Consider the following 97,357-nt stretch of genomic DNA (forward strand, 5'->3'; position numbering starts at 1 on the left):
GGTTACATTCCGAACCCGGAAGCTAAGCCTTACAGCGCCGATGGTACTGCAGGGGGGACCCTGTGGGAGAGTAGGACGCCGCCGAACAAATCTTGAGAAAGGCCCACACCATTTGGTGTGGGCCTTTCTGCGTTTCATGACGGCTGTACCAGCTTCGTGTCGTACGCCAGGATCACCGCCTGGACGCGGTCCCGTGAGCCCGTCTTCGCGAGGACGCGGCCCACGTGGGTCTTCACCGTCGATTCGGCCAGGTGGAGGCGGGTGGCTATCTCGGTGTTCGTCCAGCCCTTGCCGATGACCGTGAGGATCTCGCGTTCACGGTCCGTGAGGGCGGCCAGGCGCGGGTCCGGTTCTCCCGGGCTGTCGGCTGGTGTGCCGGTCGGCAGATGCTGGGCGTACGCGTCCAGGAGGCGGCGGGTCAGGCTGGGGGCCACCACCGCGTCGCCCGTTGCCACCGCGCGGATGCCGGAGAGCAGGTCCTCCGGCTGGGCGTCCTTGACCAGGAAGCCGGAGGCACCTGCGCGCAGGCCGGAGTAGGCGTACTCGTCGAGGTCGAAGGTCGTGAGGATCAGGATGCGGGTGCGGTCGCCGGAGGCGACGATGCGGCGGGTGGCCTCGATGCCGTCGAGGCCGGGCATGCGGACGTCCATCAGGACGACGTCGGGGTGGAGCTCGGCGGTCATACGGGCCGCCTCGGCGCCGTTCATCGCCTCTCCCAGCACCGTCATGTCGTCCTGGCTCTCCAGCAGCATGCGGAAGCCGAGGCGCTGGAGGGGCTGATCGTCGGCGATGAGGACCGTGGTCACTGCGGGCTTTCCTCCGGGAGGTGTAAGTGGACGCGCCAGCCCCGCTCCGGGTGCGGGCGGGGGCCGGCCTCAAGTGTGCCGCCGTAGAGGGCGGTTCGTTCGCGCATTCCGGGCAGTCCGCGGCCGCCGGTGTCAGGGGCCTCGCCCCCGTTGCCGGTGTCGGTCACGGTGGCGGTGACGGCGCCCTTCTCCTCGTACGACAGCGTGATCTCCGCGGTGGCTCCGGCGCCGCCGTGTTTGAGGGTGTTGGTGAGGGCTTCCTGGATGACGCGGTAGACGGTGAGCTGGCGGCCCGGGGGGAGGGCGGGGGTGCCGTGGATGGAGGTGTGGACGGGGAGGCCGGCGGACCGTACGCCGTCGATGAGTGGGGCGAGGTCGGTGAGGGTGGGTTGGGGGGTCAGGTCGGCCTCGCTCTGGAACTTTTCCTCCTCGCGCAGGATGTCCAGGAGGCGGCGTAGTTCGCTCATGGCCTGGCGGCTGGTGGTGCCGATGGCGTGGAGGGCCTGGGCGGCGCGTTCGGGGGACTTGGCGGCGGCGTACTTTCCGCCGTCGGCGAGGCCGGTGATGACGGAGAGGTTGTGGCCGATGATGTCGTGCATCTCGCGGGCTATGCGGGCGCGTTCGGCGGCGGCGGCCAGGAGGGCTTGCTGGTTGCGTTCGGTCTCGAGGCGGCGGGCGCGGTCCTCCAGGGCCTCGGTGTAGTTGCGGCGGGTGCGGACTGTGACGCCGATGAGGGCGGCCGTGGCGATGGACAGCAGTTGGGAGCCGATCTGCTGGTTCCAGCTGGCTTCGTCGCCATAGCGGGCCACAGTCACGAACACCGGCGTGAGCACCAGGATCGCCGACCACCACAGGGTGCGCAGGGGCAGGCGCAGGGCGATGTGGTAGACGACCAGTAGCTGGAGGAGGGCCGCCTGGAGGATGGCGCCGGTCCACGCGTTGACGAGGGCGACGGGTGCCAGAGCGATGAGGACGGCACGGGGGTGGCTGCGCCGCCAGAGGAGGGGGACGGAGAAGCCGAGGCTCAGGACGAGGACGAGCCAGCCGGGTACGTGGACGTTGTGGGCGATGTTGCGCCAGCCGCCGCCGGTGTAGTCGATCAGGGCCGCCGTCACCCAGAAGCCGGTGACGTGCAGGTCCCACACCAGGGGGTGGCGCCGGTCGAAGGCGCGCACCCGCCTGGTGATGCGTTGGACGTACTCGGTGAGGGGTTCCGCCGTTCGTTCTTCCGCTGCTCGTTCTTCCGTCACGGGGTCCATGGTGGGGTCTTCCTTCGCCGTGCGTCAGACGTCCCGTCGCTTCAGCGGCATCGCCGCCGCCGCGAGTGTGGCTGCGGCCCACAGGGCCATGGCGAGGAGGGCTGCGCCGGGTGAGGCCGTGCCGGGTGCCGGGCCGGCCTGGGTGAGGGCGTCGAGGGCCTTTGCGGGGAAGTAGCGGACGGCATCGTCGATCACGTCGTACGGAAGCATCCCGAGGACCTCCGGAAGGATCATGACGGCGCTGATGAGGACGCCGATGCTGCCCGGGACGGAGCGGATCAGCGAGCCGATGGCGAGGGCCATCACGCCGAGGAGTGCGAGCCCGGCGGCGTTGCCGACGAGGGCGCGGAGCACGCCCGGGTCGCCGAGGGAGGCCGCCTTGTCGGTGTCGGAGAGGAGGATCTGCACCAGGGGGAAGGTGACGAGGTTCGTGACCAGGGTGACGGCGAACGCGACTACGCCGAGGACGGCGGCCTTGGACCACAGCACCGGCAGGCGGCGCGGGACGGCCGTCATGGTCGAGCGGACCATGCCGGTGGAGTGCTCGCCCGCTGTGGACAGGATGCCCAGGACGCCGATGACGATCGACGTGAACTGCATGCCCAGGAGAGTCATGAGGACGACGTCGACGTCCGAGTCGCCCCCGCCGGACTCGTAGCTGGCGCCGATCGCGAGGCCGATGCCGACGGTGAGGGCCGCGGCGAGGGCCAGGCTGATCCAGGTGGAGCGGACGGTCCAGAGCTTGTGCCATTCGGAGCGCAGGACTCGGGTCGGGGTGACTGCCAGGGTGGTCATGTGCGGGCTCCGTCCAGGGTCGCGGTGAACTCCAGCTCGTCGCGGGTGAGGTCCATGAAGGCCTGCTCCAGTGAGGCCGTGTTCGGGGTGAGTTCGAAGAGGGGGACGCCGTGGGCGGCGGCCGTGCGGCCGATGTGTTCGGCGTCCGTGCCGCGGACTTCGAGGGTGGTGGGGGTGGCGGCGGTGATGTTTGTTCCGGGTGCCGCGAGGAGTCGTACGAGAGTGTCGGGCTCCGGGGTGACGACCTTCACCGTGCCCGCGGCGGACTGGCGCACGAAGTCGGTGACCGTGGTGTCGGCGAGGAGGCGGCCGCGGCCGATGATGACCAGGTGCTCGGCCGTCAGGGCCATCTCGCTCATCAGGTGGGAGGAGACGAGGACCGTACGGCCTTCCGCTGCCAGGGACTTGAGGAGGGTGCGGATCCACAGGACGCCCTCGGGGTCGAGGCCGTTGACCGGTTCGTCGAGGATGAGGGTGGCCGGGTCGCCGAGCAGTGCGGCGGCGATGCCCAGGCGTTGGCCCATGCCGAGGGAGAAGCCCTTGACGCGGCGATGGGCCACCTCGGTCAGGCCGGTGAGGTCCAGGACGTGGTCGACGCGGGACTTGGGGATGCCGTGGGTGTGGGCGAGGGCGCGGAGGTGGTGGTAGGCGGTGCGGCCGGGGTGGACCGAACGGGCCTCCAGCAGCGCGCCGACCTCGGTGAGGGGCGCGGGGTGGCTGGCGTAGGCGCGTCCGCCGACCGTGGCGTGGCCGCGCGTGGGGGCGTCCAGGCCGAGGAGCATGCGCATGGTGGTGGACTTGCCGGCGCCGTTCGGGCCGAGGAAGCCGGTGACGGTGCCCGGGTGGACGGTGAAGGACAGGTCGGTGACGACTGTTTTGTCGCCGTAGCGTTTGGTGAGGTCCTTGGCCGTAATCATGCTTCGATGCTCGTCCGGCAGGGTGCGGTGGGCGTCGGACCGGGGGCAGTATTTGTGGTGAGGGGCGTAGTACCCGGGTATTACGGTGGCGGCATGAGCAGCTATGTGATCCGGTCCGTACGCGCCGACGAGTGGCCCGCCGCGAAGGAGTTGCGGCTTGCGGCGCTGCGGGATCCGGTGGCGCACCTCGCCTTTCTGGAGACGTACGAGGCGGCTGCGGCCAAGCCGGACTCCTACTGGCAGGAGCGGACGGCGAGTTCCGCCGAGGGGGCGGAGGCGGCGCAGCAGATCATCGCCGAGGGGCCCGACGGGCGGTGGGTGGGGACACTGACCGTGCTGGTGGAGGAGCCCGGGACGAAGGACTGGGCCGGGTTTCCGATAGAGCGGAAGCAGACGCATCTGGTCGCCGTGTTCGTACTGCCCGAGGAGCGGGGGAGCGGGCTGACCGAGGTGTTGTTCGACGCCGCCCTGGAGTGGTCGTGGGCGTGTGGCGCGGAGCGGGTGCGGCTCATCGTGCACGAGGAGAACGAGCGGGCGCAGCGGTTCTACCGCAAGGTGGGGTTCGTGCCGAGCGGGGTGACTGTGCCGTTGACCGGGCACTCCGAGGAGCGGGAGCTGGAGTTCGTGCTGGAGCGCGACTAGCCGGGTTATACCGGCAGTTCGGCGTTCGGCCAGCGGGTGCGGCCCTGTTCACGGGACCGGAGCAGGGCCAGCGTCGGCAGGCCCCGGTCCGCTCCGGTGGCCAGCAGCTCCGGGAGCTGGGGAAGCGGAGCCACGGCGGCGACGTCGTCCAGGACGAGCGTCAGTGGTGGGTCGAGGCGACCGGAGGATGACCGTTCGGCCATGCGCCGGCCGCGCTCGACCACGCTTGAGGTGAGGGCGGTCAGGAGGGGCATCGCGCCGGGGTTCGCCCGGGGGTCCTCGATGGATTCACCCACCACATAAAGCGTGCCCCCTTCGTCTACGAAGGAATCCAAGGCGAGCGCATCAGTTCGGTTGGGAGTGCAGGCTTCGCGGATATTGACGGTGAAGAGGGCGGAGAGGGCTCGGCCCGCCAACTCCTGGGCGATGTCCCGGCGTTCGGTGTGTGCGGTGAGGGCGGCTTCGAGTTCGCCCGCGGCGCCGGGGGCGGCCTTGGGGTGCGTACGGAGTGTGCGTACGGCGTCCTGGATCTGGGTGCCCTGGCACCAGCGGTGGACGTGGCGGATGGTGCGGCCGTCGATGGCGGCGGCGTGCAAGTAGCTCCGCAGGAGTGTTTCGGCTACGTCGGCCACCGCCTGGTCGAGTTTTGCGGTGGGGCGGAGCGGGGCGAGGAGGGCGGTGGCTCTGCTGTGTGCTGTCTGCTTGTCCTCGCAGCCTGCCGTGGGGGACCAGTGGAGGCGGGCCGGGGTGTCGCAGAGGTGGGAGGGGTCGTAGACGTGGACCGGGCCCAGTTTGGCTCTGGCGTCCTTGGTGTCCTGCCAGATGGTGGGGTTCGAGGTGACGACGAGGGCTGGGCCTGCCGCGTCGTGGACCGCTTGGGTCGCGGTGGTGTGGCGGGTTTGCGGGGGGCCGTAGAGCACCGCGCCTTCGGCGCGGTTCGTTTCCCAGCCGCCCACCCGTTCGCCGTTGGCCAAGAAGCGAGCCGACTCCACCGGTGCCGTCTCCTGAAGCAGCTCGGTCGGCTGTGGCTCCGCGCGCGGCACCGGAACTTCACGGATCTCGGGTTCGGGTTCGGGCGCTGCCGCCGCCACCTTGTCGTACGCCGCCGCCCGCTCCGCCCTCCTCCTCGCCCGCACCGCCCTCCACCGCGCCACCGTCCCCAGCACGAACACCGTCAGGACGATCAGGACCATCAGCTGGCCGATGAACAGGCCCCAGAACAGGCCGTATCCCGAGAGCTCGGCGGCGGGGGCCTCCGGCCAGGCGCCGGTGATGTCGTGCGGTTGGGCGATCAGGTGGCGCATGGCCAGGGGGGTGCGGGTGAAGGTGACCCCCGTGGGCCAGGCGCCGTGGGAGAACAGGCCGGCCAGGCCCGTGGCCGTCCAGACCAGCAGGGTCATGCCGAGGAGGAAGGCGAGTATGCCGACCAGCAGGCCGTCCGGGATGCCTCCCTGGCCGCCGTGGGCGTCCTGCCGGCCGTCGCGTCCCTCACCCGGTCTCATGGGCTCCCCCTAGGCCTACTACGCCACCGTCGACTCGGAGTCGCCGAGGTGCTGTTCCACGAACGCCGCCGCCCGTTCCTCCGCCTCCAGCTCGGCCGCGCGCAGCGCGTCGTCCGTCAGGTCGGCGGACGACTCGGTCATCGCGCGGTCGGTGAAGACGAGCGGGCGTTCGGTCTCGGTGACCAGGTGTTTGACGACCTGGACGTTGCCGTTGACGTCCCAGACGGCGATGCCGGGGGTCAGGCTCGGGATGATCTCCACCGCCCACCTGGGCAGGCCGAGCACCCGGCCCGTCGCCCTCGCCTCGTCCGCCTTCTGGGCGTAGATCGTCCGCGTCGACGCCATCTTCAGGATGGCCGCCGCCTCCTTCGCCGCCGCTCCGTCCACCACGTCGGACAGGTGGTGGACGACCGCCACGAAGGACAGACCCAGCCGGCGCCCGAACTTCAGCAGCCGCTGGAACAGCTGCGCCACGAACGGGCTGTTGATGATGTGCCAGGCCTCCTCGACCAGGAAGATGCGCTTCTTCCGGTCGGGGCGGATCCAGGTGTGTTCCAGCCACACGCCGACGATCGCCATGAGGATCGGCATGGCGATGGAGTTGCGGTCGATGTGGGACAGGTCGAAGACGATGAGGGGGGCGTCCAGGTCGATGCCGACCGTCGTCGGGCCGTCGAACATGCCGCGCAGGTCACCGTCCACCAACCGGTCAAGGACCAGCGCCACGTCCAGGCCCCACGCCCGTACGTCGTCTATGTCGACGTTCATCGCCTCGGCCGACTCCGGCTCGGGGTGCCGTAGCTGCTCGACGATGTCCATCAGCACCGGCTGGCGTTCGACGATCGTCTCGTTGACGTAGGCGTGGGCGACCTTGAGCGCGAAGCCCGACCGCTCGTCCAGCCCATGCCCCAGCGCGACCTCGATGATGGTCCGCAGCAGCGCGAGCTGTCCCGTGGTCGTGATCGCGGGGTCCAGGGGGTTCAGACGAATCCCATGGTCCAGCGCCGCCATCGGGTCCAGCCGGATAGGAGTTATCCCCAGCTCCTGCGCGATCAGGTTCCATTCACCGACGCCGTCCTCGCCCTGCGCGTCCAGGACGACGACCTGGCGGTCGCGGAAGCGCAGCTGTCGTAGGACGTACGTCTTCTCAAGCGCCGACTTGCCGTTGCCGGACTCTCCGAGGACCAGCCAGTGCGGTGCCGGGAGCTGCTGGCCGTACAGCTGGAAGGGGTCGTAGATGTAGCCCTTCCCGGAGTAGACCTCGCGGCCGATGATGACGCCCGAGTCGCCGAGGCCGGGGGCGGCGGTCGGGAGGTAGACCGCCTGGGCCTGGCCCGTGGAGGTGCGTACCGGCAGGCGGGTCGTCTCGACCTTTCCGAAGAGGAAGGACGTGAAGGCTTCGGTGAGGATGGACATCGGATCCCGCATGCGGCGGCCCCTCTACCTTCGAATGCCGGTGGCGAACGGAAGCGTGTTCACGAAGGCGCGATGGTGCTCGCGGTCGCACCACTCCAGCTTCAGGTACGACTTTCCGGCCGACGCCCGGATGGTCCGCTTGTCGCGGGCCAGGGCCTCGGGAGAGCGGGAGGAGACGGTGATGTAGCCGACCAGGTTGACGCCCGCCGCGCCGCTGGCGAGATCCTCGCCGCGCTGGTCGAGGCGGTTGTGGGCGGCGATGTCGCGCGGGTCGACGGTCCGGTTCATCTTGGCGGCGCGGGACGCCTCGGCCTCGTCGTTCGTCTTCTCGGTGAGCATGCGCTCGATGGCGATCTCGGTGGGTTCGAGGTCCATGGTGACGGCGACCGTACGGATGACGTCCGGGGTGTGGACGAGGAGCGGGGCGAGGAAGTTGACGCCGACCGGGGTCATCGGCCACTCCTTCACCCAGGCGGTGGCGTGGCACCAGGGGGCGCGGGTGGAGGACTCCCGGGTCTTGGCCTGGAGGTACGTCGGCTCCATGGCGTCCAGCTCGGCCGGCCAGGCGTTGCGCTTGGTCATCGCCTGGATGTGGTCGATGGGGTGGTCGGGGTCGTACATGGAGTGGATGAGCGAGGCGAGGCGGCCCTGGCCGAGGGGCTGCCGTACGCGGATGTCCGCCTCCTGGAGGCGGGAGCAGATGTCGGTCAGCTCGCGGGCCATGACGACGGCGAGGCCGGCGTCCCGGTCCAGCTTGCGGCCGTTCTGCGGGCGGGCGGCGCGGGCCATGGCGTGGGCCTCGGCGGCCAGTTCGCGCGTGTAGTGCATACAGGCGACGAGGTAGGCGCGGTGCTGCTCGCTGCTCGTCGACACCATCGACTGCAACTGGTCGTACGACTGCTGCAGCCACCCCGGCGCCCTCTCGTCGCCGCGTACGGCGACGTCCTTGGCGTGGGCGTCCGGGTCGGCGGGGAGGGTGCGGGCGAGCATCTGCAGCCGGGTGACGAAGCCGTCGCCGTTCGCCACGTGCTTGAGGAGGGTGCCGAAGCGGTCGACGAGGGCTTCCTGGTCCTCGGAGTCGCGCAGGCCGACGCCCGGGCCCTCGATCTCGATCGCGGCGGTGACCGTCCTGCGGTCCGCGTGCAGCAGTACGGCGATCTCGTCGGGGCCGAACGGGGCGGCCAGCCAGGTGATGCGGCCGATGCCGGGCGGCGGGCCGATCTCGACCTCGCGGCCGTCGATGTGGGTGCCGGCCTCCATGACCGCGGAGCGGTAGGTGGCGTTCTGCTTGACGGTCCGCTTGTAGCTGCGGTTGATCTCGAACCACTTGTAGAAGGTGCGGCGCTTGTAGGGCACGTACACCGCGGCCAGCGCGAGCATCGGCAGCCCCACCAGGAGCACGATGCGCAGGGACAGCACCGGGACGAGGAGCCCGCACATCATGCCGAGGAACGCGCCGCCGATGATGAGCGCGATCTCGCCGGTTTCACGATTCCGGCCGACCATCGCGTTCGGCCGGGCGCGGCCGATCAGATATGTACGGCGGGGCGTGACCGGATGGGACACGTGGGACTCGGTCGTCAACGCCCTTCACCTCCCGTGCGGTTGGTACTGCTGTTGCGGGTGTTGCTGGCGTGGGGAGTGTTCACCGGGCTGCCCGAGCGGGGAGCGGGTGCGGCGGAGGGGACAGATCCGCCGCCTCCGGTCGAGGGGCGCGTGCTGTGCGCGGCGACTCCGCCGGATGCGGGGTTGCTCGGGCGGGGGGCATTGGAGGCCTGGGCTTGGCCGCCGTTGTTGTCGGCGCGGCTGCTGTGGGTCTTGATGCCCTGGGCGACCAGGGTCGCGGGGGAGCTGATGACCGCGGCGGCCTTGCCCTCGGCGCCCTGCATGATGCGGTTGCTGCGGGAGTGGGCGAGCTCGTCGCCGAAGCCGGGGACGAAACGGTAGATCATCGCGCTGGCGAAGATCGCGAGCAGGATGATGGCGAGGCCGGAGACGACGGCGGAGAACGCGTCGGGGCCGTCGTCGGCGGACAGCGCGCCGGCGAGGCCGAGCACGATCACGATGACCGGCTTGACGAGAATCACCGCGATCATGATGCCCGCCCAGCGGCGGACGTGGCCCCACAGGTTCTTGTCGACGAGGCCGGCGTAGACGACGGTGCCGAGGAGGGCGCCGACGTAGAGCAGGGCGGCGCGGATGACGAGCTCCAGCCAGAGCACGCCGGCGGCGAGGATGCTGACCAGGGACACGACGATCAGCATGATCGGGCCGCCGCCGATGTTCTCGCCCTTTTCGAGGGCGCCGGAGAAGTTGCCGAAGAAGGTGTCTGTTTGGTCGCCGGTGGTTTTCGCGAGGACTTCTGAGACGCCGTCCGTGGCGGATACGACCGTGTAGAGGATCAGGGGGGTGAAGGCGGAGGCCAGGACGGTCAGCCAGAGGAAGCCGATCGCCTCGGAGATGGCGGTGGTGAGGGGGACGCCTCGTACGGCTCGCTTGGCTACGGCCAGCAGCCAGAGGAGGAGGGTCAGGATCGTCGACGCGGCGAAGACGACGGCGTACTGCTGGAGGAACTTGGGGTTCGTGAAGTCGACGTTCGCGGTTTCTTTTACGGCCTCGCTGAGCTTGTCGACGGTCCAGGCGGCGGCGTCGGCGCAGCCCTTGGCGAGGGAGGAGAGGGGGTCGAGGGTGGAGGTGGGGTCGAGGGTGTTGGTGCCGGAGCGGCGGCCTGAGCCGCCGTCTTGTTCGCAGTACTGCTTGGCGGGGCCGATCAGCAGGTCGCAGGGGTTGTCGCTGGTGGACGGCGCCGGCGTGGGGGTAGGCGTGGGCGCCGCGACGGCGCGGGTGGCCAACAGAACGGCGGTGGTTTGTACGGCGGCCACCAAGGCCGTGAGCTTGAGTACGCGACTCGGGTTACCGGGCATACGTGAACCCTCCGTACTCCTCGATGGCCTTGCTGATCTCATCAGAGCTGGCGGCCCTGTCGTCGCCCGGGACCGGGGCCGGTCCGTCCGTCTGCGCGTCCGAGGCGATCTTCCAGTCGCCGTCGGTCCATTGCAGGTCGAAGGTCCAGGTCTTCCAGGTCGAGCTCACGGGGTCGGTGGAGCCTTCGCCGGACATGCCGATGAGGCCCATGTACCAGACCGCGACCTTGGCGCTGCTGTCGCTGAACTGCTGGACCTTGGTGCCCACGGGTACAGTGCGGGACACGAATGTGCTGCCCTCGGGCGCTCTGCCCTCCGCGTCGAGGCCCAGCTTGCCGAGGAAGTCCGCCGAATACGCCTGGTCCATGGCACCCTGGAGCTTCGTTGCGGCCGGGGGCGTGTAGATGGCATCGACGATGGAGTGCCGGGTGCCCTTGTTGAACATGCCGGTCGAACCCAGCGTCACCGCATAGTTCGCCGCCGCACTCTGCGCCCCCACCTCATCCTGCGCGAACCCCGAAGGAATCCCCCCCGCCTTCGCCTGCACAGGCTTCTCCCCGCTCGCGGCCGTAGACGCCGCCTCCGGCTGCGAACCCGCCCCGTCCGTCGATGACGAATCGTCTCCCCCACGGTTCGCGAAGGCGATCGCCGCGATGAGGAGGACGATCACGCCGACGACCGTGATGAGGCTCCGCGAGGACGAGCGGCCACCCCGCCGCGCGCCTCCGTAGACGTCGCCACCGCCTTCGGGCAGGCGCGTGCGCGTGTGTCCCGTGCCGCCGAAACCGTCGGAGGGCTCCTGCCCGTCACCGAAACTCATGCCGCGTACGCTCCCTCGACGTCGTGCGAAAACGCGTAGGAGTACGACGGTAGCCGTGCTGGTTCCCGCGCGGGCGCGGTGTGGTGACTCGACATCAGGGAAACGCAACCTCAGCCGGTGGGCACGACGGACGGATGGGGTAGTGGGGGGCACCGAGCGGACGCGCCACGCACGGGCGGTGGCCGCCCGCCTACACGGCCATGCCGTACACGATGGTGAAGAGTGTGCCGAGCGAGCCGATGATGAAGACGCCTGTCAGCCCCGCGATGATGAGGCCCTTGCCTTGTTCCGCACTGAAGGTGTCCCGCAGGGCGGTGGCGCCGATGCGCTGCTTCGCAGCGCCCCAGATGGCGATGCCGAGGCAGAGCAGGATGGCCACCGCCATCACGACCTCGATCATCACCTTCGCCTCGTTGCCCAGGCTGCCGAAGGGCCCCCAGTCCGGAGCGATACCGCCGATAATGGTGTTGATGTCTCCCTCGTCGGCCGCAAAGAACATGTAAGTCACCGCCCCTGGTGGGTAGTTCCGCTTCTCCCTCTGCACTGGCGCAGAGGTCAGCTCTCATTCTCGCCGACAATGTCGCAGTCGCATGTCGACTTGGCGTCATTGATTGGCGGGTTTCGTACGAATACCTTGCCACCAGCCCGCATCAATGCCTCGGGAGGTCCCTCGAACAGGCGTGGGCGGTATGCCAGGAGTCGTATGGTAACTCTGTGTATCATGGCAGGTCACGCCGGGCAATGAGGCCTGAGCGAAACCTGGCGTGTGGTTCCGTCGTTGACCTTTTTGCGAATTTTACGACTCGGCGCGGTTTTTGACGGCCAGTCGGGTGAGTGGTCGGGACGATGTTCTCATGACGAACGGGCCGCGGCGGGATGCCGCGGCCCGTTCGGTGACTCGGGGTCAGCCGGTGAAGGCGCTCACGCCCTGGGGGGTGCCCCAGCCGGTCGGGCCGTCGTAGCCGGCGCCGGCGGTGTAGAAGTAGCTGGTGGAGCAGGTGCCGTTGGTGCCGGACGTCACGTCGTTGAGGGCCGAGGTGTTCTCGTACGGGAACTGGGCCGGGTAGGAGCCGCTGGACGGGGTGCCGGCGAGGGCGTAGACGCCCGCGATGATGGGCGCGGAGGCGCTCGTACCGCCGAAGGTGTACCAGCCGGCGGTGACGCCGTAGGAGTCGTAGACCGAGACGCCGGTGGCCGGGTCGGCGACGGCGGAGACGTCGGCGATCACGCGCTTGCCGCAGCCGGTGTCGGTCTGCCAGCTCGGCTTGGCGTCGTACGCCGAGCAGCCGGAGCCGGTGCCCTCGGTGCTGCTGGTCTTCCAGACGGACTCCGTCCAGCCACGGCTGGTGGAGGACGTGGCGAGCTTGGTGCCGCCGACGGAGGTGACGTACCGGGAGGCGGCAGGGTATTCGGCGCCGTAGGCGGAGTCGCCCGCGCTGACGGTGATGGCGACGCCCGGGTGGTTGAAGTACGAGGAGTCGTACGACGTGTCCGACGAGGACTCCGAGCCGCCGTAGCTGTTGGAGACGAACTTGGCGCCGAGCGACACGGCCTCGTTCACCGCGGTGCCCAGGTTGGCCATCGTCGGGGACTTGGCCTCGACCAGCAGGATCTTGCACTGCGGGCAGGTGGCGCTCGCCATGTCCAGGTCGAGGGAGATCTCCTGCGACCAGCCGCTGTCGGCGGCGGGCAGGGAGGTCGTGGAGCCGGTCTGGCCGACCTTCTTGAAGCAGCCGTTGGCGGTGGTGCAGGGGGCGAGGCCGTAGTACGAGCGGTATGTGGCGAGGTCGGCCTCGGCGTTCGGGTCGTCGTAGGCGTCGACGATCGCGATGGTCTCGCCGGAGCCCTTGGAGGCGGCGGCGGAGGTCAGGCCGTAGGCGTCCTGGAGGTCGGAGGGGCCGTAACCGGAGGGGGTGGAGGCATCGGCGGCCGCGGGGGTGACGCCGCCGGTGACGCGGACCGAATCGCAGGCCAGTTCGCCTTTCTTCTTGGGCGTGGCGCAGGGGGTGGCCGTCCAGGTCACCTTGGCGGTCTTCCCGGCCGTTTCCGGGGTGGTGCTCGCCTGGGCGGCCGAGGTGCCGAGTCCGGCGAGGACGAGCGCGGCGGTGGCGGCGACGGCGGCGACAGTGGAACCGAGTCGGGTCCGTCTGCCGCGTACGGAGGGGGTGGTGGGGGTCGACGTACGCAACGGACTGCCTCCTGAGAGTGGCTGACAGGGGCTGTGCGGGTGGTGATGCCACCGGTACGTGGTCCCCGGCAGCGGGCGGCGGCCCGCCGACGACTGTTGCTTGTTGGGTACGTGACAACAAGGTGGGCTGCGGAATCCTGACTTCCGCCTTACTGAAGGGGGTTGGAGGCTTACTGATCAATGGCCGCCCGATGGGTGAGGGTTGCCCGTGACTTGACCCTGCGCACAGGGAGCACACGGCGGACGCACAGGCGTTGGTGCCGCCTGCGGCGCGCCGAGGTCCAGCAGGCGCGCGGTTTCGGCCTCCACGTCGTCCGTTTCGATGTCGAGGCGGAAACGCGGCTTCTATGCATGCGGCGGGTCTTCCAGCCCTTCGATGCCCTCCACGAAGTGGTCGAACTCGCCCGCCTGTACGCCGAGTACGAAGGCGTCCCACTTGCGGCGGTTCGTGGTGACGACGGTGTCGGGGTCGCTGGTCTCGCGGAGGTAGACGGGGGCTTCCCCGTCGTCTCCCTCGCCGAAGGCGATCTCGATCCAGGGGCCCGGGCCGGTGGCGTCGGGTGGGGCGGCGCGTTCCCAAGTGAGGTTCGAGGGGATGTCAGACACGGGGGGATTCTTTCTTGAGTACGGCGATGAGGGCGCTGAAGGCCAGGGGGCGGGCGTCGACTATGACTCCGTGGAGGTCGGCACTTTCGGTGAGATGGATCGTTCCGTGGCTTGTGGATATGTGCACGCACGAGTCGCCTTCGGAGCAGTAGGACGACTTCTGCCAGTCCGGGTTCATGGGCGTTCCTTCACAGCTCTCGCATCACGTTGTGGATGAGGTCCCGCGTCTTGCCCGGGTCGAGTGCGACGGCCTCGACCCGTTCGAAGAGCGTTCGGTACTTGTGCAACTGTGCCTCAGCGTCGAGGAATACGAGCCCGTGTGACTGGTCGAGGTGGACGGTGTCCAGCTGCGGTACCGGGCCGTGCGCGAAGTAGATCGACTGCCCCGACCCCGGGTACGCGCCGACGTCGAAGGTGATCGCGCGCAGGGTGATGTGATCGCGGTCGCTCATGTTGAGCATGTGCTGCAGCTGCTGACGGGCAACAGTGGGGCCGCCGACCTTCATACGCAGGGCCGCCTCGTGGACGATCGCCTCGTACGGGGTCGGATTGTCCTCGTGGAAGAGGATCGTCTGCCGCTTGATGCGGAACGACAGGCGGTGCTCGATGTCGGGCGGTGAGAGTTCGGTGACGGCCTGACGGAAGATCTCGAGTGCGTACTCACGTGTCTGGAGCAGGCCGGGGACGCGGGCCGTGGTGGCGCCGCGCAACGACTGGGCGTGGTGCTCCAGCTCGGCCAGGTCGAGGAGTGGGCGGGTGAGCAGCTCGCGGTATTCCTCCCACCAGCCGCGCTTTCGATCGCCGGTCATTGCGGCGATCGCCTCGACGAGGGCCTTGTCCGGGCAGTCGTAGTGGCAGGCCAGCGTGCGCACCCGCTCGGGGCTCACCCCCGCCCGGCCGGCCTCGACGTTGCTGATCAGGGCCTGTTTGGAGCCCAGCAGCTGACCGGCCTCGGTGGCAGTCAGGCCTGCCCGTTCCCGGAGCTTGCGCAGCTCGGTGCCCAAGCGGAGTTGACGACCCGTCGGGTTGGTCCTCACGGCCTTGCCCTCCTCCTTGCCGCGGCTTGTCACCCACACGGGTGGAGTGAAATAGATTTTAGGGGATCTGAGTAATGCATTATCCAGGAAGCCGCTAGCTTACAGCTGGGCAACAACCATCCGCACTCTGCCAACTCCTCTCAGTGATCGGAGACTTCCATGGCCACCGTATCCCCGCCCTGGGCCTACACCCTCCACCTCCCGCACGATCCACACGCACCGGGGATCGCCCGCGCAACCCTCCGTACCGTCCTCGCGGCCCACGACCTCACCGAACTCACCCCCACCGCCGAACTGTTGGCCTCCGAGCTGCTCGCCAACGCCCACCGTCACACCGCCGGGCCCTACGCCCTGCGCCTCCGCGCCATGGAACCCGGCCGCCTCCGAGTCGCCGTATGGGACACCGATCCGAGGGTGCCGCCCGGCTTCGGGGCCGGCGGCGCCTCCGTGGCCGTACCGCCGACTGCACCGCGTCCGTCGTGCGCAGTCCGCACCGGGATCTCCTGGTCACCGCCGCGCACTGCCTGAGTGGCACCGGGGATCTGGTGTTCGTGCCCGGATACCGGGACGGCCGCGCGCCGTACGGGGTGTGGAAGGTCGGGAAGACGTATCTGCCCGACGGGTGGGCCAGGGGGCAGGACGAGGACAGCGACGTGGGCTTCGCCACCGTAGGCAGCCGGCACGGCAAGCGGGTCGAGGACGTCGTCGGTGCGAATCGGGTCGTCGCCGGGGCCGCCATCGGGGCTACGGCCGTGACCGTCACCGGGTATCCCGACTCCCGCGAGGTGCCCGTCAGCTGTACCAACAAGCCCACCGCGCACAGTCGTACGCAACAGCGGATCGTGTGCCCGGGGTTCACGGGGGGCACGAGCGGCAGTCCATGGGTGAACGGGGACGGTGAGGTCGTCGGGATTCTCGGCGGGCACGAGGAGGGCGGGGTGACGCCCGACGTGTCGTACAGCGTCGTCCTCGGGGCGGGGGCGGCGGAGCTGTACCGGGACGTGATGGGACAGTGAGGCTGCGGACCACTCACGGCGCGCCACCTCCCGTTTCTTCTCGTGCGTGATCATCCCGCAGCACAGGTGTCGCCTCTACACTGACCTGGGCGACGGACTCCCGGGCGGCGAGGGGCGGTTGACGGTGCGTAAGGCATGGATCGCGGTGACCGTTGCTGTCGGCGCCGCGCTGTCCTTCGTGATGCTGCTCGTCGTCGGGGTCTATGTCGTCGCCGGGAACCTGGCCAACGGGGTGGGCGGAGGCACCAAGGCGCTGGCCAAGGGGGCCGTGCCCGCCGCCTATTCGCCGCTCGTGCAGAAGTGGGGCAACCTGTGCCCCGCCATCAATCCCGCGCTGCTCGCCGCCCAGCTCTACCAGGAGAGCGGGTTCAATCCGGACGCGAAGAGTCCGGCCGCGGCGCAGGGGATCGCGCAGTTCATTCCCGGTACCTGGGCCACCCACGGCATGGACGGGGACGGGGACGGCGATCGTGACGTATGGGATCCGAACGACGCGATTCCGTCGGCCGCGTCGTACGACTGCAAACTCGCCTCGTACGTCAAAGACGTTCCCGGGAATCTGACCGAAAACATGCTCGCCTCGTACAACGCGGGGGCCTACGCGGTCATCAAGTACGGGGGCGTGCCGCCGTACAAAGAGACCCAGAACTACGTGAAGACGATCACGACCCTGGAGCAGAGTTTCGCCGCTCCCGTCGGCCGGGTCGATCCGTCCAGGCAGGCGGCGGGAGCGATCTCCTACGCGCAGAAGAAGCTCGGCACGCCCTACCTCTGGGGCGGGAACGGCACGGCTGATCAGGGCGGACGGTTCGACTGCTCGGGGCTGACCAAGGCCGCGTACGAGAGCGTGGGGATCACGCTGCCGCGTGTCGCCAACGACCAGTACAACGCGGGGCCGCACCCCTCCCGGGACGAGCTGCTGCCCGGCGATCTGGTGTTCTTCTCGGACGATCTCACCAATTCCCGGGCCATCAGGCATGTCGGGATTTATGTGGGCGGCGGGTACATGATCGACGCTCCGTTCACCGGCGCGGTGATCCGGTTCGACCCCATCGACACCCCCGATTACTTCGGTGCCACGCGAGTCACCGAAGATGGCGCGAAAGCGCTCCCCACCACGGTGTGAACCGAGCGTGAGGCAGCCCCCTGAGCTGCGAAGATGAGTCTCTCTTCGATAACGTCTGCGTGATCATTCGGTGGAGTGTGGAACGTATCAACAGGAGCCGTGCGTTCCTTGTGGCGTAGCCGGAACCCGGAACTACACACCACGGGGGTGGGCAGAAACGGCGCGCACGTGTGCGCCGGGAGAGACGATGAAGGGGCCGCGCACCATGGCTGGACTCGCACAATCCGGGCCGAACCCCGACGTCGATCTGCTGTACGACATCAACGGACTGGCCAAGGACGCACCGCACTGGTTCGACAAGGTCATGGAGTACGTCGGTGAGTACGGCCTGCTGCTCGCCATGGTGCTGCTCGTGCTGGGCTGCTGGTGGTCGGTGCGGCGGCGGGGCGGTGAGGACGCGGCGTCGTCCATGGCCGCGCTCGTGTGGGCACCGCTGGCGGCGGGCATCGCGGTGCTGGTGAACGTGCCGATCCGGGGCTTCGTGGAACGGCCCCGGCCCTTCCGCACCCACCAGGGACTGGAGGTCCTGGTCACCGGCAAGACCGACTACTCCTTCGTGAGCGACCACGCGACGATCACCATGGCGATGGGCGTCGCGCTCTTCGTCGCGAACCGGAAGTTCGGGCTCTTCGGGATAGGCCTCGCGCTCCTGGAGGGCTTCTGCCGCATCTATATGGGCGTGCACTACCCGACCGACGTGGTCGGAGGCTTCGCGCTCGGTACGGCCGTCGCGCTGCTGCTGTCGCCGGTGGCCATGGCCCTGCTCACGCCGGTGACGAAGGCGGTGGAGCGGTCGCCGAGGGCGGGGCGGCTGATCCGCGCGCGAGGGCGGTCGTACGACGGGCAGGACGCGGTGATTCCGGAGGCGCGGCGGGAGGCCGCGGGGGCGGAACAGCGGGACCTGGCCGCCTAGTTCTCTATAGCGCTTGTGGGTAGGTGAAGAAGCGGTTCGGGTCGTACTGCTTCTTCAGTTTCGCCAGGCGGGTCGCCGCGTCTCCGTAGTACGCCTTGCGCCAGTCCTTCAGGGTCGGGTCCGTGTAGTTCTGGTAGGCGGCGCCCGAGGCGTACGGCTTCATCGCCGTGTGGGCCGAGGTCAGCCAGGACTGGGCGGTGGCACCGCTCGTGCCGGCGCGCCAGGACGCGATGTACTGGGCCAGCATGCGGGAACGGCGGTGGACGAAGGCCGTCGCCGTGGGGGAGACGCGGTTCACGGCTCCGCCGAGCGCGGTGAGCATGATGCTGCCCGAGCCGCCGCGCACCGTTTTCACCTGCTTGAGCAGGGCCTGGATGCCGGCCGTGGAGAGCGAACGGTCGAAGAAGTCCGAGCGTGCGGCGTACGTCTCCCGGCCCAGGGCGCCCTGCGGGGAGCGGCCCGGCGTCGAGCCCGGGAGGTGGCACTGGGCGTCCGTCGAGAAGGACGAGCAGCCCGCGTAGATCTCCATCGCCTCCTCGTAGCCCCGGCGCCTGAGGGAGACACTGCTGGCCCGCGCGCCGACCTTGTCGGCGAGGCGGTCGACGGCGTTCTGGAGTTCGCCGTACGTGCCGATGGAGAAGGCGGCGACGGAGACGGTGGTGGTGCCGCTCGAGCTGCCGGCGAGGTGGAGTGAGGACCAGATCTCGTCCGGCTGGGTCGGGCCCCACTCCTGCCAGGCCTTGACGACGGCTGCCGCCTTCGACCACGGCCAGGACAGGTACGCCGTCACCGCCTGTGGGGCCGGGTGGGTCTTGAAGTGCAGTTCCGTTACGACGCCGAAGTTGCCGTTGCCCGCGCCGCGCAGGGCCCAGAAGAGGTCCTTGTTCTCGCGGGCGTTCGCGGTGAGCTGCTTGCCGTCCGCGGTGATCAGGGTGGCCTGGGTGAGGCTGTCGCAGGTCAGGCCGTAGGCCCGGGACACGACGCCGTGGCCGCCGCCGAGGGTGAGGCCGGAGACGCCGACGGTCGGGCAGGAGCCGGCGGGGATGGTGACGCCCTTCGCGGCGAGGGCGCGGTAGACGTCGATCAGCTTGGCGCCGGCGCCGATGACGGCGGTGTTGCCGCTCGCCCGGACGCGGTTGAGTTTGGAGACGTCGAGGACGAGGCGGCCGTTGCCGGAGGAGTAGCCCGCGTAGGAATGGCCGCCGTTGCGGATCGCCACGTGGAGGGTGTGGGCGCGGGCGTAGGAGAGGGCGGTGCGGATGTCGTCGGGGTGTGCGACGTAGGCGACCGCGGCGGGTTTGAGGGAGTCGAAGCGGGTGTTGTAGAGCTGGCGGGCCGTGGGCCAGGCGGTGTCGCCGGGGCGGATGAGGGAGCCGTCGAGGTCGCGGGCCAGGGCGGACCAGTTGGCGGGGGTGGTGGCGCGGGTGGTCGTGAGCAGGGGGCTGGACTTCGTCGGCGTGCTGTTGCCGCTGTTTGCCTGGCAAGCCGCCGCTGCGGCGGTGAGGGTGGCTGCGCCGGCGGCGATCAGTGTGCGCCGTTCCATGTCCGTGCCTTTCGTCGGCTTCCGTGGAACGAGACGGAGTCGTGGGGGTGGGGGTTCCATGGTGCGCGAGGTTGGCGGCGGGCGGTGGGTCCAGGTGTGCGGCGTTTTCAGTTGCCCGGCGTGGGTGCTGGGCCGGGGGGTGCGCGGTCCGGCGCTGACGGGGTGCCGCCCTCTGTGGGTCGGGAGCCGCCCTGGCGGCACGACTGCCCGCAGCTTGACGCTGGGGTGGGGGTGGTTGCCCGCAGGCTGGTGGTCGGGGTGGGGTGGCGCCCGTTGCCTGGCGGCGGGGCGGGGCGGCTGCCCGCAGCTTGATGGCGGGTGGGGGTGGTTGCCTGCAGGATGACGGTTGGTGGCGCGGCGCCCGCTGCCTGGCGGTCGGGTGGGGCGGCACCCCGTAGGTTGGCGGCGTCAGTTGGGCATGTGGTTTTGGGCGTCCGTTCTTGCCTGGCTTCTTGCTCTGCGGGCCGGGCCGCGCCAGCCGCAGGTGCAGTGGGCCGCGCAGAAGCGGCCTTTGTCGGTTGTCGTTGTGCGGTGGGTCGGTTGGTCGGGGGGTGGGGGGACTCTGTCCTGCTGCGCCACGCCGACAACGTTACCCGGGGCAAGTAAGGGGGCGGTATGTGCGTGACGGGGGCATCCAGCCGTCGTTAAGCGGAACGACGTGGGGCCCGTGACGGACGTACCGGCTGGGGGTTGACAGGCGATGGCGGAGCGGCAGGAGAGGCGGTCGGGAGGGGCGGGCGCGGCTGTCGTCGCGGGGGTCGTGGCCAGCGTGTGCCTCGGGGTTGGAGGGTGCTCCGGAGCGAGTGGGGCCGCCGCCGGTCAGGACGGGCGGGGCGGCGATCCCGCGGAGACCTTGCGCCGGGCCGCCGACACCCTGGTGGACGCGGGGAGTTCAAAGGCCCGCACGTCGATGGAGATGGCCACCGGCGGGACCCGGGTGACCATTCGCGGCGAGGGTGTGTACGACTTCGGCGAGCGGCTCGGGCGGCTGAAGGTGCTGTTGCCGCAGGATCCGGCGGGTAAGACGGAACAGCGGCCCATTACCGAACTCCTCGCGCCCGGTGCTCTGTTCATGAAGAACCGGGGCGCCGGGGTGCCCGCCGACAAGTGGGTGCGCGTCGATACGGCCACGCTCTCCGACGGGAACCTGGTGACCGGCGGGGTCACCGATCCGTTCGCCGCCGCCGAGGTGCTGCGCGGGACGCGGACGGCGACGTATGTGGGGAAGACCGAGGTCGCGGGGACCGACGTGCGGCACTACCGGGGGACCGCGGACCTGGGGTCGGCGGCCCGTGGCGCGTCCGCCGGGAACAAGGGGCCGCTCGCGGCGGCGGCGAAAGGGTTCGCCACGGCCGAAGTGCCGTTCGACGTCTACCTCGACGACGAGGGCCGTATCCGCAAGATCCGGCACCGGTTCAGCTTCGCCAACGGGCAGCAGAAAGGCACCGTCGAGGTCGCCTCGACGACGCTGCTGTACGACTTCGGGGTCCCGGCGGACGTACGGTTGCCGGCGGCCGCGGACATCTACGCCGGGAAGATCGCCGAGGAGTGAAGCCGTGACGGGCGGGTACGCGCGCCCGTGACGAGTGTCAAGAACTAGCCCGTCCGTGCCATGCGCGGTGTGTAGGGCGCTCCCTACTCTAGGAAGTCGGTAACGGCAGAGAAGAGGTGATGCGCGTGGCTCCGGTGGGCGGTACGGCAGTTCAGGACCACGTGGCCCTCGCCGAGATCGAACTGTGCGGAGAGCTGATCATCGCGGCCTCGGCCGCCGGCGAGGACCGGCTCAGCCTGGAGAGCATCGACGAGGTGCTGAGGGTGGCCGAAGAACGCGCGGCCGCCTCCGGTGAGTAGGGCAAGCGAACCGGAGGCGCCCTTCGCCGGCATGGCGCTCAGGTCCGCAGCAGCCGGCCGATCGCCTTCGTCGCCTCCTCCACCTTCGCGTCGATCTCGGCGCCGCCCTTGAGGGCCGCGTCGGCGACGCAGTGGCGCAAATGCTCCTCCAGCAGTTGCAGGGCGAAGGACTGCAGGGCCTTGGTGGAGGCGGAGACCTGCGTGAGTATGTCGATGCAGTAGACGTCCTCGTCGACCATCCGCTGCAGGCCACGGATCTGGCCCTCGATGCGGCGCAGGCGCTTGAGGTGTTCGTCCTTCTGTTTGTGGTACCCGTGCACGCCGCGGTCGTGGTCGGTCACGATCTCCGGCTGTACGGCGGCCTCGGTGGCGGAGGGCGTTCCCGCGCCGGCCTCGGTGGTCGTCATGGCGTCCTCCACGTCCTCCAGAGATATACCCCTACTGGGTATATCGTACCGAACTTTCCCGGGTATGGGGCCTGTGGCCGATGTGGCGAACAGAGGCTGGACTGGACCACTGGGCGGCCCCCCTGCCGACCACTTTGCCCGATGGGCGACACTGGGGGACGGCCCATTAGCCGTGGCCGGATGATGCGCCTAGCATCAGCCTGACCGAAACCGAAGCACCCCGAGGACCCCACGTGCGCTTTCGTCTGACCCCCAGGGAGACGAGCTTCTACGACATGTTCGCCGCGTCCGCGGACAACATCGTCACCGGCTCGAAACTCCTCATGGAACTGCTCGGGGCGGACACCGCCGGCCGGGCCGAGATCGCAGAGCGTATGCGGGCAGCGGAACACGCAGGTGACGACGCCACGCACGCGATCTTCCACCAGTTGAACTCCTCGTTCATCACGCCGTTCGACCGAGAGGACATCTACAACCTCGCGTCCTCCCTCGACGACATCATGGACTTCATGGAGGAGGCCGTCGACCTGGTCGTCCTCTATAACGTCGAAGAACTGCCCAGGGGTGTCGAGCAGCAGATCGAGGTGCTGGCGCGCGCGGCCGAACTGACGGCCGAAGCCATGCCGAATCTGCGCACGATGGACAACCTCACCGAGTACTGGATCGAGGTCAACCGGCTGGAGAACCAGGCCGACCAGATCCACAGAAAGCTTCTTGCGCACCTCTTCAACGGCAAGTACGAGGCCATCGAGGTGCTCAAGCTCAAGCAGATCGTGGATGTGCTGGAGGAAGCGGCCGACGCGTTCGAGCACGTGGCGAACACGGTGGAGACCATCGCCGTCAAGGAGTCCTGACCTCTTCATGGACACCTTCGCTCTGGTCGTGACCATCGCGGTCGCGCTCTTCTTCACGTACACCAACGGTTTTCACGACTCGGCGAACGCGATCGCGACGTCGGTGTCGACGCGGGCGCTGACGCCGAAGGCGGCGCTGGCGATGGCCGCGGTGATGAACCTCGCCGGCGCGTTTCTCGGCTCCGGGGTCGCCAAGACCGTCAGCGAGGGTCTGATCCAGACGCCCGAGGGCTCGAAGGGCATGGGAATCCTCTTCGCGGCGCTCGTCGGCGCGATCACGTGGAACCTCGTCACCTGGTACTTCGGCCTGCCCTCGTCCTCCTCGCACGCGTTGTTCGGCGGCATGGTGGGCGCGGCGCTGGCCGGCGGTACGACGGTCTACTGGCACGGTGTGCTGGAGAAGATCGTCATCCCGATGTTCATCTCGCCGGTGGTGGGTCTGCTGGCCGGCTACCTGGTGATGACGGCGATCATGTGGATCTTCCGGCGGTCGAACCCGCACAAGGCCAAGCGGGGCTTTCGTATAGCGCAGACCGTCTCGGCGGCGGGGATGGCCCTCGGGCACGGTCTTCAGGACGCGCAGAAGACGATGGGCATCGTGGTGATGGCGCTGGTCATCGCCGATGTGGAGGACTACGGCGAGCCGATTCCGGTGTGGGTCAAGATCGTGTGTGCGGTGATGCTCTCGCTCGGGACGTACGCGGGTGGCTGGCGGATCATGCGCACCCTGGGGCGGAAGATCATCGAGCTTGACCCGCCGCAGGGGTTCGCTGCGGAGACGACGGGGGCGTCGATCATGTTCACCACGGCGTTCCTCTTCAAGGCGCCGATTTCCACGACGCACGTGATCACGTCCGCGATCATGGGTGTGGGGGCGACGAAGCGAGTGAACGCGGTTCGCTGGGGTGTCGCCAAGAACATCATCCTGGGCTGGTTCATCACGATGCCGGCGGCGGCGTTCGTGGCGGCGTGCGCGTTCGGCGTCGTGAACCTGGCGTTCCTGTAGGGCGCGTGGGTTGCTGGTGCCGCCTGCTTTCCGGCCGCCCGGCACCGATGCGGGCCTCGCTGGGGGCTCCGCCCCCAGACCCCCGGGCCTGTGCCCACCCCACCACCCGACTCGGTCGGCCAAGAGGTGACCCTCGCGTCGGCTTGAACGGCGTCGATGGGCTCGCCCTCTCCGCTGGGCGGATGGGCGGCGCGCCGGAGCGCTCCCGCAGCCGCGTACGGCGGCAAGGGGACGTGTCGGGGGGTGTCCGCCCGCAGCGGTTGGCGCGTCAACACGGGCATGTTGGTAGGTGACCGATTCCGCGCCGTTCCGAGGACGGACACCCCCCGGCGCGGCCCCGACCCACGACAAAGCAGAAGGCGCTACCCGCACCCCCACCCCACCCGCACAGGCCGCCGCAGGCATCCGCACCCCCACCGACCCTGCACAGGCCGCCGCAGGCATCCGCACCCCCACCGACCCCGCACAGGCCGCCGCAGGCATCCCCGCCAAACCGCCCGAGGCAGACGACGGGCCCGCCCCCGGGAGCCGGGGGCGGGCCCTTGGGACCTCGCGGTGGCACCGCCATGCAGCACCGCGAGGGGTCTAGCGGCGGCCTAGCCGAAGCGGCCGGAGATGTAGTCCTCCGTCGCCTGGACCGACGGGTTGGAGAAGATGCGCTCCGTCTCGTCGATCTCGATCAGCTTGCCGGGCTGGCCGACCGCCGACAGGTTGAAGAACGCCGTACGGTCGGAGACCCGCGCCGCCTGCTGCATGTTGTGCGTGACGATGACGATCGTGAACCGTTCCTTCAGTTCGCCGATCAGGTCCTCGATGGCCAGCGTCGAGATCGGGTCCAGGGCCGAGCACGGCTCGTCCATCAGCAGGACGTTCGGCTCGACCGCGATCGCGCGAGCGATGCACAGACGCTGCTGCTGACCACCCGACAGCCCCGAACCGGGCTTGTTCAGGCGGTCCTTCACCTCGTTCCAGAGGTTCGCGCCCTTGAGCGACTTCTCGACGACGTCGCTCAGCTCGCTCTTCTTGTAGTTGCCGTTCAGCCGCAGCCCCGCCGCCACGTTGTCGAAGATCGACATCGTGGGGAACGGGTTCGGCCGCTGGAACACCATGCCGACCTCACGCCGTACCGACACCGGGTCGATACCGGCGCCGTACAGGTCTTCGTCGTCAAGGAGGACCTTGCCCTCGACCCGGCCGCCCGACGTCACCTCGTGCATACGGTTCAGCGTGCGCAGGAACGTCGACTTGCCGCAGCCGGACGGGCCGATGAAGGCCGTCACCGAACGCGGCTCGACCGTCATCGAGATGTCTTCGATCGCCTTGTGGGATCCGTAGTAGGCGGTGAGCCCGCTTACGTCGATTCGCTTGGCCATGTCTCTACTTCACTTCCAGATCAGTCGCCGATGGCCGCGTCAGCGACCGGTCTTCGGGGCCTTCCAGCGGGCAATCCCGCGAGCCCCAAGGTTGAGGATCATCACGAAGGCGATCAGCGTCAGCGACGCCGCCCACGCACGGTCGTACGCCGCACCCGCACCCGCGCTGTTCGCGTACTGCTGATAGATGTACAGCGGCAGCGATTGCTGCGCACCCTCGAAGGGGTTGCTGTTGATGAGCGAGTTGCCCCACACCAGCAGCAGTACCGGCGCGGTCTCGCCGGCGATACGGGCGACCGCCAGCATGATGCCGGTGGTGATGCCGCCGATCGAGGTCGGCAGGACCACCTTCAGGATGGTGCGCCACTTCGGGATACCGAGCGCCAGGGAGGCCTCGCGCAGCTCGTTCGGTACGAGCTTGAGCATCTCCTCCGTGGAGCGGACGACGACCGGCATCATCAGGATCGCCAGCGCGAGCGAGCCGGCGAAGCCGAAGGGCTGCATGTCGAACATCAGCATCAGGCTGAGGATGAACAGACCGGCGACGATCGACGGGATACCGGTCATCACGTCGACGAAGAAGGTGACGGCCCGGGCGAGGTTGCCCCGCCCGTACTCGACCAGGTAGATGGCGGTGAGCACACCGATCGGCGCGGCCATCACCGCGGCGAGGCCGACCTGCTCCAGGCTGCCGAGGATGGCATGGTAGATGCCGCCGCCCGGCTCGGAGTCGGCGATCAGACCCATCGAGTGGGTCAGGAAGTAGATGTCGAGGACCTTCACACCGCGGGAGACGGTCGACCAGATCAGGGACACCAGCGGGATCACGGCCAGCAGGAAGGCGACCCAGACCAGTGAGGTCGCGAGCCGGTCCTTGGCCTGGCGGGTGCCCTCGACGCGGGAGCCGATGACGTACGTACCGAGGACGAACAGGATCGCGGCGATCAGGCCCCACTGGATCTTGCTGTCCAGGCCGGCGGCCAGGCCGATGCCGACGGCGACGGCGACGGAGCCGGCGGCGATCGCGTACGGCGACCACTTGGGCAGGCGCGCACCGCGCAGGGTGCTGGGGCGCTTTTCGGTGATGGCGGCGTTGCTCATGCGTTGGCCCCCGAGTACTCCTTGCGGCGGGCGATGATCGCACGGGCCGCGCCGTTGACCAGCAGGGTGATGACGAACAGGACCAGACCGGAGGCGATGAGCGCGTCCCGGCCCGTCTCGGTGGCCTCACCGAACTTGCTGGCGATGTTCTGGGCGAAGGTACCGCCGCCCGGGTCGAGCAGGCTGGCCTGGATGTCGAAGGTCGGGGAGAGCACGGTCGCGACGGCCATGGTCTCGCCGAGGGCGCGGCCGAGGCCGAGCATCGAGGCGGAGATCACGCCGGAGCGGCCGAAGGGGAACACCGCCATGCGGATCACTTCCCAGCGGGTGGCGCCCAGCGCCAGCGCCGCCTCCTCCTGCATCTGCGGGACCTGCCTGAAGACCTCGCGGCTCACGTTGGTGATGATCGGCAGGATCATGATCGCGAGCAGGATGCCGACGGTGAGCATCGAGCGGGGGGCGCCGCCCTGCCAGGAGAAGATGCCGGTCCAGCCGAGGTACTTGTCCAGCCAGCCGAACAGGCCGTTCATGTTCGGTACGAGGATCAGCGCGCCCCACAGGCCGTAGACGATGGACGGCACGGCGGCGAGCAGGTCGATCACGTACGAGATGGGGCCGCTCAGCCGGCGCGGGGCGTAGTGGGTGAGGAACAGGGCGATGGCGACGGCGATCGGGACCGCGATGACCATGGCGATGATCGAGGAGACCACCGTGCCGAAGGCCAGGACCGCGATGCCGAACTCCGGCGGGGTGACGCCCGTGTTCCATTCGAAGGCGGTGAAGAAGTTGGCCTCGTCCTTGCTGATGGCGAGGGAGGCGCGGTAGGTGAGGAAGACCGCGATCGCGGCCATGATCACCAGCAGCAGAATGCCCGACCCACGGGAGAGACCGAGGAAGATCCGGTCACCGGGTCGGGTGGCGCCCCGCGCCGCGCGCTTCTGCTCGGCGACGGACGGCTGGGGGGCGGGGGGAGGGGCTTCTGTGTTCTTCGTAGTTATATCCATCGGGTTCTCCGGTCTGCGGAGCCGCACCTGAGAGATGCGGCCCGGTGGAGCCGCACACGGTCTGCGGCGGCTCCTGGCGGCGGTGCACCGGACGGTGCGGCCCGGTCCGGGGCTTCAGGCCCCGGACCGGACCGCACTCAGGTCAGCTCAGGCCCTCGATGGTGGTACGGACCTTGGTGATGATGTCGTCGGGCATGGGGGCGTAGTCGTTCTCGGCGAGGATCTGCTGACCCTCCTCGGAGGCGATGTAGCGCAGGAACGCCTTGGTGGCGGGCAGGGTGTCGGCCTTGTTGCCCTTGTCGCAGACGATCTCGTACGTGACCAGGACCATCGGGTAGGCGCCCGCGGCCTTGGTCGCGTAGTTCAGCTCCAGGGCCAGGTCCGTGCCGGTGCCGACGACCTTGGCGTCGGCGATGGCCTTGGTGGCGTTGTCGACGGTGGCCTCGACCGGGGCGCCGGCGCCGGTGTCGAGGGAGACCGTCTTGATGCCGTCCTTGGCGTACGACAGCTCGAAGTAGCCGATGGCGCCGTTGGTCTGCTTCACCTGCTGGGCCACACCGGAGGAGCCGGACGCGGACTGGCCGCCCTTGGCCTGCCACGCCTTGCCGCCCTCGTACGGGAAGTCGCTCTTGGCGGTGGCGATCAGGTACTTGGTGAAGTTGTCCGTGGTGCCGGACTCGTCCGAGCGGTGGAAGGCCTGGATCTTCAGGTCGGGAAGCTTGACGCCGGGGTTCAGCTTCGCGATCGCCGGGTCGTTCCAGTTCTTGATCTGGTCGTTGAAGATCTTGGCGAGGACCGACGCGTCCAGGGTGAGCTTGTCGATGCCGGAGACGTTGAAGCCGACCGCGATCGGGCCGCCGACCATCGGGAGGTCGATGCCCTGGCCGCCGGAGCAGACCTTCTTGGAGGCCTCGACCTCGTCGGGCTTCAGCGCGGAGTCGGAACCGGCGAAGGCCACCTGGCCCTGGGTGAACGCGGTGATACCGGCGCCGGAGCCGCCGCCCTTGTAGTTGATCTGAACACCACAGGCCTGGGTGAACTGCTTGACCCAGGCGTCGATCGCGTTCTTCTGCGCGGAGGAGCCGTCGGCGAGCAGCTGGCCCTTGGCGTCATCACACTTGATGTTGCCGGCCTGGGCGCTCGGGGCCGCGCTGTTGTCGCCGCCGTTGCTGGTGTCGTCGGAGCCGCACGCCGTGAGGGCCAGGGCGCCGGAGACGGCGAGAGCACCGAGGGTGAGGGCCCGCCGGTTCATGCGCTGAAGCTTCACTTGAGGGAGTTCCTTCCAGGAGCCGCCGTCCTGAATTCGGCGGCGTGCGAAGTCTGCGAAGTCTTGGTGATGCGGACCCCGTACTTCGATCCACGGTCCGCACCGCGTAAGGCCGAAACTAGGCAGATCAGGTGAAGCCGCCTATGGCCGTAAGTGAACGGAGGGTGAACCCCTGCGGTCGGTGTGGTTAGGTCACGGAACGCTCACGTCGAGGACACGGGGCGATACACCGGGTGGCTCCGCCGACTATGTCAGGTGCAGGGCCAGCAGGAGGGCGTCAACGAGGGTGCGGTCCCTCGGTTGGGTGAGGCGGCTCCGGGCGGCCGTCGGGGAGAGCCAGAGAATGCGGTCCACCTCGTGGTTCGGGGCGAACGTGCCCGAGACGGCCTCGGCCGCCCAGTAGCGGACCTGCTTGGGGCGGCCGTGGGCGAGATAGTTCATCCCGGGCAGCCGGGCACCGGGTACGGCCCGGTAGCCGGTCTCCTCCTCGACCTCGCGCAGCGCGCCGGCGAGGGGTTCCTCGTCGCGCTTGAGCTTGCCTTTCGGCCACGACCAATCGTCGTATTTCGGTCGGTGGACGAGACAGACCTCCAGTGCGCCGTCCACCGGGGAGCGGCGCCACAGGACGCACCCGGCCGCCTGGACGGGGGACTCCTTCGTGTGGGTCACCGCTGGTTCACCGCCTCCTTCAAGGGCTACGGGGTGCCGACCGTATGCTTCTGCCAGGACTGCTGGAACGTGAAACGCGCCGCCTCCACCTCGTGCCGCTGGTCGGCGTGGAGCACGCCGAGCGCGTACGCCGTCGCCGGGGCGATGCGGGGCGTGCGGGCGGCCTGGGCCGCGGCCGCCGCCGCCTCCGAGGCGTCCCGGTGCCGGTCGAGGGCCTGACCCGTGGTCAGCAGCCGTACGTCGACCGGTCCCTGCTCGCCGTCCAGGACCTCGCGGGCGTAGCGGTGCAGGCGCAGCAGCAGGCGGACCTGGTGCCAGGGGGCGTCCTGCGGGTGCGGGGCCGGGTCCGGGGACAGGCCGTGGACCAGCGCCGCCGCGTTGTACGGGCTGCCGGCGGTGACGAGGGGGAGCGCGGCGACCGCGTCCGTGAGGCGTTCCTCGGCGGCGGCCGCGAGGGGGTGCAGGTCGGTGGTGGGCGCGGTGGCGGTGAGGGGGACCTCGCTGGCCAGTACGGCGATGTTGTCGGCGACCGCGTGGAAGCGGGAGGAGCCGAGGGCCTGGAGGGCGGTGGAGTGCGCTCGGGTCCGTGCCAGGGTCAGTTGGCGTTCGAGCAGGGCGCCTGCTTTGGCCGCGCCTACTGTCAGGTTGCCGCGGTCCGGTGCGGGCGCCGGGTGGGGCGAGGGGCCGGCGTTGCCGGGATCCGCCCCGGCGGAACGACTGCTCACACCTCCGCCGGCTGAAGCGCCGCCCACGGCTACGCCCGCTGCTTGGCCGGGAAACACCGCCCCCGACAACCGGTACAGCGCCAGCAGCAGCCTCTCCAGCCGTGCCGCGTACGCGTGTTCCATCGCCAGCGTGCCCGACAGCCACGCCAGTTCGGGGCGCATCGACTCCGACCAGTCGGGGTCGAGCAGGGGGCGGAAGGTGTGCAGGCTGCCGCTGATGCGGCGGACCGCGCGGCGCAGGGCGCGGGCCGCGTCGACGGCGTCCTCCGAGCCGTGGGATCCGTTGGATCCGTTCGCCGTGGACCCGCCCGTCTCCCGGTGCAGCCGCAGGGCACGGAGGAACTCCGTGGCCTGCGCCCGCAGGTAGCCCGCCAGGGCGTCCCCCGTCACCGGCCCCGCCATGGGATCCGTCGGGTCAAGGTGTCGCTGTGCCACGCCGGCGCCTCCGGGCGTCTATGAGCATCTCCTGGACGTTGCGCAGAGGTTGGCCGTCCGGGTCGGTCGCGTGTCGGGTCCACTCGCCGTCCGGGCCGAGGTGCCAGGAGGCGGTGTTGTCGGACATGCCGGTCTCGAGGAGCCGGTTGAGGGCGGCCCGGTGGGCCGGGTCGGTGACCCGTACCAGCGCCTCTATCCGGCGGTCGAGGTTGCGGTGCATCATGTCGGCGCTGCCGATCCACACCTCGGGCTCGCCGCCGTTGCCGAAGGCGAAGACCCGGGAGTGTTCCAGGAAGCGGCCGAGGATCGAGCGGACCCGGATGTTCTCGGACAGGTCCGCGACGCCGGGGCGCACCGCGCAGATGCCGCGCACCCAGACGTCGCACGGCACCCCGGCCTGGGACGCGCGGTAGAGGGCGTCGATGATCGCCTCGTCCACCATCGAGTTGACCTTGATGCGGATGAAGGCGGGGCGTCCGGCACGGTGGTGCTGGACCTCCTTGTTGATCCGCGAGATCAGGCCGTCCCGGAGGGACTTGGGGGCCACCAGCAGACGGCGGTAGGTCTCGCGGCGCGAGTAGCCCGACAGGCGGTTGAACAGGTCGGACAGGTCCGCGCCGACCTGCGGATCCGCCGTCAGCAGGCCGAGGTCCTCGTAGAGGCGGGCCGTCTTCGGGTGGTAGTTGCCGGTGCCGACGTGGCTGTACCGCCGTAGCGTGTCGCCTTCCTGGCGGACGACGAGCGACAGCTTGCAGTGGGTCTTCAGGCCGACGAGGCCGTACACGACGTGGCAGCCGGCCTCCTCCAGCCTCTTCGCCCACTTGATGTTGGCGTGCTCGTCGAAGCGGGCCTTGATCTCGACCAGGACGAGCACCTGCTTGCCGGCCTCGGCGGCGTCGATGAGCGCGTTGACTATCGGGGAGTCGCCGGAGGTGCGGTACAGGGTCTGCTTGATGGCGAGGACGTCGTCGTCCTCGGCCGCCTGCTCCAGGAACGCCTGCACGGACGTCGAGAACGAGTCGTACGGGTGGTGCAGCAGCACGTCCCGGGTGCGCAGGGCCGCGAAGATGTCGGGCGCGGACGCCGACTCGACCTCGGCGAGGTCCCGGTGGACGCCGGCGATGAACTTCTTGTACTTCAGCTCGGGCCGGTCGAGGCCGGCGATGCGGAAGAGGCCGGTGAGGTCCAGGGGACCCGGCAGCGGGTACACCTCCGCCTCGCTGATCTTCAGCTCGCGCACCAGCAGGTCGAGGACCTCGCGGTCGATGGACTCCTCGACCTCCAGGCGCACCGGCGGCCCGAAGCGGCGCCGCATGAGTTCCTTCTCCAGGGCCTGGAGGAGGTTCTCGGCGTCGTCCTCCTCGACCTCCAGGTCCTCGTTGCGGGTGACCCGGAAGGTGTGGTGCTCCAGGACCTCCATGCCCGGGAAGAGCTCTTCGAGGTGGGCGGCGATGACGTCCTCGAGGGGGACGAACTGGCCCGGGGAGGCCTCCAGGAAGCGGGACAGCAGCGGCGGCACCTTGACCCGGGCGAAGTGGCGGTTGCCACTGACCGGGTTGCGCACGATGACGGCCAGGTTCAGGGACAGGCCCGAAATGTAGGGGAACGGGTGCGCGGGGTCGACGGCCAGCGGCGTCAGCACCGGGAAGATCTGGTGCCGGAAGAGCGTGAAGAGGCGGGCCTGCTCCTTCTCCGTCAGCTCGTTCCAGCGGACCAGGTGGATGCCCTCCTCGGCCAGGGCCGGGGCGACGTCCTCGTGGTAGCAGGCGGCGTGCCGGGCCATCAGCTCGCGGGAACGGGCCCAGATCATCTCCAGCACCTCGCGGGGCTGGAGGCCGGAGGCGGAACGCGTCGCGACACCGGTGGCGATACGGCGCTTCAGACCGGCCACGCGGACCATGAAGAACTCGTCCAGGTTGCTGGCGAAGATCGCGAGGAAGTTCGCGCGCTCCAGCAGGGGCGTGTTCGGGTCCTCGGCGAGTTCGAGGACGCGCTCGTTGAACGCGAGCCAGCTGCGCTCCCGGTCGAGGAAGCGGCCCTGGGGCAGCTGGACGCCGTCGACCTGTGTCTCTTCGTAGGCGTCGAGATCGGCGTCGATGTCGGGTTCCAGGTCGGAGACCGACCCGGCCACGGTGCGTGAGCGGTGCGCGGCTATGGACCCCACGGAGGGCTGGGCGTGCTGGACCGTTGCCTGGGTCTCTTGCTGGCTCATGAGCCCATTCTTCCGCGCCTGCAGCGATACGGGCGCGTCGGACTTCGCGGGCGGGAGCGTGGCGGCAACGCGGGCGACCCCGTTCCCTCCGGTTCCCTCGGGCGGTGGCGAAGGCTCTGGCACTGCGGGCTTCATTCGCCGAGCGTCGCAAGTCCGTCTGAACCAATGGTTACGGCGACATGGCGTGTGGGATATCGGGGAGCGGCTCCGGGGCGTCTGCATCGGCCGGCCGCTGCCGCAACCGTACGTCCCTCGCGCCCGGACGGACGTACGGGGGGCGGGCTCAGACGGTGCGGCGGCGCAGCAGCCAGAAGGCGGCGGTGGTGGCCGTGGCGGCGACGGCGAGGAGGATGCCGGTCTCGACGAGGTTCATGGGCCAGAAATGGGACGGGGGGTGGTAGGTGCCGTCCTTCCTGTGCCAGACGTCGTCGGAGAGCTCGAAGCGGGCCGGGGAGCTCACCGTGGGCCAGAGCTCTTCGCGGTGCCGCTCCAGGTACCGGTTGAGCAGCACCATCGCGGCGACCGCGACCCCCAGGGCGGGCAGCGAGCGGCGCAGCAGGATCGCGGCGAGTGCGCCGACCGCGAGCGCGCACAGGCCGTACGCCACCACGGCCGGGCCGCGGGCGGCGAACACGTCGGCGAAGGTCCAGTCGTCGCCCATCAGGTCCCGGTTCGCCGACCAGGCCCAGCGGTAGACGGGCACGAAGGCCGCTCCGCCGAGAACGATCAGCAGCGCGGGCAGCGCGAGCTTGGCGGTCAGCCAGCGGGCGGGAGAGACGCCCTGGGTCCAGGCGAGCCGTGCGGTGCCGGTCTCCAGTTCGCGGCCGATCAGCGCGCCGCCCGCCCAGGCGGCGACGGCCCAGAAGCTGTAGTACACGAGCGTGCTGACCCAGCCCATCAGCGACATGTACTCGTGGCCGGCGAACCTGTCCGGGCAGAAGCCCTCGGCGCGGTCGCAGCCGGCCCGGGCCGCGCGCACGGAGTCCGCGGTGACCATGTTCAGCCACACCAGACAGCCGACGGAGCCCAGCACGAAGGCCACCCACACGATCCCGGCCGTGCGGTGCAGCCGCAGCACCGTGCGGGGCAGCCCTCGTACTTCCGGAGCTTTCATACGGCGGTCTCCTTGCCGATGGCGGGTGCGGTGGTCCGGCGGTGCAGCAGGCGGAACGCGGCCACGGTCAGCAGGGCGGCGACGGCGAGGAGGACGGCGGTCGCGGTCAGCTGGAGGGGCCAGTAATGGGAGACGGGGTGGTACTCGGCGTAGAAGCCGACCGCGTCGTCGTAGCGGGCGAGGCAGTCCCCGTCGGGGCCGCAGTACGGGTCGGACAGCCGGGCGCCGGTGGCGGTGACGAGCCCTTCGTCGACCGCGATGCCGCTGTACGAGGGGACGCCGCTCACGTCGCCGACCCGGGTGACGGCCGGCCACAGGTGGGGCAGGGCCGGCCGGACGGCGGTCCACAGGCCGACGACGGCCATGACGGCGGCGACCAGCCCGGCGAGCGAGCGGCGCAGGAGCAGGCCGGCCAGGGCGCCGGCGAGCAGGCCGGTCAGGGCGAGGGCGACAGTGATCGGGCCGCCCGCGACGAAGGTGGGGATGTCGTGCCAGGGCTTGGCCGTGTCGATACGGCCCTCGCCCGCCGACCACATCAGGCGGTGCAGCAGGACCAGCACAGCGGTGCCGGCGGTGACCAGGGCGGCCGGCAGCACGAGCTTCGCGGCCAGCCAGCGCACCGGGGAGACCGCCTGGGTCCAGGCCAGCCGGGCCGTGCCGGACTCCAGTTCGCGGCCGATCAGCGCGGCGCCCGCCCAGGCGGCGACCAGGAACGGGAGCGCGACGACGGCGAAGGTCGTGTACTGGTAGAGGTCCTTGTAGAGGAGGATCGCGTCCTGGTCGTAAAGACAGGAGTCGCCCATCCGGCAGGCGTCGTACTGCCGCCAGGCCGCCGCCGAGGCGTCGGTCAGCGGGCCCCGCAGCCACAGCAGCGCGGCGGCGAGGGCGACGACGAGGCCCGTCCAGACGTACAGGGCGGGGCGGTGCAGGCGCAGCAGCCAGCGGACCTGGCGTGGGGCGGCGGCGGGTGCGGGTGCGGGTGCGGCGAGGGTCAGGGCGGTCACGCGGCGTTCTCCTGGGCCTGGTCCGGGGTGAGGGCGGGTGCTTCGGGGTTGCGCAGATGGGCGAGGACCAGTTCCTCCAGGGAGGGGCCGTTCGTCCGCCAGTCGCCGGGGAGCGGGCCCGCCGGGCGGATCAGCGCGGTGAGCTGACGGCCGGTGGTGCGGGACTCGACGACGGTGTGCGGGGCGAGGTCGGTCTGCGCGGGTGCGGCCACGCGCGCGTGGGCGGCGAGCAGGTCGTCGATCTCCCCGGCCATGCGGACCCGGCCGCCGCCGATGAGGAGCAGGTGGTCGCAGGAGTCCTCCAGTTCCGCGACCACGTGCGAGGACATCACGATCGTCATGCCGTCCTCGGCGGCCTGCGCCATCAGCACGCCCATCAGCTCGTGCCGGGCCAGCGGGTCGAGGTCGGCCATCGGCTCGTCGAGCAGGAGCAGCTCCGGCCGCTTGGCGAGGGCGAGGGCGAGCGCCACGCGGGTGCGCTGGCCGCCGGAGAGGGAACGGATCCGCGACTTCGGGTCGAGGTCGCCGCCGGCCACGATCCGCTGCGCGGCGGGCGCGTCCCAGCGTTCGGGGTTGAGGTCGGCGCCCATGCGCAGGGTCTCGGCGACGGTGAGCTGCGGGTAGAGCGGCTTGCCCTGGTCGACGTAGCCCACGCGCGCGCGTGCCTCGCCAGGCCGCGTCCCGAGGACGGTGACCGTCCCCTCGGTCGGGGCCAGCAGCCCGGCGGCGAGGGCGAGCAGCGTGGACTTGCCCGCGCCGTTGGGGCCGACGACGGCGCAGACGCGTCCGGTGGGCAGCCGGAAGGTGCAGTCGCGCAGCGCCCAGCTCCCCCCAGTCTTGACTTCGCTCGACCGGGGGGACCCCCATCGCCGGCCGTAGCGCCTGCCCAGCGCGGCCGCCTCTATCGCCGTGTCGGTCATGACGGGTCTCCCTGAAAGGTCTTGTCGAGTACGGCAGTGAAGAGTGCGGCCACGTCGTCCCGGTCCAGGCCGGCGGCGCGGGCCCGCTCCGCCCACGCGTCCAACTCCTTGCGCAGGGGGGAGTCGGCCGGGGTGGTGCTCAGCCCGCGGCGCACGAACGTGCCGAGTCCCCGCCGAGCCTCCACCAGGCCCTCGCGCTCCAGCTCGCGGTAGGCCTTGAGCACTGTGTTCGGGTTGATGGCGGTGGCTTCGACGACCTCGCGGGCGGTGGGCAGTTTGTCGCCGGGTTCCAGCAGGCCCAGGCGCAGGGCCTGTTTCGTCTGCTGGACGATCTGGACGTAAGTGGCCACGCCGCTGTGCCGGTCGATGCGGTACTCGACCACGGACAACCACCCTTTCACTAATTGAGTAGTGAAAGGGTGGTGGAAGGTCGGTGCGAAAGTCAAGCGCAGTCTGGTGAACCGATCGAGCGGGCTCGTCCGATGAGGAGATGTGAGCGATACGAGAAGCGACGGGGAACTGCTGCGGGCCATCGCGGCGGACGGGGACCGGCGCGCCTTCGAGGAGCTGTACCGGCGGTTCGCGCCGTGGCTCACCGCACGGCTGCGCGGCCGCTGCGCCGATGCCGGGGTCGTCGACGACGTCGTACAGGAGACGTTTCTGGCGGTGTGGCGGGGGACCGCGCGCTACCGGCAGGAAGGGGACGTGGCCGGGTGGCTGTGGCGCGTCGGCTCGCGGCGGCTGGTCGACGCGCTGCGCGGCGACGGGGCTCGGGGGCGGCTGCGGCAGGCGCTGGCGCGGCTGCGGCACCGGGACGAGGCGTCCGCGGAGGAACGCGTGCTCGCGGGGGTGGAGCACGGGGACCTCGCGGGCGCCCTCATAAGCCTCTCGCCCGAGCTGCGCGCGGTGCTCCAGGCCACGGTCATCGACGGGCTGACCACCCGGGAGGCGGCCGTCCTCCTCGGCATCCCGCCGGGCACGGTCAAGACGCGGGCGATGCGGGCCCGCAAGCAACTCCGGGAGGCGCTGGCATGACCTGGCATGTCGCAGAACAGGACCTACGGGCCTACGCGCAGGGAGAGTTGGCGCCCCCGGTGCTCTGGTCCGCCGACGCCCACCTCACCGCCTGCGCGCAGTGCCGGGCTGTGCTGGCCGAGGTCAGCGACCCCGTCGCCCTGGACGCCGGATGGGAGCGGCTGGACGCCGAACTCGACGCGCCCCGGCCGGGGCTCTTCGAGTCGCTGCTGCTGCGGCTCGGCGTCGCCGACCACATCGCGCGGCTGCTCTCGGCCACGCCCGTGCTGCGCGGCTCCTGGCTGGGCGCGGTCGTCGCGGTGCTCGTGATGAGCGTCGTGGCGGGCAACGCGGCCCGGACCGCCGACTCACCCACGCTTTTCCTCGCCCTCGCACCGCTGCTGCCCCTCGTCGGGGTCGCGCTGTCGTACGGACCCGCGCTGGACCCGACGTACGAGATGGCGGTCGTCTCCCCGGTGCACGGCTTTAGGCTGCTGATGATCCGTACGGTCGCCGTGCTCGTCGCCGGCCTCGGTCTCAACGGCCTCGCCACGCTCGCCCTGCCCGGGTACGGGCTGCGCGCCCTCGCCTGGCTGCTGCCCGCGCTCGCCCTCACCGCGACCGGGCTCGCGCTGACCTCCCGGCTGGGCCCGGTGCTCGCGCCCTCGCTGGTCGGCGGGGCGTGGATCGCGCTGCTGCTGGCCGCGCACGCGGCCGGGCCGACCGGCGGCGAACCGCTGGCGCCGTTCACGGCGCTCGGGCAGGGGGTGGCCGCGGTGGTGGCGGGGCTCGCGGGCGGGCTGCTGTTCGTGGCGCGGGACCGCTTCGACCGCTTTCAGGGGAGCGCCGTATGACGCACTCCCACGTCGATCTCGACGTGTTCCCCGTTTTCTTCCGCGTTTTCTTCTGCGATTTCTTCTACGGGAGTGCCGTATGACCCCCACCGTCTCCGCCTCCGGGCTCAGCCTCCGCTACGGCGGTACGCGCGCCCTCGACGACGTGTCGCTGCGGCTGACGCGGGGCGTCACCGGGCTGCTCGGGCCCAACGGCGCCGGAAAGACCACCCTGTTGCGGGTGCTGGCCACGGCCGTGCCCGCCGACCGGGGCGCCTTCACCGTGCTCGGGAACGACCCGGGTACGGCACGCGGCCGGCAGGGCGTGCGGCGCGTGCTCGGCTACCTGCCCCAGACCCCCGGCTTCCACCCGGACTTCACGGCCTTCGAGTTCGTCGACTACGTGGCCATCCTCAAGGAGCTGACCGACCGGACCGCCCGGCACCGTGAGGTGCGGCGCGTGCTGGAGGAGGTCGATCTCGGCGACGTACGCGGACGGCGCATCAAGAAGCTGTCCGGCGGGATGAAGCAGCGGGTCGCGCTGGCCGCCGCGCTCGTCGGCGACCCCGGCTTCCTCGTCCTCGACGAACCGACCGTCGGTCTGGACCCCGAACAGCGCATGCGCTTCAGGGAGTTGATCGCACAGGCGGGGGAGGGGCGCACGGTCCTGCTGTCCACCCACCAGACGGAGGACGTGGCGATGCTCTGCCACCGGGTCCTGGTGATGGCCGGCGGACGGATCCTCTTCGACGGCACCCCGGCCGAACTGACCGCACGGGCGGCCGGCCGGGTGTGGAGCAGCACGGAACGCGACCCGGGCGCGATGGCCGGCTGGCGCACCGGCACCGGCTCCTTCCGCAACGTGGGCGATCCGCCACCCGGCGCCGAACTCCTCGAACCCACCCTGGAGGACGGCTACCTGCTCACCCTCGACAGCGCGGGCGCGGAGGTGGCGGCGGCATGAACGCGGTCATGGAAGCGACGGCCCCGCCCGTCGTGCACAGCGAGCCACGCCGGGCATGGGCGGCCGTGTTCGCCCTCGCCCGCTTCGAGGCACGCGATCTCCTGCGGTACATCCCGGTGGCGCTCACCCTGCTCGTGTACGTCGGCTACACCCTCTGGACGCTGCTGTTCGAACGCGACGGCATGGACGCCTATCCGGCGCTCCAGGACGCCGACCGGGCGACGCAGAACAGTCCCTTGCTGCTGGGGATCGCGCTGCTCGTCTGCGTCAACCGGGCCGCGCTGCGCAGCCGTCGGCGCGGAACCGACCGCCACTTCGACGTACTGGTCATGGAGCCGTGGCGGCGTACGGTCGCCCACGCCCTGTCCGTCGTGCCGTTCGGGCTGCTCACCGCGCTGCTCGTGCTGGGCGAGTTCACCTGGCAGGCGCTCAGGCCGGGCGCTGTGGGCCACGGGTCGGTGGCCGAACTGGCCGTCGGTCCCCTGTTCGTGCTGCTGTGCGGCGCCCTCGGGCTGGTGTTCGCGCGGCTGATCCCGACGGCTTTCGCCGCCCCGGTGCTCGTGATCGGTCTCTTCACGGCCTCCCTGTTCGTCTCCGCGGGCACGGGCGGCGCGGAGTGGAGCCGCTGGCTCTCGCCGGTCGTCGGTGAGAACAGCACCGAGACACTGCCGTCCGACCTGATCGGCCGGCCCGCCGCCTGGCACGCCCTCTATCTGACCGGGCTCGTGCTGCTGGCGGCCACGGCCGCCGTACTGGCGGGCGGCGGCCGGAACTGGCCCGTCAAGGCGGGCGTCGCGGGCGCGCTCGCCCTGACGCTGACCGGCGCGGTCGCGCAGTCCGGGGGCGTCTCGGCGGAGGTGACCGCGGCCCGGCAGCGGGCCTCGCTCACCCCGGAGAAGGACCAGACGTGCGTCCAGGAGGGCGACTCGCGGTACTGCGCGTTCCCGGAGTGGACCGGCCGGGCGGGCACCTGGGACGGGGTGGTCGACCGCGTCCAGTCCCTCGCGAGCGGGTCGGCGGCCGAGCAGCGGTTGCTCGTACGGCAGCGGATCGAGGCCCGGTACGGGCTCACCGGCGACTCAACGCTCCAGCCGTCCACGACACCCCACCAGGTGACCGTGGGCACGCGCTGGGGCGGCAACCGGGTCCCTGAGTTCGCGGTCGCCGTGGCCTCCGTGCTGGTGGCGGGTGACGAGGCGAAGGGCTCGGAGCTCTGCGACGGCCGGATGGTCACGGTGATGTGGCTGGCCCTGGGAGGTGCCCCCGACCCGATGTCCGACTTCCGCGACGTCCGCCTCGACGACAGCGTGACCGGCTCGGCGATCGTCCTCGCGCCCGCCAACCCGCTGTCCATGTCGGAGCGTCAGACGGATGTCGTACGAGAGCTGCTGACCCGCCCGCGCGCGGAGGTGACCGCCGCCGTGAAGGAGCACTGGGGCGAGCTGACGAAGCCGGGGGTCACCACGGCCGACGTGGCCCGGGTGTTGGGGGCCGAGGTGCCCAAGGCAGGCGACGAGTGTGCGGAGTGAGGGCGGCGTGGGGATGACGGCCCGCGGCGTGGGATGTGAGGGGGTGCGGCGATGAAGGGCTGGATTGCTGAGGGGGACCGACGAGTGCCGGGCGTGAACGGGGTGTTGGTGTCGGCCGTGGCGCGTACGGTGCCCTGGCGGGCGCTGGGCGCGGGTGCGGCCGTAGGCCTCCTGATCGTCGGCCTGCCGCGCCTGCTGTCCACCCCGCCCGACCCATGGATGGCCCTCAACCTGCTGCGCGCCTCCGCTCTCGCCTTCGCGCTGGGCCTGGCGTTCCTGCTGGACGACCCCGCCCGGCACATCACCACACCCGTCACCACCCCGCGCTGGATACGGACGGGTCTGCGGGCGGCGCTGGTCGCGCCGGTGGCCGCGCTGTGGTGGACGGCCGCACTGGCCCTCGTCCCGCGCGAGGTACGGCCCCCGACCGGCGCCGTCACCCTGGAGGCCGCCGCGACCGCCGCCCTCGCCCTGGCCGCCGCGGCCACCGCCGTACGGCTCACGGACGAGCCCGAGCCGGGACCGTCCGTGGCGGCCGGCGTCCTGACCACCGCGGTCCTGGCCCCGCTGCTGTTGCCCGGCCGGTGGGCCCTGTTCGTGCCGGTCGGCGACCCGCGCTGGGATGCCGCGCACGACCGGTGGGCGGTGGTGCTGGTGGGGGCGGTGCTGGTGTGGGGGGTGTGCGGGCCGGAGCCGTTGCGCAGAGGGCTTCTCAGGTCTCCGTCCGGTACATCAGATCCGCCTCGTACGTGACGAACCCCAACCGCTCGTACACCGACACCGCCGCCTTGTTGTCGGCGTCGACGTACAGCATCGCCGTAGGCACCCCCTGCCCCGCCAGATGCCGCAGCCCGATCGTCGTGAGGGCCTTTCCGAGCCCGCCGCCCTGTGCCCCCGGGCGCACGCCCAGGACATACACCTCGCCCAGCCGCTCCTCCGCGTGGACCTTGGTCCAGTGGAAGCCGATCAGTTGTCCCCCGCGCTCGGCCAGGAAGAAGCCCGCCGGGTCGAACCACGGCTCGGCCTTGCGGTCGTCGAGGTCCCGCTGGGTCAAGGAGCCCTGTTCGGGATGGTGGGCGAAGGCGGCGGCGTTGACCTCGAGCCAGGCCGCGTCGTCCGCGCCGGGGACGAAGGTCCGGACGGTCACGCCCTCGGGCAGGACCGGGTCGGCGAGGTCCATCCCCGTCAACGGCCGCCGCATCTGGCGCAGTTCGCGGAAGAGGGTGAGCCCGAGGACCTGGGCCAGGTGCCGCGCCGCGGCGTGGCCGCCGTGTGCCCACACCCGTAGCCGCTTGCCGGACGCGGCGAGGAGCGCCGAGCCGAGGGCGCGGCCGTGGCCGCGGCCCCGGTGCGAGGGGTGGACGACCAGTTCCGCCGCCGGTGCCTCCACCGGATCGGTGTCCTCCAACTGGGCGTAGCCGACGAGTTCGCCGTCCACATACAGCAGCAAATGGGCCACGCCCTCGCGTGGGCCGCCGCGCAGCTGCAACCGGCCCTGTTCGGACACCGCCTGCTGCCCGTCGTTCCGGGCGGCCTCCGCGAGCAGCCCGAGCACGGCCTCGGTCTGCTCCGGGGAGAGCGCGGAGTGGGTTTCGATCGAGCGGGAGATGCCGGGGCTTCCGGAGTCGTCGCTGGTCATGCGTACGAGGGTAAGGGGCCGCCCCAGCAAAGTGGCGGCAAAGAAGCAACCAGGATGTAACCCGCAAACCTCTGTCACGCTACGCGCGTTGACCTTAGGCTGCGCCGGACGGGGCCACCGACTCACCAGACCCACAGGGGGGCGTATGCCAGCCATATCCCAGCCGCGCCGACCGGATGCCGTGCGCCGCAGACGTAGTACACGCCGACTCCTCGTCGCGGCCGCCGGTCTCGCCACCGTCGGCGCCCTGGCCGCCGCGCTGCCGACGGCGGCGAATGCCGGCGAGACCAAGGGCAAGCCGGGCGCTCCCGTCCCGGGCCGCTACCAGGACGTACAACTGCTGTCCTTCAACGACCTGCACGGCAACCTGGAGCCGCCGTCCGGTTCCGCCGGCCGGGTCACCGAGGTGCACGAGGACGGGACGACGAAGACCATCGACGCCGGTGGTGTCGAGTACCTCGCCACCCATCTGCGCGAGGCCCGCGAGGGCAACAAGTACTCCATCACCGCGGCCGGCGGCGACATGGTCGGCGCCTCCCCGCTGATCTCCGGCCTCTTCCACGACGAGCCCACCATCGAGGCGCTGAACAAGCTGGAGCTGGACGTCACGTCCGTCGGCAACCACGAGTTCGACGAGGGCGCCAAGGAACTGGCCCGCCTGCAGAACGGCGGCTGCCACCCCACCGACGGCTGCTACACGAACGAGGGCTTCGAGGGCGCCGACTTCCCCTACCTGGCCGCCAACGTCCTGGACGAGAAGACCGGCAAGCCGATCCTCAAGCCGTACTGGGTGTGGAAGAAGAAGGGCGTCAAGGTCGGCTTCATCGGCGTGACCCTGGAGGACACCCCGGGCGTCGCCTCCGCCGAGGGCGTCAAGGGCCTGAAGTTCAAGGACGAGGTCGAGACGATCAACAAGTACGCCAAGGTGCTGCAGCGCCAGGGCGTGAGGTCGATCGTCGCGCTGATCCACGAGGGCGGGGCGCCGGCCTCGTCGGCGTACAACTACGACTGCGATGCGCCGGGCGCGGGCGACGGCATCTCCGGCCCGATCGTCGACATCGCCAAGAACATCACCCCGCAGGTGGACGCGCTGGTCACCGGCCACACCCACGCGGCGTACGTGTGCACCATCAACGACCCGGCGGGCAAGCCGCGCATGGTCACCTCCGCCGCGTCCTTCGGCCGCCTCTACACGGACACCACGCTGACGTACGACCGCTGGACGGGTGACATCGCCCGTACGGCCGTGCAGTCCGCGAACCACGTGGTCACCCGGACCGTCCCCAAGGCGCCCGACATGACCCAGCTGATCAGCAAGTGGAACACCCTCGCGGCGCCCATCGGCAACCGCGCGATCGGCTACATCTCCGCCGACATCCCGAACACCGGGACGGAGTCGCCGATGGGTGACCTGATCGCCGACGCGCAGCTCGCCCACGGCAAGGAGCTCGACCCGGAGACGGACCTGGCGTTGATGAACCCGGGCGGTGTCCGCGCCGGGCTCACCTACGCGGCCAAGGGCAGTGAGGGCGACGGTGTGGTGACGTACGCCGAGGGCTTCACCGTGCAGCCGTTCTCCAACACCGTGAACCTCCAGGACTTCACGGGCGCGCAGCTCATCCAGATCCTCAAGGAGCAGGTGAGCGGCTCGAACACGGCCGCACCGAGGATCCTGCTGCCGTCGACCGGTCTGACGTACACGCTCGACATGACGAAGACCGGCGCCGACCGGGTGGTCACCGACTCCATCAAGCTCAACGGCACGGCGATCGACGCTTCCGCCACCTACCGCGTCGCGACCAACAGCTTCCTCGCGGGCGGCGGCGACGGCATCCCCACGCTGGGCCAGGGCACGAACGACCTGGTCGGCGGCGACGACCTGGCCGCCCTGGAGAAGTACCTGACGGCCAACTCCTCGGCGACGAACCCGATCGCGCCGCCGGTGACGAACCGGATCACGGTCGTGAGCTGAGTCGCATACCTCCGGTAGAGGTTGCGGGTGGGGGCGGTACGCATGGTCGGATAGATCGATGCGTACCCCCCACCACATAGTGACGCATCGCTACACAAACCCATACGAAGAGTTGGGAGCCCTGGACGACGGGCCGCTGGAGGACCACCTCCACGAAGACCCCGAAGAACCCGGAGACCCCGGGGAGCCCGAGGGCGACCGGGAGATCGCGGGCGGGGGCGAGCCATGGGCCCCGCCGCATCACGGCCGGGGCGACCGGCGCCGGCGGCGTCGCTTCTCCGCCCTGCCGTTCGCGCTGAAGGCGGTCGTGGGCCTGGTGGTCCTCGCCGCCTTCCTCACCCTCGCCGACCGCTGGGCCCTGCTCTACGCCGAGCACCGCGCGGCGGACGCCCTCAAGGACCGCATGGACCTCACCGCGGCCCCCGAGGTGGAGATCGGCGGCTTCCCCTTCCTGCCCCGACTCGTCGATGGCCGCCTGGACTCGGTGAAGGTGACCGTCCCGGACGTGGCGGCCGACCGGGTCACGCTGGCCGCGGTGTCGGCGACGGCCCACGACGTACGGCTGGACGGTGACGGGCCGACCTCCATACGCGGCGCCCGCGTGCCCGAGCTGAACGGCGACGTCCTGCTCTCCTTCGCCGACATGAACCGCGAACTCGGCGCGTCCCAGGTGAGGTTCACCGGCGCCGGCCCCGACCGGATCTCGGCGCGCGGCACGCTGCCGGTCGCCGGGCACGATCTGCGGCTGCGGGCCGAGGTCCGCATCGGGCGCGACGGCGACCAGGGCATCGACACGCAGATCGGCGGAATGCGCCTGGACATCGGGGACCTGGCGACGTACCGGCCCGGTGTCCGCGCCTCGGAGGGCCTGCACCTGACGCCGAAGTCGGCCGCCGACCTCGCCCGCGAGACCCGCAAGGTGCGGTCGCTGCTGGCGGTGCCCTCCGTCATACGGCGCATGGGGGTGCCCGAGGCGACGGTCCGCGAGGCCCTGAACAACGACGACCGGCTCGCCGAACTGACCGGCTCCCCGCGCTTCGTCCACCAGGCCATGCGGGTCAACCTCCTCGACCTGGCCGTGGCCCACCCCGAGGTACTGGACCGCCTCGGCTTCGACACGCCCCTCCTCGACTCCCTCTCCCGGCTGACCCGCCCGGTCCTCGCCGACCAGCTCAACCTCGGCTTCCGGCTCCCGGAGCCGCCCGAGGGCGAGTTGCGGCTGCGGGATGTGCGGGTGGAGGAGGACGGGATCCGGGTGCGGTTGGCGGGGGAGGGGCTGACGTTCGGCGGCTGAGGCCCGCTCCGGGTAAAAGAATCACCGTTGGCATGTGAAGGTACTGCAAGGGATTGCAGGGTTTGCTTCTCCGATGCAAATTCCGGGGGTCGGGTTCCACTTTCCCGGTGTGACGTAGGACATCCCCCGCAGCGGCTGGCTGGAATTGTGCTGTGGGATCGAGCTCATGTATCAATTGGGGGCGCCAATCTGGATCTTGAAAATTCAGGTCCGGGGCGCTTGCGGTTTCCTGACCCAGAAATCGCTTTCGGTATCCCACGGGGAGACAATCGAATGAACAAGTCCATACGCATGCGCCTGATGTCCGGGGCCGCCACCGCCGTCGCGGCCGGTGCCCTCGTACTGACGGCGGCGCCGGCCCACGCCACCTCGGCCTCCACTTCGGTGGGCATCCCGGGCGGCAACAAGGTCACGATCAACGCCTGGCACTGCGGCTTCTACGTCACCGCCTGTGACTGGAAGGCGTCGACCAAGATGTCCGGGACCAACCCCCGCAAGGCCAAGTGGATCCAGAACCGTACGGAGCTGGCGGCCCACGGCATCAGTGTCTCCATCACGATCTCCAAGAACCCCGAGGCCACGCTCACGATGAAGAGCCGGTCCCTGGGGGAGGTGCGCTGGAAGAACACCAACGCCAACATCTCCGACACCTACGGTCAGATGAAGCCGGGCGGCACCACCACGTACGTCTCGACCAAGAGTTGCGGCTCGGCTCAGGTGACCAGCTCGATCAAGATCAGCGAGAAGTGCGCCTACGCGGGCGCCGCCTGATCTTCCAGTAGGTGAGGGTGTCACACCGTCAGGGCCCGGCGGTGTGACACTTTTCGCTGAGGTGATACGGCTGCTCGGTGATTATGCGGGACGACGCACGGGGGCGTTCGGTGAAATTCGGTTCGGTGACGCGCGGCGGAAAGCTGGCGTCCCGGTGGGCCGGGGCGGCCATGTGCGCCGCTCTCGTCACTTCATGTACATCCACATCTGATTCTTCTGATGATTCCGGGCGGCGTGAATCCGCCGCTGCCCGGCAGTTCGACCTTTTGGTCAGTAAACAGAACGGCTACTACTACCACCCGTTCCTGCGGGACCAGCCGGCCGGCCCCCAGGCGCAGTCCTTTGCGCTGCGGACGCTTTCCGAGTTGGGCCGCGATCCGAAGACGAGTGCGGCTTCGGCGCAGGTCGAGTCCTTGCGCCGGGAGGCACTGGAGACCTCCCCGCTCTGGGGTCGCGACTGGCTGGTCCCGCTGCGGCGGGCAGGTGCCGGTACCGCGCTGGGCGCCGGCGACGCGGCGGCCGTGAACAAGCTCCGGGACAAGGGCGGCTGGTACGTCGACTCCGCCCTCGGCGACGACAGCGACGCGGCACGCCTCGGTGCCACCTGGGCGGCCCTCGAAGTGCTCGACGCACTCGGGCGCCTGGACGACCTCCCGGTGGCGGACCGGTCCGCCACCGTCTCCTGGCTGCGCTCGCTGGCGAAGCCCGCGAAGCCCACGAAGCCCACGAAGACCGCAAAGCCGACGACGAAGCCCCGGCCACTCGACGAGAGCAGCGCCCTGGCCCGCTCGCTGTACCTGCTGAAGCAGCCTGTCCCCGCCACCCTCACCCGGATCGCCGCGCCGCGTACGGACGACTTCGCCGACCTCACGCCGGACGCCCGGGCGACCCGGCTCGACGACACCTACAGCTACACGCTGATCCAACAGGCCGCGGGGAAGCGGCCCGCCGTCAACCGCCGGGTGTGGGAGCCGGTGCTCAGGGACGGTGCCACCACGCTCCCGTACGAGCAGCTCTACGAACTGGTCCACGTGCTCAAGGCGGCCGGTTCGCCCAGGACCGTGTTCACGCCGGTGCTGAAGCGGCTCGACGGCGAACGGCTCGACGACGGGACGGTACGCGACCCCGACGCCTACATAGGCAACCCGGACGCCTCCCTCTTCGTACAACGCCTGCGGGCGCTGGCCGGCTGGTCGAGGAAGGACCCCGGGCTACTGGCAGCGCTCGAACGCGAGGAGAAGTCCGACGACGTCAGCCAGGAAGGTGCCGAGCGGCTGAGCCGGGCCGCCCTGCGGGAGGTCACCGCGGGCGGCGGCACCAGCGGGCAGGCGCGGCAGCTGTGCGCCGACCCGAGGGTGGTGCCCGCCACCGTGACCGAGCAGAACGCCACCCAGTGGCAGCGCACCACCCTCAACTGCACCGACGCCGGGGCCTCGACGGCCGTACCGAAGATCGGCACCTGGAGCACGGACACGCCGGAGCGGGTGGTCGCGGCGGCCACGGTCGCCGTCGGCTTCGCCGACAGCGGACGGCGGGACAGCATCCCGTCCTGGATCACCGCCGACGCCCTGGAACACTGGGCGCAGAACCCGGGCCGGTTCACCTCCGTGTACGGCTACGCCCTGGTCGTACGGGCCTACTCCCTGGTCGGTGGCGCACTGGACGCACCCCTGCGCGAGGCCCTGGGGCGCGGCATCACGCCGTACAAGGGCTGTCCCGGACTGCCCGGCCTGTACCAGGTCGGCGGTGGCGACTCCGCCTGCGATCTGAAGACGACCTGGGGCGTGTGGACCCTGGACCGACAGCTGCACGGCGCCCTGGGCCGGCTGCCGGCCACGAGGAACGGAAAGTGAGCGAGAGTTCGGTGAACGCACTGTTGCGCGCCGAGGGCGTGGGCAAGTCCTACACCCTGCGCGGAAGGAGGGTCGACGTCCTGCGCGGAGTCGACCTCGCCGTGAGAGGCGGCGAGGTCACGGCCCTGGTCGGCCACTCGGGCTCCGGGAAGACGACACTCCTGCACATCCTCGGGCTGCTGACCCCGCCGGACAGCGGCCGGGTGTTCGTGGACGACACGGACGTGTCGGGCCTCGGCGACGGTGCGTTGGCTGACCTGCGCCGCAGCCGGCTCGGGTTCGTGTTCCAGTCGTACAACCTGCTGCCGCAGCACTCGGCACTGCGCAATGTCGTCCTGCCGTACGTCGGCCGCCGCGCCGAGGGCGAGGCACGCGCCCGTGCGTTGCTGGAGCGGGTCGGGCTCGCGGAGCGCGCAGACCATCTGCCCGGTGAACTCTCCGGCGGCGAGCAGCAGCGGGTGGCGCTCGCGCGGGCGCTGATCAACGACCCGCCCGCCGTGCTGGCCGACGAGCCGACCGGAAACCTCGACTCGGAGAGCGAGGACGTGCTGCTCGGGCTGTTCCGCGAACTGGCCGACGAGGGCCGGGCGGTGCTCCTGGTCACCCACAACCCGGCGGTGTCGGACTTCGCGGATGTGGTGCACCGCTTGGAGAGCGGTGCGTTCACACAGGTCGAGGCCGGGAGACCGGTGGGCGAGCGGGCCAGGGCCAACACGCGGACGGAGAGCGCCGAATGAACATCCTCAGTCTGGCGCTGGCCAACGTCCGCGCCCTGCGCCGCCGCCTGACCGGCCTCGTGGCCCTGGTCTCGGTCGCCGCCGCCGTCTGTCTCGGCGCGCTGGGCATCGCCGACAGCGCCCAGGGCGTCACCGACTCGGGCGTCAAGGAGAGCAGCGCCAACCGCAGCATCACCGTCGACCGACCCGACTCCCGCCCCGACACCCCGCAGTTGACGGACCGTACGGCCGCCCGGCTCGCGAAGCTGCCGCACGTCGAGTCGGTGCAGCACCGTGCGCAGGTGTCGTTCGGGGTGCTGACCAAGGCGGGCGACACCGTCCTGCTGTACGCGACGACCTACCGTCCCGCTCTCACCCCGCCGGTCACCAAGTCCGTTCGCAAGGACCTCTTCCCGCTGAAGCCGGGCGAGATCGTGGCCCCGGCCGCGTCCCAGGGCGTGGACCTGGGCAAGCTGGTGGGCCAGGAGATCGACATCGAGACCACCCGCTTCGTACGGCAGGGCGAGGGGACCGGAGTCAGCGGCCACGCCCGCCTGGTCGGGGTGTACGACCCGACCTGGCAGCTGGACAACCCCGATGCCGCCTACGCCGCCGACTCCACCGTGGTCAAGTGGGCGGCCCAGCGGTCCGGTGAGCCGGAGAAGAGCTACCTCTCCACCGTCGGCTACGACCAGCTGACCGTGGTCGCGAGGACGGCCGCGGACGTCCCGGACGTGACGAAGTCCGTGCAGAAGCTGGGTTATCCGGCGGTCACCCTCCAGCAGCAGCTCAACGCCCTGCCCGGGGTGCTGGAGATGATCAAGGTGGTCGGCCAGGTGCTGCTCGGGGTCCTCGGTGTGCTGGCGTTCGTCGGCGCGGTCACCGTGACCGGCGCGCTGTCGCGGCAGCGGGCGCAGGAGATCGGCATCCTCAAGGCGGTCGGATTCCGTACGAGGTCCGTGCTGACGATGCTGGTCACCGAGATGGCGCTGGTCGGAGCCGTGGCCGCGCTGCTCGGAACCGTGCTCGGCGCGGTGCTCGGCTCAGGTGCCGCGGCCCTGCTGCGCGGCAGCGCGGACCTGGAGCCGTACGTCAAGGGCTGGGTGCTGCTGCCGTCGGCGGGCACTCTGCTGCTTCTCCTCGGCCTGACGGTGCTGGTGGTGGCGATGGGTTCGCTGGCCCCGGCGCGCAGGGCCGCGAGGATGTCCCCCACAGATGCGATGAAGGACTGGTGACACCCCCCATGGCACGCTTCACGACACGGCGCCCCCTGTTTCTGTCCGCCCTCGCCGCCACCGCCGTACTGACCACCGCCTGCTCCGGCCCAGGTGGCGTGGATCTGGGCAAGGACTGGAAGGGCTCGAAGACCTTTGTGCTCGCCAAGGTCGACGGCCTGGTCACGGTCGTCGGGATCAACCCGGACAAGGCGCGGGCGGAGAGCCTCGCGGTCGTCCCCCAGCAGGCCGATGACGACGACTCCGTCAGCCCGCAGATCGTCGAACTCGCCGACGGCCGCTGGCTGCTCACCGTGCCCCGCAAGGGAAACAAGCCGGACCGGCGCTACGAGGTCTCCCGCAAGGACCACGTTCTCGACGGCCTCACGGCCGACGAGCGGCTGCGCCGCCTGCTGCCGGGCAAGACCCTGGTCGCCGAGGTGGCGGGCCTGCCCGACACCAAGTCCGCTCAACAGGCCGCGGCCTCCAGCGTCCTGGTCAAGGACCCCGCGCACTGGACGACCGAGCGCGAGCTGAAGATCCCCGGCACCATCGGGCTCGCGGCCTCCGACCCCGCCGCGGACCGGATCTGCCTGGGCAACGACTCCAAGGTCTTCGCAGTCGACCTGACCAGCGGCGAGGTGACCCCGGTGCCGGTTCCGAGCGGTCTGGACGTGGAGAACCTCGCCTGCCCCGCCGGCCACCCGGTGATCGTGGGCGGGACATCCTCGAGTGGGTCCGGGACGGTGAAGGCCACGCTCACCCGCGCCGCCGCCGAGACGACGGTCTCGGTGTCCGGCGGCCGGGTCGACGCGGTGGCGGCCACCGGCTCATCGGTCCTGATCGCGGCGGCCACGGGGAGCGGCGACACGGAGATCGTCGAGCTCGACGCCACCACCGGCAAGGAACTCCACCGAGCCCGGGTCAAGGGAGTGGCGGCCTCCCTCGACGTCGCCGCCACCTCGGCGGGCTGGCTGCTCTACACCGAGAAGACGGTGACCCGCGTGGACCCCACGACAGGCCGCACAAGGGAGTTCGACCTGCCGGGGACGCTGCTGGACTCCTGAGGGGTGGCCCCGAGCGGTGATTGGCAGATCTGTTCCAAGCCCGCGAGGGAAAACCCCAGGTCCCGTGGCCGCACCAGTGGAACACATCTGCCAATCACCGGGCACGAAGTGCGGGCCTAGAACGGCACCGCCGCCCCCAGAATCCGCGCCGGCAAATACGGCGACGTGACCCCGATGGTCCAGCCCCGGCGGCGCGCATGGCAGGTCAGGGCCAGGATGTCCAGGTTGATCGCGGCGTCGCAGTCCGTGGCGCGGTCGGCGACTCGGTGGTGGTCGCGGTGGGCTTCCAGGGCGTCGAGGAGGGCGAGGTTGAAGCTTTGCTCGTCGCCCTCCACGAGTTGGGAGAAGAGGACGGCCGGGGGCGGGAAGAAACCCTGGTCCTTCGCCTTCTCGCAGTCCCGCAGCGCGCGCTCCGTGGCCGGTTCCGGGTCCTCGGCGCGCAGGTAGTCGTGCAGGGCCTCGCGGTACGAGGCGAAGAGGGACCCGTCCTTGCGGGCGCACGTCGGACCGGCGAGGACCAGCGGCGCCAGGTCCTTGCGGCGGCCCGTGATCAGGGCGAAGTCGACAGCCTTGTGCCAGGCGCCGGGGCCGGCTTCGTCGTCGCGGCCCGCGGGGTACGTCACGGTCGTACCGTCGATCGTCACCTCGACGTCGGTGCCGGGTTCGGCGAGCGTCGTACGGAAGAGCGCGGCGCCCAACTCCGCGGCGAGCCGCAGGTTTGCGAGCTGGAGGTCCGTGACGTCGGCGGAGTGCGAGGCGCGGGTCTTGAAGAGGATCTCCTGGTCGGTCATCGCGTGCGCCAGCTGCCAGACGGCGAGCCGTTCCCCGGGCACGGGTGTGAAGGCCTCCCTGGTGAACCGCTCGAACTGGGCCGCGCTCTCCAGGGTGAGCGGCTGCGGATCCACGGGACGTTCGAACTCGACCACGCCGTGGGCCAGTTCGGTGATCGCGTCCGCGCGCCGGTCACGGCCGTACGCACCCACCCTCGGCGGCGGGGTCTCGAAACCGGTGATCAGCGCGTGCGGGAGGTAGCCGGTGGCGACGGGGGCCGGCCAGCCCTCGCGACGGTACGCCAGTGCCGTGAGGGCAAGGGGGAGCAGCGGTAGCAGGCTGCGCGGGCGTGCCCCCGGGCCGGGGAGGTCGGTCAGGGGGAGCAGCAGCCGTACCACCGCTCTCCCGAACTCCTCCTGGTCGCCGGCGGTCAGCGCGCGCAGAGCGTGCAGGGCGATGCCGTGCGACCCGTCCAGCAGGTCTTCGGGCACCTCGGCGTCCAGGGTCCGGATCCGGGCCAGTGCCGCGTCGAGCGCGGCGAGCTTCTCCTCGCGGGACGGCGGGTAGCTCGCGTCGTCGTCTCCGGTGTCGCCGATGACGTACGCCATGAAGCCGTTGATCAGCTCGGCGTCGGGGCGTCCCGCCCGGCCCTTCTGGGGATGTTCGCGCGCGAACTGGAAGGCCTCGCCGTGCCATTCGGCCTTGCCGACGAGGACGGCCAGGCAGAAGGCGTCGAGCCACTCGGCGGCGGTGACCGACTCCCGGCTGCCCTCGGACCCGGCGTCGTAGACCATGCCCCAGTTGACATAGTTGAGGAAGACCTGGAAGTGGTTGTGCGGGTAGTACGCCGCGTACGCCACCGCTCCGGCGGCGGCCTCGGCGGCGTCCTGCAGCACCGCCTTCGCCTCCGGGGTGTCGAGATCGGGCGTCTCGACGGAGAGCGCGCCCAGGTAGTCGACGAACTCCTCCGCCAGCGTCCACCACTCGTACGCCGTCACCGGCCCGGCCTTCGACATCGACCGGACCTGCGAGCCGATCCGGTTGGCGAAGTCCTCGCGTACGGCCGAGACCGCCGCCTCGCCGACCCGGTGCCGCTCTATTCGCTCCACCCGCACTGTCCCGCTCCCCCTGTTCAAGATCCGGCCCCAGCCTAGTGCCCCGGCGTGAGGGAGAGTCGCCCGGAGACCTGCCCGGGACCGGTCCGGACAACCGCCAGTAGTCTCCCGTCGGACTGGGCGAGCCCGGTTTCCGTTTCCGTGCCTCCCGGAGGAGGAATGGGGCGGGCAGGTGAAAGGACAGTGCGCAAGGGGTGGTGGGAGATGGACACCGTCGACGCCGAAGCCGACTACGGCCGCTTCCTTGCCCTGGGCCGCGCCGCGCTGGCCGCGGGCCGGTTCGAAGAGGCCGGGCGGCTGTTGGGTGAGGCCGTCGCCCTGCGGCCGGACCGGGCGGACGCCCACGTCGAGCTGGCCGACGCGCTACGCGGGCTCGGGCGGACAGAGATGGCCCGCCGCGCCTACGCCCAGGCCCTGTCCATCGACCCGTCGTGTTCCGCAGCCGAAGTCGGTCTGCGAGGCATGAGCCCCGACCAACACGCGCGGGAGAACTTCCGCGTCGGTCAGCGCCTCGGCAGTCACCGGCACATCGGCCACTGGACCGTACTCGACGTGCGCCGCGGGGGCTTCGGCGTCGTGTACGTCGTCCGGGCCAGCGACACCGGCAAGCGCAAGGTGCTCAAGACCTTCGACACCCGCCTGCTGTGGCAGGACGCGGACCGCGCCCGGTTCGAGCGTGAGGCGCTGACCTGGGTACGGCTGCGCCCGCACCGGCACGTCGCCCCCGCCGACCACGTGGAGTGGATCGAGGGGCTGCCCTGTGTGGTCACCGAATACGCCGAGGGCGGCGACCTGGCCGGCCTGATGGCGGACGGCGCGCTGTCGCCCGCGAAGGCGCTGCGTTTCGCCCGGCACCTGTGCGACGGGCTGCGCCACGCCCACGACCAGCTGGGCCTGGTGCACCGGGACGTGAAGCCGGCGAACTGCCTGCTGACCGGGGATCAGACTTTGCGGGTGACCGACTTCGGACTGGCCCGTGCCTTCAAGTCCGGCGATGCCGATCTCCCCGGCCTGGGCGAGCTGTCGGCCGACGCGCAGGCGCTGTATACGACGGTGGCCGGCACACCGCGCTACATGGCGCCCGAGCAGTTCGTCCCCGGGGCAGTGCTGGACACCCGCGCCGACGTCTACGCGTTCGGCGTGGTGCTCTTCCAGATGGTCACCGGCGTGCTGCCGCCAGGGAACGGGCGGGCCAAGGCGTACATCGACCGTGCCGTCGGCCTGCGCACCCGCCGCAGTCGGCTCTACCGGCTGATCCGCGCGTGCACCGAGCCGGAACGGGAGAACCGGCCGTCGGACTTCGCGGCGGTGCGTGAGCTGCTGGACGGGGTGTACCGGGAAGTGCTGGGCCGCCCGGCACCGGCGCCCCCGAAGCCACCGAGTCTGACCGCCGAGGGGTGGGTGTCCAGGGCGGTGGGGTTGAAGCAATTGGACCGCTACGACGAGGCGTTGGAGGCAGTGGAGCACGGCCTGGAGACGGCTGAGCGGGACGGAGACGGCGACGTCACCCGTAGCAAGCTGTGGCAGGTGCGCGGCATGTCCCTGAGCGGCTTGCGCAGGCATGATGAAGCGCTGGCCGCCTACGACCGCACGGTCGAGCTGAACCCGGACGAGCCGAGCGCGTGGGTGACCCGGGGAAGCCTGCTCCACTACTCCTTGAAGCGGAGCGAGGACGCTCTGGCGTGCTATGACCGCGCTCTGCGGCTGCGGTCCGACATCGCGATCGCGTGGGGGTACAAGGCGGACGCCCTGAGGCAGTTGGAGCGCTTCGAGGAAGCGGAGGAGGCGGCGGCCCGATCCCTGGAGCTCGACCCGCGCAACCAGAACCTCCTGCTGATCCGAGCCCTGCTACGAGGCGATCAGGATCGGCATGCCGATGCGCTGGTGGACATCGACCGGGCGCTGGCCATCGCACCCCGCTCCTTGACAGCGCTCCACAACAAGGGGGCCACGCTGCTGGCGTTGTGGCGCCCGGCCGAGGCCCTCGATGTCCTGCGGCGGGCGGCCGAGATCAAGCCGGACGACGGGGACGTCTGGTACAACATCATGCGCGCGGCCTACCGGCTCGAGCGCTACGAGCAGGCCCGGGAGTACTGGGAGGAGGCCCGGCGGCTGCGCGGGGACTCGGCCGGACTGCTGGTGTACAAGGGGTTGATCCACCGCAGGCTGCACGGGCATGACGAGAAGGAACTGGCCTGCTACGAGCAGGCTCTGGAGCTCGATCCGAAGTCGGCCTGGGCGTGGTTCTCCAGGGGCGAGACACTGCATCAGCTCGACCGCTCGCAAGAAGCCCTGCCCTGCTACGACCGCGCCGTCGACCTCGTTCCCGGCTACGCCGAGGCCTGGAACAGGAAGTCCTCCGTACTGCAAGGGCTGGGCCGGCACGAGGAGGCACTCTCCTGGATCGACCACGCCGTGGAAGCCGTGCCGGACGACCCCATGGTGTGGGGCCACAAGGGCCGAACCCTGATCGAGCTCGGCCGCTTGGAGGAGGCTCTGCCCTGCTTCGAGCGATGGCGGGAACTCGATCCCACGGACCTCGACACGTGGGTGAGCATGGGCTGGGTCCTGGGCGAGTTGGGCCGTCACGAGGAGCAACTGCTCTGCTTCACGGAGGGGTTGGCGATCTGGCCGGACGACGGGAGGCTGTGGAACGGCAAGGCGGTGGCGCTGCGGGAGCTGGCCCGCCTCGAGGAAGCGGAGCAGGCGTACGCCCGCACTCTGGAGCTGCGCCCGCACGCCGAGAACTGTCTCTTCGGCCGGGCCCTGCTGCGGCGGCTGCAGAACCGGCAGGCGGACGCGCTGGTGGACCTGGACCGGGCCCTCTCCATCGCGCCCCGTTACGTCCCGGCCCTCCTGGAGAAGGGATGCGTGCTGCTGGTGCTGGGACGGCCGGCCGAGGCCATCGAGGCCTTGGAACGGGCGGCCGAGATCGACCCGGACGACCGGGACGTGCGCTGGAACATCCTGCGGGCCGCATTCGACCTCGGGCAGTACGAGCGGGCCAAGGACTGCTGCGAGGAACTTCAGCGGACGGGCGAGGAGTGGGCCGACCTGCTGACCTACCGGGGCCTGATCCACTTCCGGCTGCACGGACGCGACGAGGAGGAGCTGGCCTGGTACGAGCGCGCGATCGAGCTGGACCCCGAGGTGCCGGAGCCGTGGCTCAACAAGGCCGACGTCCTGTGTGCGCTCGGCCGCCGGGACGAGGCCCTGTCCTGCTACGACCGCGCCATCGCGCTCGACCCGGAAGCGGCGGCGAGCTGGTACAGGAAGTCCTTGGTGCTGAGTGAGCTGGAGCGGCACGAGGAATCACTCACCTGCGCCGACCGCGCCCTCGCCGTGGCACCCGATGACGCCTTCTTGGTGGCCAGGGCCAAGGGGATGAAGGGGTTCGCCTTGGCGGCACTCGGACGACTGGTGGAGGCGTTGGCCTGCTACGACGAGAGCGTCGAGACCCTGCCGGATGTTGCCTGGTTGCAGGAAGGCAGACTGCGGGTGTTCGAACGGCTGGTCCTTACCGACGAGGCGGCCGCGCCGATGCGACGCGACCGCCCTCACGGCTGAGCGGAACCACCGTCAGGAAGCCGTAGGCGTCCAGTCCCCCAACCAGTCACCGACCTCCTGCCCGGAGGCCTGCGCGTCCGTCAGATGAGGCCGGTTGCTGCTCGCCGAACCCGCGCCCGGGCCCGTGTTCTTGTACTCGGCGAAGCGGTCGTCCTTCCAGGAGAAGCCGCTCATGTCGGTCCAGGGAGTGGACTTGATCGCCGCGCTGAGGTTCGTGTTGCGGACCGTGGTCTGCGGGTCGAGGGCGGCGTCGCCGCCGGCGTGCCAGGGGCGGCCGAGGTAGAAGCTGCCGGACGACACGTCGCCGTTCACCGTGGAGTTGGCGATCAGGATGCCCTTGCGGTTGGCGGCGGTCGACGGGGCCGTGATGTAACCGGCCGAGGTGCCGTTCCAGCGCTTCTTCAGCGTGATGACCGACTTGTCGATCACCGCCGTCGCGCGGCCGAAGATGAAGTCGACGTTCCCGACGACGTAGGAGTTGGTCATGTAGACCCGGCCGAGCTTGTCCTTGGCGGCCGTGTCCAGGAGCAGGGTGTCCTGGTCGCCCGTGACGATGACGCCGTCCAGGAGGACCTTGTCGGCGGCGGTGCGCAGGGCGACGGCCTGGTGGCCGGAGAGCGACTGGTTGGCGGCCTCGTCGAAGTCGTTGGAGATGGTCAGGTTGCGGGCCTGGAAGTCGTCGGCCTCGACGGCCACGCTGGCGCTGCCGGACGTGCCGTAGTTGCCGGAGCCGTCGGGCTTGGGGGTGCCCGACGCGTTGTTGTAGACGATGACCGTGTCCTTACGGCTGCCGCCCGTGCCCTGGATGGTGACGTGCGGCTTGTTGGCGGGGACCTTCACCAGCTCGCGGTAGGTGCCCGGCTTGACGGAGATCACGACGCGGGAGGGGTTGTTCGCCGGTACGGCGTTCACCGCGGCCTGCACGGTCTTGTACTGGCCGGTGCCGTCCTTGGCGACCGTGAGGGTGGTCGCCGCGGCCGCCTTGGTGGCGGCCGTCGTACCGATCGAAGTGCGCGGGCCCGTCCCCGACTTCAGCAGCCCCGGCACATCCGCCGTCTTGTCGAGCGTGTAGCTGTAGTACGTCTTCGGGTCGAAGGCCGTTCCCCCGCTCTCGTTGCGCCCGCTGGTGCCCACGAAGGTGTTGCCCTTCTGGACGACGGCCGCGGTGCTGTCCTTGGTGACGGGGTTGTTCATGCCCTGGAAGTAGGAGTTCTCCAGGACCATCTTGGTCTTGCCGCGCGAGTAGTTGCCGTAGGAGGACTTGATCGTGGTGCCGGACACGTCCTCCAGGTAGTTGTTGTACAGGTGCGCGTGGGCCGCGTTGTCCGTCGACGGGTTGCGCTGCTCGGTCTCGCGGAACCAGTTGTGGTGGATCGTGATGTCGGTGACGACGTTCTCGGTCCAGCCGATGCCGAAGGTCTTGTTGTTGTCGCTCAGCTTGTTCCAGGACACGGTCACGTACGTGCTGTCCTTGCGGACGTCGATGAGCCCGTCGGCCATGTGCCGCAGATCGTTGTGGTCGATCCAGACGTGGTGGGCGCCGTCCATCTGGATCGCGTCGAAGTCGTGGTCCTTGTCGTTCCAGATGCCCTGGTACGAGTCCCGGATGGTCAGGTTCCGGATGATCACGTTGTGCACGCCGGAGCCGAGGAAGAAGCCGCCGCCGACGATCTGCCCCGAGGTGCCGGCGCCGACGATGGTCTTGTCCGACTGGACCTTGATCTCCTTGCCCACCGGGTTCATGTTGATCGTCGCCGCGACGACGATGACGTACGGCTCGGGCGCGGTCGCGTACTTCTCCAGGTCGGCGAGCGTCTTCACGGTGACCGTCTTGCCGCCCCGGCCGCCGTACGTACCGTTCTGCCCGAGTGCGTTGACGGAGGCGAAGCCGTCGGCGGTGTCGGCCGCCCAGGCGGGGGCGGCGGTCGCGGCGGACGCCGTCTGCTGCGCGTCCTCACCGAAGACACCGAGGCCGGTGCCGTAGGCCATGGTCCCGGCGGCGGTCAGCGCCAGTGGGACGCCGACCGCCAGCGCGGTCCTTCTTCTGCGGTGGCGGGGCTTGTCGCTCGCCTTGCCGCGGTGCTCGCTCATGCGGCGTACCTTCCGTGCGGGGGGAATCGGACCGCTGATCAGTCGCCGCCCCGCACGGAAAGGTTGCCGGGATCCTGCCTACTGGGCGCAGGTCTTCGGATCCAGCTTCTCCTCCACCTTGTCCTCACGGCCGTCGGGCTGGCCGTTGGGCAGGAGCTTGTCGGAGATGCCGTCGATGTAGTAGCCGTGCGAATAGATCGTGTTGTAGCCCCGGTCGCGCCAACTGTGCACGGTCCGCATGTTGTCCCTGCTGGAGGGGTCCTTGTTCCACTGGTAGTCCTCGACGTAGAAGATCGGGTTCACCCGCACCACGCGCTGGTACGGCGTCCACGTCACGGCGACCTGGGTGCACGGCGGGATCGTCTTCTCGCTGCGGCGCTCGAACTTGGACTCCTTCTCCCAGCCCCACTCGTAGCTGAAGCTGCCGCCCGCGGTGCCCGAGAAGATGCTCTTGGCGGCAGTGAGGCTGATCGAGGCCCCGACGCTCTTCTTGGCGAACGTCTTGGTGCTGTAGCTGCTGACGAAGGTCTCCTTGTCGTCCTTCGAACCGCGGTTGCCGATCCACGGCGAGGTGCGGACCGGCTCGCCCTTGATGGACCACGTCGAGGCCTGGGCGTGACCGCACCAGCCGCGGAAGGTCTCCCACGGTCCGACCGGCTCCCAGAGGGGGAACACGTCGTCCAGGTACTCGTCCCGGGTCTTGAACTCGCCGGTGTCGACGTTGAGGGCGCCGTAGACGCCCGTCAGGCTCCCCTCCTGGCCGCAGAGCCGCTCGAGCATCTGGTCGGTGTTGCCGGGGTCCGTGCCCCGGATGTTCGTCGCGCCGCCCGGTCCGCCGCCGGCCGCGTGGGCGGAACCGGTGCCGGCCAGCAGGCCGGTAAGGGCGAGGGCGGTGGAGCCCGCGATCACGGCGCCCTTCTTGAAGGCCTTGCGGGTCTTGAGAGCCTTGAGACTTGATGTGCGGATGAGTCGCATGTGGGGGTGGCTCACTCCTGTGTTGCTGTGCACAGGTGCGGCAAGAACTCTGCGGCACCTGTCTGACAGCCCAGGAACATTGCAGAGAACTCACGGGTAGGGTCGAAATCGTGTGAGGAATGACAGGACATTGACAGGAACGTGGTCGTGCCTGTCGGTCTTTGCCCGATTACGTGAGCAACTCCGCCAACCCGTCCGCGAATTGGACGATCCAGTCCAGCCGCGGCCCCCCGCGGGCGATACGGAACCCGTGCCGGCGCCCGTGGAACGCGGCCTGGACGGCATGGAACTGCGCCCAGCGCCGCACGCGTTCACGATCGAGTTCCGCGGCCTCGGCGAAGACGTCCAGGGCGCGGTGGACCGCCTTGGTCAGATCGTCCGCTTCCAGGAAGGCCAAGGCACGCGACTTGAGCAGGGTGCCGCCGTCGTAGGCGGGGTCGCCCACCTGGCCCTTGGGGTCGACGGCCAGCCACGGTTCACGGTCGGCGCGCAGGATGTTCCGGGCGTGCAGGTCGCCGTGGATCAGGGTGTCCGGCTGGACACGGCCCAGCTCGCGCACGGTGGCCACGGCCGCGTCCAGCACCCGGTCCGGCAGGGCGTGCGTCAGCTCTACGGCGTCCCGGCGCAGCTCCTCCTCCCAGGCCTCGGCCCGCTCCCGCAGCCGGGGCAGCGACTGTCCGGGCGGCGCGGGGACGGCCAGTCGACGGTTGAGCCGTCCCGCCACGGCCACGATCTCGTCCTCGTCGCCGTCCTTCAGCTTCGCCAGGGTCGACGTCCGGGCCCGCTCCAGCAGCATCGCGAACCGGTCGTCGTCCCGCTCGTACAGCATGACGGCGCCCCGCCCCCGCCATGCCACGAACGCGTCGGGCTCATGGACGTTGGCCGGGTGCGGGAACGACACCTTCAGTACGGCGGGCTCGGTCCCTTTGGTTCGCCTCCGCACCGGGACGATCACTCCGACGGCCCCGTGCGTCACCTCACCGTCCGGCACGCACTCCCAGCGCTCCAGCAACTCATCCACGATGCCGGGCAGTTCGGCGAGCCAGGCCGCGCCGGTCTCCCCTTCGCGCTCGACGGTGGTCCGCGCGAACGCCTCTGGTACCGCGATCATCCGGGCACCCTACGGGAGTCACTCGGCGGCGGGGGAGGGGCCTTTCGGGCTCTCCAGGATCTCCGGGCTTCCCGGAATTTCCGGGCTCCCCAGGCTCTCCGGCGTCTCCGGCGGAGGCGTCGGCGCCCCCGGCAGCCGTACGGTCACCACCGTGCCGCCGCCCTCCGCGCGGGCCAGCGTCACCTCGCCGCCGGCCTGCTGCACCGTGCGGGCGACGATGGAGAGACCGAGGCCCGAGCCGGGCAGCGCGCGGGCGCTGGGGGAGCGCCAGAAGCGGTCGAAGACGTGCGGGAGCTCCTCGGCGGGGATGCCGGGGCCGTGGTCGCGGACGGTGAGGACGCCGTGGGCGAGCCGCACCTCGATGGTGCCGCTGTCCGGGCTGAACTTCACGGCGTTGTCGAGGATGTTGACGACCGCGCGCTCCAGGGCGGCCGGTTCCGCCCGCACGTACCAGGGCTGAAGATCGGCGGAGATGGTCAGCTCGGGGCCGCGCAGCCGTGCCCGGCGCAGGGCGGACTCGACGGTGTCCTCCAGCGCGATCACCTGCACGCGTTCGCCGCGCTGGCCCTCCGAGCGGGACAGTTCCTGCAGGTCGCCGATGAGGGAGGCCAGCTCGGTCATCTGTGCCTTGACCGAGGCGAGGAGCGCCTTGCGGTCGGCGGCGGGGATGGGGCGGCCGGTTTCCTCGCTGCGGGTGAGGAGTTCGATGTTGGTGCGGAGGGAGGTCAGGGGCGTACGGAGCTCGTGACCGGCGTCGGCGATGAGCTGCTGTTGCAGGTCGCGGGAGCTGGCCAGGGAGGCTGTCATCGAGTTGAAGGAGCGGGAGAGCCGGGCGACCTCGTCTTCGCTCTCCTCTTCCACCGGGATGCGGATGCTCAAGTCGTCGGTGCGGGCCACCTGTTCGACGGCCTCGGTGAGCTTGTCGACGGGACGGAGCCCCGCGCGGGCTACTGCCAGGCCGGCGGCTCCGGCGCCTACGACGCCGATGCCGGAGACCAGGAGCAGGATCAGAGCGAGGTCGTTCAGGGTGTTCTGGGTGTTCTTCAGAGGGAGGGCGATCAGGAGAGCGGCGTTGGACGTGGTGTTCGTCGCCGGGTCGGTTACGGTCAGTCCCGGCAGGACCATGACGCGTACGTCGTTGCCGTCCGAGTCGGTGCCGTTGCGGAAGATGCCGTCGCCCGCGTCCTTGGCCACGTCCTTGTCGGCCTCGGTGACCTTGACCGCGCCCAGGGAGAACGGAAGGACGCAGGACGTCCCGTCCTCGATGACCACCTCGAAGTAGGTGTTACGGGGCGCGTTGTTGCCGTCCGGCGTCTGCGGGGTCTGCGTGCAGTTGTTGACTGCAGCGGTGGCCTGACCCATGATCGACTTCATCCCCGCGGCCTTTTGCAGGTCCTCTTCCACCTGCTCGTACAGCTGCCTCTGCACGATGAACCAACAGGTCACCGAAACCGCCGCCACCGCGAACGCCACCGCCGCCGCCACCAGCAGCGCGAGCCTCGACCTGATCGGCAGCGACCGGAACCGGCGCGCGAGCTTCTTCACTCCGCGCCGCCCTGTCGGAGGACATACCCCACACCCCGAACCGTGTGCACGAGCCGCGGCTCGCCGCCCGCCTCGGTCTTGCGGCGCAAGTACATGACGTACACATCCAGCGAATTCGACGACGGCTCGAAGTCGAAGCCCCAGACCGCCTTCAGGATCTGCTCACGGGTCAGCACCTGACGCGGGTGGGCCATGAACATCTCAAGGAGCGTGAACTCCGTGCGGGTCAGCTCCACCGCGCGCCCGCCCCGTGTCACCTCCCGCGTCGCGAGATCCATCCGCAGGTCGGCGAAGGTCAGCGCCTCGTCGTCCTGCACGGCACCCGCTCCGGCCGCCGCCGCGTAGGAGCTGCGGCGCAGCAGCGCGCGGACGCGGGCGAAGAGCTCGTCGAGTTCGAAGGGCTTGACCAGGTAGTCGTCGGCCCCGGCGTCCAGCCCCGTCACCCGGTCGCCGACCGTGTCGCGGGCCGTCAGCATCAGGATCGGGGTCGTGTCACCCGCGCCGCGGATCCGGCGCGCGGCGGTCAGACCGTCCATGCGCGGCATCTGGATGTCGAGCACGACCAGGTCGGGCTTGTACGCCGTCGCCTTCTCCAGCGCGTCCGCGCCGTCCACGGCCACCTCCGTGTCGTACCCCTCGAAGGCGAGGCTGCGCTGGAGTGCTTCACGCACCGCCGGCTCGTCGTCGACGATCAGGATGCGCTGGGTGTCACGGTCGCCTTCGGCGGGGCTCATGGGCTCGGATTCCTCGGATGCGGTGGGACGACAGGGGACGGAAGGTGCTGAACGCCTTCAGCCTCGCATGCTTCCCGACGGGCGCGGTATGAGACGGGGGCGGTGGGACCAGCCACGCACCGGCTGCGGGTCAGCCGCGCACGGTACGGCGGCGGGCGCGGGCGCGGGCGGCGGCCGTACGGCGGCCCGTCGGGCGAGGGGCGACCTCGGGCGCCCGGGCCGCCGGCGCGGTCGGCGCGTGCAGCTCGTACGCCACCTCAAGGGCCAGGGCGAACCCGGCCGGGTCAGCGCCGGTCACCGTGTGCGAAACCTGCTTGATCATGACGTACTCCCTGCTGTCTCGGAACTGGCTCGGAACAGCTCAGTTGTCGGACCCGCCGGCCCGCAGCGTGCTGAGGTCGGCCTTGACGGTGTTGATCGGGATGGCGAAGCCGAGGCCCTGGCTGCCCGCTTCGGCCGAGCTGGACGCGGACGAGTACATCGCGGAGTTGATGCCGATGATGTTGCCGTTCATGTCGATCAGCGCGCCGCCGGAGTTGCCGGGGTTCAACGAGGCATCCGTCTGGATCGCCTTGTACGTCGTCGTGGACGAGCCGGTGTCGCCGTTGAACTGCTGGCCGCCGAACTCGAACGGCCAACCACCGCCGCCCTGCTGCTGTTGCTGCTGCTGACCCTCGTCCGTGGAGACGGTCACGTCGCGGTCCAGGGCCGAGACGATGCCGCTGGTGACGGTGCCGCTCAGGCCCTCCGGGGAGCCGATCGCCACGACCTCGTCGCCGACCTGCACACCGTCGGAGTCGCCGAGGGTGGCCGCCTTCATGCCGGAGGCGCCCTCCAGCTTGATGAGCGCGAGGTCCTTCTTGCTGTCGGTGCCGAGGACCTGCGCGGTGTACGTCTTGCCTTCACTGGTCGTCACCTTGATCGACGAGGCACCGGAGACGACGTGGTTGTTGGTGATGATCTCGCCGTCGCTGGTGATGATCACGCCGGAGCCGGTGGACTCGCCGGCGTTCGAGGTGGCGTTGATCTCGACGATGCTCGGGCTGACCGCCTTGGCGACCCCGGCGACCGTGCCCTTGGCGGCGGACGGCACCACGTTGGTGCTGGTGCTGCTGGAGGCGGTGACGGTGTGGGTGCCGGTCAGCTCCTGGATGCCGTACGCCGTACCGCCGCCGATGGCCGCGGCGACGATCGCCACGGCGGCGAGCAGTGCGAGCGGACCGCGGGTGCGCTTCTTGGGAGCCGGGGCGGGGCCGGGGGCGGGGGCCACGGGCGGCTGTCCCGGCGGGGGCGGCCACTCAGGGTTCACGGGGGAGGAGACGTGCTGCTGCTCGGGGTACGCGGACTCGTGGCCGTGCCCCTGGGGGTTCTCGTACTCGCCGCTGCTGCGGAATGTCTCGGTCATGGCAATGAGCTTGTCGCTCCACCATGAGAGCTCCCTGAGTGCTCCCTGAGAAGCCCGGCAGAACCTCGTACGTCCGATATAAAGAAGCTCCTGGCAGCTTGAAGAGCTCTCTCAGAGAACCCTCAGCCAAGGCCTGTCAGGCGACGCAACCGCAGGACCGCCGAACCACCAGCCGGGACGGGAACTGCTTCAGCCGCTCCCGCCGTGCCCCCGCCACCCGCAGCCCGTCGTCGAGGACGAGGTCCACGGCCGCCCGGGCCATGGCCGGCCGGTCCGACGCGACCGTGGTGAGAGGCGGGTCGGCCAGGGCCGCCTCCTTGATGTCGTCGAAGCCCGCCACCGCGAGCTCGCCCGGCACGTCGATGCGCAGCTCGCGCGCGGCGCGCAGCAGGCCGATCGCCTGGTCGTCGGTGGAGCAGAAGATGGCGGGCGGACGGTTCGGCCCGGAGAGGATCTTCAGGGCGGCCTGGTAGGCGTCGTAGCGGCTGTACAGGGCCTCGAAGAGCCGGCCCTCCGTGGAGATCCCGGCCTCGGCCATCGCGCGCCGCCAGCCCTCGACGTGGTCGGAGACCGGGTCGCCGACCACGGGCGTCTCCGCTATGCCGCCCATACAGGCGACGTACTCGTACCCGTGTTCCAGCAGATGGCTTACGGCGAGCTGGGCGCCGCCCAGGTCGTCCGTGACGACGGCGACGTCGTCGATGGCCTCCGGCCGCTCGTGCAGCAGCACCACGCGGGCGTCCCAGGCCTCGATCTCGGCGGCGGCCAGGTCGTTCATGGCGTGGCTGACCAGGATCAGTCCGGAGACGCGCATCCCCAGGAAGGCCCGCAGGTAGTGCACCTCGCGCTCGCCGATGTAGTCGGAGTTGCCGACGAGCACCATCTTTCCGCGCTCGGAGGCGGCCTGTTCGACCGCGTGCGCCATCTCCCCGAAGAAGGGCTGGCGCGCGTCCGGCACGATCAGGCCTATGAGGTCCGTACGCCGGGACGCCATCGCCTGCGCGACCCGGTCGGGCCGGTAGCCCAGCTCCTTGATGGCGGCGAGGACACGCTCGCGCGTGGCCGGGGCGACCGGCCGGGGTCCGTTGTTGATGACATAGCTGACGACGGCGGTGGACGTACCCGCCAGCCGCGCCACATCATCCCTGGTTACCTTGGCCACGCGCGGAGTCTACGCGGATGGACCCGCTCTGGGCAGGGCGTGAAGCACCCCACCTGCGCCGGAAGGACCCCGCGTGTGCGGGAGTGATGCTGGGGCCTGTCCGGCGGATCATGCCGCAGACGCGGGGTCTGGCACGCCCATCCGCCGCGTTGTCGTCGGTCGCCGAAGCTCCGCTTCGACTCCCTCCTCCGCCTTGCAGCTGGACGCACCAGACCCCGCTCACCTGCGTTTATGAGGTGCCGCTGCGTTCCTGCGACCTGATCCGCCGGACAGGCCCCAGCGCGGGCGCCCGTCATGCCTCGGCCGAGATCTCCGCGCCGTCCAGAGCGGCCGCCTCGTCCGCATCCTCCGGCTTTGCCTGGTTCGCCTTGGCCTTCGCCTCGTCCACGCCGCGGTCGCCCTTCTCCGGCGTAACGAATCGATAACCGACGTTCCGGACGGTCCCGATCAGCGACTCGTGCTCGGGTCCGAGCTTGGCGCGCAGCCGTCGTACGTGCACGTCGACCGTCCGGGTGCCACCGAAGTAGTCGTAGCCCCAGACCTCCTGGAGGAGCTGCGCGCGCGTGAAGACACGGCCCGGGTGCTGGGCGAGGTACTTCAGGAGCTCGAACTCCTTGAAGGTGAGGTCGAGGACCCGGCCCTTGAGCTTGGCGGAGTAGGTCGCCTCGTCGACCGACAGGTCGCCGTTGCGGATCTCCATGGGGGAGTCGTCGTTGACGATCTGCTGGCGGCCCATGGCCAGGCGCAGGCGCGCCTCGACCTCCGCCGGTCCGGCGGTGTCGAGCAGGACGTCGTCGATGCCCCAGTCGGCGGTGACGGCGGCGAGCCCGCCCTCCGTCACGACGAGGATGAGAGGACAGCCGGGCCCGGTGGACCGCAGCAGCTGGCACAGGCTGCGGACCTGCGGAAGGTCACGCCGCCCGTCGATCAGGATGACGTCGGCACCGGGGGTGTCGACGAGAGCGGGTCCCTCCGCCGGGGCCACGCGCACGTTGTGCAGCAGCAGACCGAGTGCGGGGAGCACCTCCGTGGACGGCTGGAGAGCGTTGGTCAGGAGCAGCAGAGAACTCATACGTCTTGTTCCTCCTCGGTCCCTGCGAGGACGTTTGCGGCCATGCTCTGCGATCCCGGGGCCCCGTACACCTGCGGTTTCCCACCTCGTATACAACGCTTCCGAAAGCACAAAAGGACCCGGGGGCTACGCTGCCCGAGTCCTCTGCCCAGCAGAATAGCCCACATGAGCACTGGTCCGGCAGGTCATGTGGCCCGATCCACCGTTCGTTCGCACTCCGAGACGCGCAGAAGTACCCCTATACGGACGTTTCTGCACACCACCGATGGTGTGACGATCGATTCCGTATACGACCCGGGGGGCGTCGTATACGACGCCTCCCCGCCACCTGCCGGTGACCTGGTGTTCGTGATCGCGCACGGCTTCACCGGCGAGGTGGACCGCCCGCACGTACGGCGGGTGGTGCGGGCGTTCACCCAGTACGGAGCGGTGGTCTCGTTCTCCTTCCGCGGCCACGGAGCCTCCGGCGGGCGCTCGACGGTCGGCGACCGGGAGGTGCTGGACCTGGCGGCCGCGGTGCAGTGGGCCCGCTCGCACGGGCACGCGCGCGTGGTCACCGTCGGCTTCTCCATGGGCGGCTCGGTGGTGCTGCGGCACGCGGCGCTGTACGGGGCGCGACACGGGGGGCGCACGGAAGCGCGAGCGGAGGCGCATACGGACGCGGTGGTCTCTGTGAGTGCGCCCGCCCGTTGGTACTACCGGGGTACGGCCCCCATGCGCCGGCTCCACTGGCTGGTGACCCGCCCCGAGGGTCGCCTGGTCGGCCGCTACGGCTTCCGTACGAGGATCCACCACCGGGAGTGGAACCCGGTCCCGCTGTCTCCCGTCGAGGCGGTGCCGAGGATCGCCCCGACCCCGCTGCTGATCGTGCACGGCGAGCTGGACGGCTACTTCCCGGTCGACCACCCGCGCATGCTGGCCGCCGCCGCCGGTGACCACGGCGAACTCTGGCTGGAGCCGGGCATGGGGCACGCGGAGCACGCGGCGGACGACGGGCTGCTGGGGCGGATCGGGGACTGGGCTGTCGGACAGGCGGGCTAGCCTGACGGTGTACACCACCGACTGATTGAGGAACCGGATGCCAAAGGTCACGGTGCGCTACTGGGCCGCCGCGAAGGCCGCGGCCGGGATCGCCGAGGAGCCGTTCGACGCGGACACGCTCGCCGAGGCGCTCGACGCGGTGCGCGGGCGACACCCCGGTGAACTGGTGCGCGTCCTGCAGCGATGCTCGTTCCTCGTCGACGGTGACCCCGTGGGCACCCGCGGACATGAGACGGTACGGCTGGCCGACGGCGGCACGGTCGAGGTGCTCCCGCCGTTCGCAGGAGGGTGAGGATGACCAACCAGCCGTATGAGGGGCCGTACGAGGGGCAGTACCCGCAGGGGTACGACCCGTACCAGCAGCAGCGGAACCAGGCCCAGCAAGGCCAGCAAGGCCAGGCGTGGCCCGGGTACCAGGCGTACGAGGACCCGCAGGCCGCTCAGCACGACACGCAGCAGTGGCAGGGGCAGACCTGGGAGACGCAGGCGCATGCGCCGGTGTCCGCGGCCGAGACCGCCTATGTCCCGCAGCAGGCGCCCGCGTACCCCGCCTACGGGGCGCAGCAGCCGCAGGCTCCTCAGCCGCAGCCCCTCCAGCCGGAGACGCCCGCGTCCGAAGAAGCCCCGTCCTACGGCCCCGCCACCGTCGCCGGCAACGCCCGCATCACGGACGCCCAGCGCGCCCGGCTGGAGGGCCGTTCCCCGATCATCGAACCCGGCATGCAGCCCGCCGCGCTCACCGCGCTTCTCGGCCTGCTCCTTTCCGGTACGGCGGCCATCGGGTCGTACGCCCTTCTCGTACCGCTCGTCGTCCTCCAGGCCGTCACGGCCGCGGGCTGGTTCCGGCTGAACGGCATGTGGCCCGCCCGGCAGGGCATCGCGCTGGCCTTCGCGGGCGGGCTCACCGCCGACGCGGCGCTGCTGGTGGCGGGCCGCGAGCACGGGCCCGCCGCGATCCTCGGCACGCTGGGCGTGTGGGTGCTGCTCGCCCTGGTCCTGCAACTGCGCTCGCACGCCGACCCGGACGAGCGGATGTACGGCCTGATGGCGACCGTCGCTTCGGCGGCCCTGGCCATCGTCGCGGCCGGTCACCTCGCGGCCGAGGAGGACGCGGTCACGGTCGGCGCGGTGGCGGTGGCGATCGCCGTCCTGGCCCGCGCACTGCCCCTCCCGACGGCGGCCTCCGTGATCGTCTCCCTGCTCGCCGCGGCGGGCGCGGGGATCGCGGTGGGCGGGATGACGGGCGTGGGGGCGGACGGGGCGCTGCTGGGGGTGGGAGCGGCTGTCTGCGCGCTCGTCGGCCACCGGGTGGCGAGCTACGACTACCCGTCGAGGTTCGTGCACTTCACGGCGGGGGTGGCGTTGCCGCTGGCTGCGGCGGCGCCGGCGGTTTATGTGCTGGGGCGGGCGTTGGGCTGAGGGAGCCTGGGGGCGAAGCCCCCAGAGGGGCACCTCTACTGCCGCCGCTTCTTGCCGTCCAGCTCGTCCCACCACTCGTCGGACTTCGGGTCGCCGGACGGGTCGTCCCACCATCGGTCGTCGGGGCCGCGGCGGTTGGCGACCATCGCGGCGAGCGGCGGGATGGCCATCGCGACCACGCACATGCCGACGGCCACGGGAATCGACCAGAGGCGTACGACACCCCAGGCCAGGACGAAGAGGCCGATGCAGGTCCCCATCATGGCGAAGTAGAGATGACGCCGCCGTGCGTACATACGTCCAGCGTAGGTCCGGGCATGCCGAAGGGCCGCACCCCAGGTGTCCAACCCGAGAGGTGCGGCCCTTCAGACGTTCGAGGCGAGCCTCAGACCGCGATCGCGACCTCGGCCAGGCCACCCTGCTGGGCGACGACCGTGCGGTCGGCGGTGGCGCCGGGTACGAGGGCGCGGACGGTCCAGGTGCCCTCGGCCGCGTAGAAACGGAACTGTCCGGTGGCGGAGGTCGGGACCTCCGCGGTGAACTCGCCGGTCGAGTCGAGCAGCCGGACGTAGCCGGTCACCGGCTCGCCGTCGCGGGTCACCTGACCCTGGATCGTGGTCTCACCGGGCTTGATCGTCGAGGCGTCCGGGCCGCCGGCCTTCGCTCCACACATGTCGTCTCCTGAAGAGGTCTTGAAAGGTCGGTCGGGTTTGCTTACTTGTTGGCGCCGAGCTCGATCGGCACGCCGACGAGGGAGCCGTACTCGGTCCAGGAGCCGTCGTAGTTCTTGACGTTCTCGACACCGAGCAGCTCGTGCAGGACGAACCAGGTCAGGGCCGAGCGCTCACCGATGCGGCAGTAGGCGATGGTGTCCTTGGACAGGTCCACCTGCTCCTCGGCGTAGAGCTCCTTGAGCTCCTCGTCCGACTTGAACGTGCCGTCGTCGTTGGCGTTCTTCGACCACGGGATGTTGCGGGCGGACGGGACGTGACCCGGACGCTGCGACTGCTCCTGCGGAAGGTGGGCCGGCGCGAGCAGCTTGCCGGAGAACTCGTCGGGCGAGCGGACGTCGACCAGGTTCTGCGAGCCGATGGCCGCCACCACGTCGTCACGGAAGGCGCGGATCGACTTGTTCTGCGGCTTGGCCTTGTAGTCGGTGGTGGCCCGCTCCGGGACCTCCTCGACCAGCTCGCGGGCGTCCAGCTCCCACTTCTTGCGGCCGCCGTCGAGGAGCTTGACGTTCTCGTGGCCGTACAGCTTGAAGTACCAGTAGGCGTACGACGCGAACCAGTTGTTGTTGCCGCCGTAGAGGATCACCAGCGTGTCGTTGGCGATGCCCTTCGCCGACAGGAGCTTCTCGAAGCCCTCCTGGTCGATGAAGTCACGACGGACCGGGTCCTGGAGGTCCTGGGTCCAGTCGATGCGGATCGCGTTGCGGATGTGGTTCTTCTCGTAGGCGGACGTGTCTTCGTCCACCTCCACGATGGCGATGTTCGGGTCGTCCAGGTGGTCCTGGACCCAGTCGGCGTCAACCAGGACGTCGCTGCGGCTCATGCTCTTTCTCCTCCGGGGCAGTTGCGGCGGGGCGTGCGAGTGAGAGGGGCGCGCGGGCAGGCCGTGAGCGGCGCACGTGCGCGGACGCCCTGGGCAGGGCGGTGGGGATGCGGAAGGCGGCGCTTCCGCTCAGAAGGTGCGACAGAGCATGGCGGCGACGCGGCACAGGTCTACTGCCCGCCGCTTCGTGAGATCCGCCTGTCGCTTCATGGGCTCGATCGTAGGGATGGACAGGTGGGCGTGTCACCGGTGTGTCGCATGGTGAGACGCGATCGTCCGGGATGTGGGACGAGAAACGCGCCCAGGTCGTGATCACACGGTCCCGAGCGCGTGTAGCCGTCTCACATCTACGGTACGGACGTCGACGTCTCGCCTTTCGGACGCCGCCCGTCCACCGCACGTTCGAGCCGTGTCCTACCCGGACTACCCGGCCAGCTCGACGTTCGAACCCTTCACCGTGATCTCCACACCGCTCTTCGCCGCCTGCACCTTGTCCAGCTGGATGCCGCCGGGCAGACCGTCGATCTTCTGCTCGAAGTCGGTGATCGTCCGGACCCGCCCCTCGGCGAGGTCGACGCCGGAGAAGGAGGGCAGATTGTCGGCGTGCACCTTCACGGTGTCGCCCTCGGTGGTGACCGTGCTGAGCACCTCGACCGGCTCCGGCAGCTTGGTGCCGAGCACCGTCGCCTCGATCGTGACCTTGACCTTGCCGTTGCCGCCGTCGGAGAGGCCGACGACGTTGGCGGTGACGCCGGGGGCGACCTGAGTGGGCTCCGACTTGGCGGCCTTGAGCAACTCGTCGTAGGTGATGGAGGCGGTGCCGGTGGCGGTGGCCGCGGTGGCGGAGCTGTAGTCGCCGGAGAACGCGACGCCCTTCATGTTCGCGTTGAGGTCGTCGATACGGATCTTCTCGCCGCCGGTACCGGTGTCCGCCTCGTAGTCCTGGATGCCGACCTGGACGTCGTCCAGCTCACCGCCGGCGACCTGAGTGAGGAAGGGGAAGCCCTTGATGGAGACGTCCGGGGTGGTGGCCAGGCTCTCGGTGGTCTTCAGCCTGTCGGCCACCTCGCCCTCCGCGAAGTTGACCGCGACGCGGTCGGCGATCACGAAGAGACCGCCGAGTATCACGACGACGATCAGCAGTATGCGCAGCGCTCGCATGCGGTGGCCCCCCAAGGTGGCTTGTTCGACGGTGGCGGTCGAGCCACGGTAACTCTGCGGAGGGGGTGGGCGTCGGATTGTCGATCATCTGTGACAGGAGGCGGATACGGCAGGGCCGGAGGCGGGACCGCCCACATCAGCGGTGGTCCTTTCGCTGGTGCTGGCGCAGCAGGACGTTCGCGTCCGTCTCCGCGCTGCGGTCGAAGACCGTCCGAGCGGCCTCGCGCCGCGCTGCCAGCTCCGCGCACACCGCGCAGCCGGGGACGGGCAGCGGCGGGCGGCTCAGGTCGTCGGGGTCCGGGGGCACGCTCGCACCGACCGCCCACGTGCGCTCGTTCGCCGCCCGCAGTCCGGCACTCAGTCGTTCCTGCGGCGTGGCCGGGCGTAGTGACGTCGGGTCCGCCTGCCACTCGCGACCGCCGCCGACGGGGCGTAGCAGGGCGTACGGGCCCGCCTTGTCCTGGTACTCGCCGACCTTGCTCGTGGCCGGGTCGTAGAGGAGGGAGCCGGGTTCATGGGGGTCCGACTTGGTTGTCATCGTGTTTCGCTCCTTTACTGACGAACGCCCGTACGCAGCGCGAGCGCCGAACTACGCTGCGTGTTCGGGTGTTACGAGCATGGAGCACGAAACGAGTCTTTGGGCTGTTGAGAGGCCCAAATTCAACGCTGGGCCCTCCAAATTCAACAAATGCAACAGGAGCGCGATGCCGCAACGATTGATGATCACGGGACGGAGCCAGGAGCCGAGGGGGCGGTTCGCCGAGGAACTACGGCGGCTGAGGAGGGAGCGGAGCCTGAGCCTGCGGGACCTCGCGAAGGAGGTGGGCTGGGACTCGTCCCAGTTCAGCAAGATGGAGAGCGGGCGGACGCTGGGCGGGCCCGAAGTCGTACAGGCGCTGGACCAGTTCTACGGGACGCCGGGGTTGCTGGTGACGCTGTGGGAGCTGGCGGTGGCAGACCCGACGCAGTTCAAGGAGCAGTACCGGCGGTACATGGTGTTGGAGTCGGAGGCGATGAATCTCTGGCACTACGCCGTGAGCAGGCCGCCGGGACTTCTCCAGACCGACGCGTACGCACGCGAGGCACTCGCGGCGGGCGGCATTGAGGGACGGGAGCTGGACCAGCAGGTCGCAGCGCGCGTCGGTCGGCGGGAGCTGCTGAAAGGCGGCGATGCGCCGACGTTCCGAAGCATTCTCGCCGAGGCGGTGCTGCGGACTCCGTTGCGCGACGCGCAGGAGTGGCAGGAGCAGCTGGAGTACTTGGTGGAGGTGTCGGAGCGCCCGAACATCACGCTCCAGGTGCTGCCGTTCCGTGCCGGTTCTCACGGTCTGGCGAGCACCGACTTGATGTTCCTCCGGCTGCTGGACAGTCGTACCGTGGCTTACGCCGAGAACGACGTACACGGTGAACTGATCGAGGAACCAAGCAGGGTTGAGCGTTTCCAGCGCACTTATGATGCGGTGCGCGACATGGCCCTGTCCCCGGTCGAGTCGCGGAAGTTCATCCTGCGGATGTTGGAGGAAGTGCCGTGCGAGCCATAGACCTCAGCGATGTGGAGTGGCGCAAGAGCAGCTACAGCAACTCGGACGGCGGCCAGTGCGTAGAGGTCGCCGACAACCTCCCCCTCGTCCCCGTCCGCGACAGCAAGGCCCCCGCCAAGGGCACCCTCGTCTTCAATACGGCGGCCTGGGTCTCCTTCGTCGGCGCGGTCAAGGCTCAGTAGACCTCAGTACACCAGCGCCTGCGTCTCGTCCCCCAGCGCCTCCTGCACGAACACCTGCGCCCCCGCGATCCGTACGCCCTCGATGACGTCCTTCTCCGTGATGTCCCGGCGGGCCGCGCACTGCGTGCACAGCGTGACCTGGCCGCCCGCCAGGATCGAGTCCAGGAGGTCCGGCAGCGGGGCCGCGTGCGGCAGCTCGAATTCCGCGGCCCGGCCCGGCAGGGCGAACCACGCGGACTCGCCGGTCAGCCACAGGGAGACGTCGACGCCGCTGGCCACCGCCACCGCCGCCACCGTGAACGCCTGCGAGCAGCGTTCGGGGGCATCGGCCCCCGCCGTCACCTTGATCACGAGCTTCTTCGCCATGCTCGAATCGTAATCAACCCGCTCGACACCAAGGGAGTCGCAATGCTCCTTACAGTCGGGTCTCGCGGCCCCACACGCCGGTAGCTCTCCGCTCCACGCCGCCGGGTACGTCCTCGGCGGAGGGCGTACCTCATACGGAGAGCCGGTCCCCGGCCGCGTAAGCTGGGGCCCGGCTCTTTTGTGTACCGCTGTCCCACGATCGTCCGAGGAGCACTCCGTGCTTGAGATTTTCTTCGAGGCCCTGCTGATCCTGGTCTGCGTCGGCGTGCTCGGCTTCGCCTGGCTGACCGTGAAGAAGCTGTACCAGGGCCAGCGCTGACCGCCGTAAATAGGACGCTGACCCCCGTCTAGGAACTGTTGCTCATGATCGAGATCCCGTCCGACCTCCACAAGGAGCTCGTCCCCCTCGCCTTCCTGCTCGGAAACTGGGCGGGCGCGGGCGTGCACGACTTCCCCGGTGCCGAGAAGTGCAACTTCGGGCAGGAGGTCACCTTCACGCACGACGGCCGGGACTTCCTCGAGTACCGCTCCCACACCTGGGTGCTGGACAACGACGGCAACAAGGTCAGGCCGCTGGAGTCCGAGTCCGGCTACTGGCGGATCGACGCCGACCGCAAGGTCGAGGTGACGATGGTCCGCGACGACGGCGTGGTCGAGGTCTGGTACGGCCGGCTGGCCGACAAGAAGCCGCAGATCGACCTGGTCACGGACGCGGTGGCACGTACGGCGGCCTCCCGCCCCTACACCGGCGGCAAGCGCCTGTACGGCTACGTCAAGAGCGACCTGATGTGGGTCGGCGAGAAGCAGACCCCCGAGGTCGAGCTGCGCCCCTACATGTCGGCGCACCTGAAGAAGGTCGTCACCCCGGAGGATGTCGAGCGCTGGGCCAAGGCCCTGCCGGACGACATGCCGGACGACGGGATCGCGTTCTTCCGGTAGGCCTCGTTCACCCGTTGGCCAAAAATCCGCATCGCCGCCCACCGACTGCGCCTGCTCCGGCAACTCCTGCCGCAGCAGATCCGCGGAGAGGCCATGGCCGACTCCGGCACCTCCACCGACAGCCTTCCGAGGCTCTCGGCCAGCCTCGGGCGGCACTCCGCGACCCGGCGCCGCGCCGCTTTCTCAGGCGTCGCCCTGCGGACGTGGTTGAAGATCCCGTGCACCAGCACCACCGGCGCCATCTCACACCCCCCGGTCACAACACCGCACGGCGAACCGCCGGGGAGGGGCAGCAGCCGGGCCCGCCCGCTGCCCCGCCGGTGTCGGAGCTGGGCACAAAACCGGAGTGGCACTCGTCGCAGCAGCCCTGGGCGTGCAGCGCCCGGACAAGTCCCAGGTGTGCTGTCCGGTGGAGCACGCCCCGGACGCGGCCCGGGATGATCCCAGGGACACGCCCTAGACTTGGACCGTGGTGAGCACCGACTGGAAGAGCGACCTCAGGCAGCGCGGCTACCGGCTGACGCCGCAGCGGCAACTTGTGCTCGAAGCCGTGGACACCCTTGAGCACGCGACCCCCGACGACATCCTCGTGGAAGTGAGGAAGACGGCGTCGGGGGTCAACATTTCCACGGTCTACCGGACCCTGGAGCTCTTGGAGGAGCTGGGGCTGGTCAGCCACGCGCACCTGGGGCACGGCGCTCCGACGTATCACCTCGCGGACCGGCACCATCACATCCACCTCGTCTGCCGTGACTGCACGAACGTCATCGAGGCGGATCTGAGCGTGGCCGCCGAGTTCACCGCCAAGCTCCGGGCCGAGTTCGGCTTCGACACGGACATGAAGCACTTCGCGATCTTCGGCCGGTGCAAGGACTGTTCTGTGAAGACTTCAACAGTGAAGGCTTCAAGTAAGGCTTCAACTACCGAGTCGTAGGCTTAGGCATATGAAAAGCCCCCTGCTGTCTCTGCCCGGCGCCGTCCCCGCCGAGGGCGTGGACGAAGGCGTCGCCGCCCACTACGGCGATCTGTTCCGCGAGCAGCGTGCCCTCGCCGACGGGAGCGGTTTCGTCGACCTCTCGCACCGCGGAGTCGTCACCGTCTCCGGCGAGGACCGGCTGAGCTGGCTGCACCTGCTGCTCACCCAGCACGTCAGCGAGCTGCCGACGGGGCAGGCCACCGAGGCGCTGATCCTCTCCGCGCACGGCCACATCGAGCACGCCGTGTACCTGGTGGACGACGGCTCGACGGTCTGGGCACACGTCGAGCCCGGCACCCAGGAGGCACTGATCGCGTACCTGGAGTCGATGAAGTTCTTCTACCGCGTCGAAGTCGCCGACCGGACGGACGACTTCGCGGTCGTGCACCTGCCGGCCGGTTCGATCGCCGAGGCGCCGGAGAGCGTCGTCGTCCGCGAGACGCCGTACGGCCGTGATCTCTTCCTGCCCCGCGCGGAACTGGAGTCGTACGCCGAGAAGGCGGGTCCCGCGGCCGGCATCCTGGCGTACGAGGCCCTCCGCGTCGAGCACCACCGCCCGCGCCTCGGCTTCGAGACCGACCACCGCACCATCCCGCACGAGCTGGGCTGGATCAGCACGGCGGTCCACCTCCAGAAGGGCTGCTACCGCGGCCAGGAGACGGTCGCCCGTGTGCAGAACCTCGGCAAGCCCCCGCGCCGCCTGGTCTTCCTCCACCTCGACGGCAGCGAGGTCCACCTGCCGACGCCCGGCACCGAGATCCGCCTCGCGGACGAGGGCCCCGACGGCCGCAAGATCGGCTTCATCACCACGCCCGTACGGCACCACGAGCTCGGCCCGGTCGCGCTGGCGCTGGTGAAGCGGAACGTGCCGGTGGACGCGCGGCTGGTGGCGGGGGACACGGCGGCCGCGCAGGAAGCGGTCGTAGAGCCCTAGACCCTTCCTGGAGCCCTGGAGACCTTCGTGGCGCTCTAGATTTCGACCAGGACCGTGAACGGGCCGTCGTTCGTCAGCGAGACGCGCATCTTGGCGCCGAACCGGCCCGTCGCCACCGTGGCGCCCAGCGCGCGCAGTCGGGCGACCACCTCGTCCACGAGCGGTTCGGCGACATCGCCGGGGGCGGCCGCGTTCCAGGTCGGGCGGCGGCCCTTGCGGGCGTCGCCGTAGAGGGTGAACTGGCTGATGACGAGGAGGGGCGCGTCGATGTCGCTGCACGACTTCTCGTCGGCCAGCATGCGGATCGACCAGAGCTTGCGGGCGAGTTGAGCCGCCTTCTCCTTGGTGTCCTCATGGGTGACCCCGACGAGGACACACAGTCCCTCGCCCTCGATCGCCCCCACCGTCTCGCCGTCCACGACGACGCTCGCGCCGTCCACCCTCTGCACCACTGCACGCATGCGGTCCATCATGCCGTGCGGAGGAGAAGCGCCCGTAAGGGGATTCTTTTTTATTCCTTACCCCCCCATCTGGGGCGGATCGGGGGCACTCATTCACATAGCGGCCACTTGGGGTGGCACCATGCTTCCACACGCCGGTCGAGGGGACGGTTGAGGCACATGAGCACACCGAGTACCGGGTGGCTGGGCACACAGCGGCCACCCGTGCAGAGAACGGACAGCCCCGTGCTGCCCGGTGACCCGCCCGAGCACGACCTGGCCGTGCTGAGCCTGCCCGAGCTGCGCGTCCTGCGTCGGGACGCCCAGCGCGACGAGGCCGACCTGAGCTATGTACGGCGGCTGCTGCAGGGCCGTATCGACATCCTGCGGGCCGAGCTGGCGCGGCGGTGCCCGACATCGGTCGTGCCCACGGGCGAGCCGTCCGTGGTGGAGCGGCTGCCGGAGATCCTGACGGACGCCCCGGCCCGGCAGCGCTCCTCGGCCCGCCATGTGACGCTGGGCGTCCCGCAGAGCGAGGAGTCCCGGCGGCTGGCGGCGGACATGCTCGCCGAGGTCGAGCTGTCGGACCTGGGTGCGCGGACGGACCTGGAGCTGAACACCGCGATGGGGCGGCTCGTGCGGTACGAGCAGCAACTGTCCCGGCGCCGGCAGCGGCTGCAGCGCACGGCCGACGACTGCAGCGCGGAGATCGCCCGCCGGTACCGCGAGGGGGAAGCGCAAGTCGACGACCTGCTGACGTGAGGTGGGTGCGGGTGAGTTGGGGGGCACCCGGCCTTCGGCCGGGTTGTGTTCCCACCCGCACCACCGGTGCGGCTTTGGTGGTTGGGTGCGGGTGGCCCCGGTGGGGGTGAGCGCCGTCGGCGGGTGCGGGTGAGGGCGGAGCCCCCTGGCGGGCGAGGAAATCCCGCGACACCTCCCCGCCGCACACCTACCGTGACCCCATGACCCACCCTCCACACCCCGACATCGACGTCCGCCCCATCACCGAGGACGAGTTCCCGGACTGGCTGCGCGCGGTGAGCGCCGGCTTCCTGCGCGAACCCACCCCCTCCGAAACCGAACTCGAAGCCCGCCGCCCCCAGTTCGTCCCCGGCCGCTACCTCGGCGCCTTCGACGGCGCCCGCTGCGTCGCCACCTTCAGGTCCTTCGCCCAGGAGCTCACCGCCGTCGGCGGCGCGACGGTCCCCGCCGACGGCATCACCGCCGTCACCGTCACCGCCACCCACCGCCGCCGCGGCCTGCTGACCCGCATGATGGCGCAGGACCTGGCGGCCGCGAAGGACAGAGGGGACGTCGTCGCGACCCTGATCGCCGCCGAGTACCCGATCTACGGCCGCTACGGCTTCGGCCCCGCCACCTGGACGACCGAGTGGACGATCGACGTCCCGCGCACCGGACTCGACCCCCGCCGCTCCGGCGCCCCGGACGACGGCGGCCGTATCGACCTGGTGGACAGCGAGGACGTCCGCAAGCTCGGCCCCGAACTGCACGACCGGGTGCGCCGCGCCCAGCCGGGTGCGGTGAGCCGCCAGGAGATGTGGTGGCGGCTCAACACCGGTGCCGTACGGTTCGACCCGTCGTGGACCGAGCCGCACTACGCGGTGTACCGCTCGGCGAACGGCGAGGTCGAGGGTCTGGCCGTGTACCAGTCGGACGACAACTGGCACGACAAGCTGCCGCACAACACGGCGACCGTGCACTGGCTGATCGCGTCGACCCCGGCCGCCGAGCGCGCCCTGTGGCGCTACCTCTGCTCGATCGACTGGGTCACGCAGGTGAAGAGCGGCTGGCGCTCCCCCGACGACCTGCTCCCGTTCTTCCTGCCGAACCCGCGCGCGGCCAGGGTCACCGCGCAGGCGGACTTTCTGTGGGTGCGGCTCCTGGACGTCGTACGGGCGCTGGAGGCGCGGACGTACGCGGGGGAGGGGCAGCTGGTGCTGGAGGTGAACGACCGGGACGGGCTGGCCGGCGGGCGGTACCGGCTGGAGGCGTCGGAGCGGGACGGCGGGTCCTGTACGCCGACGACGGCCGACGCCGACCTCACCCTCGACGTGGGCGACCTGGCGGCGCTGTGGCTCGGTGACGAGTCGGCGGAGCGGCTGGTGACGCTCGGGCGGGTCCGGGAAGAACGAGCGGGCGCCGGCAAACTGGCCGACGCCCTGCTGCGTACGTCCAGGCGACCTTGGTGCCCGGACATGTTCTGAGACTCCTTCCTGTGGGCGACTGTGGACTGTGCTGCCGCTCTGCATCCGTAGCGAGCTGTTCAGTTGTGGCTGTGCAGATATCCGTAGCGAGCTATTCGGTTGTGACTGTGCTGTCGTGCTTCTTTGCCGACGATGTTGAGTTGTGGCTGTGCTCGGGTGTTGCCCGTGTTCAGTTGTGTCTGTGCGTACCGACCGAGCTCCCGGCTCCCCTCCGGAAGGGAGCCCGGTCAGCCGGACTGGGCGAGCAGCATCAGGAGGATGACCGCTCCGACGCCGCCGATCGTGGCACTCTTGGCCTTGACGCCGACGGTCAGTGCGACGAGGCCGATGATGCCCATCGCGCCGAACTTCCACTGGATGAGCTGTTCGAAGGTGACGGCGAGGGCGGCTAGAGCGATGGCGATGAGCGGCATGGCGGTCCCCCCTTCGGGACGGTGGTCCCTGTCAGTCGCCCAGCTGGCCAACCTTCCGGAAGTTTGACCACGTTGCTCAAGTTGGCGACCAACTTCACTGTACTTATCTCCGCTTGGAAGCGGCTCATAACCACCTTCCCCCGAACTGCCCAAAGATGGCGGGAAGTTGTAGTGTTTGGCCGTGGACCCGAAACACGCCGCCGTCAATGGACGGAAGAGGTCACAGCGGCCACACATGTCACATCGCGAGGTGGCCGAGGAGCTGCGCGCCCGGATCCGCTCCGGCGCGCTGCGGCCGGGCCAGCGCATGCCCACGCAGGCCAGGCTGGCCGACGAGTTCGGGGTGGAGCGCGGCGTCGTACGGCAGGCGCTGTACATCCTGCAGTCGGAGCACCTGTTGACCAACGTTTCCAAGGGCAGCCCCGCGACCGTCGCCCCTGACCTGGGCCTCGGCGGGGTGCAGCCCGGGCCCGGAGCCCCGCCGCTTCCCACCATGGTGGCCCTCGCTCCCCGGATCGCGGACGCCTTCACGGCCCCGCACGTCGAGATCGACGCTCTGTGTCTGACCTCGGTCTCCCTCACACTCGCCATGGGAGAACCGCTGCGCCAGATCCACGCCGGGCGTACGAATCCGGCCAAGATCGACGTCCGTGTCCTGCTGCCGAGCCGGAACATCGACCTCGCCTTCCCGGTCCCGGTCGACGGCCGCGGCGAGGACGACGACACCGTGCACGAGCGCTGGCTGGCCCAGCGCAACGCCCAGGGCCAGGTACTCCGGCACAGCCTGCTGGCCCTGCGTGCCACGCACGGCATCGACGTGCGGGTCTCCTTCCGCGCCCTGCCGTTCACGCCACCGGTGAAGCTGTATCTGCTCAACGGCACGGAGACGCTCTTCGCGTACTACACACTGGGGCTGCGCGAGGCGGAGATCGACCACGAGCGCCTGGAGATGTACGACGCCGACGGCACGCAGTCGATGCTGTTCGATTTCATGCAGGGCGCGAGTCTGCGCGACACGACGTTCGTGGAGCAGTCGCACCTGTGGTTCAACGCACTGTGGGAGACGATCAGTTCGGAGTTGTTACTCACGACCTGATGTCTCCCACGGTGTCTGACCAGGGCGTTCGTGACTCATAGGGCGGGCCTCGCGACCAGCAGGGCGAGCACCACCGCACCGGCGGAGCTGACGGCCGGGCTCTTGGCCTTGATGCCGATGGTGAGCAGGAGCAGCCCGATGATGCCGGCGGCACCGTACTTCCACTGGACGGTCTGCTCGATGCCGATGACGAAGACTGCGGAGAGGAGGGCGAGGACGGGCACGGTGTTTCCCCCTTCAGGCTTCCGGGGTGGGCGGACGTGGGGGTTGGGCGGTAAGGTGGCAAAACTTTCGCCAACTCAACCAAGTTGGCTACCAACTCTGATTAGGTTGTCCCCACTTGGCACCTACTTATAAACAAGCTTCAATCAACTCCCGCCAGATGGAGCGAAGTTGTAGCGTTTGGTCGTGACCCAGGAGAACGTGGCAGTGAACGGCAGCAGAAGACTCTCGCCCCAGGAGATCGCCGACATCCTGCGGGAACGCATCCGCGTGGGCGACCTCAAGGCGGGGGACCGCCTGCCCACCCAGGCCGAACTCGCCGAGGAGTTCGGCGTGGAACGCGGCACGGTCCGCCAGGCCCTCCGGTCCCTCCAGGAGGACGGCCTCCTGAGCAATGTGAGCAAGGGGAGCCCGCCGCGGATCGCCGCGCCGACCCGCGCCGTGGGGGGACCCCAGCCGACGATGGTGGGGCTGGCGCCGAGGCTCGCCGAGGCGTTCGCCGCACCGCACGTACGGATCGACGCGGCCTGTCTGACGGCGGAGAGCCTGCTCGTGGCGCTGAGCCAGCCGCTCCGTCTCATCCACGAGGACCGCGTACGGCCCGAGTCCATCGACGTGCGCATCCTGCTGCCCTCCCGTGAGATCACTCTGGCCTTCCCGGTCCCGGTCGACGGACCGGGCGACGGCGACCCGGTCCACCAACGCTGGCTGGAGATGCGCAACGCCCAGGCCCACGTCCTGCGTCACAACCTCCAGGCCCTGCGCTCCTCCCACGGCATCGACGTCCGCGTCACGTTCCGCGCGCTGCCCTTCACGCCACCGGTGAAGCTGTACCTCCTCAACGGCACGGAGGCGCTGATCGCGTACTACATGGTCACCCGCCGGGAGGAGCCCTCGGACACCGGAACCCTCGACATGTACGACGTCCTCGGCACCGAATCCCTCCTCTTCTCCTTCGAGGAGGGCGCCGGCCAGCGGGACGCCGCGTTCGTGGAGCAATCGCAGAAGTGGTTCGACGCCCTCTGGGAAACCATCACCACGGACATGACACTCTCCTAGTGACTTCTGATACGACGCAGACTGAACTGGTGGCAGCCAAGACCGAGGCACTGCGGGGACTGATCGAAGGCGCGCGAGTCGTGCTGTGGGACTTCGACGGCCCCATCTGCCGCCTGTTCGCCGGGCATTCGGCGGAGAAGGTGGCGAACGACCTGGTGGACTGGCTCGAAGGCCGCGGCCTGCACGGCCTGCTGACCGACGACGAACGCAAGTCCCTGGATCCGCACATCGTCCTGCGCGCCGTCGACCGCAGACACCCCGGCAGCGACCTCGTGGCCGAGCTGGAGGAACGTCTCACCCAGGAAGAACTGCGGGCCACCGCCCTGGCGATGCCCACGCCGTACGCGGACCCGCTGATACGCACCTGGACAGCCGTGGGCTCCCGACTGGCGATCGCCACCAACAACTCCCCGCGGGTGGTCCGCACCTACCTGGAGAGCCGCGGCCTCACCTCCTGCTTCACCCCCCACATCTACGGCCGCACCCAGGAGCTCAACCACCTCAAGCCCCACCCGCACTGCCTGAACCGGGCCCTGAACGCGATGGGCTCGGCGCCGTCCACCGCCCTGATGATCGGGGACACTCCCTCGGACCTGCTCGCCGCCGACGCGGCCGGCGTTCCGTTTCTTGGCTACGCGCGTAACGAGCGCAAGGAGAAGCTGCTGCGGGAGGCGGGCGCCGAGACGATCGTCGCCTCACTGGAGCCCTTGCTCACGCTGATGCGCACTCAGGCCTGAGTCATGAGCAGCGCGAACGCCACGGCTGCCCCGACGGAATCTCTTTCCATCTCCCTTCCACCTCCCCTCCACTTCCGGTGAAGCTGCAGCTACCCGTCCAATTGGACTGGTTGTCGTGAAGGTGGTCTGCCCGGTCCGGGTGATCCCTTAACCAACCGCCCCATATGACTGTTCAGTTGCCGGAGAACCGGTTTGCCGGTGGACTGTTGGCGGTACGGTCCACACGTGGACGGACTGCAGAGCGGCGAGGGCGGTGGCCGGGAGTTCCAGCGGGTCGCCGACGAACTGCGTGGGCGGATGACCGACGGGACGTATCCGCGGCGGTCCTTCCTGCCGTCCCAACGTGCCCTGGTCGAGGAGTTCGGGGTCTCCCGGGACACCGTGCAGCGGGCGCTGCGCGAGCTCGTCAACGAGGGCTGGATCGAGTCGAGGCGGGGCAGCGGCTCGCGTGTGGTCAAGACCCAGCGCATTCAGTCCAGGGCGGCCAAGGCCACCAGGGTGCGCGGGGAGGTGACACTGACACCGTTCATCAGCGAGGCGTTCGAGCAGCCCGAAGTGACCCTGGACGTCTACACGCTGACGTCCGAGTCCCTCGACGCGCACATCCGGCTGCAGACGGAACGCATCCGGGGGGGCTTCATAGAGCCCCAGCAGGTCACCCTGCGCGTGCTCCTGCCGGACGCGACGCTGCCCCTGCCGTATCCGCGCATCAAGGACGACCCGGACGACCCGCGCCTGCGGGAGCGCCTGAGCGGCATCACCGAGCGGCACACGGCGTCGCTCAAAGGGGCGCTGAAGGACCTGCAGACGGAAGGGCTGGTCCCCTCCGTCGACATCCAGATCCGCCATGCGCCGCTGACCCCGGCCTTCAAGCTCTATCTCCTCAACGGCGTCGAGGCGCTGCACGGCCCGTACGAAGTGATCGAGCGCAAGATCGCGCTGGAATCCGGCGAGGAGATCACCGCGCTCGACGTCCTGGGCCTCGGCGCCACCCTCACGCACCACGTGAAGGACGAGGATCCGGCCTCGCCCGGGTCCGTCTTCGTGGACAGCATGCGGCAGTGGTTCGACTCGGTCTGGGAGCTGCTGTCCACATAATGGGCGCCATCGGCAGGTGGCCCAACGGGTGCGTCGAGCCCCGGTGGAGAAGCGGTGCAGCCTCGTGGCCGCAGGGTTGGGCCCTGGTCGGCTGCTGTAGCATGCCCGCACCTGAGCAATCGCTCGGCTTCGTTCGTATGGGTAGAGGCCAAGAGCCAACCTCGAACAACCTGATGCAGAAGAGTGGCAAACCACCCGTTGAGGCCACCCGAGCGTCATCCTGTCGTGCGCGGCGCCTACCACATGCTTACCGTTTGCCACACGACCCCCTTCTCGTACCCGGAGCAGCCAGTGGGCGCACCTCCTCTTCCCCGTCCCTTTCTCGGGGAGCGCGCCCGGCCCGAGTACGCCTACCGGGAGTTCGTGGGGCTGGCCCAACGGCATGGGCAGGCCAGCAGCGGCCACCACAACCTGAACTACGTGGTGCGGTTGACGGAGCCGATGTCGTGGCGGCTCGGCCGTCCGGCCGGCACGTCCGTCACCGTGCGGATCCGGCGCACCGACGCACTGCCCGTGGTGATCAGGACCTGGCAGAACGAGGCGGAGATCCTCGACGCCATCAAGGGGATCCTGCCCCACGCGCCGCAGTGCCTCGTCAAACGGGACCACTTCGCGATCCACAGCTATGTGGAAGGCGTACCGCTCTCCGCCGTCTGCGGGAACGGCAAACCCGTCGACACCCTGCTCATCAGGGCGCTGGCCGACCTGCTCGCCCAGATGACCCAGGTGCGGCGGGGGGCACTGCCGCCGCTGCCGTCCGTCTGGCCCAGCAACGACACGGACAGCCAGGGGTTCCTGCGCACCCTCGTACATCTCGCGGACCGGCAGATCAGGCGGCCCAACCGGGCGGTCTTCGGCGGACTGTTCGCGGCGCTCGGCATCGCCGAGGACGCGCTGCTCCGGCTGGCCGAGCGGGTTCCCGTCATGGCCCGGCGCCCGTACAGCCTGCTCCACGCCGACCTGCACCGTGACAACCTGATCGTGTCGTACGCCGGTGAGCCGCCCCTCATCTGCGTCGACTGGGAACTGGCGACCTACGGCGACCCCCTGCACGACCTCGCCACGCACCTCGTGCGCATGCGGTACCCGTCCCACCAGCGGGCCGAGGTGGTCGACGCGTGGGCGCAGGCCATGGAGAGCCGCCGCCCCGCCGCCGTGGCGGGCCTGACCAAGGATCTGCGCCACTATCTCGCCTTCGAGCGGGCGCAGTCCGTCTATCCGGACGTGATGCGGGCCGCGCAGTCCTTGGAGGAGTCCTTCACCCAGAAGAGCCTCGACGAGGCGACGGCGGAGGTGCGCCGGGCCCTGGAGGCCGCGGCCGAGCCGCTGCGGTTGAGGAACGTGCCCGGCGAGGGCGAGATCGAGCGAGCCCTGTTCCGCTGGCTGGCCGCCCGCAGCGACCGTGGTCGCGGCGGCCGGGGCGGGATCGCGAAGGCCTTCGTCTGTCAGCCGGACCGGCGTCTTCCCGAGCACCCCGGCTTTCCCGCCTCCGCCGTCCGGGAGGCCCTGGTGGCGGAGGGGGCCGCTCCGGCGGGCCGGGTGTTCAAGGGGACCGCGCACCTCAACACCGTGGTCTGGGCGCCGAGCATCGACGCTCCGGTGGTGGTCCGGCGCAAGCTGCCCGACGTCTGCCGCCGGGAGACCGGCTTCCTCAGCGAGCACGCCGTGCTCCGCGCCATCGAGGAGGCGGGCGTCGCCGTGGCGGCGCCCAAGGTTCTGGCGCTGGGCGAGAGCTACCCGCATGACCCCTTCGCCATCCACACGTACGTCGGACCACGTGACATCGACTGGAAGCACCCCGACCACCCGGTGCACGGCCTGCTGCCGCACGAGGCGGACGCGTTCGTGGACCAGCTCTGCGCGCTGACGCAGGTGAACTACAAGCAGGTCGACCCGACGTCCGGCGAGGGTGGCTTCCACCACTGGCTCAGGGGCCAACTCGTGGATCTGGTGAGGGATTTGCCGAAGGAGTCGCAGCAACTGGCCAGACTTCTCGGGCTGCCCGACGCGAACCGTCTGCTGCAGATCCTGTCCCGGCACGAGGTGAGTCACCGCAAACCGGCCCTGCTGCACGGCGACCTCAACCCGTGGAACCTCGTGCGCCGTGACGACAGCCTGGCGGTGACCATCATCGACTGGGAGATGGCCCTGGTCGGCGACCCGCTCTACGACCTGGTCCGGCACATGCACCTCACGCCCACCCGACCGGAGATCCGGGACCGCATGTTCCGCCGCTGGGAGAAGAAGCTGCCGCCCGAGTACACCCGCGACTGGCGCGAGGACTGGCGGGTGTACCGCTGGATCGAGATCGTCCGGTCCGCGTACATCGACCTCGACCGGCTGGTGACCGGCGCGAGCCTGGACGCCCCCAATGTGCGCCGGGCCGTGGACTCGTACGCGATGACGCTGGCGGCCGCGAAGGGCTCGCTCGGCCTGCCCGTCCGCCCGACGGCGAACCCCTATCTTGCCCGCGCTCTGGCGTGAGAGGACCCGCACGGCCGCCCGAGGCGGCCCTGGCCGGCGGCAGCGGGGCCGGTGCGTAGGCTCGGCGGTATGAGTGAGATCGGCCTGCGCGAGCGCAAGAAGCAGCGGATGTACCAGGTCGTGTCGGACATCGCGATCCGGCTGTTCCTGGAGAAGGGCTTCGACGCCGTGTCCGTCGCCGAGGTGGCGGCCGCGGCGGAGATCTCCAAGCCGACCCTCTTCCGGTACTTCCCGGCCAAGGAGGACCTTGTCCTGTACCGGTTCGCCGATCACGAGGACGAGGCCGCGCGGGTCGTCAGCGGCGCGGCCTCGCCCATCGGGGCGCTGCTGCGGCACTTCCTGGAGGGACTCGAGCGGCACGACCCCGTCACCGGGCTGAACGACGCCCCCGAGGTGCTCGCCTTCCACTCGCTGCTCTACGGCACTCCCTCCCTGGTCGCCCGCATGTACGGCTACCAGGAGCGGGCCGAGGCCGCGCTCGCCGAGGCCCTCGGCGGCGGGCTGGACGCCCGGCTGGCCGCCGGGCAGATCGTCGCCGTGCAGCGGATTCTCGCCCTGGAGAACTGGCGGCGGATCGCGGCCGGGGAGCGGCTTCCGGACGTACGGGCGGATGCGGTGGCCGCGGCGGAGCGGGCGTTCGGGCTGCTGGCGGCGGGGCTGCCGCACCTGGCCTGAGTGAGACTAGGTAAAAAACTTAACTCAGTTACGTTATTCCGGTACGCTCGCCGGAATGACGTCACCCGACCCCGCCCTCCGGCACGCCCTCGACCACGAACGCGCCCACCACGACCTCTGCCGCGCGGCCCTCGCCGCCATGGTCGACGGAGCCCGGGAACAGGTCGGCACCGGCGAGGACGTCTCCGCCTCCGGTGCCGACGCCGAAGTCCTCGGGTACCAGCTGCGCAGCCGGGCCAAAGCCATGCGGGAACTGCCCGAAGGGCCCCTGTTCTTCGGCCGGTTGGACTTCGACCGAAGCGCCGGCGATCACGCCGGGCAGAGCTACCACATCGGCCGCCTGCGGATCAGCGAGCACCCCGCCGCCCCGCCCCTCGTCGTCGACTGGCGCGCGCCCGTCTCCCGCGCCTTCTACCAGGCGAGCGCCCGCGATCCGCAGGGCGTCGCCGTCCGCCGCCGCTTCGGCTGGGCGCCCGGCAGCCGCGGCGACTCCGCCGACCTCACCGGCCTGGAGGACGAGCACCTCGACCGGGGCGAGAGCCGGGCCGAGAGTCGGGCCGAGTCCCGGACCAGCGACATCGTGGCCCGCGAGATCGAGCGGCCCCGGGTCGGTCCCATGCGGGACATCGCCGCGACCATCCAGCCCGAGCAGGACGATCTCGTACGAGGGGACCTGGCGACCTCGGTGTGCGTGCAGGGCGCCCCGGGCACCGGCAAGACCGCCGTCGGCCTGCACCGCGCCGCCTACCTGCTCTACACCCACCCGCAGCGCATCCGGCGCGGCGGCCTGCTGATCCTTGGACCCAACCGCACCTTCCTGTCGTACATCTCGCAGGTGCTCCCGGCCCTTGGCGAGACCGGTGTACGGCAGTCGACCCTCCTGGAGGAGATCGCCCGGCATCCGGTCACCGGGGCAGACGGCGAGCGGACCGCCGTCGTCAAGCACGACGCCCGGATGGCCGAGGTGCTGCGCCGGGCGCTGTACGCGCGCGTGTCGGCGGACGGGGCGGGCTCCCTCGCGGTGCCCGACGGGTCGTACCGCTGGCGGGTGTCCGCCGAGGAGCTCGCGCGGATCCCGCACGACGTACGGGCCGAGGAGCCGCCGTACGGTGTCGGGCGGGAGCGGGTGCGCAGCCGGGTCGTGCGGTACGTGCAGATGAGGGCCGAGCGGCGGGCCGGGCCGCAGACGAACGCCTGGGTGCGGAAGATCGAGCGGTCACGGGCGATCGGGGCGTACGTCGACGCCGTATGGCCCCGGGTGCGGCCGGAGGAGATCGTGGCCGGACTCCTCACCGAACCGGGGGTGCTGGCGGCCGCCGCCGAAGGGCTGCTGGACGCCGACGAGCAGAAGGCGCTGCTGTGGGCGAGGCCGCCGCGGTCGTGGAAGTCGGCGCGCTGGTCGGCCGCCGACCTCGTCCTCCTCGACGAGGTCGCCGGGCTCGTCGAGCATCCGGAAGGGTACGGCCATCTCGTCGTCGACGAGGCGCAGGACCTGTCCCCGATGGAGTGCCGGGCGATCGCCCGGCGGGCCGCCTTCGGCTCGCTCACCGTCCTCGGTGATCTGGCGCAGGGGACCACGCCGTGGGCGGCCCGGTCGTGGGACACGGCCCTGCGGCACCTGGGGAAGCCGGAGGCGGCCGTGGTGCCGCTGACCATCGGGTTCCGGGTGCCCGAGGCCGTCGTAGCGCTCGCCAACCGGCTGCTGGAGCGGCTGGACGTGGACGTGCCGCCGGGCCGATCCCTGCGCGGTGACGGGGAGCTGAGGATGCGGGAGGCGGCGGGCGACCTGCCGGCCGCGGTCGTGGACGCCGTACGCGACGCGCTGGCGCGCGAGGGGTCCGTCGGGGTGATCGCCGCCGATACGGACGTGCCCCGGGTGCGGGACGCCCTGCGCTCGGCCGGGATCGCGGCGGCCGGCCCGGACCAGCTGGGCGCCCGGGTGAGCGTGGTGCCGGCGAGCGTCGTCAAGGGCCTGGAGTACGACCATGTCGTCGCCGTCGAACCGGCCGCGATCGCGGAGGCGGAGGAGCGGGGGCTGCACCGGCTGTACGTGGTGCTGACGCGGGCGGTGGCGCGGCTGGAGGTGGTGCATGGGAGGGCGCTGCCGTTCCGGCCGCTGTAGGGGGCGCCTCCTTCCGGAGACCGGAGGTGCCCCCGTGGCTCAGGCGGCGTCGAGGAGCGGGATCAGCTGCTCTTCCTCGTACGTCAGATGCGCTTCGAGCTCGGTCGTGAGGCGCTCGACCTCGGCGCGGGCGGCGGCCGGGTCGGCGTTCTCGGCGGTCACCGTCCGGCGCAGTTCCCCGACGAGCTCGGCGATCCGCTCGTGTTCGTGCCGGAGGCGTGCCAGGGCGGGCGCGGCTTCCGGGTGCCGGTCGGCGAGGACCGGGAACATGCCGAGGTCCTCGCCGGTGTGGTGGTTGTGCAGGCCCTGGCAGAACGTCAGGCAGTTGACGCGGAGCTGGGCGCCGAGCGTCGACGTACCGGCGCTCATCTCCTTGCGGATCAGGGCCAGTTCGCGCCGGAAGGCGTCGTGGACGACCTTGATCGCCTCGCCCATCGAATGGGCGTTGATGTTCGGCGGACCGTCCTGGGCGATCTCGTGCAGGGCGACCACCGGGATCACCCGCTCCGTCTTCTCCTGGTACTCCGCCCAGCCCGGCTCCGCCTCGACGGCCCGCGCGAAGGCCTGGTCGCGTTCCTCGCCCTCCAGTACGACGGCCCGCGCCTCGTAGGTGAACGCGCCGCTCTCGATGGTGACTTGGGGATGCGCGAGGAGGTTGGTGTACCAGTGCGGGTGCCGGGGCGCGCCGGCCGCGGAGGCGATGACGAGGATGCGGCCGTCGCCGTCGGGGAGGTAGCCGACGGGGGTGGTGTGCGGGGTGCCGGTGCGGGCGCCGGTGGTGGTGAGGAGGATCAGTCGGGCGCCCTCGAAGTAGCCGCCTACGCGGCCCTTGTTGGCGCGGAACTCTTCGATGATCGGTTCATTGAAAGGGTTGGGCACGCTCTCTGCTTTCTCATTTCTCTGTCGCTGGCTTCTTCTCGAAGATCTTTCGAAGGCGGCACAGAGAAAGAGGCGGGCTCCTGGCCCCCCCCGGCCTCACTCAGAGGCCGGGCACCCAACTCGCTCACGGCACGAGGCCGACCCGGCAGTCATACGGGGCACGCTAACGTCCCCCGTATGACTGCCGCCAGCGGTTTTCCGCCGGTCTTTCGCCGGTTCCCGTCGGCTTCCGCGTCAGCGGCGGCCGAGCAGCTCGATGACCCGCATGTACCCGTCCGTGCCGTGGCCGCGGGCGACGACCCGGCGGGCCTGGCCCTCGGCCACGCGCATCAGGCTCGCGTCGATGCCGTGGGCCTCGGAGGTGTGGACGATGTGGGCCATCGAGGACACCGTCGAGGTGATCGGGTTGAGCTCGCCGGAGAAGCTGCCGTTGTCGACGTCGTCCGCCCACTCCTCGAAGAGCGGCGGCAGGATCGCGGCGATGCCCTGGGCGAAGGGGGCCAGCTCCCGCGCGGTGATGCCCTCGGCCCGGGCCACCGCCACGGCGTGCGCGTAGCCGGCCATCGCCGTCCAGAAGATGTCGAGCAGGGCGATGTCGTAGCCCGCGGCCCGGCCGATCTCCTCGCCCAGGTGGGTGTGGGTGCCGCCCAGCGCGTCCAGCACCGGCCGGTGCTCCCGGTACAGCTCCTCGGGCCCGCTGTGGATGAACACCGCGTCCGGGGTGCCGATCGTCGGGGTGGGCGTCATGATCGCGCCGTCCAGATAGCGGATGCCGTGGGCCGCCGCCCAGTCCGCCGTGTCCCGGGCGCGGTCGGGGGTGTCGGCGGTCAGGTTCACGACCGTACGGCCCTTGAGGGCGTCGGTGACGGCCTCGTCCCGCAGGATGCTGTCGGACGCGTCGTAGTTCACCACGCAGACGACGGTCAGCGCGCTCGCGGCGACCGCCTCGGCCGCCGACCCGGCACCGACCGCGCCGCGTTCGAGCAGCTCACGGTCGCGGCCCGGGGTGCGGTTCCAGACCGTGGTCCGCAGCCCCGCGGCCACGAAGGCGCCGGCCAGCGCCCGGCCCATCGGACCCATACCGAGGACGGTGACGGTGAGGGCAGACTGGTCGGTGGACGTGGACATGCTTCAACTCCCTTGAGAACAGCTACGATTCAAAAAACTGTGACAATTGATGACGAAAGGGGCAGGCGTGACGCGCGGACGTGCTCATGACCCGAACGTCTGTGGAGTGACCGCCGCGATCTCCGTGATCGACGGCAAGTGGAAGACCATGCTGCTGTGGCTGCTGGAATCCGGCCCGCACCGCCCGGCCGAGCTGCGCCGCCGCGCCCCCGGCCTCAGCGAGAAGGTGCTGACGCAGGCGCTGCGCGAGATGGAGGCGGACGGGCTGGTGCACCGCGAGGTGCACGACGTACTGCCGCTGAAGACCGTCTACTCCCTGACGGACTTCGGCCGCGATCTCTCCGAGGCTCTGGCCCCCCTCTCCGACTGGGGCCACCGCCGCCTGGAGAAGATGGCGACCCCCTGATCACTGCAACCAGCCTCTGTCGTGCGCGGCGTGCTGCCAAGTACCCACAAAAAAGTGGGTACGGCGGCCCGCAGGCGTGGGTACGGCGGCATGCCGCCCATTTCGCGCGGCGACGCCGCCTGCCCCGCCCCCGAACGGCTCTACGAGTCCACGGGCTTCAGCGTGTACAGCCGCACATGCACGTACGTCGGGCCGTGAACGGACAAGATGGGTCGGGCCGGACGGGTGGTTGAGACTGAGCACGGTAGGTGTCGTCATCTTCCCGTCCCGACCTGGCCTTTCGTGAAGCTCTGAGCGTGACATCTGTCGCCGAATTCGCATCGTTCCTGACGTGATCCGCGCTCTTCGCAGGCAAGTTGTCGTCAACTTCGAAGATCGCCCCTCCCAGGGGAGCCGTACGGCTCCCCTGGGAGCATGAGCGATACCCGGGACTCCTTGTGGTCCCATCGCTGTACGTGGACGGACCTGCTGGTCCCGGTCGGGCTGGACGCGGGACGGGGAGGCATGGACCTGTCCGATGGGTGGCCGGATCGGTGGACGGCGACGTGGAAGTACGCCGGGGACGAGATCACGGGCCCGGTCCGACACCTGGGGCAGGTGCCGGTGGCGAGCCGCGGGCCGATGCGGGGGTTCATCTGGCGGCGGGAGCAGCGGCACAGGCCTGGTCTGGAGTCACTGGTATCGACGAGGCGCCTGCACTGCGGGTGGTGGCCACGTTGATCCTCGCCTCCTGGCCGGAGGCAAGCCGCTTCGCAGCGACACCCGCCCTGGCACAGGCGATCGAACGGGAAGCGGTGCAGCGAATGCGCGACAGCCGACGCCGCACGCGGCGGGGCGGATCGAAGAGCCCGTACGGGATCAACTCGCTGCTCTCACCTATGGAGTCCGCCCTGACCATGGGCGCGGTACTGGGCATCGCTGTGTCCGTGCTCGAAGCCCGCGACAAGAACTGGACAGAGCGAGTGCTACGCCCGTTCTACGACGCCGCCCTCGCATTGAACCGGGACACCTTCCGGCGCCTTGCCCGCCTCCCCGGCACATCCCTTGCGCTGCAGCAGGTGCTCGGAGTCGCAAAGGAGGCAGCGGACACTCCGAGCCCCGAGATCTACGTCCGCGGTCCACGAAACGGCTGACCATGCGCTCCCGCCGGAGGCGCCGACGCCGCGGTTGTCGTAGGTGATCACGCGGCGTCGGGCGGCGAGTCCGTCGACGACGCGGGGGTCCCAGTTGTCCAGGACCGCGGACAGGTGGTTGAGCAGGATCAGCGGTACGCCGTCGTCCGGACCGCGCTGCCGGTAGGCGAAGTCCACGCCGTGCACGGACACGGCGCGGGTCGGCGCGTTCTTGTACGACGACGGGGTGGGCGTGGGGGAGCTGGACGGTGCGTTCGTGATCGGGTCCTGGTGTGGGAGAGAGGAGCGTGGGGCGGGATCTTCTCGTTGTGGCGGGCGGCGTTCTCGGCGTCCGGCAGGGCCGGTGCCCTGTGCTCACGTCATGGAGACGACGACCTTGCCGGCTTTCGGGCGGCCCTTCTCGGCGTACTCCATGGCCTGGAGGGTCTCGTCGAAGGGGAAGATCCGGTCGACGATGGGGCGGATCTTCCCGGCGTCGATGAGGGGGGTGAGTTCGCGGAGTTGGGCGCCGCTGGCCTTCATGAACAGGAAGGCGTAGGTGACGCCGAGGCGCTTGGCCTGGCGCCGAATCTTGGCGCTGAGGGCGGTGACGGCCAGGCGCAGGACCGGGTTCGCGCCGAGCTCGCGGGCGGTGGCCGGGTCGGGCGGGCCCACGACGGAGATGACCTGGCCGCCGGGCTTGAGGACGCGCAGGGACTTGGCGAGGTCCTCGCCGCCGAGGGAGTCCAGGACGACGTCGTAGCCGTGGAGGATTTCGGTGAAGTCCTGTGTGCGGTAGTCGATGACTTCGTCTGCGCCGAGTTCCTTGACCAGGTCGACCTTGGCGGTGCTCGCGGTGGTGGCCACGTACGCGCCCAGTGCCTTGGCCAGCTGGATGGCGATGGAGCCGAGGCCGCCGGCGCCCGCGTGGATGAAGACCTTCTGGCCCGGCTGTACGTGGGCCCGCTCGACCAGGGCCTGCCAGGCGGTCAGCGCGACCAGGGGGAGGGAGGCGGCCTCGGACATGGTGAGCGTGGCGGGCTTGGGGGCGAGGTCGTCCTGGTGGACGGCGAGGAGTTCGGCGAAGGTGCCGATGCGGTCCTTGTCAGGCCGCGCGTAGACCTCGTCGCCCACGGCGAAGCGGTCGACGGACGATCCGACCCGGACGACGGTCCCGGCGAGGTCGTTGCCCAGGACGAGCGGGAGACGGTAGGGCACGATCGCCTTGAGGTCACCATTGCGGATCTTCATGTCCAGCGGGTTGACGCCCGCCGCGTGGATCTTGACCAGGACGTCGTCGGCACCCACCTGAGGGTCAGGTATCTCGGCGGCGCGCATCCCGGCCGCAGCACCGTACTTCTCGACCATGAAGGCCTTCATCGTCATCTCCGTTCGTGTGGTCTCCCGTCCAAGCGGGAGGGGTGTTCTGTCCGTGAGGGGTTGTCTCGGGACGATACAGCTTGTGGTGTTCTTCTAGTCCGCGCGCTCCGCGTCGGCACGGCAGTGGCCAGTGCCTGCGCGGAGAGCTCTGCGTCGGCCGCGTTTCCGGGCTCAGGCCACCGGCACGACCGGGGTGATGACGCTGCTCGCGTCGCCGCCCTGGAGGTGTCCCAGCGAGCCCGCGATGCCCTCGTGCGGTACGCCGAGCGGCACGGCGCTGACCTTGTCGAGGCGCGCGTACTGCTCGTCGGTCAGCTGGACGTCGAGGGCTGCGAGGTAGCTGTCGAGCTGGGAGAGGTTGCGCGGGCCGATGATCGGGACCAGCGTGGCCGTGGAGCGGGCGGCGTGCTCGCGGACCCAGGCCACCGCCACCTGGGCGGGCGTCGCACCGGTCTCCTGGGCGATGGCCAGGACGGTGTCGACGACGGCGGTCTTCTGGTCGGTGCTCTCGGTGTGGATGACCATGCCCAGGTCGCTGAGGCGCCCTTCTGCGGACGTGCGGTACTTGCCGGTGAGCAGTCCGCCGCCGAGCGGGGACCACAGCGCGGCGCCGAGTCCGAGGCTCTCGGCCATCGGCAGCAGCTCCCGGTCGGCGGTGCGCTCGACGAGGCTGTACTCGTGCTGGATGCCGATGATGGGGGACTGGTTGCGCAGGTCGGCGAGGGTTACCGCGCGCGAGACGCGCCAGGCGGGGAAGTTGGACAGCGCGGCGTGGTGGATCTTGCCCGCGCTGGCCAGGTCGTCGAGACCGCGCAGGAGCTCCTCCATCGGAGTGAGCTGGTCGGGGAAGTGCACCCACAGCAGGTCGATGTAGTCGGTGCCCAGGCGCTTCAGGCTGGCCTCGACGGAGGCGACCAGGTTCTTGCGGCTGTTGCCGGTCTTGGAGATGTCCGGCTGCGGGGCGGCGCCGAGGGCGAACTTGGTGGCCAGGACGAAGTGCTCGCGGTCGGCGGAGACGAGCTTGCCGGTCAGTTCCTCCGACTCGCCGAACTGGTAGCCGTCGGCGCTGTCGAGGAAGGTGCCGCCGGCCTCGGCGAACCGGTCGAAGATGCGGCGGGCCTCGTCGGGCTCGGCGCCTGCGCCCCAGCCGGTGCCGAAGTTCGCGGTGCCGAGCGCGTACTCGGACACGCGCAGTCCGGTCCTGTGTCCGAAGGTCGTGTAACGCATGAGAAGTCCTTACGCAAGGGGGCCTGGAAGGCCGTCGTGCCGTGGTGGAGGGGGTGAGCGTCAGCCCGCGTTCGGCTGGGGTGCCGCGGACAGGCTCTGCTTGACGTACCGGCTGGTCTCGTCGGCGAGGATCTCGGGCAGGCCGGTCTCGATGCCGCGCAGGGCCTGGGCCGCGACGTCGGCGGCGGCGACCTTCTGATCGGCGGGCACGCCGGCGGCCATGTCGGTGTCCATGTAGCCGACGTGCAGCGCCGAGACGGTGATCCCGCGGGGCGCCAGTTCCTCGCGACTCGCGTCGCTCAGCGCCCAGGCGGCGGCCTTGGAGGCGGCGTAGGAGCCGAGTCCTGCCGGGTGGAACCAGGACAGGGCGGACAGGACGTTGAGTACGGCGCCGCCGCCGTTGCCCTCGATGACGGGGGCGAAGGCCCGTGTGGCGACGAGCGGGCCGAAGAAGTTGGTCTCCATCTCGCGACGTACCTCGTCCAGGTCGCCGCCGACCAGCGTCGCGCCGTTGGAGATGCCCGCGTTGTTGATCAGTAGCGTCGCGTCCGACGCGATGCGGGCGGCCTCTCGTATCGACTCCTGGTCCGTCACGTCGAGGCGCAGTGGGCTCACGCCCGGCAGGTCGACCGTCTCGGGACGGCGGGCCGCCGCGTAGACCTTGGCGCCATGCTCCACGAGCTGGGCGGCCAGGTGCCGCCCGAGGCCCCGGTTGGCGCCGGTGACCACCGCGACCGCGTTCTTGAGTTCCATGCTCGCTCCTGTCCTTCGCGGGCGCCGTCGGAGCACCCGCGTCAATTAGATTTCAAGCACAATCTAAACACAGGGCTATGATAGATGCCAGTCGACATCCAAATGGGAGGTGGCCATGGGCCGCGTATCGCAGGCGCAGGCGCAGGAAAATCGCAGGCGGGTGGTGGACACCGCGTCGCGGCTGTTCCGGGAGCAGGGCACCCACGTCAGCGTCGCCGATCTCATGAAGGCGGCCGGCCTCACCCACGGTGCCTTCTACAAGCAGTTCGCCTCCAAGGAAGCGCTCGTCGATGAGGTCACCGCCCACGCCTTCGATGAGATCGCACGGCGCAATGCGGCCGGGCTCGAGCGGCACGACGGGCAGCGGGATGCCGCTCAGCGGGCCCTGATCGACGCCTACCTCTCCGTCGAACACCGTGACAACGCGGCGGACGGCTGCCCGGTCGCGGCTCTCGCCATCGATGTCGCGCGCGGACCCGAAGGCCGCGAGGCGCGCCGTACCTACGCGGAGGGCGTGGCCGACTTCGCCGCGTTCCTCGCCCCCGCCGAGGCCGTCGGGGGCGGCGAGGGCGGCCTCGCCCGGCTGTGCACCCTGGTCGGTGCTCTGGTCCTGTCCCGGGCCACCCAGGGCTCCCCGCTCTCCGAGGAGATCCTCGCCGCCGCGCACGCGGCCCTGACGGAAGCCGGCTGACCGGGGGCCCGGCATCGGGCGCCGCGCGGCGTGTGTGCACCGGTCGCACCCGCGAGGTGACGCGGGGCCCGAGGCTTGATGCGGGGACGCCCTGCGCATCCCGAGTCGAGGGCGCCCGGCGTGAAGCCGGCGGGCGGGTCTCGCCTGTCTCGATGCGCATCAGGGCACGGCACCGCGTACCCGCGGCCGAACTTCGCGGCGCCCTGCGCGCGACCGTGATCGTCGGTCCGACCGTTGATGGTCCGGGCGTCGCCGGCGTCAGCGCGGGCCTGGACCTGGGCCGTGGTCCGCGACATCGTCGACTCGTACCAGCGGGCCTCGACCGAACCGGAAGGCGTCTCCTACGCCGAGGTCGACGCGGGCGGTGTTCCCGCTCTGTGGGCCATTGCGGAGGGCGCGGCCCCCGACAAGGCGCTGCTCCACTTCCACTTCGGCGGATCCGTCACCGCCTCCATGTACTCCGACCGCAAGGCGGCCGGCCACATCGCGAAGGCCGCGGGTGTCCGCTCGCTGGTCGTGGACTTCCGTCTGGCCCCCGAGCACCCCTACCCTGCCCAGCTCGACGACGCCGAGACCGCCTACCGCTGGCTGCTCTCCCAGGGCTACGAACCGAAGAGCATCGGCAGCACCGGCCACTCCATCGGCGGCACCCTCGCGGTGATGCTGCCCCTGCGCCTGCGCGAGAAGGGCGAGGAGCTGCCGGGCGCGATCGTCAGCGTCTCGCCGTTCGCCGACGTCACCCTGACCAACCCGGCGGTCGACGCGAACGAGAAGAACGACCGGATGCTGGACCGCGCCACGCTGGAGATGTTCCGCGCGGCCTGGCTGCAGGACCCCGGCGTGGACTTCGCCGACCCCGCCATCAGCCTGGCCAAGGCCGACCTGACCGGCCTGCCGCCCACCACCGTCCACTACGGCGCGTACGAGATCCTCGCCGACGACGGCATCGCGCTCGGCCGCCGCCTCGCCGAGCACGGAGTCACCGCCGAGGTCCACGAGATGCCCGAGGGTCAGCACTCCTTCATCCTGGGCGCCGGCCGCGTCCCCGAGACAGACCGGGCGATCCAGCAGATGGGGCAGTGGCTGCGCCGCCACCTCGGCGCCTGAACACAAGGAGGGCGGAGAGAGGCCCGCGAGCGGGGCCCCCGACCCCCCCGCCCGGCGGGGCGCCCGGGTCACCGGGGCGGGGGGGCGCGCGGGGTAGAGGACCCCCAGGGACTCAACTGCCCGG

At 70.2% G+C, this 97,357-nt stretch carries 95 protein-coding genes, 1 rRNA gene and 1 pseudogene; 43 read left to right on the plus strand and 54 right to left on the minus strand.

The window, feature by feature from the left end; all coding sequences use genetic code 11:
- Nucleotides 1–87 (plus strand): 5S ribosomal RNA (gene rrf, locus ABT063_RS37465); the annotation flags it as partial.
- Between the two features lie 47 nt (nt 88–134).
- On the opposite strand, the gene ABT063_RS37470 is transcribed toward rrf, so the two are convergent.
- From ABT063_RS37470 to ABT063_RS37485, 4 genes are read right to left on the minus strand one after another with little or no spacing between them, the layout of a single operon-like run.
- On the minus strand, nt 135–806 hold the full coding sequence (locus ABT063_RS37470) for a response regulator (protein WP_351064864.1): 672 nt from the start codon (nt 804–806) through the stop codon (nt 135–137).
- Nucleotides 803–2,065, minus strand: a complete 1,263-nt coding sequence (locus ABT063_RS37475) for a sensor histidine kinase (RefSeq protein WP_351064866.1) — start codon at nt 2,063–2,065, stop codon at nt 803–805. Before ABT063_RS37475 ends, ABT063_RS37470 begins: the two co-directional genes overlap by 4 nt.
- Nucleotides 2,066–2,089: 24 nt before the next feature.
- Complete coding sequence (locus tag ABT063_RS37480; RefSeq protein WP_351064868.1) at nt 2,090–2,860, minus strand: ABC transporter permease; 771 nt, start codon at nt 2,858–2,860, stop codon at nt 2,090–2,092.
- Nucleotides 2,857–3,777 (minus strand): ABC transporter ATP-binding protein, encoded by a 921-nt coding sequence (locus ABT063_RS37485; RefSeq protein ID WP_351064870.1) that lies wholly within the window; start codon nt 3,775–3,777, stop codon nt 2,857–2,859. Before ABT063_RS37485 ends, ABT063_RS37480 begins: the two co-directional genes overlap by 4 nt.
- 93 nt (nt 3,778–3,870) lie before the next feature.
- Between ABT063_RS37485 and ABT063_RS37490 the strand changes: the two genes are divergently transcribed.
- Nucleotides 3,871–4,419, plus strand: coding sequence for a GNAT family N-acetyltransferase (locus tag ABT063_RS37490; protein WP_351064872.1), 549 nt, complete (start codon nt 3,871–3,873; stop codon nt 4,417–4,419).
- 5 nt (nt 4,420–4,424) lie between these two features.
- Here ABT063_RS37490 and ABT063_RS37495 read toward each other — a convergent pair whose 3' ends face one another.
- The 10 genes from ABT063_RS37495 to ABT063_RS37540 form a co-directional block, all read right to left on the minus strand.
- Nucleotides 4,425–5,921: a type IV secretory system conjugative DNA transfer family protein gene (locus tag ABT063_RS37495; RefSeq protein WP_351064874.1), complete on the minus strand. Its 1,497-nt coding sequence runs from the start codon at nt 5,919–5,921 to the stop codon at nt 4,425–4,427.
- 18 nt (nt 5,922–5,939) lie between these two features.
- Nucleotides 5,940–7,349, minus strand: coding sequence for an ATP-binding protein (locus ABT063_RS37500; protein ID WP_351064876.1), 1,410 nt, complete (start codon nt 7,347–7,349; stop codon nt 5,940–5,942).
- A gap of 12 nt (nt 7,350–7,361) precedes the next feature.
- The gene (locus tag ABT063_RS37505; RefSeq protein WP_351064878.1) at nt 7,362–8,921 is read right to left on the minus strand and encodes an SCO6880 family protein; all 1,560 of its coding nucleotides are present in this window, start codon (nt 8,919–8,921) and stop codon (nt 7,362–7,364) included.
- Entirely contained in the window at nt 8,918–10,261 is a 1,344-nt protein-coding gene (locus ABT063_RS37510) for a hypothetical protein (RefSeq protein WP_351064879.1), read from the minus strand. The genes ABT063_RS37505 and ABT063_RS37510 overlap by 4 nt, the downstream gene beginning before the upstream one ends.
- Nucleotides 10,251–11,081, minus strand: coding sequence for a DUF8175 domain-containg protein (locus ABT063_RS37515; RefSeq protein WP_351064881.1), 831 nt, complete (start codon nt 11,079–11,081; stop codon nt 10,251–10,253). Before ABT063_RS37515 ends, ABT063_RS37510 begins: the two co-directional genes overlap by 11 nt.
- Before the next feature lie 190 nt (nt 11,082–11,271).
- Entirely contained in the window at nt 11,272–11,580 is a 309-nt protein-coding gene (locus ABT063_RS37520) for a DUF8827 family protein (RefSeq protein ID WP_095752152.1), read from the minus strand.
- 405 nt (nt 11,581–11,985) lie between these two features.
- Entirely contained in the window at nt 11,986–13,269 is a 1,284-nt protein-coding gene (locus ABT063_RS37525) for a S53 family peptidase (protein ID WP_351064883.1), read from the minus strand.
- Between the two features lie 345 nt (nt 13,270–13,614).
- The gene (locus ABT063_RS37530) at nt 13,615–13,875 is read right to left on the minus strand and encodes a DUF397 domain-containing protein (protein WP_351064885.1); all 261 of its coding nucleotides are present in this window, start codon (nt 13,873–13,875) and stop codon (nt 13,615–13,617) included.
- Complete coding sequence (locus ABT063_RS37535; protein ID WP_351064886.1) at nt 13,868–14,053, minus strand: DUF397 domain-containing protein; 186 nt, start codon at nt 14,051–14,053, stop codon at nt 13,868–13,870. The genes ABT063_RS37530 and ABT063_RS37535 overlap by 8 nt, the downstream gene beginning before the upstream one ends.
- A gap of 10 nt (nt 14,054–14,063) precedes the next feature.
- The gene (locus tag ABT063_RS37540; RefSeq protein WP_351065013.1) at nt 14,064–14,912 is read right to left on the minus strand and encodes a helix-turn-helix domain-containing protein; all 849 of its coding nucleotides are present in this window, start codon (nt 14,910–14,912) and stop codon (nt 14,064–14,066) included.
- 159 nt (nt 14,913–15,071) lie between these two features.
- On the opposite strand from ABT063_RS37540, the gene ABT063_RS37545 reads away from it, so the two are divergent.
- The 4 genes and pseudogenes from ABT063_RS37545 to ABT063_RS37560 all read left to right on the plus strand — a co-directional run bounded on the left by ABT063_RS37545 (nt 15,072) and on the right by ABT063_RS37560 (nt 17,967).
- The gene (locus ABT063_RS37545) at nt 15,072–15,440 is read left to right on the plus strand and encodes an ATP-binding protein (RefSeq protein WP_351064887.1); all 369 of its coding nucleotides are present in this window, start codon (nt 15,072–15,074) and stop codon (nt 15,438–15,440) included.
- Nucleotides 15,377–15,928: pseudogene (locus tag ABT063_RS37550) on the plus strand (trypsin-like serine peptidase); the annotation flags it as partial. The gene ABT063_RS37545 and the pseudogene ABT063_RS37550, both read left to right, overlap by 64 nt.
- 85 nt (nt 15,929–16,013) lie before the next feature.
- Nucleotides 16,014–17,054, plus strand: coding sequence for a C40 family peptidase (locus tag ABT063_RS37555; protein ID WP_502990963.1), 1,041 nt, complete (start codon nt 16,014–16,016; stop codon nt 17,052–17,054).
- Nucleotides 17,055–17,259: 205 nt separating this feature from the next.
- The gene (locus tag ABT063_RS37560) at nt 17,260–17,967 is read left to right on the plus strand and encodes a phosphatase PAP2 family protein (protein ID WP_351064889.1); all 708 of its coding nucleotides are present in this window, start codon (nt 17,260–17,262) and stop codon (nt 17,965–17,967) included.
- A 4-nt stretch (nt 17,968–17,971) separates the two neighbouring features.
- Here ABT063_RS37560 and ABT063_RS37565 read toward each other — a convergent pair whose 3' ends face one another.
- On the minus strand, nt 17,972–19,510 hold the full coding sequence (locus ABT063_RS37565; RefSeq protein ID WP_351064891.1) for an FAD-binding oxidoreductase: 1,539 nt from the start codon (nt 19,508–19,510) through the stop codon (nt 17,972–17,974).
- A gap of 700 nt (nt 19,511–20,210) precedes the next feature.
- On the opposite strand from ABT063_RS37565, the gene ABT063_RS37570 reads away from it, so the two are divergent.
- Nucleotides 20,211–21,062: an SCO4651 family lipoprotein gene (locus ABT063_RS37570; RefSeq protein ID WP_351064893.1), complete on the plus strand. Its 852-nt coding sequence runs from the start codon at nt 20,211–20,213 to the stop codon at nt 21,060–21,062.
- Between the two features lie 119 nt (nt 21,063–21,181).
- Nucleotides 21,182–21,361 carry a hypothetical protein gene (locus ABT063_RS37575; protein WP_095752168.1) on the plus strand — a complete coding sequence of 60 codons (180 nt, stop codon included), beginning with the start codon at nt 21,182–21,184 and terminating at the stop codon, nt 21,359–21,361.
- A gap of 38 nt (nt 21,362–21,399) precedes the next feature.
- On the opposite strand, the gene ABT063_RS37580 is transcribed toward ABT063_RS37575, so the two are convergent.
- Nucleotides 21,400–21,768, minus strand: a complete 369-nt coding sequence (locus ABT063_RS37580) for a metal-sensitive transcriptional regulator (protein ID WP_351064894.1) — start codon at nt 21,766–21,768, stop codon at nt 21,400–21,402.
- 233 nt (nt 21,769–22,001) lie between these two features.
- Between ABT063_RS37580 and ABT063_RS37585 the strand changes: the two genes are divergently transcribed.
- Entirely contained in the window at nt 22,002–22,622 is a 621-nt protein-coding gene (locus ABT063_RS37585) for a DUF47 domain-containing protein (protein ID WP_351064896.1), read from the plus strand.
- A 7-nt stretch (nt 22,623–22,629) separates the two neighbouring features.
- Entirely contained in the window at nt 22,630–23,628 is a 999-nt protein-coding gene (locus ABT063_RS37590) for an inorganic phosphate transporter (RefSeq protein WP_351064898.1), read from the plus strand.
- Between the two features lie 596 nt (nt 23,629–24,224).
- Here the strand turns inward: ABT063_RS37590 and pstB are convergent.
- The 11 genes from pstB to ABT063_RS37645 form a co-directional block, all read right to left on the minus strand.
- The gene (gene pstB, locus ABT063_RS37595; RefSeq protein WP_095752171.1) at nt 24,225–25,001 is read right to left on the minus strand and encodes a phosphate ABC transporter ATP-binding protein PstB; all 777 of its coding nucleotides are present in this window, start codon (nt 24,999–25,001) and stop codon (nt 24,225–24,227) included.
- Between the two features lie 39 nt (nt 25,002–25,040).
- Nucleotides 25,041–26,102: a phosphate ABC transporter permease PstA gene (gene pstA / locus ABT063_RS37600; protein WP_351064900.1), complete on the minus strand. Its 1,062-nt coding sequence runs from the start codon at nt 26,100–26,102 to the stop codon at nt 25,041–25,043.
- Entirely contained in the window at nt 26,099–27,106 is a 1,008-nt protein-coding gene (gene pstC / locus ABT063_RS37605) for a phosphate ABC transporter permease subunit PstC (RefSeq protein ID WP_351064902.1), read from the minus strand. The genes pstA and pstC overlap by 4 nt, the downstream gene beginning before the upstream one ends.
- A gap of 142 nt (nt 27,107–27,248) precedes the next feature.
- Nucleotides 27,249–28,373 (minus strand): phosphate ABC transporter substrate-binding protein PstS, encoded by a 1,125-nt coding sequence (gene pstS / locus ABT063_RS37610; protein WP_351064904.1) that lies wholly within the window; start codon nt 28,371–28,373, stop codon nt 27,249–27,251.
- 246 nt (nt 28,374–28,619) lie between these two features.
- Nucleotides 28,620–29,042 (minus strand): NUDIX hydrolase, encoded by a 423-nt coding sequence (locus ABT063_RS37615; protein WP_351064906.1) that lies wholly within the window; start codon nt 29,040–29,042, stop codon nt 28,620–28,622.
- Between the two features lie 26 nt (nt 29,043–29,068).
- On the minus strand, nt 29,069–30,202 hold the full coding sequence (locus ABT063_RS37620) for a CHAD domain-containing protein (RefSeq protein WP_351064908.1): 1,134 nt from the start codon (nt 30,200–30,202) through the stop codon (nt 29,069–29,071).
- The gene (locus ABT063_RS37625; RefSeq protein WP_502990961.1) at nt 30,183–32,549 is read right to left on the minus strand and encodes an RNA degradosome polyphosphate kinase; all 2,367 of its coding nucleotides are present in this window, start codon (nt 32,547–32,549) and stop codon (nt 30,183–30,185) included. The genes ABT063_RS37620 and ABT063_RS37625 overlap by 20 nt, the downstream gene beginning before the upstream one ends.
- A 148-nt stretch (nt 32,550–32,697) precedes the next feature.
- Entirely contained in the window at nt 32,698–33,528 is an 831-nt protein-coding gene (locus ABT063_RS37630; RefSeq protein ID WP_351064912.1) for an ABC-2 membrane transporter-related protein, read from the minus strand.
- Nucleotides 33,525–34,532: an ABC-2 membrane transporter-related protein gene (locus ABT063_RS37635; protein WP_351064914.1), complete on the minus strand. Its 1,008-nt coding sequence runs from the start codon at nt 34,530–34,532 to the stop codon at nt 33,525–33,527. Before ABT063_RS37635 ends, ABT063_RS37630 begins: the two co-directional genes overlap by 4 nt.
- A complete protein-coding gene (locus ABT063_RS37640) occupies nt 34,529–35,452 on the minus strand; it encodes an ABC transporter ATP-binding protein (protein WP_351064916.1) in 924 nt (307 codons plus the stop codon). Before ABT063_RS37640 ends, ABT063_RS37635 begins: the two co-directional genes overlap by 4 nt.
- Nucleotides 35,449–35,835 (minus strand): GntR family transcriptional regulator, encoded by a 387-nt coding sequence (locus ABT063_RS37645; RefSeq protein WP_351064918.1) that lies wholly within the window; start codon nt 35,833–35,835, stop codon nt 35,449–35,451. Before ABT063_RS37645 ends, ABT063_RS37640 begins: the two co-directional genes overlap by 4 nt.
- 109 nt (nt 35,836–35,944) lie before the next feature.
- Between ABT063_RS37645 and ABT063_RS37650 the strand changes: the two genes are divergently transcribed.
- From ABT063_RS37650 to ABT063_RS37670, 5 genes are all read left to right on the plus strand, one after another.
- Nucleotides 35,945–36,487 carry an RNA polymerase sigma factor gene (locus tag ABT063_RS37650; RefSeq protein WP_351064919.1) on the plus strand — a complete coding sequence of 181 codons (543 nt, stop codon included), beginning with the start codon at nt 35,945–35,947 and terminating at the stop codon, nt 36,485–36,487.
- Nucleotides 36,484–37,320, plus strand: coding sequence for a cupin domain-containing protein (locus ABT063_RS37655; RefSeq protein WP_351064921.1), 837 nt, complete (start codon nt 36,484–36,486; stop codon nt 37,318–37,320). Before ABT063_RS37650 ends, ABT063_RS37655 begins: the two co-directional genes overlap by 4 nt.
- A 79-nt stretch (nt 37,321–37,399) precedes the next feature.
- On the plus strand, nt 37,400–38,263 hold the full coding sequence (locus tag ABT063_RS37660) for an ABC transporter ATP-binding protein (protein ID WP_351064923.1): 864 nt from the start codon (nt 37,400–37,402) through the stop codon (nt 38,261–38,263).
- Nucleotides 38,260–39,792 carry an ABC transporter permease gene (locus ABT063_RS37665; RefSeq protein ID WP_351064925.1) on the plus strand — a complete coding sequence of 511 codons (1,533 nt, stop codon included), beginning with the start codon at nt 38,260–38,262 and terminating at the stop codon, nt 39,790–39,792. The genes ABT063_RS37660 and ABT063_RS37665 overlap by 4 nt, the downstream gene beginning before the upstream one ends.
- A 51-nt stretch (nt 39,793–39,843) precedes the next feature.
- On the plus strand, nt 39,844–40,545 hold the full coding sequence (locus tag ABT063_RS37670; protein WP_351064927.1) for an ABC transporter: 702 nt from the start codon (nt 39,844–39,846) through the stop codon (nt 40,543–40,545).
- On the opposite strand, the gene mshD is transcribed toward ABT063_RS37670, so the two are convergent.
- Complete coding sequence (gene mshD / locus ABT063_RS37675) at nt 40,505–41,431, minus strand: mycothiol synthase (RefSeq protein ID WP_351064929.1); 927 nt, start codon at nt 41,429–41,431, stop codon at nt 40,505–40,507. The two genes, ABT063_RS37670 and mshD, sit on opposite strands and share 41 nt — an antisense overlap.
- Nucleotides 41,432–41,576: 145 nt before the next feature.
- Here mshD and ABT063_RS37680 point away from each other — a divergent pair, with 145 nt between their 5' ends.
- From ABT063_RS37680 to ABT063_RS37710, 7 genes are all read left to right on the plus strand, one after another.
- Nucleotides 41,577–43,403, plus strand: a complete 1,827-nt coding sequence (locus tag ABT063_RS37680; RefSeq protein WP_351064931.1) for a bifunctional metallophosphatase/5'-nucleotidase — start codon at nt 41,577–41,579, stop codon at nt 43,401–43,403.
- 58 nt (nt 43,404–43,461) lie between these two features.
- Nucleotides 43,462–44,697, plus strand: coding sequence for an LmeA family phospholipid-binding protein (locus tag ABT063_RS37685; RefSeq protein WP_351064932.1), 1,236 nt, complete (start codon nt 43,462–43,464; stop codon nt 44,695–44,697).
- A 273-nt stretch (nt 44,698–44,970) separates the two neighbouring features.
- Nucleotides 44,971–45,468 carry a hypothetical protein gene (locus ABT063_RS37690; protein WP_351064934.1) on the plus strand — a complete coding sequence of 166 codons (498 nt, stop codon included), beginning with the start codon at nt 44,971–44,973 and terminating at the stop codon, nt 45,466–45,468.
- Nucleotides 45,469–45,734: 266 nt separating this feature from the next.
- Nucleotides 45,735–47,321: a hypothetical protein gene (locus tag ABT063_RS37695; protein ID WP_351064936.1), complete on the plus strand. Its 1,587-nt coding sequence runs from the start codon at nt 45,735–45,737 to the stop codon at nt 47,319–47,321.
- A gap of 11 nt (nt 47,322–47,332) precedes the next feature.
- On the plus strand, nt 47,333–48,058 hold the full coding sequence (locus ABT063_RS37700) for an ABC transporter ATP-binding protein (protein ID WP_351065016.1): 726 nt from the start codon (nt 47,333–47,335) through the stop codon (nt 48,056–48,058).
- Nucleotides 48,055–49,272, plus strand: a complete 1,218-nt coding sequence (locus ABT063_RS37705) for an ABC transporter permease (protein WP_351064937.1) — start codon at nt 48,055–48,057, stop codon at nt 49,270–49,272. Before ABT063_RS37700 ends, ABT063_RS37705 begins: the two co-directional genes overlap by 4 nt.
- 8 nt (nt 49,273–49,280) lie before the next feature.
- Nucleotides 49,281–50,318, plus strand: coding sequence for a hypothetical protein (locus ABT063_RS37710; protein WP_351064939.1), 1,038 nt, complete (start codon nt 49,281–49,283; stop codon nt 50,316–50,318).
- 116 nt (nt 50,319–50,434) lie between these two features.
- Here the strand turns inward: ABT063_RS37710 and ABT063_RS37715 are convergent, their stop codons facing one another.
- Nucleotides 50,435–52,198 (minus strand): immunity 49 family protein, encoded by a 1,764-nt coding sequence (locus tag ABT063_RS37715; RefSeq protein ID WP_351065018.1) that lies wholly within the window; start codon nt 52,196–52,198, stop codon nt 50,435–50,437.
- A gap of 210 nt (nt 52,199–52,408) precedes the next feature.
- On the opposite strand from ABT063_RS37715, the gene ABT063_RS37720 reads away from it, so the two are divergent.
- Nucleotides 52,409–55,771 (plus strand): tetratricopeptide repeat protein, encoded by a 3,363-nt coding sequence (locus tag ABT063_RS37720; RefSeq protein WP_351064941.1) that lies wholly within the window; start codon nt 52,409–52,411, stop codon nt 55,769–55,771.
- A gap of 12 nt (nt 55,772–55,783) precedes the next feature.
- Here ABT063_RS37720 and ABT063_RS37725 read toward each other — a convergent pair whose 3' ends face one another.
- The 9 genes from ABT063_RS37725 to ABT063_RS37765 all read right to left on the minus strand — a co-directional run bounded on the left by ABT063_RS37725 (nt 55,784) and on the right by ABT063_RS37765 (nt 65,866).
- A complete protein-coding gene (locus tag ABT063_RS37725) occupies nt 55,784–57,862 on the minus strand; it encodes a pectinesterase family protein (protein ID WP_351064942.1) in 2,079 nt (692 codons plus the stop codon).
- Between the two features lie 78 nt (nt 57,863–57,940).
- Nucleotides 57,941–58,837 (minus strand): hypothetical protein, encoded by an 897-nt coding sequence (locus tag ABT063_RS37730; protein ID WP_351064944.1) that lies wholly within the window; start codon nt 58,835–58,837, stop codon nt 57,941–57,943.
- Between the two features lie 169 nt (nt 58,838–59,006).
- Nucleotides 59,007–59,948 carry an aminoglycoside phosphotransferase family protein gene (locus tag ABT063_RS37735; RefSeq protein WP_351064946.1) on the minus strand — a complete coding sequence of 314 codons (942 nt, stop codon included), beginning with the start codon at nt 59,946–59,948 and terminating at the stop codon, nt 59,007–59,009.
- An 18-nt stretch (nt 59,949–59,966) separates the two neighbouring features.
- Complete coding sequence (locus ABT063_RS37740) at nt 59,967–61,493, minus strand: sensor histidine kinase (protein ID WP_351064948.1); 1,527 nt, start codon at nt 61,491–61,493, stop codon at nt 59,967–59,969.
- The gene (locus ABT063_RS37745; protein WP_351064949.1) at nt 61,490–62,227 is read right to left on the minus strand and encodes a response regulator transcription factor; all 738 of its coding nucleotides are present in this window, start codon (nt 62,225–62,227) and stop codon (nt 61,490–61,492) included. Before ABT063_RS37745 ends, ABT063_RS37740 begins: the two co-directional genes overlap by 4 nt.
- A 130-nt stretch (nt 62,228–62,357) precedes the next feature.
- Nucleotides 62,358–62,549, minus strand: a complete 192-nt coding sequence (locus tag ABT063_RS37750) for a hypothetical protein (RefSeq protein WP_351064951.1) — start codon at nt 62,547–62,549, stop codon at nt 62,358–62,360.
- A 39-nt stretch (nt 62,550–62,588) separates the two neighbouring features.
- Complete coding sequence (locus tag ABT063_RS37755) at nt 62,589–63,632, minus strand: S1C family serine protease (protein WP_351064952.1); 1,044 nt, start codon at nt 63,630–63,632, stop codon at nt 62,589–62,591.
- Between the two features lie 136 nt (nt 63,633–63,768).
- Nucleotides 63,769–64,794 carry a LacI family DNA-binding transcriptional regulator gene (locus ABT063_RS37760; RefSeq protein ID WP_351064954.1) on the minus strand — a complete coding sequence of 342 codons (1,026 nt, stop codon included), beginning with the start codon at nt 64,792–64,794 and terminating at the stop codon, nt 63,769–63,771.
- Nucleotides 64,795–65,086: 292 nt separating this feature from the next.
- On the minus strand, nt 65,087–65,866 hold the full coding sequence (locus tag ABT063_RS37765; RefSeq protein ID WP_351064955.1) for a winged helix-turn-helix transcriptional regulator: 780 nt from the start codon (nt 65,864–65,866) through the stop codon (nt 65,087–65,089).
- 165 nt (nt 65,867–66,031) lie between these two features.
- Between ABT063_RS37765 and ABT063_RS37770 the strand changes: the two genes are divergently transcribed.
- The 3 genes from ABT063_RS37770 to ABT063_RS37780 are packed head-to-tail and all read left to right on the plus strand — an operon-like array spanning nt 66,032 to nt 68,326.
- Nucleotides 66,032–66,907, plus strand: coding sequence for an alpha/beta hydrolase (locus tag ABT063_RS37770; RefSeq protein WP_351064957.1), 876 nt, complete (start codon nt 66,032–66,034; stop codon nt 66,905–66,907).
- A 37-nt stretch (nt 66,908–66,944) separates the two neighbouring features.
- A complete protein-coding gene (locus tag ABT063_RS37775) occupies nt 66,945–67,199 on the plus strand; it encodes a MoaD/ThiS family protein (protein WP_351064959.1) in 255 nt (84 codons plus the stop codon).
- A 2-nt stretch (nt 67,200–67,201) separates the two neighbouring features.
- Nucleotides 67,202–68,326, plus strand: coding sequence for a hypothetical protein (locus ABT063_RS37780; RefSeq protein WP_351064961.1), 1,125 nt, complete (start codon nt 67,202–67,204; stop codon nt 68,324–68,326).
- 35 nt (nt 68,327–68,361) lie between these two features.
- Here the strand turns inward: ABT063_RS37780 and ABT063_RS37785 are convergent, their stop codons facing one another.
- From ABT063_RS37785 to ABT063_RS37810, 6 genes are all read right to left on the minus strand, one after another.
- Nucleotides 68,362–68,622 carry a DUF3099 domain-containing protein gene (locus ABT063_RS37785; protein ID WP_351064963.1) on the minus strand — a complete coding sequence of 87 codons (261 nt, stop codon included), beginning with the start codon at nt 68,620–68,622 and terminating at the stop codon, nt 68,362–68,364.
- A gap of 89 nt (nt 68,623–68,711) precedes the next feature.
- Nucleotides 68,712–68,999 (minus strand): DUF1416 domain-containing protein, encoded by a 288-nt coding sequence (locus ABT063_RS37790; RefSeq protein ID WP_010351646.1) that lies wholly within the window; start codon nt 68,997–68,999, stop codon nt 68,712–68,714.
- A gap of 41 nt (nt 69,000–69,040) precedes the next feature.
- Nucleotides 69,041–69,880, minus strand: a complete 840-nt coding sequence (locus ABT063_RS37795) for a sulfurtransferase (RefSeq protein ID WP_351064965.1) — start codon at nt 69,878–69,880, stop codon at nt 69,041–69,043.
- Nucleotides 69,881–70,009: 129 nt separating this feature from the next.
- Nucleotides 70,010–70,090 carry a putative leader peptide gene (locus ABT063_RS37800; protein ID WP_350310325.1) on the minus strand — a complete coding sequence of 27 codons (81 nt, stop codon included), beginning with the start codon at nt 70,088–70,090 and terminating at the stop codon, nt 70,010–70,012.
- A gap of 213 nt (nt 70,091–70,303) precedes the next feature.
- The gene (locus ABT063_RS37805) at nt 70,304–71,041 is read right to left on the minus strand and encodes an LmeA family phospholipid-binding protein (protein ID WP_351064967.1); all 738 of its coding nucleotides are present in this window, start codon (nt 71,039–71,041) and stop codon (nt 70,304–70,306) included.
- Between the two features lie 136 nt (nt 71,042–71,177).
- A complete protein-coding gene (locus ABT063_RS37810; protein WP_351064968.1) occupies nt 71,178–71,579 on the minus strand; it encodes a hypothetical protein in 402 nt (133 codons plus the stop codon).
- Nucleotides 71,580–71,745: 166 nt separating this feature from the next.
- Here ABT063_RS37810 and ABT063_RS37815 point away from each other — a divergent pair, with 166 nt between their 5' ends.
- Both ABT063_RS37815 and ABT063_RS37820 read left to right on the plus strand, forming a co-directional pair.
- Entirely contained in the window at nt 71,746–72,582 is an 837-nt protein-coding gene (locus ABT063_RS37815) for a helix-turn-helix domain-containing protein (protein WP_351065019.1), read from the plus strand.
- Nucleotides 72,570–72,764: a DUF397 domain-containing protein gene (locus ABT063_RS37820; protein WP_351064970.1), complete on the plus strand. Its 195-nt coding sequence runs from the start codon at nt 72,570–72,572 to the stop codon at nt 72,762–72,764. The genes ABT063_RS37815 and ABT063_RS37820 overlap by 13 nt, the downstream gene beginning before the upstream one ends.
- A gap of 3 nt (nt 72,765–72,767) precedes the next feature.
- Here ABT063_RS37820 and ABT063_RS37825 read toward each other — a convergent pair whose 3' ends face one another.
- The gene (locus tag ABT063_RS37825; RefSeq protein WP_351064971.1) at nt 72,768–73,130 is read right to left on the minus strand and encodes a DsrE family protein; all 363 of its coding nucleotides are present in this window, start codon (nt 73,128–73,130) and stop codon (nt 72,768–72,770) included.
- A 363-nt stretch (nt 73,131–73,493) separates the two neighbouring features.
- Here ABT063_RS37825 and ABT063_RS37830 point away from each other — a divergent pair, with 363 nt between their 5' ends.
- The 3 genes from ABT063_RS37830 (at nt 73,494) to ygfZ (ending at nt 75,979) form a co-directional block, all read left to right on the plus strand.
- Nucleotides 73,494–74,069 carry a heme-binding beta-barrel domain-containing protein gene (locus ABT063_RS37830; protein WP_351064973.1) on the plus strand — a complete coding sequence of 192 codons (576 nt, stop codon included), beginning with the start codon at nt 73,494–73,496 and terminating at the stop codon, nt 74,067–74,069.
- 469 nt (nt 74,070–74,538) lie between these two features.
- On the plus strand, nt 74,539–75,003 hold the full coding sequence (locus ABT063_RS37835; RefSeq protein WP_351064975.1) for a Fur family transcriptional regulator: 465 nt from the start codon (nt 74,539–74,541) through the stop codon (nt 75,001–75,003).
- Between the two features lie 10 nt (nt 75,004–75,013).
- Nucleotides 75,014–75,979: a CAF17-like 4Fe-4S cluster assembly/insertion protein YgfZ gene (gene ygfZ, locus ABT063_RS37840; RefSeq protein WP_351064977.1), complete on the plus strand. Its 966-nt coding sequence runs from the start codon at nt 75,014–75,016 to the stop codon at nt 75,977–75,979.
- A gap of 35 nt (nt 75,980–76,014) precedes the next feature.
- On the opposite strand, the gene dtd is transcribed toward ygfZ, so the two are convergent.
- Nucleotides 76,015–76,440 (minus strand): D-aminoacyl-tRNA deacylase, encoded by a 426-nt coding sequence (dtd, locus tag ABT063_RS37845; protein WP_351064979.1) that lies wholly within the window; start codon nt 76,438–76,440, stop codon nt 76,015–76,017.
- Between the two features lie 159 nt (nt 76,441–76,599).
- Between dtd and ABT063_RS37850 the strand changes: the two genes are divergently transcribed.
- Both ABT063_RS37850 and ABT063_RS37855 read left to right on the plus strand, forming a co-directional pair.
- Complete coding sequence (locus ABT063_RS37850; protein WP_351064980.1) at nt 76,600–77,181, plus strand: RsiG family protein; 582 nt, start codon at nt 76,600–76,602, stop codon at nt 77,179–77,181.
- A gap of 200 nt (nt 77,182–77,381) precedes the next feature.
- Complete coding sequence (locus ABT063_RS37855; protein WP_351064982.1) at nt 77,382–78,644, plus strand: GNAT family N-acetyltransferase; 1,263 nt, start codon at nt 77,382–77,384, stop codon at nt 78,642–78,644.
- Between the two features lie 227 nt (nt 78,645–78,871).
- Here ABT063_RS37855 and ABT063_RS37860 read toward each other — a convergent pair whose 3' ends face one another.
- Complete coding sequence (locus tag ABT063_RS37860; RefSeq protein WP_351064984.1) at nt 78,872–79,057, minus strand: hypothetical protein; 186 nt, start codon at nt 79,055–79,057, stop codon at nt 78,872–78,874.
- 235 nt (nt 79,058–79,292) lie between these two features.
- Between ABT063_RS37860 and ABT063_RS37865 the strand changes: the two genes are divergently transcribed.
- The gene (locus tag ABT063_RS37865) at nt 79,293–80,153 is read left to right on the plus strand and encodes a winged helix-turn-helix domain-containing protein (protein ID WP_351064986.1); all 861 of its coding nucleotides are present in this window, start codon (nt 79,293–79,295) and stop codon (nt 80,151–80,153) included.
- Between the two features lie 35 nt (nt 80,154–80,188).
- Here ABT063_RS37865 and ABT063_RS37870 read toward each other — a convergent pair whose 3' ends face one another.
- Nucleotides 80,189–80,377 carry a hypothetical protein gene (locus tag ABT063_RS37870; protein ID WP_351064987.1) on the minus strand — a complete coding sequence of 63 codons (189 nt, stop codon included), beginning with the start codon at nt 80,375–80,377 and terminating at the stop codon, nt 80,189–80,191.
- A gap of 178 nt (nt 80,378–80,555) precedes the next feature.
- On the opposite strand from ABT063_RS37870, the gene ABT063_RS37875 reads away from it, so the two are divergent.
- From ABT063_RS37875 to ABT063_RS37900, 6 genes are all read left to right on the plus strand, one after another.
- Nucleotides 80,556–81,434 carry a winged helix-turn-helix domain-containing protein gene (locus ABT063_RS37875; RefSeq protein WP_351064989.1) on the plus strand — a complete coding sequence of 293 codons (879 nt, stop codon included), beginning with the start codon at nt 80,556–80,558 and terminating at the stop codon, nt 81,432–81,434.
- Nucleotides 81,383–82,171, plus strand: a complete 789-nt coding sequence (locus tag ABT063_RS37880) for an HAD family hydrolase (RefSeq protein ID WP_502990962.1) — start codon at nt 81,383–81,385, stop codon at nt 82,169–82,171. Before ABT063_RS37875 ends, ABT063_RS37880 begins: the two co-directional genes overlap by 52 nt.
- Before the next feature lie 225 nt (nt 82,172–82,396).
- Nucleotides 82,397–83,269, plus strand: coding sequence for a GntR family transcriptional regulator (locus ABT063_RS37885; protein WP_351064991.1), 873 nt, complete (start codon nt 82,397–82,399; stop codon nt 83,267–83,269).
- A 291-nt stretch (nt 83,270–83,560) separates the two neighbouring features.
- Nucleotides 83,561–85,753, plus strand: a complete 2,193-nt coding sequence (locus ABT063_RS37890) for a phosphotransferase (protein ID WP_351064993.1) — start codon at nt 83,561–83,563, stop codon at nt 85,751–85,753.
- A 69-nt stretch (nt 85,754–85,822) separates the two neighbouring features.
- The gene (locus ABT063_RS37895) at nt 85,823–86,428 is read left to right on the plus strand and encodes a TetR family transcriptional regulator (RefSeq protein ID WP_351064995.1); all 606 of its coding nucleotides are present in this window, start codon (nt 85,823–85,825) and stop codon (nt 86,426–86,428) included.
- Between the two features lie 55 nt (nt 86,429–86,483).
- Nucleotides 86,484–88,550: a HelD family protein gene (locus tag ABT063_RS37900; protein WP_351064997.1), complete on the plus strand. Its 2,067-nt coding sequence runs from the start codon at nt 86,484–86,486 to the stop codon at nt 88,548–88,550.
- 39 nt (nt 88,551–88,589) lie between these two features.
- On the opposite strand, the gene ABT063_RS37905 is transcribed toward ABT063_RS37900, so the two are convergent.
- Both ABT063_RS37905 and ABT063_RS37910 read right to left on the minus strand, forming a co-directional pair.
- Nucleotides 88,590–89,429 (minus strand): nitroreductase/quinone reductase family protein, encoded by an 840-nt coding sequence (locus ABT063_RS37905; protein WP_351064999.1) that lies wholly within the window; start codon nt 89,427–89,429, stop codon nt 88,590–88,592.
- A 234-nt stretch (nt 89,430–89,663) separates the two neighbouring features.
- Nucleotides 89,664–90,557, minus strand: a complete 894-nt coding sequence (locus ABT063_RS37910; RefSeq protein ID WP_351065001.1) for an NAD(P)-dependent oxidoreductase — start codon at nt 90,555–90,557, stop codon at nt 89,664–89,666.
- A 49-nt stretch (nt 90,558–90,606) separates the two neighbouring features.
- Between ABT063_RS37910 and ABT063_RS37915 the strand changes: the two genes are divergently transcribed.
- Nucleotides 90,607–90,963 carry a winged helix-turn-helix transcriptional regulator gene (locus tag ABT063_RS37915; RefSeq protein ID WP_351065003.1) on the plus strand — a complete coding sequence of 119 codons (357 nt, stop codon included), beginning with the start codon at nt 90,607–90,609 and terminating at the stop codon, nt 90,961–90,963.
- Nucleotides 90,964–91,928: 965 nt separating this feature from the next.
- Here the strand turns inward: ABT063_RS37915 and ABT063_RS37920 are convergent.
- The 4 genes from ABT063_RS37920 to ABT063_RS37935 all read right to left on the minus strand — a co-directional run bounded on the left by ABT063_RS37920 (nt 91,929) and on the right by ABT063_RS37935 (nt 95,435).
- On the minus strand, nt 91,929–92,288 hold the full coding sequence (locus tag ABT063_RS37920; RefSeq protein ID WP_351065005.1) for an alpha/beta fold hydrolase: 360 nt from the start codon (nt 92,286–92,288) through the stop codon (nt 91,929–91,931).
- A 162-nt stretch (nt 92,289–92,450) separates the two neighbouring features.
- The gene (locus ABT063_RS37925; RefSeq protein WP_351065006.1) at nt 92,451–93,455 is read right to left on the minus strand and encodes an NADP-dependent oxidoreductase; all 1,005 of its coding nucleotides are present in this window, start codon (nt 93,453–93,455) and stop codon (nt 92,451–92,453) included.
- Between the two features lie 171 nt (nt 93,456–93,626).
- Entirely contained in the window at nt 93,627–94,682 is a 1,056-nt protein-coding gene (locus tag ABT063_RS37930) for an aldo/keto reductase (protein ID WP_351065007.1), read from the minus strand.
- A gap of 60 nt (nt 94,683–94,742) precedes the next feature.
- Nucleotides 94,743–95,435, minus strand: coding sequence for an SDR family oxidoreductase (locus ABT063_RS37935; protein WP_351065009.1), 693 nt, complete (start codon nt 95,433–95,435; stop codon nt 94,743–94,745).
- A gap of 115 nt (nt 95,436–95,550) precedes the next feature.
- Here ABT063_RS37935 and ABT063_RS37940 point away from each other — a divergent pair, with 115 nt between their 5' ends.
- Nucleotides 95,551–96,126, plus strand: coding sequence for a TetR/AcrR family transcriptional regulator (locus ABT063_RS37940; protein WP_138047869.1), 576 nt, complete (start codon nt 95,551–95,553; stop codon nt 96,124–96,126).
- A 282-nt stretch (nt 96,127–96,408) separates the two neighbouring features.
- Entirely contained in the window at nt 96,409–97,233 is an 825-nt protein-coding gene (locus tag ABT063_RS37945; RefSeq protein ID WP_351065011.1) for an alpha/beta hydrolase, read from the plus strand.
- The last annotated feature ends 124 nt before the right edge of the window (nt 97,234–97,357 follow it).

Source organism: Streptomyces sp. NPDC002838, assembly GCF_040295365.1.
In the GTDB taxonomy this organism is placed as follows: Bacteria; Actinomycetota; Actinomycetes; order Streptomycetales; family Streptomycetaceae; genus Streptomyces.

Excerpts from the sequence above, each read along its gene's own strand:
- ABT063_RS37670 (WP_351064927.1), top strand. The coding sequence starts at position 39,844 with ATGAAGGGCTGGATTGCTGAGGGGGACCGACGAGTGCCGGGCGTGAAC.
- pstC (WP_351064902.1), bottom strand. The coding sequence starts at position 27,106 with ATGGATATAACTACGAAGAACACAGAAGCCCCTCCCCCCGCCCCCCAG.
- ABT063_RS37725 (WP_351064942.1), bottom strand. The coding sequence starts at position 57,862 with ATGAGCGAGCACCGCGGCAAGGCGAGCGACAAGCCCCGCCACCGCAGA.
- ABT063_RS37850 (WP_351064980.1), top strand. The coding sequence starts at position 76,600 with ATGAGCACACCGAGTACCGGGTGGCTGGGCACACAGCGGCCACCCGTG.
- ABT063_RS37520 (WP_095752152.1), bottom strand. The coding sequence starts at position 11,580 with ATGTTCTTTGCGGCCGACGAGGGAGACATCAACACCATTATCGGCGGT.
- ABT063_RS37660 (WP_351064923.1), top strand. The coding sequence starts at position 37,400 with ATGACCCCCACCGTCTCCGCCTCCGGGCTCAGCCTCCGCTACGGCGGT.
- ABT063_RS37940 (WP_138047869.1), top strand. The coding sequence starts at position 95,551 with ATGGGCCGCGTATCGCAGGCGCAGGCGCAGGAAAATCGCAGGCGGGTG.
- ABT063_RS37805 (WP_351064967.1), bottom strand. The coding sequence starts at position 71,041 with ATGCGAGCGCTGCGCATACTGCTGATCGTCGTCGTGATACTCGGCGGT.
- ABT063_RS37895 (WP_351064995.1), top strand. The coding sequence starts at position 85,823 with ATGAGTGAGATCGGCCTGCGCGAGCGCAAGAAGCAGCGGATGTACCAG.
- ABT063_RS37545 (WP_351064887.1), top strand. The coding sequence starts at position 15,072 with ATGGCCACCGTATCCCCGCCCTGGGCCTACACCCTCCACCTCCCGCAC.
- ABT063_RS37705 (WP_351064937.1), top strand. The coding sequence starts at position 48,055 with ATGAACATCCTCAGTCTGGCGCTGGCCAACGTCCGCGCCCTGCGCCGC.
- ABT063_RS37745 (WP_351064949.1), bottom strand. The coding sequence starts at position 62,227 with ATGAGCCCCGCCGAAGGCGACCGTGACACCCAGCGCATCCTGATCGTC.
- ABT063_RS37935 (WP_351065009.1), bottom strand. The coding sequence starts at position 95,435 with ATGGAACTCAAGAACGCGGTCGCGGTGGTCACCGGCGCCAACCGGGGC.
- ABT063_RS37475 (WP_351064866.1), bottom strand. The coding sequence starts at position 2,065 with ATGGACCCCGTGACGGAAGAACGAGCAGCGGAAGAACGAACGGCGGAA.
- ABT063_RS37495 (WP_351064874.1), bottom strand. The coding sequence starts at position 5,921 with ATGAGACCGGGTGAGGGACGCGACGGCCGGCAGGACGCCCACGGCGGC.
- ABT063_RS37730 (WP_351064944.1), bottom strand. The coding sequence starts at position 58,837 with ATGCGACTCATCCGCACATCAAGTCTCAAGGCTCTCAAGACCCGCAAG.
- ABT063_RS37535 (WP_351064886.1), bottom strand. The coding sequence starts at position 14,053 with ATGAACCCGGACTGGCAGAAGTCGTCCTACTGCTCCGAAGGCGACTCG.
- ABT063_RS37800 (WP_350310325.1), bottom strand. The coding sequence starts at position 70,090 with ATGAAGCGACAGGCGGATCTCACGAAGCGGCGGGCAGTAGACCTGTGC.
- ABT063_RS37775 (WP_351064959.1), top strand. The coding sequence starts at position 66,945 with ATGCCAAAGGTCACGGTGCGCTACTGGGCCGCCGCGAAGGCCGCGGCC.
- ABT063_RS37855 (WP_351064982.1), top strand. The coding sequence starts at position 77,382 with ATGACCCACCCTCCACACCCCGACATCGACGTCCGCCCCATCACCGAG.
- ABT063_RS37640 (WP_351064916.1), bottom strand. The coding sequence starts at position 35,452 with ATGACCGACACGGCGATAGAGGCGGCCGCGCTGGGCAGGCGCTACGGC.
- ABT063_RS37655 (WP_351064921.1), top strand. The coding sequence starts at position 36,484 with ATGACCTGGCATGTCGCAGAACAGGACCTACGGGCCTACGCGCAGGGA.
- ABT063_RS37780 (WP_351064961.1), top strand. The coding sequence starts at position 67,202 with ATGACCAACCAGCCGTATGAGGGGCCGTACGAGGGGCAGTACCCGCAG.
- ABT063_RS37500 (WP_351064876.1), bottom strand. The coding sequence starts at position 7,349 with ATGCGGGATCCGATGTCCATCCTCACCGAAGCCTTCACGTCCTTCCTC.
- ABT063_RS37830 (WP_351064973.1), top strand. The coding sequence starts at position 73,494 with ATGATCGAGATCCCGTCCGACCTCCACAAGGAGCTCGTCCCCCTCGCC.
- ABT063_RS37560 (WP_351064889.1), top strand. The coding sequence starts at position 17,260 with ATGGCTGGACTCGCACAATCCGGGCCGAACCCCGACGTCGATCTGCTG.
- ABT063_RS37810 (WP_351064968.1), bottom strand. The coding sequence starts at position 71,579 with ATGACAACCAAGTCGGACCCCCATGAACCCGGCTCCCTCCTCTACGAC.
- ABT063_RS37865 (WP_351064986.1), top strand. The coding sequence starts at position 79,293 with ATGTCACATCGCGAGGTGGCCGAGGAGCTGCGCGCCCGGATCCGCTCC.
- ABT063_RS37785 (WP_351064963.1), bottom strand. The coding sequence starts at position 68,622 with ATGTACGCACGGCGGCGTCATCTCTACTTCGCCATGATGGGGACCTGC.
- ABT063_RS37680 (WP_351064931.1), top strand. The coding sequence starts at position 41,577 with ATGCCAGCCATATCCCAGCCGCGCCGACCGGATGCCGTGCGCCGCAGA.
- ygfZ (WP_351064977.1), top strand. The coding sequence starts at position 75,014 with ATGAAAAGCCCCCTGCTGTCTCTGCCCGGCGCCGTCCCCGCCGAGGGC.
- ABT063_RS37490 (WP_351064872.1), top strand. The coding sequence starts at position 3,871 with ATGAGCAGCTATGTGATCCGGTCCGTACGCGCCGACGAGTGGCCCGCC.
- ABT063_RS37925 (WP_351065006.1), bottom strand. The coding sequence starts at position 93,455 with ATGAAGGCCTTCATGGTCGAGAAGTACGGTGCTGCGGCCGGGATGCGC.
- ABT063_RS37710 (WP_351064939.1), top strand. The coding sequence starts at position 49,281 with ATGGCACGCTTCACGACACGGCGCCCCCTGTTTCTGTCCGCCCTCGCC.
- ABT063_RS37570 (WP_351064893.1), top strand. The coding sequence starts at position 20,211 with ATGGCGGAGCGGCAGGAGAGGCGGTCGGGAGGGGCGGGCGCGGCTGTC.
- ABT063_RS37485 (WP_351064870.1), bottom strand. The coding sequence starts at position 3,777 with ATGATTACGGCCAAGGACCTCACCAAACGCTACGGCGACAAAACAGTC.
- ABT063_RS37860 (WP_351064984.1), bottom strand. The coding sequence starts at position 79,057 with ATGCCGCTCATCGCCATCGCTCTAGCCGCCCTCGCCGTCACCTTCGAA.
- ABT063_RS37685 (WP_351064932.1), top strand. The coding sequence starts at position 43,462 with ATGCGTACCCCCCACCACATAGTGACGCATCGCTACACAAACCCATAC.
- ABT063_RS37630 (WP_351064912.1), bottom strand. The coding sequence starts at position 33,528 with ATGAAAGCTCCGGAAGTACGAGGGCTGCCCCGCACGGTGCTGCGGCTG.
- ABT063_RS37565 (WP_351064891.1), bottom strand. The coding sequence starts at position 19,510 with ATGGAACGGCGCACACTGATCGCCGCCGGCGCAGCCACCCTCACCGCC.
- ABT063_RS37915 (WP_351065003.1), top strand. The coding sequence starts at position 90,607 with ATGACGAAAGGGGCAGGCGTGACGCGCGGACGTGCTCATGACCCGAAC.
- ABT063_RS37815 (WP_351065019.1), top strand. The coding sequence starts at position 71,746 with ATGCCGCAACGATTGATGATCACGGGACGGAGCCAGGAGCCGAGGGGG.
- ABT063_RS37750 (WP_351064951.1), bottom strand. The coding sequence starts at position 62,549 with ATGATCAAGCAGGTTTCGCACACGGTGACCGGCGCTGACCCGGCCGGG.
- ABT063_RS37900 (WP_351064997.1), top strand. The coding sequence starts at position 86,484 with ATGACGTCACCCGACCCCGCCCTCCGGCACGCCCTCGACCACGAACGC.
- ABT063_RS37590 (WP_351064898.1), top strand. The coding sequence starts at position 22,630 with ATGGACACCTTCGCTCTGGTCGTGACCATCGCGGTCGCGCTCTTCTTC.
- dtd (WP_351064979.1), bottom strand. The coding sequence starts at position 76,440 with ATGCGTGCAGTGGTGCAGAGGGTGGACGGCGCGAGCGTCGTCGTGGAC.
- ABT063_RS37690 (WP_351064934.1), top strand. The coding sequence starts at position 44,971 with ATGAACAAGTCCATACGCATGCGCCTGATGTCCGGGGCCGCCACCGCC.
- ABT063_RS37770 (WP_351064957.1), top strand. The coding sequence starts at position 66,032 with ATGAGCACTGGTCCGGCAGGTCATGTGGCCCGATCCACCGTTCGTTCG.
- ABT063_RS37910 (WP_351065001.1), bottom strand. The coding sequence starts at position 90,557 with ATGTCCACGTCCACCGACCAGTCTGCCCTCACCGTCACCGTCCTCGGT.
- ABT063_RS37735 (WP_351064946.1), bottom strand. The coding sequence starts at position 59,948 with ATGATCGCGGTACCAGAGGCGTTCGCGCGGACCACCGTCGAGCGCGAA.
- ABT063_RS37930 (WP_351065007.1), bottom strand. The coding sequence starts at position 94,682 with ATGCGTTACACGACCTTCGGACACAGGACCGGACTGCGCGTGTCCGAG.
- pstB (WP_095752171.1), bottom strand. The coding sequence starts at position 25,001 with ATGGCCAAGCGAATCGACGTAAGCGGGCTCACCGCCTACTACGGATCC.
- ABT063_RS37765 (WP_351064955.1), bottom strand. The coding sequence starts at position 65,866 with ATGAGTTCTCTGCTGCTCCTGACCAACGCTCTCCAGCCGTCCACGGAG.
- ABT063_RS37510 (WP_351064879.1), bottom strand. The coding sequence starts at position 10,261 with ATGCCCGGTAACCCGAGTCGCGTACTCAAGCTCACGGCCTTGGTGGCC.
- ABT063_RS37580 (WP_351064894.1), bottom strand. The coding sequence starts at position 21,768 with ATGACGACCACCGAGGCCGGCGCGGGAACGCCCTCCGCCACCGAGGCC.
- pstA (WP_351064900.1), bottom strand. The coding sequence starts at position 26,102 with ATGAGCAACGCCGCCATCACCGAAAAGCGCCCCAGCACCCTGCGCGGT.
- ABT063_RS37515 (WP_351064881.1), bottom strand. The coding sequence starts at position 11,081 with ATGAGTTTCGGTGACGGGCAGGAGCCCTCCGACGGTTTCGGCGGCACG.
- ABT063_RS37720 (WP_351064941.1), top strand. The coding sequence starts at position 52,409 with ATGGACACCGTCGACGCCGAAGCCGACTACGGCCGCTTCCTTGCCCTG.
- ABT063_RS37795 (WP_351064965.1), bottom strand. The coding sequence starts at position 69,880 with ATGAGCCGCAGCGACGTCCTGGTTGACGCCGACTGGGTCCAGGACCAC.
- mshD (WP_351064929.1), bottom strand. The coding sequence starts at position 41,431 with ATGACCAGCGACGACTCCGGAAGCCCCGGCATCTCCCGCTCGATCGAA.
- ABT063_RS37665 (WP_351064925.1), top strand. The coding sequence starts at position 38,260 with ATGAACGCGGTCATGGAAGCGACGGCCCCGCCCGTCGTGCACAGCGAG.
- ABT063_RS37825 (WP_351064971.1), bottom strand. The coding sequence starts at position 73,130 with ATGGCGAAGAAGCTCGTGATCAAGGTGACGGCGGGGGCCGATGCCCCC.
- ABT063_RS37790 (WP_010351646.1), bottom strand. The coding sequence starts at position 68,999 with ATGTGTGGAGCGAAGGCCGGCGGCCCGGACGCCTCGACGATCAAGCCC.
- ABT063_RS37480 (WP_351064868.1), bottom strand. The coding sequence starts at position 2,860 with ATGACCACCCTGGCAGTCACCCCGACCCGAGTCCTGCGCTCCGAATGG.
- ABT063_RS37755 (WP_351064952.1), bottom strand. The coding sequence starts at position 63,632 with ATGACCGAGACATTCCGCAGCAGCGGCGAGTACGAGAACCCCCAGGGG.
- ABT063_RS37575 (WP_095752168.1), top strand. The coding sequence starts at position 21,182 with ATGCGCGTGGCTCCGGTGGGCGGTACGGCAGTTCAGGACCACGTGGCC.
- ABT063_RS37625 (WP_502990961.1), bottom strand. The coding sequence starts at position 32,549 with ATGAAGCCCGCAGTGCCAGAGCCTTCGCCACCGCCCGAGGGAACCGGA.